This is a genomic window from Sphingomonas insulae (genome assembly GCF_010450875.1).
In the GTDB taxonomy this organism is placed as follows: Bacteria; Pseudomonadota; Alphaproteobacteria; order Sphingomonadales; family Sphingomonadaceae; genus Sphingomonas; species Sphingomonas insulae.
The window spans coordinates 1,092,041-1,207,383 of sequence record NZ_CP048422.1 but is presented as its reverse complement, the minus strand read 5'-3'; the positions used below and the strand labels follow the sequence as shown (position 1 = coordinate 1,207,383).

The following is a 115,343-nucleotide window of genomic DNA, read 5'->3' as shown; positions in this document are numbered from 1 at the left end:
TCTTTGGCGGGGGTGACGACGGCGGGGCTAGGTGTGGCCTGAGCCATTGCCGGCGTTCCGCCAGCCACCATCGCCAGCATCATTGTCACAACAGACATCATCGTTTCCTGCGCTTGGCCGGATGACGACCAGTCCTAGAACCATTCACCGATCCTATGCCGCGGATCAACCCCGCCGCGCCTTCGCGCCGTCGAGCGCCGACAACACGCCCCGCATCGTGCGGACTTCCTGCGTCGACCAGCCGGGCTTGGTCAGCAGGGTGCGGAGCGTGCGCCTGGTGGTGACGACACGTTCCGGCGGGAAATAGAAATTGGCCCGTTCCAGCATCGCATCGAGCTGCTGGATCATGCCCTCCAGCTCCTCATGCGGTGCGGGTGGCGCAATCGGATTGATCGAGGGTTGCGCAAGCGCCTGCCCCTTCGACCATTCGTACGCGACCAGGATGACCGCCTGCGCAAGATTGAGGCTGCCGAAGGCGGGATTGATCGGCACGGTGATGATCGTGCGGGCGAGCGCTACGTCGTCCGTTTCCAATCCCGAACGTTCCGGCCCGAACAGGATCGCCGATCGTTCCGCCGCGGCGTGGATATCGCGCGCCGCGATCTCGGGCGTCACCACGGGCTTGGTGACCCCGCGCTTGCGTACCGTGGTCGCAAAGACGTGCGCGCAGTCCGCCACCGCATCCGCCACGCTATCGAACAGCTGCGCGCGTTCGAGCACGACGTCGGCACCGCTTGCTGCGGGCCCCGCCATTGGGTTGGGCCAGCCGTCGCGTGGGCTGACCAGCCGCAGATCGGTGAGGCCGAAGTTGAGCATGGCGCGTGCCGCCTTGCCGATATTCTCGCCCAGCTGCGGCCGGACGAGGATGATGACGGGATCGGCGGCAGCGGTCATTCGACGCGCCCGGCCTGTTCAACGGTGCCGGCGAATTCCTCGAAATCGCGCGCCTCGCTGAAATCGCGATAGACGCTGGCGAAGCGGATATAGGCGACCGAATCAAGGCCCTTCAGACCGTCCATCACCATCTCGCCGATCCGCTTGGACGACACTTCGCTTTCGCCCTGCGTTTCGAGCTGGCGCTGGATGCCGCTGACCAGCTTTTCGATCCGCACGGGCTCGATCGGGCGCTTGCGCGTGGCGATGGCGACGGAGCGCAACAGCTTCTCGCGGTCGAACGGTTCGCGGCGGGTGCCGCCCGCGACGTTGCTCTTGACCACCCACAGGTCGCGCAGCTGAATACGCTCGAAGGTGGTGAACCGTGCCGCACAGCCCTCGCACTGGCGCCGACGACGAATGGCCGCCCCGTCTTCCGTGGGGCGGCTGTCCTTCACCTGACTGTCTTCATGGCCGCAGAACGGGCACCGCATTCAGGCGATCAATCCTTGCGCTTGGCATAGGCGACGCCGGCACCGACCAAAGCGCCGAGCACCGGGCCGACGAACGGGATCGGGATCGCCACGACGGCACCGATGGCACCGTACTTCGCCATCTTCTTGCCGAGGCCGGGGGTGTTCTTGACGGTCGCCTGAACCTCTTCGATCTTCGACATGGCTTATCCTTGATAGATGGGGAAACGAGCGCAGAGAGCGCGCACGCGGGTCCGAACGCTCGCCTCGACCTCGGGGTCCCCGTGCTCGCCCTTCTTCGCAAGGCCATCCAGCACGTCGGCGACCATGTGGCCGATCTCGCGGAACTCGGCCGGGCCGAAACCGCGGGTGGTGCCGGCGGGCGAACCGACGCGGATACCGCTGGTCTTCACTGGAGGCAGCGGGTCGTTGGGAATGCCGTTCTTGTTGCAGGTGATGCCGGCGCGCTCCAGCGCCTCGTCCGCATCGCGGCCGGTGATGCCGAGCGGGGTGAGATCGATCAACGCCAGATGGGTGTCGGTGCCGCCCGATACCACGTCGGAGCCACGCTCCTTCAACGTCGCCGCCAGCACTTTCGCATTTTCCACGACGGCGGCGATATAGCTCTTGTAGCCAGGCTGCAGCGCCTCGCCGAACGCGACCGCCTTGGCAGCGATGACGTGCATCAGCGGCCCGCCCTGAAGGCCGGGGAAAACCGCCGAATTGAACTTCTTGGCCAGCGCTTCGTCGTTCGTGAGGATCATGCCGCCGCGCGGACCGCGCAACGTCTTGTGCGTCGTGGTGGTGACGACGTGCGCATGGCCGAACGGGGTCGGGTGCAGGCCGGCCGCGACGATGCCGGCGAAATGCGCCATGTCGACCATGAAATAGGCGCCGACCTTGTCCGCTATCTCGCGGAACTTGGCGAAGTTGATGACACGTGGGTAGGCGGAACCGCCCGCGATGATCAGCTTGGGCTGGTGCTCGACCGCAAGGCGTTCGACCTCGTCATAGTCGATCAGGTGAGTTTCAGCGTCGACGCCATACTGGACCGCGTTGAACCACTTGCCCGACATAGCGGCGCGGGCGCCGTGCGTCAGGTGGCCGCCGGCATCGAGGCTCATGCCCAGGATGGTCTCGCCCGGCTTGACCAGCGCCAGCATCACCGCGCCGTTCGCCTGCGCGCCCGAATGCGGCTGCACGTTGACGAAGCCGCAGCCGAAGATCTGTTTGGCGCGTTCGATCGCCAGCGTCTCGACTTCGTCGGATGGCGCGCAGCCCTGATAGTAGCGCTTGCCGGGATACCCTTCGGCATATTTGTTGGTGAAAACCGAACCCTGCGCCTCGAGCACAGCCTTGCTGACGATATTTTCACTGGCGATCAGTTCGATCTGCGTCTGTTCGCGCTCCAGTTCATGTGCGATGCCGGCAAAGATCGCGGGATCGGCATCGGCCAGGCCCTGCGAAAAGAAGCCGTCCGGGCGGATATCACTGAAATCGGTGGGCTGGGTGCTCATGGGTTCAGTCCTTTCGCGACAATTTGTCGACGCGGTTCTGGTGACGGCCACCTTCGAACGGGGTGGCAAGGAAGGCTTCCAGGCAAGCTTTGGCGAGGTCGGGGCCGATCAGCCGAGCGCCCATCGCAATGACGTTGGCATCGTTATGCTGCCTTGCCAGCGTAGCCGACAGCGGTTCGCAAATGAGTGCGCATCGGCAGGCGGGATTGCGGTTGACCGCGATCGATATGCCGATGCCCGAACCGCATAGGGCAACCCCCATGTCGGCTTCACCCGCGGCGATCGCCTGCGCCAGCTTGCGGCCGAAATCGGGGTAATCGACGCGCGCATCCGTCTCCGGCCCCAGATCGATCGCCTGATGGCCGAGCGTTTCGGCATGATCGACCAGCAGCGCCTTCAGCGCGATGGCGGCGTGATCGGAAGCAAAGGCGATTCGCAAACGAGCATCCAAGCATGCAGGAGGAGCGGATGCAGCGCGCCTTAGCGATCCGCGTCCGGAATTGCCACACCTTCGGGCGGAACGCACTTGCCCGCTCGCGCGCTGTGACAGACGACTGACCAACCCAGGATAAGACCATGCCACCCCCATCCGACTTCGCTGCGGTTCGCGATCTTGGCTGACCATGCCCCTGCCCACCGCCCCGGCGCCGTTGGCGAAACCCCGCTGATCCTCGGCTATGCGGGGCTGCTGCCGCAGATCGCCGCGGTCGCGACCTGCGTATTTGGCGGCAGTAGCGATATCGGGCCGATGTTCGCGTTCGGCTATGCGACCCTGATCCTCAGTTTCCTGGGCGGTATCTGGTGGGGATTTGCGATGCGGACCGGCGACGGCCATGCGGTCAGCTGGGGACAGGGCCGGATCGCAAGCCTTGCGGTCATGCCCTCGCTATTCAGTGCCGGCCTGATCCTGCTGTCGATCGGCCATGTCGTGGCGATGCACTGGGCGCTGGTGCTGCTCGGTTCGGCGGTCATCACGACCCTGCTGGTGGACCGGCGCCTGCGCGATGCCGGGCATGCACCGGAGGGCTGGATGGCGCTGCGCATCCCGTTGTCGGTCGGCCTGGGCGGCCTGACCATTCTGGCCGGCGTCCTGTGCGGAATCACGACGACGTCGTGATATGTCGTCGGCCTGCGCCCGGCCGAACATCTCACCGCTCAACCGCGGCACAGCTGACGATGGCGGGACAGATCGATGGATCGTCCCACATCGCCTTGTGTGATCCGCCGCGATGACGACCGGGTCTAGGCGGCCTTGCGCAGTTCCAGCCGGCTCCAGATCTCGACCAGCGCATCGGTCAGTTCGCGCATCATCGCCGGCGTATGGCTCGGCCCCGGCGTGAAACGCAGCCGCTCGGTCCCGCGCGGTACGGTGGGATAGTTGATCGGCTGGACGTAGACACCGTATTCCGCAAGCAGGATATCGCTGATCCGCTTGGCCTTCACCGGGTCGCCGACCAGGATCGGCACGATATGCGTATCGCCCAGCATCACGGGCAGTCCGGCATCGTTGAGCATCGATTTAAGTAGGGTCGCAGACGCCTGCTGCCCTTCGCGCTCGACGCTCGATGACTTGAGGTGGCGAACGCTGGCCAGCACGCCAGCGACCAGCACCGGTGACAGGCTGGTCGTGAAGATGAAGCCAGGAGCATAGCTGCGGATGACGTCGACGATCGTCTGGTCGGCGGCGATATAGCCGCCCATCACGCCGAACGCCTTGCCCAGCGTCCCCTCGATGATCGTCAGCCGGTGTGCGACGCCTTCCTGTTCGGAGATGCCGCCACCACGCTCGCCGTACATGCCGACCGCATGGACCTCGTCCAGATAGGTCAGCGCATTGTACCGGTCGGCGAGATCGCAGATCGCGGCGATCGGTGCCACATCCGCTTCCATCGAATATACGCTTTCGAAGGCAATCAGCTTCGGCACCGCCGGGTCTTCCGCAGCCAGCAGTTCCTCGAGATGCGCGAGGTCGTTGTGGCGAAAGATGCGCTTCTCACAGCCCGCATTGCGGATACCTGCGATCATCGAGGCATGGTTGAGTTCGTCCGAGAAGATCACGCAGCCCGGCAGGATCTTCGCCAGCGTCGACAGCGTCGCCTCGTTCGAGACATAGCCGCTGGTGAACAACAGCGCCGATTGCTTGCCGTGCAGGTCGGCGAGTTCGTGTTCCAGGTCGATATGATAATGCGTGTTGCCGCCGATGTTGCGCGTGCCGCCGGAGCCGGCACCGACATCGTGCAGCGCTTCCTCCATCGCCTCGATCACCTTGGGGTGCTGGCCCATCGCGAGGTAGTCGTTCGAGCACCAGACGGTGATCGGCTTCGGGCCGTTATGCCCCGCGAAACAGCGCGCGTTGGGAAACATCCCCTTGTTGCGGAGGATGTCGATGAAGACCCGGTATCGGCCTTCGGCATGGAGGCGATCGATCGCCTGGGTGAAGACACGCGTATAATCCACGCGCACGTCCGTGCCGTCGCTGCTCATGGAAAAGCCATGTAACTGTGCCGGGGACGGGTTGCCAGTGGATAAAAGACCTGTGTGTGATCGAATGGCTTGGGCATTTTGTCCCACCCCGGCGCCACACTCCGCCACGAAAGGCCCCGAGCTACAGCGCTTCGCTCACCGAAATGCCGTACCGTGCCAGCGCCGGTGCCAGAGCGTGTTCCGCCGCGCCGAGGCGGGTGAACACCGCCCGATGCGGTCGCGCCCCGGACCATGCCTGCCCGGCGGTGAGGAACGCGATGCGCCGGGCGATGCCGGGCCCGCCATCGACGAAGCGGATGGTCGGGCGCGCCGCCGCGGCGAGTTCCGCCTCGACCAAAGGGAAATGGGTACAGGCGTTGACGATCACGTCTATCCGGTCGCCATCGCGCTGGTCCAGCAGCCCGGCCAGCACGGCACGATAGCGCGCCGGATCGGTCGGCCGCCCGGCAAGCTTCGCCTCGGCGAGTTGCACCAAATCGGCCGAACCGTGGCGGAGGACCGTGCAGTCGCCCGCAAACCGCGACGCGAGATCGTCGACGTAGGATTGGCGCACCGTCGCCTCCGTCCCCAGCACGCCGATGACCCGGCTGCGGCTCGCCAGCGCCGCCGGCTTGATCGCCGGCACCGTACCGACCACCGGCACGTCCAGCGCGCCGCGGACGGCGGGCAAGGCGATGGTGGATGCGGTATTGCATGCGATCACCACCAGCCGCGGGCGATACCGTTCGACCAGCCGGCCGAGCAGCGCCGGGACCCGCGCGGCGATTTCCGCCTCGCTTTTGATGCCATAGGGAAAACCCGCGGAATCGGCGGCATAGACGATCGGCGCCTGCGGCAGCAGCGCGACGGTGTGGCCGACGACCGACAACCCGCCGACGCCGGAATCGAAGAACAGGATCGCGCCGCTATCCATATGGTCCGCCCATAACCGCGCTTTCGACCGCCGCAAGAGGTGGATGGCGCCAACTTGACCGAAGTTGGTGCACGGGCATTGGCGAAGCTTCGCCGAACCCGCTATGGTCGCACCAAGAAGAGGGGCAGGCTTGCATACCGAGGTTCTCTGGATCGCACCGACTTGCGCGTTGCTGCTCGGCTACCTGCTGGGCTCGATCCCCTTTGGCGTGCTCCTGACGCGGTTCGCGGGCGCCGGCGACCTCCGCACGATCGGATCGGGGAATATCGGCGCGACCAACGTGCTGCGCACCGGACGCAAGGGGCTGGCGGCCGCGACGCTGCTGCTCGACCTGCTGAAGGGCGCTGCGGCGGTGTGGCTGGCCGATTGGCTGTTCCCGGGCGACGGCATGGTCGCGGCAGCGGCCGCGTTCGTCGGCCATTGCTATCCGATCTGGCTACGCTTCAAGGGGGGCAAGGGCGTCGCAACGATGATGGGCATCGTGCTGGCGCTGCACTGGCCGATGGGGCTGGTCTACGCCGCAGTGTGGCTGGGGCTGCTCGCCACCGTGCGCATCTCGTCCGTCGCGGGCATGGCGGCGGCGGTCAGCGCCCCGGTCGGCGGCGCCCTGTTCGGCCGTTTCGACCTGGTCATGCTGGTGCTCGCGCTCGCGGCGATCGTGCTGTGGAAGCATCGCGAGAATATCGAACGGCTGGCGAACGGGACCGAGCCGCGGATCGGCGGATCAAGGGATACCGAGGGTGGAACGGGCGACGACGTCGATGCGAACGCCCTGCCCGGTGGCTGATCGTGATGGTGCGCGCCTCCGCCTGATCCGGACCGGCGGGATCGGCCCCGTCACCTATCGCCAGCTGATCGCCCGCTTCGGCACCGCCGAGGCGGCGCTCGATATGCTCCCGACGCTGGCGCGGCGGGGCGGTGGCGCCCCGCCGAAGGTCGCGGGCGTGGGCGCGATCGAGCGCGAGATGGCGACCACGCAGCGGCTGGGCGCGCGTTACCTGTTCCTGGACGATGCCGATTACCCGCCGCTGCTGGCGGACATCGACACGGCGCCCCCGGCCCTGATCGTGCGCGGCGATCTGTCGCTGACCGGGGCGATGTGCGTCGCGATCGTCGGTGCGCGCAACGCGTCGGCGGCGGCCTGCCGCTTCGCGAGGATGCTGGGGCACGCCTTGTCCGGCGAAGGGGTGACCATCGTGTCCGGACTGGCGCGCGGTATCGACACCGCCGCGCATGCCGGGGCGATGCCGCGTACGATCGGCGTGATCGCCAGCGGCGTCGACGTCGTCTTCCCGCCCGAAAACGGCGCGCTGCAGGAACAGGTCGCGACCAACGGCCTGTTGATCGCCGAACAACCTCCCGGCACGCAGCCGCTCGCCCGCCACTTCCCGTCCCGCAACAGGATCATCGCCGGGCTGGCACTGGGTACGGTAGTGGTGGAGGCGGCGCCCCGCTCCGGCTCGCTCATCACCGCGCGGCTGGCGAACGAGGCGGGGCGCGAAGTGATGGCGGTGCCGGGAAGTCCGCTCGATCCGCGCGCGCAGGGATGCAATGCGTTGATCCGTGAGGGCGCGACGCTGATCCAGACCGCGGCCGACGTACTCGAACAGCTGCGACCGATCGATCCCCGCAGCGTCCGTGCGCCGCTGGCATCCTATGGCGCACCGCCGCCGGCGGATGCCAGCGACGGCGACCGGCACCGCATCACCCGCCTGCTCGGCCCGGTACCGGTCGGCGTCGACGAACTGATCCGCCAGAGCGGCATCACCCCCGCGATCGTGCAGACGGTCCTCCTCGAACTGGAGCTCGCCACCCGGCTGGAACGGCATGCGGGCGGACGGGTCAGCCTCTCGCTGCCGTAAGCGCAGCGGCCGGCGTCAGTCCGCCGCCGCCCTGCGCTCCGCATAGCGCCCGATCAGTAGCGTGATGATCGGGCTGCCCAACGTCAGCACCGCCAAGGCGGCGACCCACGTCACCATGCCCCCGACAAAGGCGCAGACCCCGATCGCGATCGCGATCCAGCTGCGCCGCAGGAACGGCCGCATGTCCTGCGCGGTCAGCCCCTGATCGAGCAAGTCCGGCGCCGCGACGATGCTGCTTATCAGCAAACGGTTAAGCAGCCCCAGCACGATAAGCCAGCCGGTGTAAAAGCCGATGCCGACCCGCAGCTGGACATATTCGCTGATGACCGCGGTGGGAAACGGCATGAACGCGACGGCCAGCAACAGCAACAGGTTGACCGCGGTCAGCCGCCGGTTCGACGCGCGCAGCAACCCCATCACCTCGTGATGCACCAGCCAGAACCGCCCGAGCACCAGGAAGCTGACCAGGAACCCGATGTAATTGGGAATCAGGTTCAGCAATGCCTGGCCCAGTTCCGCATCGGTGGCGTAATGCAGGTGCGGCAGCTTCACCTCGACCACCAGCAGCGTCATCGCGATCGCAAACACCGCGTCGGAGAAGAAGGTCAGCCGTTCCAGTTGCTGCCGGTCGTGATGGGGGCGATGCACGGCGTCGATCATGGCTTGCGCACCCGCATCGTCGAACCCCACATCATAGATCAGCCCCGTTGACAGCAGCCCCGGTGGCTTTCCACCCTCGCGCGTACACGTAAGGACCCTAACCGCCGCCATGCAGCTCGTCATCGTCGAATCGCCCGCCAAGGCGAAAACCATCGAAAAGTATCTGGGGTCGGACTTCCGCGTCCTCGCCTCCTACGGCCATGTCCGCGATCTGCCGGCGAAGGACGGCTCGGTGAACCCCGACGAGGGCTTCGCGATGGAATGGGAAAATTACGCCGACAAGTCCAAGCAGCTGAAGGCGATCGCCGACCTGTCGAAGACTGCCGACCGCCTGATCCTGGCGACCGATCCCGATCGCGAGGGCGAGGCGATCAGCTGGCACGTGCAGGAGGTGCTGCGCAACCGCAAGGCGCTGCCCAAGGACGTGCAGCGGGTGACGTTCAATGCGATCACCAAGGCGGCGGTGACGACCGCGATGCAGAATCCGCGCGAGCTCGATACCGACCTGATCGACGCCTATCGCGCCCGCCGCGCGCTCGATTACCTCGTCGGCTTCACATTGTCGCCGGTGCTGTGGCGCAAGCTGCCCGGCGCCAAGTCGGCGGGCCGCGTCCAGTCGGTGGCGCTGCGCCTGATCGTCCAGCGCGAACGCGAGATCGACGTCTTCAAACCGCAGGAATATTGGTCGGTCACCGCGCGGATGGAGCAGGACGGCACGCCGTTCGTCGCGCGCCTCGTCCAGTTCGAGGGCAAGAAGCTCGACCGCCTGTCGATCGGCACCGAAGGCGACGCGCTGAAGGCCAAGGCTGCGGTCGAGGAAGGCCGCTTCTCGGTCCAGACCGTCGAGACCAAGCCCGCGACCCGCAACCCGCCGCCGCCGTTCACGACGTCGACGCTGCAGCAGGAGGCAGCGCGCAAGCTCGGCTTCTCGGCCGACCATACGATGCGGATCGCGCAGGGCCTCTACGAGGATGGCGCGATCACCTACATGCGGACCGACGGCGTGCAGATGGACGGCAGCGCGATCAGCGCCGCGCGCCTCGCCGTCGCCAACCGCTACGATGCCAGCTACGTCCCCGATTCGCCGCGTCAGTATCAGACCAAGGCGAAGAACGCGCAGGAAGCGCACGAGGCGATCCGACCCACCGACTTTGCGAAGGACAAGGCGGGATCGGGCGACCACGGCCGCCTGTACGAGCTGATCTGGAAGCGCGCGCTCGCCAGCCAGATGGCCTCGGCCCGGATGGAGCGCACCACGGTCGAGATAGCCGACGGCACCGGGCGCAACGTGCTGCGCGCGACCGGCCAGGTCGTGCTCTTCCCCGGCTTCCTCGCGCTGTACGAGGAAGGCAGCGACGATTCGCAGGACGAGGAGGCCCGGCGCCTGCCCCGCCTGCGCGAGGGCGATGCGCCCGCCAAGAAGGGCGTCGATGCCGAGCAGCATTTCACCCAGCCGCCGCCGCGCTTTTCCGAAGCCAGCCTCGTCAAGCGAATGGAGGAACTGGGCATCGGCCGCCCGTCGACCTATGCTTCGATTATCAAGACGCTGAAGGACCGCAATTACGTCCGCGTCGAGAAGAACCGCTTCTTCGCCGAGGAAAGCGGCCGGCTGGTCACCGCTTTCCTCGAACGGTTCTTCGAGAAATATGTCGGCTTCGACTATACCGCCGAGCTGGAGGAGGAGCTGGACGACGTGTCCGGCGGCCGCGCGCAATGGCAGGCGGTGCTGGAGGCGTTCTGGCGCGACTTCAAGCCGCGCACCAGCGAGGTGATGGAGCAGCAGCCATCCGCGATCACGGCGGAACTGGACACCTTCCTCGCGCCCTATCTGTTCCCCGACAAGGGCGACGGCACCGATCCGCGGTTGTGCCCGAAGTGCGAGGCGGGCAAGCTGGCGCTGCGCGGCGGCAAGTTCGGCGCGTTCATCGCCTGCTCCAACTACCCCGAATGCAAATACACCCGCCGCTTCGCGCAGCCGGGTGGCGAAGAGGGTGAGGACAGCGGTCCCGAAGGCCTTGGCAAGGACCCCGCCACGGGGCTCGAGGTCGAGCGCAAGTCGGGACGGTTCGGTCCGTACATCCAGCTGGGCGAGGGCAAGGAGGCCAAGCGCGCCTCGATCCCCAAGGACCTGCCGGGTGAACTAGACCTGGAATGGGCGCTGAAGCTCCTCAGCCTGCCACGCACGATCGGCACGCATCCGGAGACGGGCGAGCCGATCACCGCATCGATCGGACGCTATGGCCCGTATCTGGCGCACAGCGGCAAATACGCGCGCCTGCAATCCACCGCCGATGTTTTCGAGACGGGCATGAACGCCGCCGTCGTGAAGCTTGCCGAGGCGGCTGCGGGTGGCGGACGTCCGGCGCGCGGGGCGGCGCGCGCGCCGCTGAAGGAACTCGGCAAGCATCCGCGGACCGAGCTGGAGATCAGGCTGATGGAGGGACGCTATGGTCCCTACGTCACCGATGGCGAGACGAATGCGACCCTGCCCAAGTCGATCATGCCCGAGGTGCTGACGTTGGAAGAGGCGGCGCAACTGATCGACGACCGCGCCGCAGCGGCCCCGCCAAAGGGAAAGAAGAAGGCGCCGGTCAAAAAGGCCGCAGCGAAAAAGCCGGCGGCGAAGGATGCGGCCGCCAAGAAGCCCGCAGCGAAAAAGGCCCCGGCGAAGAAGAAGACCGAATAACCGCGGTGACCCATATCCGTCATTCCCGCGCAGGCGGCAATCCAGACACGCTGGCGGTTCAGGCATATCACGACGTCCGCGTGTCTGGATCCCCGCCTATGCGGGGATGACGAGCGCGGTTACCGCCGGCGCTGTGCCGTCATATCGGGAGAATCAGGCCGCGCGGCGCTGCGTCATGCTGAGCCAGGCGCGCGCCTGGCGCTGCGCTTCGGCGATTTCGCGGGCCGTCATATCCTCGGCCACGTCGGCGCGGGCATCGGCGGCTTCGGCGATCCCCGACACGGCAGCGAGGTTGAACCATTTGTGCGCTTCGATCAGATCGACGCCCGCCCCCGCGGTGCCCGTCTGATAGCAGACGCCCAGATCAAACAGTGCCTCTGGTCGACCACGCAGCGCGTCCTCGATCCGGCTGTCTAAAAGAAACTGCGCGCTCTTGAAACTGTTGCCCATCGCTTGCCCCCAATGCTCATAAGGCAACATTGGGGCGATTCGCACTACGAAATGGTTAACGACGATAAACCCAAATTGATCAGTAATTTGGTTCGATAGCTATATTGTCGATGAGCCGGGTCGACCCCATCCGCGCCGCCGCGAGCAAACGGCGCGGCCGATCTGCCGCAGGATGTTCCGCCAGCGTTTCGGCATCCGCCAGCGCGACGTAGTCGATTTCGAACCCCGCAGCGATCAACGACGTCCGCGCTTCTGCGAGGGCGTCCGCCACATCGGCGCCGCGGCCGATGGCGCGCGCGGCGACGCCCAGCGTCCGGGGCAACGCGACCGCCTTCGCCCGCTGCTCCTCATCGAGATAGATATTGCGCGACGACAACGCCAGACCGTCGTCGTCGCGCTGCGTCGGCACGCCGACGATCTCGATGTCGAGGTCTAGGTCGGCGACGAAACGGCGGATGACGGCAAGTTGCTGATAGTCCTTTTCACCGAAATAGGCGACGTCGGCACCCGTCTGTTGAAACAGCTTGGTGACGACGGTGGCGACGCCGTCGAAATGGCCGGGCCGCGCCGCGCCGTCGAAACCGTCGCTGACGCCGCGGACGCTGACGTTGGTCGCAAAGCCGTCGGGATACATGACGTCGACGGACGGCAGCCACAGCAGGTCGCAGCCGTGTTCGGCCAGCAGCCGCGCGTCCGCCGCCTCGCGCCGGGGATAGCGGGCCAGATCCTCGTTGGGGCCGAATTGCCTGGGGTTGACGAAGATCGAGGCGATCACCTTCGTTCCCGGCCGCCGGGCCGCCTCGATCAGCGCCATGTGGCCGGCGTGCAGCGCGCCCATGGTCGGGACCAGCGCAATATCCGCGCCTTCCGCCCGGAACGCGGCCACGGCGTCGCGCAAGCCCTTCACATCCCGAACCGTGTGCACGTTTAACCCCTCGAACATTGAGCGCGCGGCTTCTATGGAGAGGGACGAGAGCGGGCAAGCCGCAACCCATCGATAAGGAACGAACCGTGCCCGCAGGGCCACACGTCATCGTCTTCGCCAACGAAAAGGGCGGCACCGGCAAGTCGACGACGGCGGTGCACGTCGCCATCGCGCTCGCCGCCAAGGGCGCGAAGGTCGCCTGTTTCGACCTCGACCATCGCCAGCGTACGGTCGGCCGCTACCTGGACAATCGCGCCGCCACCATCGCGCGCACCGGCAGCGACCTGCCGATGCCCGTCCACGACACGCATGACGGAACCACCGAAAGCGTGTTCGAGGAAAAATGGGCGCGATTGAGCGATGGTGCCGACTTCCTGATCGTCGACACCCCCGGTCGCGACGATTACTTCGCGCGCACCGCAGCAGCGCTGTCCAACACGCTGGTCACCCCGATGAACGACAGCTTCGTCGACTTCGACCTCATCGGCCAGGTCGATCCGGAAACGTTCAACGTCACCCGGCCCAGCTTTTATTCGGAATTGATCTGGGATGCCCGCAAGCAGCGCGCCCGCGCCGACGGCACGCAGATCGACTGGGTCGTCCTGCGCAACCGGTTGCAGCATATCGAGGCACGCAACATGCGGCGCGTGTCGGACGCGCTGGTCCAGCTCGCCAAACGGGTCGGTTTCCGCATCATTCCGGGCCTGGGCGAGCGCGTGATCTATCGCGAGCTGTTCCCGGCCGGATTGACGATGATCGATGCCAAGGAATTCGGCGCGATGGGGCTCGGCCACGTCGCCTCTCGCCAGGAATTGCGTGAGATGATGAGCGCGTTGCAACTGCCCGAACCCGCTGTCCCGGACGTCGCGGCGTGAAGTGGATCATCGCCATCGGGCTGATCTGGCTCGCGTGGCGTTACCTGAAGCCGGCGCCCAAGCGCGCGACGCTGAGCGACACGCAGCGCGCACGGCAGGTGCTGGGTGTAGGGGCCGGAGCGGACGAAGGCGAAATCCGCGCGGCCCATCGGCGCCTGCTCGCCGACGTGCATCCCGATCGGGGAGGATCGGCGGAGCGCAGCACCGAGATCAACGCGGCGCGCGACCTGTTGATCGGGGCGCTGCGGCGAGCCTGATGGCGCACGTCCTGTCTCCTGCGATCCTGCGGAAATATGACATTCGTGGCACGGTCGGCCGCAACCTCGGCGTTGCCGATGCGGTGGCGATCGGGCGCAGCTTCGCCACCCGCGTACGGCAGGCGGGCGGCACGCGTGTCGCCGTGGGTCGCGACGGGCGGCTGTCGTCGCCGGAGCTGGAAACGGCATTGGTCGACGGGCTCACTGCGGGCGGCGTCGACGTGGTCCGGGTCGGCATCGGCCCTACCCCCATGCTCTATTATGCCGAGGCGACGCTGGAGGTGGACGCCGGCGTGCACGTCACCGGCAGCCACAATCCCCGCGACGACAACGGCTTCAAGATGGTGCTCGGCCATCGTTCGTTCTACGGCGCCGACGTGCGGGACCTCGCCCGCATTGCCGCTGCGGGCGACTGGAGCGAGGGCGCGGGCAGCGTCACCGACCTCGACGTCTGCGACGCCTATGTCGGACGGCTGATGGCGGGCTATGCCGGCGGCAGCTTCCGCATCGGCTGGGATTGCGGCAACGGCGCTGCAGGGCCCGCGATCGAGCGGCTGACCGCGCTGCTGCCGGGCGAGCATCACCTGTTGCACACCGCCGTCGACGGGCACTTCCCCAATCACCATCCCGACCCCACCGAAGAAGCGAACCTCGCCGATCTCAAGGCGCTGGTGCGCGAACGGGGCCTCGATTTCGGCATCGCCTTCGATGGCGACGGCGACCGGATCGGCGCGGTCGATGGCGAGGGCCGGGTGCTGTGGGGCGACCAGTTGCTCAGCCTGCTGATCGAGCCGGTGCTGACGGAGTTGCGCGGCGCAACCGTGGTGGCCGACGTCAAATCGTCGCAGATGGTGTTCGACCGGATCGCCGCGCTCGGCGGCAAGAAGGTGATGGGGGCGACCGGCCATAGCCTCATGAAGGAGGCGATGCTGGCGCATGACGCACCGATCGCCGGCGAATTGAGTGGCCATATCTTCTTCGGCGCCGGCGCCAACGGTGGCTGGTATGGCTTTGACGACGCGCTCTACGCGGCTGTCCAGCTGATCCGCGCGGTGCATCTGTCGGGACGGTCGCTCACCGCCTTGCGTTCGGCGATGCCGCCGCTGGTCAACACCCCCGACCTGCGCTTTGCTGTCGACCCCGCCCGCAAGTTCGCGGTTGTCGACGAGGTGCGCGACCGGCTGCTGGCGCGGGGCCTCGACGTCGTGGCAATCGACGGCGTGCGGGTGACGACGCCGGATGGGTGGTGGCTGCTGCGCGCATCGAATACGCAGGATGTCCTGACTGCGCGTGCCGAGGCAGGCAGCCAGCCGGCGCTCGATGCGCTGGTGGCGGCGATCGATACGGAGCTGGCGGCTTCGGGCATCGCCCGCGATTGACACGCCTCGTCCGCCGGATAGGGTCGCGACCATGGTTGGGACCTACCACGCGGAACGACCGGTCGACAGCTTTCGGTCGAGCACCAACCGGTGGCTGTTCGGCAGCTTCACCGGATGGCTCACGATCCTGTCCTGCGCGATCGGCGTCGGCCTGGTCGTCATCGCGGTGCGCTGGCTGCAAAACATGGGTGCGGCCTATGAGATCACCGACCAGCGCCTAATCGTGCGGCGCGGGCTCGTGATGAAGTCGATCGACGAGGTCGAACTGTATCGCGTCAAGGACGTGCGGGTGGATTTCTCGCTGCTCAACCAGATCGCCGACATCGGCACGATCACCATCACCTCGTCCGATCGCACCACCGGCAATGCCAGCTTCGTCCTCCGCGATATCCCCGCCGCCCGCGAACGCCGCGAAGGCATTCGCAAGCTGGTCGATCGCGCCCGCCAGATCCGCGGCGTGCGCGAACTGGATGTGGATGCGGAAGACGGCTTGCGCTGATCGCGCTGGCATAATCGCTCGTCTGCACCCATTTGAATGTCGATGCGCCCCCTTCCCCAGATCATCCGTGTCGTCGACCTCGAGACCACCGGGTGCGCACCTCCCGCACACGGGGTGTGCGAGATCGGCTGGCAGGACGTCGCCCTCAAGGGCGAACGGTGGGAACTGGACGGTGAAGGCGGGTCGATTCTGGTCAATCCGGGTCGGGCCATTCCGCCGATCACCCAGGCCATCCATCACATCCTCGACGAGGACGTCGCCGAGGCACCGTGGTGGCACGATGTCGCGCGCCGCGTGCTCGATCCCTATCCGCGGCGGGTGGCACTCGCCGCGCACCGGGCGGATTTCGAACAGCAGTTCTGCACGCCCAACCTCACCCATGGGGCGAACTGGATCTGCACCTGGAAATGCGCGCTGCGGCTATGGCCCGATTCGCCGAGCTTCTCGAATCAGGTGCTGCGGTATTGGCGCAAGCCGGAAGGACTCGAGCAGAGCCGCGGACTGCCGGTGCATCGCGCCTTCCCCGACGCTTATGTCACCGCGCATCACCTGCGCGACCAGCTGAACGAGGCGGGCGTTGCGCAACTGCTCGAATGGTCGCGCGACCCCGGCCTTATCCCGCGGGTGCGCTACGGTCCGCATCGTGGCAAGGCGTGGAGCGAGCTGGACCATGAAAGCCTGATGGCATTCCTGACCGATCGCGATCCCGACATCCGCTTCACCGCCAATGCCGAGATGGATCGGCGCAGCGGTGGCGGCGCCGTCGGGCGCGGCAATCCGCAGGAGTTGCTGCTCTAACCGACGATGACAGCACCGCTGGCGCAACTGCGATCGCTGCCCTAAGGCCACGGCGTGCTTACCACCGCCAGCAACGCACTTGTCGTATCGGAAGGCCGCGTCGCCCGGGTGCTCGTCGCGTTCATGGCCGTCGGGTTCCTGGCGCTGGTCGCGGCGGGCATCGCCGCCGGCTGGGCGACGGGACGGAACGAGGACCACACCCGCTGGGTCAACCACACTTATGAGGTGGAGCTGTCGGTCAGCAATGCGCGACGGTTGATCGAACAGGGCGAGGCGTCGCGGCGCGGCTATCTGCTGACGGGCAATACGGAATATCGCGACGCCTATCGACGCTGGGCGACGGCGCTGCCGGGGGCGCTGATCCGGTTGCAGCAGCTGACGCGTGACAACCCGCGCCAGGTCGGTTCGCTCCGCGTCCTGAACGCCGAGATCGCCGGGTTGCTGGTCCAGCGCGCGCGCACGATCGGGCTGATCGACGCCGGGCGGATCGGCACGGCGAACACGCTGTTCCGCACGGAGGCGAGCGTGCGCCGGCTGGCGAAGATCCGCACCGCGTTCGACCATATGGCGGCGGAGGAGCGCCGGTTGCTCGCGGAACGCGATGCGGCGCAACAGGCGAGCGTGCGGGTGTTCTACGCGATTCTCGCGGTGGCGGCGGTGCTGCTGGTGCTGGTGGCGCTGGCATCGTTGCTGATGGTGACGCGCTACACCCGCGACCTGGCGCAATCGCGCGACCGGCTGCGCGATTTCAACGATCGTCTGGAAGAGACGGTGAGCGAGCGGACCGCAGACCTCAGCCGCGCCAACGAGGAAATCCAGCGCTTCGCCTATATCGTCAGCCACGACCTTCGATCGCCACTAGTCAACGTTATGGGCTTCACGGCCGAACTTGCTTCCGCCACCGCGCCCCTGGCGGAGTTGCTCGACCGGGCCGAGGCGGAGGCGCCGCATATCGTCAGCGAGGACGCGCGGCTGGCGGTGCGCGAGGACCTGCCGGAAGCGGTCGGCTTCATCCGCACATCGACGCAGAAGATGGACCGGCTGATCAACGCCATCCTCAAGCTATCGCGCGAGGGGCGGCGGGTCATCACGCCCGAAGCGATCGATCCCGCCGCCGTGGTGGAGACGATCGCCGGGTCCATCCAGCACCTGCTCGACGATCGCGGCGTGTCGCTGAGCGTGGCGCGACCGATCCCGGGCGTCGTCACCGATCGCGTGGCGCTGGAACAGATCCTGTCGAACCTGATCGAGAATGCGACCAAATACCTCCAGCCCGGCCGCCCCGGCACGATCGCCGTATCGGGCGAGGAGCGCCGCGGGCGCGTGATCCTGTCGGTCGCCGACAACGGTCGCGGCATCGATCCGCGCGACCACCAGCGCATCTTCGACCTGTTTCGCCGGTCGGGCCAGCAGGATCAGCCCGGCGAGGGCATCGGACTGGCGCACGTGCGGGCACTCGCCTATCGTCTGGGCGGCACGATCGACGTCGACAGCGAACTCGGCCGCGGATCGACGTTCCGCATCAACCTTCCCAAGACCTACGAAAGCCAGGACAGCACGCCATGAACGCCCATCAATCCGTCGGCATCGTCATGATCGAGGACGACGAGGGCCATGCGCGGCTGATCGAAAAGAACATCCGCCGCGCCGGTATCCTCAACGACATCCGGCATTTCACGGACGGCACCCAGGCGCTGCACCATCTGTTCGAGGCATCCGACGGCCCCGCCAAGAACGGTCCGGCGCTGGTGCTGCTCGATCTCAACCTGCCCGACATGAGCGGCACCGACATCCTGGCAAAGATCAAGGAAGAGGGCAGCCCGCTGAAGCGCACGCCGGTCGTCGTGCTCACCACCACGGATGACAAGGTCGAGATCCAGCGCTGCTATGATCTGGGCTGCAACGTCTACATCACCAAGCCGGTGAACTACGAAAGCTTCGCGCAGGCGATCCGTCAGCTCGGGCTGTTCCTGTCAGTGATCCAGGTGCCTGAAGTCGAGGAACACTGATCCTGACCGATCCGGCCGCCGCTCCCGACCTGCTCCCCAGCGTCCTCTACATCGACGACGACGCCGGTATTCGCCGGCTGGCGGCGCGTGCGCTGACGCGGCGGGGGTATCGGGTGACGATGGCGGAAGGCGGCAGCGAGGGCGTGCTGCTCGCCGCCACGCAGCCGTTCGACCTGATCGCGGTCGATCACTACATGCCGGGCATGGACGGGCTGGAAACGCTGGCGCGGATCGGCGATCTGCCGGCTCCGCCGCCGGTCGTCTACGTCACCGGATCGGACGAGGGCCGGATCGCCGTCGCCGCGCTGAAGGCCGGCGCGGTGGATTACGTTGTGAAGACGGTGGGCGAGGACTTCTTCGACCTGCTCGCCGCAAGTTTCCAACAGGTGCTCGACCGCAGTCGCCTGTCGCGAGAAAAGGCACGGGCCGAGGAAGACCTGCGCGCCAGCAACGCCCGGCTCGAGGCGCTGCTGGGCGAGGTGAACCACCGCGTCGCCAATTCGCTGCAGCTGGTGTCGGCGATGGTGCGGTTGCAGGCGAGCGCGCTGGTCGATCCGACGGCGCGCGCCGCGCTGGACGATACCCAGCGGCGGATCGGTGCGATCGCGCAGGTCCATCGCCGGCTGTATTCGGCGAACGACGTCGAAAGCGTCGACATGCGCGAATATCTGGGTTCGCTGATCGAAGAGTTGACCGAGACGCTGTCATGCGACTCGGCCCCGCATGCCCTGCACCTCGTCGCCGAACTGATCCGCCTGCCGACGGACAAGGCGGTGTCATTGGGCGTGATCGTCACCGAACTGGTGACCAATGCGTGCAAATACGCCTATCCGACCGGCGCCGGCGGCGAGATCCGGGTGATGCTGCGACGCGAGGGCGAGGACGTGTTCCTGCTGGCGGTCGAGGATGATGGCTGCGGCATGCCGGTCGGGGCGACGCCGAAGGGGACGGGCCTTGGCACCAAGCTGATCAGGGCGATGGCGCAAAGCCTGCAATCGATCATCGAATACGAACCGCGCGACCACGGCGTGCGCGCGACGCTGCGCGCACCGCTGGCGTAACGGTCAGTCCAGCACGGCGTCGAGGCCGCGCCGGGTCGCTTCCAGCGCCAGGCCGAATACCGCGTGACTCGCCAGACCATAGGCATGCGTCGCCGGCGGCGTATCGGTGGGTGCTGGTCCCCAACCGAACGCGGGGACCACGGCATCGTCGAGCAATGTCGCCACGCCTAGGCCATAGGCGATGCCGAAACCGGTCGTCGTCTGCGGCCAGCGCCGCGCCGCCAGCGCATAGCCCGCGCCCAGCGCGGCGCCGGTGACGTAGTGGACCACGCTACCGGCCGTCTCGCGATGCTTCTGCGTGACCGCATCGCCGATGACCAGCTGCTTGGCGCTGTCCGCGGCCTTCACGGTGGCGGGATCGTCGTTGCTGCCGCCCTGTCCGAACGCCGGCGCCGCCATACCCTGGAACAGGTTCATGGCGAGGCTGGCGACGAGCCCTCCGGCGATTCCGGCGGCAAGGGTCCTGGCAATTGACGTCACTGGCGTTCTCCCGATCGTAAGGCGGTAACGCATCGCCCGGGCGGAAGATTCGTTCCGGTTATGGCTTGCGGAACTTGAGGACGAACTGGTCGGTCTTGCCGCGGATCGCCGGGTCGAACACGTTCTTGCTGTGATCGTCGGCGGGGTTCGCCAGCACCTTGCTGGCACCGACGAAGCGGAAGCCCGTCGCCTCGATCTGCCGGCGGACCGCGTCGGGATCGATGCGATGGCGCGTTTCGGTGCCGGACATGCCGGTGCCGGCGGCGTCGGCATGGTCGATCACCACATAGGTGCCACCCTTTTTCAGCAGCTTGAACACCGCCGTGTCGAACGCGCGCAAGGCCGGTTCGCCTGCCCCCTTGTTGGGGATGTCGTGATAGTTCTGCACCGTCCAGAACAGGTCGGCCGGTTGCGCGATGGTCGGCAGGTTGGTGGCCTGCACCTCGGCGGTGACGTTGGCGAGGCCGCGGGCCTGCAACGCCGGCAGCGACTTCGCGGCATATTTCGCGCCGGCGGCGGGCCAGAGCGCATACACCTTGCCCTTGGGCCCGACGACGTTGGTGAAGATACGCGTCCAATAGCCGCTGCCCGGCAGGTAATCGACCACCGTATCGCCCGGCTTGACGCCGGAGAAGGCGAGCACTGCCGCCGCCTGGCGCCGGGCATCGTCGCCGGACTGATCGGCGCGGGCAGGATCGGCGAGCGCGCGGGTGATCGCGGAGCCGGCGGGCGCCGCCTTGTCCTGTGCCAGCACGCCGGTGGTCATCGCGGCCGCCGCGACCATCGATACAAGCAACCGCATCCTTCGTCTCCCGTCACTGGTTTGATCGTCAGGCGAACCTAGATGGGCAGCATGGGCGATATCCGCGACACAATCCAGCGACAGGTACATCGGCTGGTCGGATTCGGCGATGGCGCCGTCGACCTGACCCGGCCGGAGGGCGACGACGGCCTGTTCGGGCCGGGATCGGCCGCCTGGATCGTGCACGGCGATTTCACCGCGATGATGGCGGGCGGGGTCGCCGCATTGCTGCTCCAGATGCTGCATCCGGGCGCGCTGGCCGGCGTGTGGGACCATAGCAACTTTCGCCGCGACATGCTCGGCCGGCTGCGGCGGACGGCGCAGTTCATCTCGGGCACGACCTACGGCGCGACGGCGACGGCGGAGGCGCTGATCGGCAAGGTCCGCATCATCCACGATCGCGTCGCCGGCACCCTGCCCGACGGCACGGCGTACAGCGCGAACGATCCGGACCTGCTCACCTGGGTCCACGTCGCCGAAGTGGCGAGCTTCCTGGCCGCGCACCGCCGCTATCGCGACCCCAGCTTTCCGACCGCGCAGCAGGACCGCTACCTGACCGAATATGCCATCGTCGCGGAAAAGCTGGGCGCCACCGGCGTGCCGAAGACGCAGAAACAGGTCGATGCCTATTTCGCCGCGATCCGGCCCCGGCTGCGCGCTGACCATCGTACCCGCGAAGTTGCCCGCGCGTTGCTGCACCAGCAGCCGGCCAGCCGGGCGATGGCGCCGGCGCAGACGCTGTTGATGGAGGGCGGCATCGACCTGCTGCCCGACTGGGCCGCACGCATGCACGGGCTGGAACGCCCATCGGTCGGTCGCCCGGCGGTCCGCGCCGGTATGGCGGGGATCGGATCGGTGCTGCGCTGGGCGTTGCGCGACGGATCCGCCACGCGCGCGAGCGATCAGGGCTGAGCCGCGTTGGGCAGTCCCTGCACGGGATCTGCACCGAATATTGTCCGGCCGGACACCGCATCCACCATCGCCGGCGCACCCGATGCGTCCATCCGTCATCGCCGGACCCCGGAGGAGCGATGCGATGACCACGACGACGACGACGACGGCCAAGACGCCGGGACGACGGACCCGGCCCGGAACGCTGGCGATGAAGATCGCGGCGATGACCCCGGTCGTGGTCATGGCCGAATGGATTTTCGCCGAGGACAGCGAGATCGGCGGCGTCATCGGCCTGCTGGCAATCGTGTGGGTGGCGATGCTGTCCATCGGCCGGCCGATCGTCCTGCGCAGTCGGTCGTCCCGGATCGCGCTGATCGCGGCGGCCGGCTATGCCGTTGTGCTGGCCGACGATCCCAATGCGCTCGCGCTGCTGCTTGGCTGGATCGCCATTTCGATGGCGGCGCTGTTACCCAGGCGGCGGTTCGACCACGCCTTGCGCTGGGTGCCGCGGCTCGGGCTGCATGCGCTGGTGGCGCTCGGGCTACCATGGCGCGATCTAGCCTGGAGCGCGGCGGCACGGCGACGGAGCCGGCGCGGCGGCCTGCGTGCCGCGGCGGCGATGCTGGTCGTGCCGGTGCTGGGCGGTGCAGTGTTCCTGACGCTGTTCGCCAATGCCAATCCGTTGATCGCCGGGGTCTTCGAACGCATCGCCTGGCCGGACCTGGGTGACATCGTCTGGCGGATCGCCGTGGCGGCGGTGATGGCGACGGCGGTGTGGGCGACGCTGCGACCGCGATTGTCGGTCCGTACCGGCGACACGCTGGACCTGCCGGCGCGCGTCGCGCAATTCGATCCTGGCAGCGCGTCTCTGGTCCTGTCGCTGGCGACCTTCAACGTGATCTTTACCGGCCAGAACGTGCTCGACATCCTGTTTCTGTGGAGCGGTGCGCCCCTGCCCGGCGGGGTCACCATGGCCGATTATGCGCACCGCGGCGCCTATGCGTTGATCGTCACCGCGCTGCTCGCCGCGGTATTCGTGCTGGTGACGCTGCGCCCCGGCAGCAGCGGTACGGCAAGCCCCGCCGTCCGGCGGCTGGTGACGTTGTGGATCATGCAGAACCTGTTGCTCGTCGCGTCCAGCGCGCTGCGGCTGGTCGACTATATCCAGGCCTATGCGATGACCGCATGGCGGCTGGCGGCGCTGGCATGGATGGCGCTGGTCGCCACCGGGCTCGCGCTGATCCTGTGGCGGCTGCTGCGCGGACGATCGGCGGCGTGGCTGATCAATGCCAATGCTCTCGCCGCCGCGCTGGTGCTGAGCGCGGCGAGCGCCGTCGACCTGAAGGCGATGGCCGCGGCCTGGAACGCGGATGTGGCGATCACGCAGGGCCGGGCCGGGCCGCCGCTCGACCTGTGCTACCTCGCCACCATCGGCCCATCGGGCCTTACGGCGCTGGCCCGGCTGGAACGCCACGCCCGCAATGCCACCCTGCGCGATCGCCTGGCGTATCTGCGCTGGGAGGCGCAGGTGCAGACCAAGGCGCGGCAGGGCGGCTGGCGCAGCTGGACGGGCCGCAACGCGCGCCGGCTGGCGGCGGTGGAGGCGATGATGGGCCCACGCCGACCGCTGTTGCGCGCCGCGCCGAACGGTCGGGAATGTGGCTGGATCTATCCCGTGGAGCCGGCGCTGTTGACTAAGGCGGCGCAACGATGATCCTGTGTCCGATGCCGCGCACCGTCCTCGTCGTCGACGACGATCCCCATATCCGCCAGTTGCTGGTGTTCGCGCTCGGCAAGGCCGGGCTGGACACGCTGGAGGCGGCGGATGGCGAGGCGGGACTGGCGCTCGTCCAGCGGCATGACCCCAGCCTCGTCGTGCTCGACATCAACATGCCGCGGATGGACGGGCTGGAGGTCTGTCGGCGCGTGCGCGCGGACAGCGACGTGCCGATCCTGTTCCTGTCCAGCCGCGACGACGAGATCGACCGCGTGCTCGGCATCGAACTGGGCGCGGACGATTATGTCGTGAAGCCGTTCTCGCCCCGCGAGGTGGTGGCGCGGGTGATGGCGATCCTGCGCCGCACCGCGGCGCGGCCACCGGCGGTCGAGGACGGACGCGGACTGGAACACGGCCGGCTGCGGCTAGACCTGGAGGGGTGGCGCGCGCTGTGGAACGGGACGGAGGTGGTGTTGACCGTCACCGAATTCTTGATCCTGCGGCTGCTGGCGTCGATGCCCGCCAGGGTGTTCAGCCGCGACGCGATCATCGATCGGCTGCACGGGCCGGGATTCGCGATCACCGACCGGACGATCGACAGCCATATCCGCAACCTGCGCCACAAGTTCGCCGGCGTCGGCGGTGCCGACCTGATCGAGACGCGGCCGGGCATCGGTTATCGGCTGGGGACGTGTACCGCGCCGTGATCGGCCGGCTGGCCGGTGGGGCGAAGGCCTGGGCGAAGCGCCATTGGCCGCGGCTGCGGCTGCGCACCATCCTGTTCGCGACGCTGTTCTTGGTCGCGGCGCTGCCCGGCTTCGGCGCGGTGTTCCTGCGCGTGTACGAGAATGCCCTGGTGCGCCGCACCGAAGCGGAATTGGTCGCGCAGGGGGCAGCGCTGGCGGCGGCCGCCGCCGCGGACTGGCCGGGTGCGCGCGGCGGACCATTGTATCCGCACCGGATCGTGCCGCCGGGCGACGGCATCGACCTCAGCCTGACGCCCATTCTGGCAGAGCGCCCCGCGCCGGGCGCAGCGACGTCGATCGCCGCCGATGCCGCCAACGCGGCGTTCCGTCTGGCACCGGTACTGCGCGCGACGCAGATGACGACGCTGGCGAGCATCCTGCTGCTCGACGACAAGGGACAGATCGTCGCAGGCAATGGCCGGCGCGGCGGCTATGCCATGCTGCCGGAGGTCGCCGGGGCGCTGCGCGGGCGGACGACGACGGTCTTGCGCCGCAACGGGTCGTATCGCGCCGTATACAGCTTCGAATGGCTCTCACGCGCCGCGGCGATCCGGGTCCATCATGCACGCCCGATCGTCGTGGATGGCCGCGTCGTCGGCGTGCTGCTGCTGTCGCGATCGGCGCGCGCGCTGTTCCGCGGCGTGTACGAGGATCGCGGCAAGATCGCGATCGGGATCGCTGCCATCTTCGGGTTGCTGGTGCTGCTGAGCGGCGTGATCTCCCGCGGGATCACCCTGCCGATCGAACGGCTCGGCCAGGCGACGCGTGCGGTCGCGGGCGGTCGCGGCAGCGTGCCGGACGTACCGCCTACCGCCGCGATCGAGATCCAGGGCCTCTATGCCGATTTCGCGGCGATGACCGCCGCGATCGAGCGACGGTCCCGCTATCTGCGCGACTTCGCCTACGCGGTCAGCCACGAATTCAAGACGCCGCTCGCCGGTATCCGGGGCGCGATCGAGCTGTTGCAGGATCATCCGGACATGGCGGCGGGGGACCGCCATCGCTTCCTCGCCAACGCCGATGCGGATGCCGGCCGGCTGGCGCTTCTGGTGACGCGGCTGCTCGAACTGGCGCGCGCCGACATGGCGGTGCCGGCGGACGATGCGGTCGATCCGGTCCCGGTGGTGGCCCGAACCGCGGACGCCTATCGCGCCGAGGGGTTCGCCATCGCGGTCGCATGGACGGTGCCGCCGCCGCGTGTCGCGCTGCCCGCCGCGACGATCGAGAATGCGCTGGCCACGCTGTTCGACAATGCGCGGCAGGCGGGGGCGCGAAGCATGCGCGTCGCGGGGTCGGTGGGCGAGCGGGTCGCGCTGCACGTCACCGATGACGGGCTGGGGATCGCCGCCGGCGACCGGCTGCGGTTGTTCGAGCCGTTCTTCACGACGCGGCGTACGGACGGCGGCACCGGGCTGGGACTGGCCATCGCGCGGTCCCTGCTGGAGGCTGGCGGCGGTACGATCGCATGGGTGGAAGCGGCAGAGACGACCTTCGTCGTGACTCTGCCGGTTGCGGCGCCCTGATCCGTCGTCCCACCCTCCCCTTATGCCCGAAGCACGCGGCACAACCGGGGATAAAGGACGATGTCCCGCGGAACAGCGCCGGGGGGGCTGGGGTGGGCCGGGATCGCGTCCGCCGCTATTTCGCCCCTGCCTGTTCGACCGGCACCACCGGCAGCAGCACCGCGCTGGGCGTGGTGCCGCCGCGCTTCAGCGTCACCGTCGCCTTCCGGTAATCCGCCGGCTTGGCGAAGAAGATGTTCTGGACGTAGGTCTGCGGATTGCGATCGTAGAGCGGGAACAGGCTCGACTGGACCTGCACCATCACGCGGTGGCCGGGCTGGAAGACGTGGTTCACCGTCGGCAGGCGGAATTTGTAATGCTGGACCTTGCCGGCGGGGATCGCGGTCGGGTTGGCGAAGCTGTCGCGATAGCGGCCGCGGAAGATGTCGAGGCTGATCGGCAGCTGGTACCCGCCCATCTTCGGGTCCGACGCATTTTCGGCGGGGAAGACGTCGATGACCTTGACGACGAAGTCATTGTCGGTGCCGGTGGTCGCCGCATAGAGGTCGGCGATCGGCGCGCCGGACACGCGCATCGCCTGGGTCAGTACCGGGGTGGTGTAGGTCATGACGTCGGGGCGGCCATCGGCGTGGCGCTGGTCGCTGACCAGCCAGTCGCCCCAGCGCCCATCGCCGAAGTTCACCGGGCGCGGCAGATGCGGCACCGGCTTGGCGGGATCGGACACGTAGCTGTCGCCGCCCGCGCCGCCCTTGTCGAAGCCGAGGCCACCGTCGGCCTGCAGATAGATCGGCTTCAGCGGCGCGGCACAGCCGCTTTCACAGGCGAGCGGCCAGTTGGACAGGCGGTCCCAATGGTTTTCGCCGGTGTTGTAGATGGCGGCGGCGGGCAGGTTCGCGGCCGGGCCGTCTTTCAGATATTGATCGAACAGCGGCAGCACCATCTGTTCGCGGAACTGTGCCGCGGTATCGCCGTCCCACTGGAACGGGCCGAGGCTGCGGCCCTCGCGGTTGACTTGGCTGTGCCGCCACGGCCCCATGACGAGGAAGTTGTTGCCGATCTTGCCCTTGGCCTTCAACGCCTCCCACGCGGTGATCGCGCCGTACATGTCCTCCTGATCCCACAATCCCTGTTCCCAGATCGTGGGTACGTTCGAGGGGTTCGCCGCAAGGAGCTTGTCGAGCGCCTGCCCCGACCAGAAGCCGTCATAGGCGGGGTGCTGCGACATGCGCTTCCAATAGGGCAATTGGTCGTAGCCAGACTTCTTCGCCCAGTCGCCGGCCGATCCGATCTCGCGGAAATTGTCATAGTCGTCCCAGCCGCCGGTCGGCGGCACGGTGCCGCCGCCCTTGTAGCCGGTCTGTCCACCCAGCCAGGCGATATTGGCGAGGCGGAAAGCGCCGTAATGGAACCAGTCGTCGCCCATCCAGCCGTCGATCATCGGCGATTCGGGCGCGGCGACCTTCAGCGCGGGATGCGGCGCGAGCAGCGCCATGACGACGGTGAAGCCTTCGTAGCTCGACCCGATCATGCCGACGCGCCCGTTCGACTGCGGCAGGTTCGCCTTGTTCACCAGCCAGTCGATCGTGTCATAGGCATCGGTGACGTGGTCGACTTTGGTAGGATTGAGCGGACCGATCACCGGGCGGGTGACGACATAGTCCCCCTCCGACCCGTATTTGCCGCGGACGTCCTGGTAGACGCGGATATAGCCGCCGCGCACGAACATCTCGTCCGCCAGCGGCAGCGTCGCCAGCATCGACGAACTGGTGCTGCGGCTGGCCCGCCCCTTGGCATTGTAGGGCGTGCGGGTGAGGACGATCGGGGCGTTGGTCGCGCCCTTGGGGATGACGATGACCGTGTACAATTTGGTCCCGTCGCGCATCGGGATCATCACCTCGCGCTTGATATAGTCGTTGGCGGTGTCGACCAGCGTGAACTTGGCGGGGATGTCGCCGCCGGCGGGCGCGGTCTGCTGCTGCGCATGCACCCCGACCGACAGCAGCGAGAACGAGGACAGCAACAGGACCGAACGGCGCATGACGATCTCCGACAGAAAGGATGACCCAATGCTACGCGCGGGACGAGCGCAACCGCAAGTTAAACAACATGAACAACGTGGGCACTCGTGGCGAAACGATCCGGGCCTATCGTTTCCATTCGCGCCATGATTCGGTGTGGCGTGGGCGCAATCCCGACGGTCGATGCGTCGCTAGCCCGTCTGCGTGATGTAGGACAGCATGGTGCCATTCGCCGCGACGTCCCAAGGGCTTGCCGCAAAGGCGGTCCATCAGCTCGCCCAGGCGGCGATGTCGTCCTGCATGCCGATCAGCGCCAGCCCGTGCGCGATCGAGGTGAGTTCGCCTCCGGTGGCGATGCGTTCGGCGCCGAAGCGTTCGTCGAACAGGCGGCGGATACGCGGGGTGAGCGAGGTGCCGCCGGTCAGGAACACGCGGTCGATATCGCCGGCCGACACGCCCGCCGCCGCCAGCGCCTGGTCCACCGCGGCATCGATCCGTGCGATGTCCGGCGCGATCCACGCTTCGAACTGCGCCCGCGTCACCTCCGCCGCGATCGCGAGACCGGCGCCCTCGAACCGGAACTGCGCCACCTCGGCCTGCGACAGCGCGCGCTTCAACTGCCCGACCGCGTCATACAGGCGGTAGCCCAGTTCCTGTTCGATCACCGCGATCATCCGCCCGATCGCATCGGGATCAAGCGCAGATTTGCGCAGGGTGTCGAGCGCTGCCAGCGTCTTGCGGTTGCGCATCAGGGCAAGGCGGGACCAGTCCGCGAAATCGGCGAAATAGCCGCCGGGGATGTCCAGCACCTTGTCGAACGAGCGGTACGATCCGCCCTTGCCCAGCAGCGGCATCACCAGCCGGTCGACGATGCGCTGGTCGAACCGGTCGCCGGCGATGCCGACGCCGGCATGGCCGAGCGGCGTGCAGCGCCGCGCCGCGCCCGGCACGTCGACGCGCACCACCGAAAAGTCGCTGGTACCGCCGCCGAAGTCGGCGACCAGGATCGTCGCGGCGCCGGTCAGGCGGGCGGCATAGCTGAACGCCGCGCCGACCGGTTCGTAGACGTAATGCACCTCTGCCCCCAGCGCGCCGAACACCGCATCGTAGCGCGTCCGCGCCAGCGCCTCGTCCGGGCGGGCACCGGCGAAGGCGACGGGGCGACCGACGACGACGCGCCGCGCGCGCCCGTCGAGCGCGCCGCCGGCCCGCGCCGCCAGCTTGGCCACGAACAGGCGGCCGAGATCCTCGAACCGCATCCGCCGTTCGAACACCGTCGCATATTCGAAGCTGGCGCTGGCGGCGACCGACTTGAACGACTGGATGAAGCGGCTGCCCTCAGGAAAGTCGAGATATTCGGCGATCGCCCATGGTCCGGCTTCGGCGTGCACCCCGCCATCCTCCCAGAAGCACAGCGCCGAGCGGAACACCGGATCGGGGCCATCCGGCGCATCGAGCATCACGAGGTCGGCGGTATCGCCGCTGGCCAGCGCCGCGACCGAATTGGTCGTGCCGAAGTCGAGGCCAAGCGCGGAAGGGGTATCGGTCATGGGGCCCTGGTCCTCACACGCGAAAGCGGGTCGAGGTCAAGGGGACAATATTCCACGTCGGGCGGTCACGATGATCGTCACGCTATCGCCGCCGTCACAAACCGGGTAACGCCGTGTGGCCGAATGGCTTTGGGTCAGGACACAACAGCGCGTGCAGCCGGTATCGAACATCGCTTCCACCGGCATCGCCGGGCTCGACGACATCCTCAACGGCGGGTTGACGCCGGAGCGATTGTACCTGGTCGAAGGGACGCCGGGGACCGGCAAGACGACGCTGGGGCTGGGTTTCCTGCTGACCGGCGCCGCCGCGGGCGAGAGTGGCCTGTACATCACGCTGGCGGAGACCGACGTCGAACTGCGCGCGGTGGCGGCGACGCATGGCTGGTCGCTCGACCCGATCACCATCTTCGAAATGGTGCCGGCGGACGGCCTGGGCGAGGATCATGAGCAGACGCTGCTGCATCCCAGCGAGGTCGAGCTGGGCGAAACCGTGCGGGCGATCATGGCCAAGGTGGACGAACTGCGCCCGTCCCGCGTCATCATCGACAGCCTGTCCGAATTGCGGCTGCTGGCGCAAAGCCCGGTGCGCTATCGCCGCCAGATCCTGGCGCTCAAGCATTTCTTCTCCACCCGGCAGTGCACCGTGCTGGTGCTGGACGACAAGAGCGCAAGCGGCAGCGACCTGCAGCTGCACAGCATCGCGCATGGCGTCATCAGCCTGGAACAGACGCTGTCCGGCTTCGGCGCGCAACGCCGCCGGATGCACGTCGTGAAGATGCGCGGCCTGCGCTATCGCGGCGGCTATCACGATTTCGAGATCGAGCGCGGCGGCCTGTGCGTCTATCCGCGGCTGGTCGCGACCGAACATGGCGTCGATCACGAGTTGCGGTTCGTGTCGACCGGATCGTCCGAACTCAACGCGCTGCTCGGTGGCGGGCTGGTCGTCGGCACCGCGACGCTGCTGACCGGGCCGGCCGGCGTCGGCAAGACCACGACGACGCTGCAATGCGTCCATGCGGCGCTGCAACGGGGCGAGAAGGCGGCATATTTCCTGTTCGACGAACGGACGCCGACGCTACTTGCGCGGTCGGCGGCGCTGGGCATGCACCTGCAGCCGTTCATCGCGAACGGCCAGCTGGCGCTGCGCGCGATCGACCCGGCGGAACTGTCGCCCGGCGAATTCGCCGCGGCGGTGCGCCGCGCGGTCGAAGAGGAGGCGGCGGGCACGATCGTGATCGACAGCCTCAATGCGTATCTGCAATCGATGCCGAGCGAGCAGTTCCTGATCCTGCAGATGCATGAATTGCTCACCTATCTCGGCCAGCGCGGCGTGGTGACGCTGCTGATCCTGGGCATGCATGGCGTGATGGGCGACGTGCGCGCCGACGTCGATCTCAGCTATCTGGCCGACACCGCCGTCCAGCTGCGCTATTTCGAGGCGTTCGGCGAGGTGCGGCAGGCGATTTCGGTCATCAAGACGCGCACCGCGCGGCACGAACGGACGATCCGCGAATTCCGGATCGACACGCAGGGCCTGTTCTTCGGCGAACCGCTCGCCCAGTTCCGGGGGGTGTTGACCGGCGTGCCGACCTTCTCGGGCGAAGGCCGGTCGCTGCTCTCCAGCCGCACCGAGGCGCTCGACGAACGGGTCGGGTCGGCCGCCTAGATGGACGATACCGTCCTTATCCTGGCGCCGCGCGGACGCGATGCCGCGGTCGCCGCCGACCTGCTGCAGCGCGGCGGCATGACGGCGCGGGTGGTGCCGACGCTCGCTGCGCTGGTCGAGGGGCTGTCGGGCCGGGTCGCGGCGGTGCTGATGACCGAAGAGGTGATGGCGACCGGTGACCGGTCGGCACTGGTCGCCTGGGTGGCGGCACAGCCAACCTGGTCCGACATGCCGTTCGTCATCCTGGCCAATGGCGGGCGCGCGCCCCGGTCGGCGCAGGCGGCTGAGCGGATCGGCGCGATGGGCAACGTCGTGCTGCTGGAACGGCCGCTGCATGCCGAGGCGATGCTGGGTGCGGTGCGATCGGCGATCAAGGCGCGGGCGCGGCAATATGAGGTGCGTGCTGCCGCCGCGACGCTGGAGGATGCGGTGGCGCAGCGCACCGCGGAACTGGAGGCGGCGCGCAGCACCCTGGAATTCGCGCTCGAGGCGGCGGGCATGGGCAGCTGGGAACTCGACCTTGCCACCGGCACGATCGGCCGCAGTCTGCGTCATGACGAGATTTTCGGCTATGCCGAACCGCAGTCGCACTGGTCGGTCGAACGCATGCTGGCGCATGTCGACCCGGCGCAGCGTGCAGCGGTCGCCGCCGCCTTTCGCGCCGCACCGCAGACGGGCAGCTTCGACGTCGAATGCGTGATCGAGGGCGCGGACGGCAGCCGGCGCTGGATCACCAAGAAGGGGCGAACGCGCTACGCCGCCGACGGAACGCCCGAACGGCTGGCGGGCGTGGTGACCGACATCACGGTCCGCAAGGAGGCCGATGCGCAGCTGGCACAGGCACAGAAGATGGACGCGGTCGGCCAGCTGACCGGCGGGGTCGCGCACGATTTCAACAACCTGCTGACGCCAATCGTCGGCAGCCTCGACCTGGTCCGCCGCCGCCACAAGGATGACGAGCGCACCCAGCGGATGGTCAACGGCGCATTGCAAGCGGCGGAGCGGGCGGCGACGCTGACGCAGCGGCTGCTCGCCTTTGCCCGGCGGCAGGCGTTGCAGCCGGTGGCGGTCGATATCGGCGCGCTGATCGAGGGCATGGCCGACCTCATCCGCCGGTCGCTCGGCCCGACGATCCGGGTGGTGCTGGAAGTGCCGGCCGGCCTGCCGCCGGCGCGGGTCGACCCCAACCAGCTGGAACTGGCGCTGCTCAACCTGGCGATCAACGCGCGCGACGCGATGCCGGGCGGCGGGCAGCTGACGATCACCGTCGCCGCCGCCAGCGTCGAGGATCGCAATGCGGTGGGCCTCGCCGCCGGCCGCTATGTGCGGATACTGGCGGGTGATACCGGTATCGGCATGGACAAGGCGACGCTGGCGCGCGCCACCGAGCCGTTCTTCTCGACCAAGGGCGTCGGCAAGGGCACCGGGCTGGGCCTGTCGATGATCCATGGTCTGGCCGCGCAATCGGGCGGCACGCTGACGCTGGCGAGCGAGGCGGGACGCGGCACGCGGGTGGAATTGTGGCTGCCGGTGACGCAGGACGAACCGAGCGCCGCCGCCGACCGGCGCAGCGAACCCGTGCCCGCCCGCCGCGCCGCCAAGGTGCTGCTGGTCGACGACGAGGAGATCGTGCGCGCCGCGACCGCCGACATGCTGCGCGACATCGGCTATCAGGTGGTCGAGGCCGCGTCGGGCAGCCAGGCGCTGGCGGCGATCCGCGGCGGCGTCGACGTCGAGCTGCTGGTCACCGATTACCTGATGCCCGGGATGACGGGTGCCGCGCTGATCGGCGAGCTTCGCGACAGCGGCCATGCGCTGCCGGCGCTGCTCATCACCGGCTATGCCGCGACCGGTGCCGACGTGCCTGCCGACGTGCCGCGGCTGGCCAAGCCGTTCCGCCAGATCGACCTGGCCGCGCGGGTGGACGAACTGCTGCATCAGCCGCGCGGCAAATCCGCCGGGCTGCGGGTGGTGCGTTAGCGCGGCAGGACAAGCCAGCTGCCGCAGGGCGGCACGGCGTCGATCATCCGCTCCAGCGACCGGCCGGCCAGCACGGTGCGGATCGCAGCGATCGGTCCGCCGTGGCTGACCACCAGCGTGTCGGTGTCGGTCGGCAGCGCATCCCAGGCGGCGCGGACACGGGTGGCGAGGTCCTGGCCGCTCTCGCCGCCGCCGGGGTGAAAGCCGGCAGGGTCGGTCATCATCCGGTCCATCAGATCACCGGTCTCGTGCCAGATCGCATGCCAGCTGCGCCCCTCCCATGCGCCGAAGTCGCGCTCCAGCCAGCGCGGGTCGGCGGTGATCGGACGGCCGGTGAGCGCGGCGATGCGTTCGGCGAGGATGCGGGTGCGGATCGCGCCGGAGTGCACGATCGTCGCGAAGGACTGTGCTGCAAGTTCGTCCGCCAGCGTGCGCATCGCGGCGGTGCCGGCGCGGCTGAGACCCATGTCGGAACGGCCGTAGCAGCGGCCGGACCATGAACTGGCGACCGGCGTGTGGCGGACGATCAGGACGCGCGCGGTCATGCCACCGCGGCGAGCAGCAGCGCCAGCTGCGCCATATAGGCCGCAAAGCCGAGGCAGTCCCCGGTGCTGCCGCCGATCCGCGCGCGCAGGAACCGGGTCAGCCAGCCGAGCAGCAGGGCCGTCACGATGCCCGCGCCCAGCAGCGCCGTCGGGCGCAGCAGCGCGATCGGCAACAGGCCGGGGATCGCCAACAGCACGCCGAGCAGGACGCGGCGTGGCGGCATGCCGCGGCCCATCCGTGCCGCGGCACCGTCCGGTTGCGCCGGGGGCAGGATGGCGGCGAGCAGCACGGCGGCAAGGCGCGCCAGCGTCGCCGCACCGACGATCGCCGCCACCGCCAGCGCCGGCGGCAGCGCGACGATCGCCGCGACGCGCATCGCGACGGCAAGGCCGAGGCCGAGCGTGCCGTAACTGCCGATACGGCTGTCGCGCATGATGCGCAGCGCCGCATCGCCGCGGGCGGTGCCGCCGAACGCATCGCAGAAATCGGCGACGGCATCTTCGTGGAAGGCGCCGGTCAGCAGCGCCTCGATCGCGAGCGCCAGCAGCGCCGCGATCAGCGGCGGCCACCATGCGCCCGCCGCGACGAACACGCTCGCGGTCGCCGCGCCGATCGCCGTACCGACCAGCGGCAGCCACGCCATCGCGCGGGCCATGCCGTCCCTCGCCTGCGCCGCCGTCAGCCGCGCCAGTGCCGGCACCGGTATGCGGGTCAGGAACTGCAACGCCAGCAACGGCGGCGCCCATGGCGGCGCGGTCGCCATGTCAGTCCGCTCGCTCCGCGCCGATCGCGTCGAGCCGGACGACATCGTTGAGCACCGCCGCCGCCGCATCGAGCAGCGGCAGTGCGACCAGCGCACCGCTGCCCTCGCCCAGCCGCATGTGCCAGTCGAGCAGCGGATCGAGGCCAAGATGCGCGAGCGCGGCGGCATGGCCCGGCTCGGCGGAACGATGGCCCGCGATCATCGCCGCGACGGTGCCGGGGGCAAGGCGTTCGGCGACCAGCGCCCCCGCGGTCGCGACATAGCCGTCGAGGAGCAACGTCGCCCCCCGCGCGGCACCGCGGGCAAAGAAGCCGGCGATCGCCGCGATCTCATACCCGCCGATCATGGCGATCGCCCGCATCGGATCGGTGGATAGCAACGGTGCCGCGCGCGCCACCGCATCGGCGACGATCTGTGACTTCACCGCGAGCATCGCATCGTCCGCCCCGGCCCCGCGGCCCACGGCTTCGGCGGCGGCGACGCCGGTCAGCAGCGCGGTGAGCGCGGCGGCGGGAGTGGTGTTGCCGATCCCCATCTCGCCCGCGATCAGCAGCGCCGCGCCGTCGTCGGCGGCGCGATCCGCTTCCTGTGCGCCGACCTGCCACGCCGCGTCGAAGCGGGCGACATCCATCGCCGCGCCGTGCGCGAGGCTGGCGGTGCCATCACCGATCCGCGCGTCGCGAAAGAACGACGGCGCCGCCGCGATCCGCGGGCCGAACACACCGACATCGACCAGCCGCAACGGGCAGTCGTGCGCGCGGGCGAGCGCGCTGCTGGTCGCCTGCCCAGCCAGGATCGTCGCGACCATCATGCCGGTGACCGCCGAGGGCCATGCCGACACGCCGTCGGAGACGCAGCCGTGATCGCCGGCGAACAGCACGATCCGCCGCGGGCGGGTGCGCGCATCGATCCGCCGCTGCGTGACGGCGAGCCGCACGGCGATATCCTCCAGCCGGCCGAGGCTGCCACGCGGTTTGGCGAGGGCGTCGAGATAGCTGCGGACGTCGGTTTCGGTCATGCGGCGGTCCTTGCCAGCGCGATCAGCGCGTCGATGTCGAGTGCCCGTTCCAGCGTTGCGGCGATGCCGTCCAGCGCCGCGTCGATCACCTCGCGCCGGTCGAAGCCGTCCGAGGCGATGCCGAGCGGCGCGATCAGGTGCGCGCGCGCGTCGGCGCGGTCGAACAGGCCGTGGACGTAGCAGCCAGCGATGCGGCCATCGCGCGCGACCGCGCCATCGACACTGCCGTCGTCCATCCGCAACAGCGGCGGCGTGCCGAGATCGACGCGGGTGACGCCGGCGTGGATCTCGTACCCGGCAAAGCCCGTGTCCGAGGAGGCGAAGGTGCCGGTCACCGCGCGCGTGCGCTTGTCGGCGGCGATCACGGTGTCGACCGGCAACAGGCCGAGGCCGGCGACCGTCCCCGCCGCTCCCTCGATACCCGCAGGATCGGACACGGTGCGGCCGAGCATCTGGTACCCGCCGCAGATGCCGAGCACGCGTCCGCCGCGACGGACGTGCGCGGCGATGTCGACGTCCCAGCCCTGCGCGCGCAGGAAGCCGAGGTCGGGGATCGTCGCCTTGGTACCGGGCAATATCACCCAGGCGGCCTCGCCCGGGATCGGCTGGCCGGGCGGGATCATCGCCAGCCGGATGCCGGGTTCGTGCGCCAGCGCGTCCATGTCGTCGAAATTGGCGATCCGCGAGAGCATCGGCACCGCGACCAGCGCACCCCCGCCGCGCGTCCCATCACGCCCCAGCGCCACCGCATCCTCGGCCGGCAGGCGCGCGGCATCGGCCAGCCACGGCACCACGCCGACGCTGCGCCAGCCGGTGCGGTCCGCGATCGCCGTCAGGCCATCGTCGAACAGCGACAGGTCGCCGCGGAATTTGTTGACGATGAAGCCGTGGATCATCGCCGCATCATCGGGATCGATCACCGCGCGCGTGCCGACCAGCGATGCGATGACGCCGCCGCGATCGATGTCGCCGACCAGCACCACCGGCACCCCCGCCGCCCGGGCAAAGCCCATGTTGGCGATGTCACCGCCACGCAGGTTGATCTCGGCCGGCGATCCCGCACCCTCCACCACGACGATGTCCGCCTGCGCGCACAGGCGGCGATAGGCGGCGAGGACCTCGTCCAGCAGGTCGGTCTTGCGGCGGCGATAGTCGCCCGGCCCCATCAGCCCGCGCACCCTGCCGTTGACGACGAGTTGCGCGGTGCGGTCGCTCTGCGGCTTCAGCAGCACCGGGTTCATGTCGGTGGTCGGCGCGATGCGGGCGGCGATCGCCTGCAACGCCTGCGCCCGGCCGATCTCGCCGCCATCGGCGCTCACCGCGGCGTTGTTCGACATGTTCTGCGGCTTGAACGGGCGGACGGTAAGGCCGCGGTTGGACAGCGCGCGGCACAGGCCGGCGACCAGCACCGACTTGCCGACGTCCGATCCGGTCCCCTGCAGCATCACAGCGCCCATGCGACGACCCCCGTAGCGATCCATAGCCCGAGACAGGCGATGCGATAGAGGTGCAGTGCACGGCGCAGGTCGGCGGCATCGGGCGCGCCGCCGCTGCCCAGCGTCGCCCGCATCGCCGCTTCGCCGTCGTAGGTGACCGGCCCACCCAGCCGGCGGTCGAGCGCACCCGCCATCGCCGCCTCCGGCCAGCCGCCGTTGGGCGAGGCGTGGCGGCGGGCATCGCGCAGCATCGTCCGCCACCCGCCCCCGCCGGCGAGGCAGATCAACACGCCCGACAGGCGCGCCGGCAGCCAGTTGATGCCGTCATCGGCACGGGCGCAGGCCCAGCCGAACCGGATCAGGCGGGGCGTACGATGGCCGACCATCGAATCGGCGGTGTTGATCGCCTTTGCCGCGAACAGGCCGGGCAGACCGGCGATGAGAAACCAGAAGGCGGGGGCGACGACCCCGTCGCAGAAGCTTTCGGCAAGGCTTTCGATCGCTGCGGTGGCGATCCCCGCCTCGTCCAGCGTGGCGGTGTCGCGGCCGACGATCATCGCGACGGCACGACGCGCTGCGGGGAGATCACCGGCGACGAGCGGGGCTAGCACGGCGGCGACGTGATCGTGCAGGCTGCGCTGCGCAAGGCCGGTGGAGGCAACCAGCACGACGACGATCAGGCCCCAGCCCTTCCCCGCCAGACGCCCGAGGATCCAGCCCGCCGCCGCGCCGAGCGCGACCAGCGACACCAGCAGTGCGACGCCCGCCAGCCGCTGCGTCGCGGGATCGCCTCGATTGCAACGCCGTTCGAATGCGGCGATCCACGCACCCGCCGCCTGCACCGGATGTGGCCATCGGCGCCGATAGCCCAGCGCCGCCTCCACGATCAGCGCCGCGAGCAGAAGCGCCGCATGGGTCACCGCGCGATCGGCAGGATGAACCGCTGGCCGCCGGGCGTGACCCCGATCTCGACGTCGACGCCATAGGCCTGCGCGATCAGCGGCGCGGTCAACACGTCGTCGGCGGGACCGGCGGCGATCACCCGGCCGCCGCGCATCAGCACCGCATCGTCGGCGATCCGCGCGGCGAGGTGCAGGTCGTGCAGCACCAGCACCACGCCGCTGCCAGCATCGGCGACACCGCGCAGCCGTGCCAGCACGTCGAGCTGGTGCGCGGGGTCGAGGCTGGCGAGCGGTTCGTCCGCCAGCAGCCATTCGGGTTCGCCCGCCAGCACCCTGGCCAGCAACGCCCGCCCCCGCTCGCCGCCCGACAGTCGCTCGACGCCGCGGGTGCGCAGGCCGTCCATGTCGGTGGCGGCGAGCGCGCGCTCGACCGCGGCACGATCGGCCGCGGTCGCGCCCCAGCGGCCCTGATGCGGCAGACGGCCGAGGGCGACCAGCGTGGCGACGTCGACGTCCCAATGCACGTCGGCGGCCTGCGGCAGGAAACCGATCCGCCGCCCGCGTTCGCGGCGGTCGAGGCCGGCGACGTCGGCACCATCCAGCCGTGCCGCGCCCTCGTTCGGAACACGCAGCGCAGCGAGGCACGCCAGCAGGCTGCTCTTGCCCGCGCCATTGGGGCCGAGCAACGCGGTGACCCGGCCACGGCGGAATGCGACGTCGACCGCATCGAGGATGCGGTTGCCGCCGATCGACAGGCCGATGCCTTCGGCGGTCAGCAGGGTCATGCGAGCCTCCGGCGCATCGCGATCAGCAGGTAGAGGAAGAACGGCCCGCCGAGCATCGACATGGCGATGCCCAGCCGCAATTCGCTGACCGTCGGCAACAGCCGGACGAGGCAATCGGCGAGCGTCAGCAGCAGCGCACCGCCCAATGCCGATGGCAGCAGGATCGCCGAGGGGCGATTGCCGGCGAGCGGGCGGACGAGGTGCGGCACCATCAGCCCGACGAAGCCGATCACCCCGGCAGACGCCACCGCCGCGCCGACGGTCAGCGCGACACCGGCGATCACCAGCCCCTGCAACCGTGCGGGATCGACGCCGATCGACCGCGCCGCCTGTTCGCCCAGCGTCAGCGCGTCGAGCGACCGTGCGGTCATCGCCAGCACGGCGGCGCCGACGACGATCAGCGGTAGCGCGATCGTCACGTCGTCCCAGCTGCGGTCGGTCAGCGCACCCATCAGCCAGGTGACGATCTGCGACGAGACGAACGGCGTCGGCGCGAGGCTGATCGCCAGCGCGGTCAGCGACCCGGCGATGCTCGTCAGGATCATGCCCGCCAGCGTGAACAGGATCAGGCTGCCCGACCGGCCGGCGATCAGCGCGAGCAGCGCCATCGTCGCGCCCGCACCGGCAAGCGCGAAACCGGGCAGCAGCCACGCCTGCGCCGCATAGCCGAAATAGAGGGACAGCACCGCACCCAACGCCGCGCCCGACGACACGCCGAACAGGCCGGGATCGGCGAGCGGATTGCGCAGATAGCCCTGCATCACCGCACCCGACAGCCCCAGCGCCGCACCGACCAGCAGCGCCAATATCGTGCGCGGCAGGCGCAGTTCGACGATGATGATCGATCGGGGGTCGGCGGCGGTCCACGCATCCCACGGTACCCACACCTTGCCCGCTGCCACCGACAGTGCGGCGGCGACCAGCAGGGCGGCCAGCAAACCGATGTTGAGCCGCGTCATGCCCCCATCCCCTTCCGTATCCGGCGCAGGCGCGCCATCGCCGCGACGATCGTCGGCCCGCCGCAGTTCATCAGCCGCGACGGATAGGGCGCGATCGCGATCCGCTGCGCCAGACGGCGAACCGCGGGGTGCGCGGTCAGCCGATCCTCGCCCACCTCCGCCGCACCGACCGACAGCAGCACGCGCGGCGGCCGGGCGATGAGATATTCCAGCGGCAGCACGTCCCATTTCTTCAGGCCATAGACCGCGCTCATGTTGCGGAAACCGGCGCGCGACAGCAGTTCGTCGGGCAGCGTGCCCGCCCCCGGCACCAGCCCGCCCGATTGCCAGATCAGCGCAGGGACTTGCGTCTCCGTCATGGGCCGTGCCGCGGACGCGATCCGCCGCGCCAGGGCTTGTCCCCGCGGGGCATGCCCCGCGATGCGGGCGATGTCGCGCACCTGCTCCTCGCTCTCGGTGACCGAATCCGGCACAGGATATTGCACCAGCCTGATCCGCATCCGCTTCAGCGCGGCGATCGTCGCGGGGGCGACGTGCGGTCCGCTCATCACCACGTCGGGGGCGAGCGCCACCACTTCCTCGGCGGTGCCGGAGGTCGCGGTGAATTGCATCGCCTGCGCCAGCGGGATCGACGTCGCCCGCGGATCCTGCGAATAATGGCTGATGCCGACGATCTGGGACGGATCGGCGACGTGCATGAGCACCGCATCGATGCACGGGTTGATCGATACGATGCGGGGTGCGCGGACCGGCGCCGCCGAGAGCAGCGGCAAGGCTGCGAGGGCGATCAGCCGTCGCATCAATATTCCACCCCGCGCTGCGCCTTGAACCCGGCCTTGTAGGGATGCCGTACCTCGGTGAAATCGGTGATGAGGTCGGCGATCTCCAGCAGTTCCGGCTTGGCGGTGCGGCCGGTGATGCAGATGTGCTTGGTGAGCGGGCGCTCCTTCAGGAACGCGACGATCTCGGCGATCGGCAGCGTGTCGTCGCGCAGCACGATGTTGAGTTCGTCGAGGATGACGAAGTCGATCGTGGGGTCGAGGATCATCTGCTTCGATCGCTCCCAGGCCGCGCGCGCCGCGGTGATATCGAGCGCGCGGTCCTGCGTGTCCCAGGTGAACCCCTCGCCCATCACCTCGAACGTGGCGAGGTCGGGATGCGCTTCGAAAAAGTTGCGCTCGCCCGTCTCCCACTTGCCCTTGACGTATTGCAGGATCGCGACCTTCAGGCCCCAGCCGATGCTGCGGATCGCCATGCCGAAGGCGGAGGAGGATTTGCCCTTGCCGTTGCCGGTGTGGACGATCAGCAGGCCGCGCTCCAGCGTACGGCGCGCCTGCATCTTCTCGCGCGCCGCGGCGACGCGGGCCATGCGGGCGTTGTGGCGGGCGTAATCGCCGGTATCGTCGGCTTCGGTCATCGGGGGACCTCCAGGGCGGTGGCAAGACGAGTGATGGCGGCGCTGCCGCGCGGCAGGCCGATACGAAGGCGATCGGGCCGGTCAGCGAACGGGCGGGTCAGGATGGCGTGGCGCGCAAGCGTCTCGAACAGGGCGCTGCGGCAGGCCACCAGCCGGAACAGCGGTGCCGTGCCGACGATGGCGATGCCAGCCGCGGTCAGCACCGTGTCCAGCATCCCGCCCGTCTCGACGATCCGTGCCCGTTGCGCCCGGCGCCAGTCGGCATCCGCATAGGCAAGCGTGCCGATCGCGACCGCCGGACCGGACACCGGCCAGTCGCCGATCATCGCCCGCAGGCGCCGGGCGATGGCCGGCCCGGCGACGACGAAGCCGAGGCGCAGGCCGGGCAGGCCGTAGAATTTGCCGAACGATCGCAGCACGATCAGTCGATCCGATGCCTGCGGACACAGGCCGGGATCGGGATCGGCATAGGCTTCGTCGACCACGACGGTCATCCGCGCCGCCAGCGCGCGCAGGGTGACGGGGTCGGTGACGCGACCATCGGGATTGGCCGGGCTGGCAAGGACGAACAGGTCGGCGTCGGGCGCCGGCAGCGCGGCGACCGGTTGCGCGTCCGGCCATGCGGCGCGGTGACCGGCATAGCCCGGTTGCAGGACCGCGGCACGATCCGCCGGCAGCATCGTGGCGAGCAGCCGCATGGCGAGGTCGGTTCCCGGCACCGCGACGACACCGGCGGGATCGGTCACCCCGAACGCACCGGCCGCGGCGGCTTCCAGCGCGGTGATCGCGTCCGGCTCCGGCAGGTGGTCCAGCCCGAGCGGCAGGTCATCGACCGGCCAGCCCCACGGCGCAATGCCCGTCGACAGGTCGATCCAGTCGCCGCCGCCGAACGCCGCGCGCGCCGCCGCCATCCGCCCGCCATGGGCGCAGAAGGTGGCGAGGACGCGGGCGTCGATCACGTCAATAGGTCAGGCGGATGCCGCCGAACGCGCCGCGACCGGGCTGACCATATTGGTAGATCGTCTGGTAGCGTTCGTCGAAGACGTTCTCGACGCGACCATACACCTCGAAATGATCACCGATCGGGAACGAGGCGCGCACGTCGGTGACGACGTACCCATCGAGCCGGCGCGCATTGGACGCATTGTCGAAGCTGTCGCCGATCGCGGTGATCGTCGCACCGGTGGTGAGGCCGAACGGCCAGCGGTAATCGGCGTTCACCGTCATGCTGTTGTCGGGCCGGCGGGCAAGGTCGCGACCGAAATTGGCGGTGCCGGTCGACCGGTTCTTGGCATCCAGATAGGTGTAGGCGGCGCTGAACGTCAGCGCCTCTACCGGGCGCAGCAGCAGCGACAGTTCGACACCCTGCGCCCGCGCGCGTGCGATGTTGTCGTAGGTGCCGTTGGGCTTGCCGGTGCAGATGCCGGTCAGCGGCCGGGTGCAGGACACGAAGGTGATGAGGTCGAACGAATTGCGCTTGAAATAGGTCGCGCTCGCCTCGACCGCGCCGCCCATCGCCTTTTGCGTCACGCCGGCGTCCCAGCCGTGCGAGCGTTCGGGGTCGAGCGCGGTGTTCCCGTATTCGCTCTGCAGCTGGTACAAAGTCGGCGCCTTGAACCCTTCCGAATAGCTCGCGCGGAACGCGGTCGCGCCGCCGTTGGGCGAATAGACGCCGCTGCCCGAAAACGTCGTCGCGCCGCCAAAGATGTTGTGATCGTCGTGGCGCACGCCCGCGGTGCCGGTCAGCCCGGCGATCGGCGTCACCGCGACCTGGCCGTAGACGCTGAAGATGCGGGCGCGGCCGCGCGTCACCGGACCGCCGTAGCTCGACGTCGAGAAGCGCGAAACCTCCCGCTCCGCGCCGAAGGTCGCGAAGACCGCCTTGGTGACGTCCACCGTCCCCTGATATTCCAGACGGTCGTTGCGGCCGATGCCGCGGAACGTCTCGGTCGGGGTGCCGTCGGGGTCGGTGTTGCGGCGGTCGCTGTCGGTATGCGCATAGCCGATCCGGTTGCGGAAGCGGCCATCGAACAGCGCGGCGTTGAGGCCGGCGTATCCGATCCACTGTTCGCTGTCGCCATATTCGCGGCTGTCGCGTCCGAAACCGTCGATATCGGTGCGGCCGTTGGCATAGAAGCCGCGCAGGTCGACCGACACGTTCTGCGCCAGCGCGATGCCGACGCTGCCGTTGGCGGAATAGTTGCGGAAGCCGTCGCGCTCCTTGCCCGGCGCATAGGCCGAGATGCCGTCCGTCGTGTAATAACCGCCGCCGAAGCTCGCCGAGACCGGGCCGCTCTTGCCCGACACGTTGGCGAACGCCTGCCCCGTCTCGTGCCAGCCGCCCTCGGCGCGGGCGTTGACACGCAGCTGCTCGGTCGGCTGGCGGGTGATGAGGTTGACGACGCCGCCGATCGCCTGGCTGCCCCACAGCACCGACTGCGCACCGCGCAGCACCTCGATGCGCGCGATGTTGCCGATCAGCAGGCTGCCGAAGTTGAAGCCGCCGCCGGGCGACGACGGGTCGTTCAGCTTGATGCCGTCGATCAGCGCGACGGTCTGGTCGCTTTCCGCGCCGCGGATGTTGACCGAGGTCGACGTGCCGACACCGCCGTTGCGCGTCACGGTGACGCCGGGCGTCTGGCGCAGCAGGTCGGACACCGTCACCGCCTGGCGCTGCGTGATCGTCGCGGTGTCGAGCACGGTCACCGCCTGGCCGACGGTGGACGCGGGCCGCGCCTCGCGGTTGGCGGTGACGAGGATGTCGGTGCCGGCATCGGCGGCTTCGGTCAGGCCGCTGGTGGATTGGGCGCTCTGCGCGACGGCGGGTGCGGCCGCGGCGATGCACGGCAGCAGGATCAGACAGGCATAATTCTTCACGATGGTATCCCCCTCGTTTCAACAACGGGGACGCGCCGGCGCTTGCACGGAAATCGCCGTTCCGCCGCGCACGACCCCAACACCGTCGTCACGCGAGGAAAACCTCGATCGCGCAGGAACACCCCGTCCGCACGAAGGACAACCACGACGGGCAGGTCTCCTGGCTTCCGGGTCGTCGCCTGGCCCGGCCTTCCCGGATCGTGGAGGATCCAGTGGCACGCGGAGGAGCAAGGCTCGCCGGTCACAGTTGCGGGGGCAGCCCCGGATGGCGAGCGACCAAAGCGCTCGCTTCCGGGTTCCCTTTTCATCCCATCTCTGGGAACCTGTCGCGAAGGCGCCCCTAGGGCCGAGGCGAGGCGAAAGCAAGATGAAGACGATGTTCGTAGGGGGCGCCCGCTCCGGCAAGAGCCGCCTCGCGCAGGCCGCTGCCGAGGATCAGGACGGCCCGCTGCACTATCTGGCGACCGCACAGGCGCACGACGACGAGATGACCGACCGCATCGCCCGCCATCGCGACGACCGCGGGCCGCGGTGGCGGACGGTGGAATGCCCGGTGGCGCTGCCCGAGGCGATCGCCGCCTGCGCCGACGGCGTCGTGCTGGTCGATTGCCTGACGCTGTGGCTGAGCAACGTGATGCTGGGCGAGCACGACCTTGGCGAGCGGGGCGCGGCGCTGCTCCGCGCCATCGCGGCCTGCCCCCTGCCCGTATACGTCGTCACCAACGAGGTCGGGCTGGGCATCGTCCCCGTCCACCCGCTGGGCCGGGCGTTCCGCGATGCGGCGGGGCGGCTCAACCAGCAGGTCGCAGCGGCGATGGACGCCAGCTTTTTCGTCGTGGCGGGCATGGTGCTGCCGTTGCAGCGGTTTCCGTCCGGCGGGTGACGGACGCCTTCAACGCCCCCCCTGAGGCCCACCCTTACGGCCTGGCCTTGCCCCCCAGCGCCGGATACCGATCCAGGATCGCGCTCGTCACGCCGTTGGTCCAGCCGAAGCCGTCCTGCACCGGATATTCGCCGCCGCCGCCCGGCGTGCGCCGTTCGATATTGTATTTCTCCAGCATCTTGCCGGTGTCCGCATAGGCCGCCTGCACCGTGCCGAGCCAGCGCGTCGCGATCTCCCTGGCGAGTGCCGGTTCGCCATTGCCCGCCAGCCCGGCGATCGCGACCCATTGCAGCGGCGCCCAGCCGTTCGGCTCGTCCCACTGCAATCCGGTGCGCAGCGTCGTCGTGCGAAGCCCCCCTTCCGCAAGCAACGCCTTGCGCGTCGTCGCGGCGACCGCCTTGGCCTGCGCCGGAGAGGCGATGCCGACGAACAGCGGATGGAGCATCGCGGCATTGACGCTGGTGGTCGGCTTGCCCGTCGACAGGTCCCAATCGGCGTAGCGGCCGGCGTTCGCCTGCCACAGATAGCGGTCGATCGCCGCCCGGCGCTGCGCCGCCAGCCCGGCATAGCGGGTTGCGCAGGCCCTATCGGCCACGGCAGCGCAGCGATCGGCGATACCGCGCTCCATCGCGTAGAGCAGGCTGTTGAGGTCGACCGGCACGATGTCGACGGTGTGGATGGTCGCCAGCGTCTGCGGGTCGCGCAGCCAGCGCGAACTGAAATCCCAGCCGCTTTCCGCACCCGCGCGCAGGTTGCGCTGCGTATCGGTCGCGGCGCGCGGTGCGGCCTGCGCGGCGGTCGCCACGTCCTCGGCATAGGATTCGTCGCGCGGGGTGTCGCGATCGTCGTAATAGCGGTTGAGCAGGCTGCCGTCGGGCATGCGGACGACCCGCTGGCAAGCGGCGCGGGCGGTGGCGCAGGTCGCGCCCCTCATCCAGTAATCGTGCTCCGTCCGCAGCGCGCGCAGCCGCCGCGATGCCACCGCCGCGTCCACGTTCGCCGACAGGTCGAGCATCAGCGCGAAATAGGGCGGCTGCGATCGCGACAGGTAATAGGTGCGCGTCCCGTTGGGGATATGGCCGTACCGTTCGATCATTCTGGTGAAATCGTCGAGCATCGATTCGACCAGCGGCTGCTGTCCGTCGACCTTCAGCCCCAGCATCGTGAAATAGCTGTCCCAATAATAGATTTCGCGAAAGCGTCCGCCGGGAACGACGTACGTGGCAGGCAGCGGCAGCGCGGAACTGCCCGCAACGGGCGCGACCGGCTGGCGGACCAGCTGCGGCCACAGGGTGCGGACATGGGTGCGCAGGTCGGTGGTGCCCCGGTCGTTCTCGCCCGGCACGATGAAATTGGCGAGCACGAACGCCTTCAGCGCCGCACCCTGCGGGCGGGTGCGCCCGTAATCGCGCAGGATCGCAGCGACGTCGCGCTTCGGCACCGCATCGACGAAGGTCTTGCCGTCGGCGAACACATGGCCGCGCTGCACCGCGTCGAACAGGGCACCATAGATGTCCGCGGGGGAACGCATTCCCGGCGCCTGCTGCGCCGACGCGATCGCGGATACCGACAGCGACGCCAGCAGGGCGACATGACACAGGCTTTTCATCACGATGCGGTCCATCCCGTCACACAAGCATGGCGCCTTGTGCCGGGGCCTGCCCCGCCTGGGAAGCCCGGGAAGCCTTCGGCTGCGCCCTTTACCGATTGCCCTGCGTCGCGATTGGCGTCACACGATCCGGCCCAACCCAGGATGACGCGGTGCCGCCCCTTTCCCGTCGTGGATATTCGTGGACCGGCCGCCGAACGGTCGCCCTCCTGCTGCTGGTCGTGGCGGTGATCGCCCGCGCGCAAACCTTCGGCAATCCGGTGGTCGGCTTCGACGAACAATTCTACCTGCTGGTCGGCGACCGCATGCTGCATGGCGCGATTCCCTATGTGGACATATTCGATCGCAAGCCGATCGGCCTGTTCCTGATCTTCGCGGCCGCACGGGCGATGGGCGGCGACGGTTTCCTGCAATACAAGCTGGTGGCGCTGGTCTTCGTCGTCGTGACCGCGCTGCTGATCCACGGCATCGCGCGCCGCCGCGCCGGACCGTTCGCCGCCACGCTCGCCGCGATAGCGTACATTCTCTGGCTGAACTTCATGGAAGGGGAAGGCGGGCAGTCGCCGGTCTTCTACAACCTGCCGATGGTCGCCGCCGCGGCACTGATCCTCGGCGTGCGCGGCGATCCCACCCGCAACGGTGCCGGCGCGATGCTGCTCGTCGGTATCGCGTTGCAGATCAAATACAGCGTCGTCGCGGAGGGGCTGTTCTTCGGCTGCTGGCTGATCGCGCTCGCCTGGCGGGCCGGGCAGCGCGGCGCGCGGCTGGCGCGGTCGATCGCAATATGGATCGGCCTCGCGATGCTGCCGACCCTTGCCGCCTTCGCCGCCTATGCCGCGATCGGGCAGGCATCGCCGTTCGTCTTCGCCAATGTCCTGTCGGCACTGGCGCAGGGGCGCGGCGGGCTGGCGACGCAACTGGCGGGGCTGGGTGCGATCCTCGGCATTCTGGCATTGCCGTCGCTGCTCGTGCTGTCCGGCGGGCGGTCGCGCGATGGCGGGCGGACCGTGGCGGGCTACGATCGCTTCCTGCTCGGCTGGCTCGCGGCATCGGCGGCCGGCGTGCTGCTGTACTGGCGCTTCGCCAGCCCGCATTATGCCATGCCGATGCTGCCGGCGCTGATGTGCCTGCTCGCGCAGGCGGTGGATGCCGGTCGCGCGCATCGCATCGCCGGGCTGGCGCTGGCGCTCGTCGGGCTGGTCGGGGGGCAGGCGGTGCTGGCGATCAGCGCTCTGCACAAGGGCGGCGCGCGCGAAGCGGCCGCCGTCGCCCGCGCCGCGCATGTCGACGGCGGCGGCTGCATCTATGTCTATGACGGCTATCCGGCGCTCTACATGCTGACCGGTTCGTGCCTGCCCACCCGCTGGCCCTTCCCCGGCCACCTCGCCACGCAGGAGGAATCGCGCGCGGCGGCGCTGGGCGTCGATCCGGCGCGTGAGGTCGCACGCATTCTCGCCACGCATCCGGTCGCGATCATCGACGACCTGCCGCATTTCGATGGCGGCAACCCGGTGACGCGGCGGATCCTCGAACGCGCGCTGGCCAGCGATTACGTCCTCGCCGCCCGCATCTGCACCGGCCCTGCGCGGATGCGGCTGGTCTACCGGCGACGCGCGGAGGGGCGCCCGCCCCTGCCGCCCTCGGCCATCGGAGCCCGCGCATGCGCGTCCTGACCTTCCTCCACAGCTTCGAACCCGGCGGGGTCGAGCGGGTCGCGCTGCGACTGGTGCGGCGCTGGCGGGCGATGGGGATCGACGCGCCGCTGTTCATGGGCCGCAACGACGGCGCGCTGCGCGACGAAATGGCCACGGACCTCGCCTATACCGTTCCCGATCAGCCGCGGCTCGGCAGCGGCTGGTGGGAGACATTGTGGATGATCGCCCGCCTGCCGGCCGAAATCCGCCGCACCGCCCCCGATGCGCTGTTCTGCGCGGGCAACACCTATACGATCGTCGCCGGCGCGATGAAGCTGCGGCTGGGCCGGCATTGCCCGCCGGTGGTCGTCAAGATCAGCAACGACCTGGCGCGCGCCGACATGCCGGCGCCGGCGCGCCCGTTCTGGCGGTGGTGGCTGCGCGTGCAGGCGCGCTTCGTCGATCGCTGGGTGGTGATGGATGCGGCGATCCTGCCCGATGTCGACCGCTATCTGGGTCCGGTCGCGCGCACGGTGATCCCGGACCCCGCGATCGACACGCTGCCGCCGCCGGTCGCGCGACCGCCACGGGGCGCGGGTATCCGCTACGTCGCGGTCGGGCGGCTGGTCGCGCAGAAGGATCCGGCGACGCTGGTCGCCGCCTTCGCACAGGCGGCACTGCCCGCGGATCGGCTGACGATCATCGGCGATGGTCCGCTGCGCGCACGGGTGGAACAGCAGGCGCAGCGCCTCGGCATCGCCGGTCAGGTCGTCTTCATGGGTCATGTTCCCGACGCGGCGACGGTGATGCGCACGCAGGACGTCCTGCTGCTGTCGTCACGCTACGAGGGTGTGCCCGCGGTGCTGATCGAGGCGCTGGCCGCCGGGCTGGGCATCGTGGCGACCGATTGCGGGGCCGGCGTACGGTCGGTGCTGGACCACGGCCGGCTCGGCCTGATCGTCGCGCAGGGCGATGTCGACGCCTTCGCGGCGGGGATCGCCTCGGCACGGACGATGGCGGTGGCGGTCGATGCCGGCCGCGAACAGGCGCAGGCGTTCACCATCGATGCCGCCGCGCGCCGGTATGGGGATGCGATCCGCCAGACGGTGTCCGGCCCCGCCGCTTACTGATCGAAGTCGTTCGCCTGCGGATCGCTGCCGTGCAATTGCGTCCACAGGCCCTGCGTCCCCGCCTCCTGCGCGCGATTGACGAATTGGGAGGCGACCAGCCAACCCTTCAGCGGGCGCAACGGCAGCAGCGTACCGAGCGCCATGAACGGCACCGAGGTGACGAAGTGCACCCAATAGGGCGGATCGAACGCGACCTGCACCCACACCACGAAGAAGATCAGCGGCAGCGCGATGATGCACAGGGAAAAGAACGCCGGGCCGTCGTCGGGCGCGGCGAAGCGATAGTCGAGGCCGCAATGGTCGCAGCGATCGACGATCTTCAGCCACGATCGGAACATCCGCCCCTCGCCGCAGCGCGGGCAAAGCCCCTTCCAGCCGCACCGCACTATCCAGCGGAACGTGTCTCGTGGCGGCGCGGCCGGTTCGGCCATCGGGTCCTGTGGCATCTGGTCCTGTGGCATCGGGTCCTGGGGCATCGACGGACCGTGCGCGCGCGGGGCGGCGCTGTCGATGGGACGGATTGTCCCAGTCCGCCAACGCGACGCACCCAGGCTATGCGCACCGACGATATGACAAACAGGTCGCGCGCGCTCGCCGGTGGCTCTAGCATAAGCGTTCCCTTATCGGAGCACCCTTGCATGTCACGTTTCGCCGCCGCCATCATCGCCCTTCCGCTGATCGGCGCGGCACCCGCTACCGTGCAGATTCCCGCCGAACGGCTGTCGGCCGACGTCCGCACGCTCGCGTCCGATGCGTTCGGCGGGCGGGCGCCGGGAACGCCGGGCGAGGCGAAGACGGTCGACTGGCTGGTCGCGCAGTTCAAGGCGGCCGGACTGGAGCCCGGCGGCCCCGGCGGCAGCTGGACGCAGCCGGTACCGTTGATCCGCACGATGCTGGGATCCGGCACGGTCTCCGCCAACGGAACCGACTGGGTCGGCGGGCGCGATGTCTACCTCTCGACGGTGCGGCCGGATGCGCGCGCCGTGGTCCGGAACGCGCCGCTGGTGTTCGTCGGCTATGGCGTCAGCGCGCCCGAACGGCAGTGGGACGATTTCAAGGGCGTCGACCTCAAGGGCAAGGTCGCCGTCTTCCTGGTCAACGATCCCGATTTCGAAGCGGGTGCGGGTGACGATGCCGTCGGCCGGTTCGGCGGGCGGCGCATGACCTATTACGGCCGCTGGACCTATAAGTTCGAAGAGGCCGCGCGGCGCGGCGCGGTGGCGGCCCTCATCGTCCACGACACCGCCGGCGCCGGTTACGGCTGGGCGACGGTCACCGCGCCCGGCGGCGAGAATTACGACGTCGCCGCCCCCGCCGCATCCCGCGTCGCCCTGCAGGGCTGGATTGCGGGCGACGCCGCGACCCGGCTGTTCGCGCAGGCGGGGCTCGATCTGGCGCAATTGCGCAAGACGGCACGGCGATCGGACTTCCGCCCCGTCGCGCTGGCGGGCGCCGGCCTGTCCGCCGACCTGCCCGTCACCGTGACGCGCGCCGAAAGCCGCAACGTCCTCGCCAGGCTCACCGGTCGCAGCCGCCCGGACGAGACGATCATGTACGGCGCCCATTGGGACGCCTACGGCGAAGGGGCGCCGGATGCGGCGGGCCGGCGCATCCGTCCCGGTGCCAACGACGATGCGCTCGGCACCGCCGGCGTGCTCGCGATCGCCCGTGCCGCCGCCAGGGCACCGCGTCCCGCACGCACCCAGGTCTTCGCATTGTGGACCGGCGAGGAACGCGGCCTGCTCGGCTCGGAAACCTATGCCGCACACCCCGTCTATCCGGTGGCGAAGACGGTCGCGAACCTGACGCTCGACATCCTCCAGACCGCCGGGCCGGCGCGCGACGTGCTGCTCGTCGGTGCCGGGCAGAACACGCTGGAGGATCGCCTGGCCGGCGCCGCGCAGGCGCAGGGCCGCACGGTGACGCCCGAATCGCTGCCGGAACGCGGTTTATTCTATCGCGCCGACCATTTCTCGCTCGCCCGCCGAGGCGTTCCAACACTATTGCTAATGGCCATCAGCGGCACCCCCAACCTGGTGGAGGGCGGTCGCGCTGCGGGACAACGCTGGCTGGACGGCTACATGCGCTGTTACCACCAGACCTGCGATGCATGGTCGGCCGACTGGAACCTTGCGGGCGCGGCGGCCGATGTCGACCTGTTGCGCCGCATCGGGTTCGACCTTGCCAACGACACGCGCTGGCCGGAATGGAACGCAACATCCGAATTCAAGGCGATCCGCGCCGCCACCGCCGCACAGCGAGGTGGCAGCTGAGCGCCGGCAGCGCCTCGCGTTCGACTGTCGCCGTCATAGCACCCCTCGTTCATCGCGGCTGACAGGATACCCGGTCGCCGCGACGCCATCGACGGGCGACGCCCTAGCACCCGCGGTGGAGGAGCGGATACAGACGAGCGCGTGACGGTCGCATCGCGATCGAGCCAACGCCCGTCACCCGCATCGTCATCCCGCCGCGCCATGGCCACCGGAGGATTCCCGAACTAGATGGCGGCGATGACCGATCAGCAAAGCGGCACGCCCATGCGCGCCGGGGAATTCGTCGCGTTCGTCGCAGCGCTCATGGCGGTCAACGCGCTGGGCGTGGACCTGATGCTGCCCGCGCTGGCGGATATCGGGCATCAGCTCGCCGTCACGACGGCGAACCACCGGCAGTGGATCATCACCGTGTACATGCTGGGGTTCGGCGCGGGACAGCTCGTCTATGGTCCGCTGGCGGACCGTTATGGTCGCCGGCCGATCCTGCTCGTCACCCTTGCCGGCTTCGTCGCCGCCAGCGTGTTCGCCGCGAGTTCGCAAACCTTTCCTGCGCTGCTGGGCGCGCGCGTCCTCCAGGGGCTGATGTCTGCGTCGACCCGCGTGCTGGCGGTCGCGATCGTGCGGGATCGCTACGCCGGTCGCCAGATGGCACGCACGCTGTCGGTGGCGCAGATGATCTTCTTCCTGGTCCCGATCATGGCACCCAGCCTGGGGCAGGTGCTGTTGGCGTTCGGTCCCTGGCGCTTCATCTTCTATGCCCTCGCCGGGTTTGCGGCCTTCGTCCTCGCCTGGTCCTGCATCCGCCTGCGCGAATCCCTGCCGGTCGAGCGCCGCTCGCCGCTGTCGCTCGCGGCGCTCGGCAGCGCCTATCGGCTGACGCTGACCAACCGCTTCTCCGCCGGCTATGCCGTGGCGGCGTCGATGACCTTCGGCGGGATCATCGCGTTCGTGTCCTCCGCGCAGCAGATCTTCGTCGATGAATTCCACGCCGGCGAACGCTTCACCATCCTCTTCGCCGTCTGCGCCTTTTCGATGGGCTGCGCGTCCTTTGCCAACAGCCGGCTGGTCGAGCGGCTCGGCACGCGGCTGATCTCGCAGACCGCCCTCATCGCCCTCATCGCCCTGTCGTCGATCCACCTCGCCGTGATCGCCGGCGGCATGGAGACGCTGGCGACGTACATGCTGTTCCAGGCGCTCAGCATGACCTGCATCGGCCTGTGCGGATCGAACTTCGGCGCCATGGCGATGGAGCCGGTCGGCCATATCGCCGGCACCGCATCGTCGATCCAGGGCTTCATCACCAGCGTCGGCGCCGTGATCGTCGGTTCCATGATCGGTCAGGCTTATGACGGATCCACCTATCCGCTCGCCATCGGCTATCTCGCGATCGGCGTCCTGGTGCTGGCGGTCGTATATCTGATCGAGGATCGCCAGCTGTTCCAGGCGCGCAACGCCGCGTGATGGGTGACGCATCCCGCCTGCGATGATAGTCCTGCAGGGATGACCGGGGACAACCGGCGCATGGCGACGCCCCGCATCAATCGGCTGGCAGCGCACCGAGCATCGCGGTGACCCGCCGACGCATATCCGGGTCGCGCGTGATCTCCAGCATGGCACCCAGGCTGGCACGGGCGGCCGATCTGCGGTTGTCGACGCATTCGAGCCGGGCGCGTTCCCACCACGCATGTGGGTACGCCGGCGCAATCACCGTCATCCGCACGTAGAGGTCGAGCGCGCGACGCCCCCTGCCAGACCGTTCGGCCCGCGAGGCCTGGTTCTGCAGCAGCCGGACGAGCACCGCCCGGTTGGGCATCGCCGCGACGTGTGTCACCGCGCGGCCCGCGCCGGCCGATGCCTCGACCAGCGCGGCGAGGCGTTCGGCGCCGACGCGCACGCCGCCCGCGAACGGATCGACGATCACCGGAGCAGCCTTTTCCCCCACGACGACCAGGACGTGGCCGGGAACGTCGAGCACATCGGCGCTCCAGCCGAGCCGCCGCGCCATCGCGACCCACAGGATCGACAGGCTCACCGGCAGGCCGCGGCGGCGATCGAGGACGCCGATCAGGTCCGCGTTGGCGGGATCGTCGTAGGTTGCGGCGTCGCCGGCGAACCCGAATTCCCCGGCCAGCACCGTCGCCAGAGCATCGGCACGCGCGGCCGGTGTGTCGGCATCGGCGCCGACAAGATCGAGCCGCGTCGCGATAGCGTCGAGGAGGTCGTGATACGGGGTGAGATCGGTGCCGGCATGATCCGGCAGCGCCAGCGCCAGGGCGGCGTGATCGAGGGCGATCTCGTCCTCATCGATCAGGCCTAGGTGGTTCAGGTCTTCATCCATGCCATATCAGATGGGGAGCGGGGGCGATGATGGAAATGCCCTGCGCGATGCTATGGACATTCGCGACCCCTGCGTCGTTTATCGACGACCCCGCACGCCGATCCGGAGCCTCGATCATCTTCAACCTCGTCTTTGCCGTGCCAGCGCTGGTGGTGCTGGCCCGCTGGCTATGGCCGCTGCCACTGCCGCTCTGGATCAAGATACCGGCCGGGCTGGCGATGCTCGCCGCCTCGCAATTCCACCTGTGGAGCCGGCTATCCTCCGGGTCGGTGTTCGCGCCCGAATTCCCGCGGGGGATCGTCATCCTGTTCAACTGGGCGTTCGGTGCGCTCGTCCTGCTCGCCGTCCTTCAGCTGGCGCTCGATCTCGGCGCGCTCGTCACGATGCTGGTCCGGCAGGCGGCGGTGCAGGAACCGGCAGCGCTTCGCTACGCCGTGGCGGCGCTGGCGGCGGTCGCCGCGGCGATCGGTGTCGGCAACGCGGTGCGGGTCCCCCCGTGGTCGATGTGCAGGTGGCCGTGCGCGACCTTCCCCCGCCCTCGACGGGTATCGCATTATCCAGCTGACCGACCTCCACATCAGCCGGCTGTTCACGGCCCGGTGGGCGCAGGCGGTGGTCGAACGGGCGAACGCCGCCGGCGGCGATCTGATCGTCGTGACCGGCGACTTCATCGACGGATCGGTCGCCATGCGGCGCGACGACGTGGCGCCGCTGCGCCGGCTGCGTGCCCCGGACGGCGTGTATGCCATTCCCGGCAACCACGAGTATTTCTTCAGCTATGCCGCGTGGATGCAAGCGTTGTCGGATATGGGGTTCCGCCTGCTGCCGAATGCGCATGCGGTGATCGCGCGCGATGATGCGCGACTGGTGATCGCCGGCGTCACCGACCTGTCGGCGCCGGGCGTAGGCGAAGCGGCGCCCGAGCTGGCGCTGGCGCTGCGGGGCGCGCCCGCCGACGCGCCGATCGTCCTGCTCGACCACCAGCCCCGACGCGCCCGCGACGCCGCCGCGCGCGGCGTCGCGCTGCAGCTGTCGGGACATACGCATGGTGGGATGATCGTCGGGCTCGACCGGCTGGTCGCACGCGGCAACGCGGGGTTCGTATCCGGGCGCTACGACGTCGGCGGCATGACGCTCTACGTCAGCAACGGCACCGGATTGTGGCCGGGCTTCGCCCTGAGGCTGGGCGTGCCGTCGGAGATCACGCGCATCACCCTCACCCGTGCACGCGAAGCAGGCTGAGCGTTCCGCGGCGTGCTTCGGGCGGAGCGCGGCTGGCGTAATGCCTTGCCCAACGCGAACAACATGAACGGGACTTCACCGCACGGCTATCGGCTATGTTCAGAGTGGTCAGCCGCGGCCGGGATCGACCCGGCGTTCGGATGATCGCTTCATCCCCGGCAATCGCCACCACGGCGTCGCCGGGCTGAGATGATGTTCGTGGTGATAGGTGCCGAAGTGGAAGCAGGTGGCAAGCGATGCCAGCGGCGACAGGCCGTTACCGCGAGCGTTGTGGGCGTCAGCGAATGGTGTCGCGCCATGCCGGTGCGGCAGGTAGGTGCCGAACAGGAACAGCTGCCCCAACGCCAGCAGCGCGGGCACCGCCCAGAAGACCACGATGTTGAGCAGCGACGCACCCAGCAGCAGATAGAGGATCGCCGCGACCGTGATCCGGACGATCTGCGCGTGCGTATAATAACCGAGGAAGAAACGGAGGAACCATGACCCGAGATGGCGGGGGGCCGCCGGGTTGAAATCGGGGTCCGTATCCGTGCCGGGCGCGGCATGATGCGCGTGATGCTTGGGGTACAGGGCCCGATAGGACAGGCCGGCATACGCACCGAGGCAGAGCGTGCCCACCACGCGGTTCAGGCGCGGCCGCCCCGGAGCGAACGAGCCGTGCATGCAATCATGCGCGACGATGAACAGACCGGTGCTGAGCCACGCCTGCACGAGGACGAGCACCACCGCGAACGCAGCGGTCGACGGCCGCCATTCCCAGAAGAAGATCGCGCCGATATGAATGACCGTCCAGGCCACGCCGATGACCGCGGCGAGCAACATACTGATAGCCGCCCCGTCCCCTTCCCGCGTCATCGCCTGATGCAGTTCGTCAGCGTGCGGTCGACCGTCATCGGTTCGGCAGCCGGCGCGATATCGCAGCCGCCGCCCTGCCCGTGCCATGGCCGATCGTGCATCGCATATCGCGGCGAGGTCCAGGCGCGGCTTTCCATGACGGCAGCCCTTAAACGCTTTTCAGACCAATGCATCGCCCGCTCCGGATCGCTCGTTCCGCGACGCGCATGTCGCGGCGGGTTCATGACGGTCAGAACGATCGAACGCGCCTAAAGAGCCTGGCATCTCTCGATCGGCGTGATGCAGTGCCGGCGCGTTGCGTGGTGCAGGCATGATCGACCCCGTTGATGGCTACGCGTCACCCGCGACAGTCCGGCTCGCGTCGTTGATCGCCGCCAGATGTTGGTCCTGATACCTAACCGCATGTATTATGTCGCATTTCGCTCAGTCAATTATAATTTTGTCTCCCAACTTTCCAAACAGGATGTCAAATTTAAGCAAAGATTACTAGAAGATGATTCGTATAAATAGGAATGATGCAAGATATTGTTATTTATCGGCATTCATCTTTGTGCAGCGGTCGTCTCTTTTGACGCTGCCGGTATTCAGACGAGCGGACCGACCGAAACGCCGGTTCCTCGCGATGACGAGATCATCGTCAACGGCAAGAAACCCGACAATCGATCGATCGCGGACGATAGCAATGCGGTGGTCGCGCTGCTGGACGCCGAACGTCTCAAGGGCACCGGCGCCACGTCGATCCGCGATCTGCTGCGCCGGCTCACCCCGCTCCTGACGGCACCGGGCGGACGCGAGCCGTTGATCCTCATCAATGGCCGTCCGATGTTGTCGGAAGCGGACCTGACCACGCTTCCTCCCGAAGCGATCGAGCAGTTGCAGGTCCTGGCGGAACGCAGCGCGCCTCGCTTCGGCAGCGCACCCGACCGGCGGGTGGTGAACCTGGTGCTCCAGCGGCAATCCCTGTCGGCGGAGGTCGAACCGCGGCTGAACGCGCCGACCGACGTCAGGGGAATGGATGCGCAAGCGAACGGCATATTCGCGAAACTGGCGGATCGCAGACGCCTGACCCTCAACGTAAACTACACGCGGCAAAACGGCGTGATCGAGGGCGACGCCGCACCGGGCCCGGTGGCCGTCCCCCGGCAACCGCCGCGTTCCTTGATCCCGACGGGCGACAACATATTCCTGAACGGCATGGCCGCGCTGCCGGTCGGCGCTTCGGGCACGGCGTCCCTGTCGCTGTCGGCCTGGCGATCAGCCAACGTTGGCCTGCTCGGGACCATGCCGATCACGCCCGATGGTCAACCGGATCGGCAGCGATCCCGCTCGACCGGATATCGCGCGGGCGCGATGATCGGCGGCACGGCCGGCCGCTGGCAGTGGAACGCGCAAGCCAATGCGTCCCGCCTGTCGAGCGACAGTGCACTGTCCGGGGCGACGCGCCAGGACAGTCTCTCGCGATCCCATAGCATCGATGGCGAAGCGCAGATCAACGGATCGCCTTTCGAACTGCCGGCGGGTCCGCTACAGGTCGCAGCCATCGTCCGCTATCGGTACGAACGCGGCACGGCGGTGTTTCAATCCGCCGATGCGTCCCAATCGCGGGACGTCCGACAGGACAATCGCGATGCCAGCCTGACGCTGACCGTTCCCCTGGCGGCCACGACCGCCAGCCGGCATTCGGCGATCGGCGACGTTACGGCCACGCTCACCGGCGGAATGGCACGAGGGAGCGGATCGGGGCCTGCCCCCCGGGTCGACGGCAGCCTGCAATGGACCCCGGTCCGGATCGTCAGCCTGTCGGCCGGGATATCCATCGACCAGCAGCCGCTTCCCGCCACTGCCTTGCTGTCGATCGCGACGCGGACGCCCGGCGTGCCGGTGTTCGACTATGCGACGGGCGACACCGCACTGGTCACCCTGACCAGCGGTGGCAGTCCCGACCTTCGCGCGGAACGGCGCGAACGACGCACGGCCACCCTGTCCGTCCGCCCCTGGCAGAAAGGCAATGCCACGATCGACATCGGCTATGTCGACACGATCGTGCACCATCCGCTGACGTCGTTCGCCGCCGCCCTGCCGGTCGTGGCAGCAGCGTTTCCCGAACGATTCACGCGTGATGCAACCGGTGCGCTGGTCGGGATCGATGCGCGCGCGGTGAACCTGTACCGATCGCGCAGGCGGGAAATCAGCATGGGTGTCGGCCTGTACATCTCGCCACAGCCATCGCCTGACGGACAGCCGCAGCAACCAGGGACACAATGGTCGCTCAATCTGCGGCCGACGCTCACGCTTGCGGACCGGTTGATCCTGCGCCGCGACGGTCCGGCGCTCAATCAGCTGGCCGGTGATTCCATCGGCGGTGCGGGCGGCCAGCCGCGCGTGGGATTGCTGGGCCAGACATCGGTGTCGCGCGATGGCACGACGCTGGCGATCGAAGGCCGCATCCAGGGCAGCACCCGCGTTCGCGGCTCCACCGCGGAAACCGACCTGCGCTTCGGATCGCTCGCCGTGTTCGACGCGAACCTCACGCTGCCCGGCAACCGCTTCCTGGCGCAAGCATGGGCGGAAAAGATGCAGGTCACGGCAGGCGTCCGGAATGTGCTCGGTCGCCGTCAGATCGTGCGCGATCGGAACGGGGATACGCCGTTCGCCTTCCGCCCGGCCTATCTCGATCCACTCGGACGGGTCGTATCGCTCGCCGTCAGGGCGCGTTTCTAGCATGGCCGATGCGCAGCCGCCCCGGCGTACCGCCATCGCGATCGCCGCCGATGCTCACCTGTCCGGCCCGGCATGACCGTCGTCGAGGGGATATCGCATGCGAGCTGCGCACCTTAGCATCCTGAGCGCGGCGATCGTGGCCATATGCGTCGCGGCATCCTCGCCTGCGCAGGACGGGTCGGGCGACGACATCGTCGTTACCGGCCGAAAGATGCGCAAGGTTCGCCTGAGCTATAGCTGGACCGACCGATCCCTGGAGCATTGCCTTGTGGAGACATCAAGCGGCGATGCCAACATCGACCGGATCATGTGCAGGATATTGGGCACCTGCGTGAAGCAGGGGCATGCGAAGATCGACAAGGCGAAGCGATGCATGAACCGCAGGGTCGATACGCTGATCGAGGAAGCACGACGCGTCGGCAACGATCGGATCGCCCCGGTGTCGGATGATCTGGCTGACGAGATGGCGGCCTCCCCTCCGCAGGCCGTCACCATCGCTCCCGTCACTGCCGGGGAGGGTGACGAGATCGTGGTAGAGGGTCAACGCAATCCGATCCGTGGTGCCTTATGGCAGATCGAGCGGACGAATGTGTTCCGGAGCGGCGGGGCGGGTGAAATGCCGGAATCCAGCGCCTACCACTTCAACCTATGCCTTCCGGATACGTCGGTACGACAGATGCTGGACCGTGCCGCCAACGAGCGGTTGCAACGCCCCGGTATGAAGAATTGCGGACCGATGGACCTCGCGATGGACAGCGAGTTCGCTATTCTCCGGCTCACATGCTCAGGGGGGATCCGACGACAACGTCCTGACGTCCCTTGGCACCCGGCATGAACTGTCACTCTTTTATGGAAGAGACAAGCGGAGGCGTCCTCGTCGGGATGCCATTACCGCAGTCACATGATCGAGCTGGACAAGAGGGGTAGTGCGGCGACGTATCGGCGCGGCGGTACCAAGGCGCTCGCCGGATACATCACGTATTCTAACGCCATCCGGATCGGGGACTGCCCTGCGTCCGACGCCACAAGCTCCAGCCCTCATGACGATGTCATGCCGCTGCTCTTCGACCTGAACGAGGTGTTCGACAGCAAGGGACGACCGCTCGAATGCCCAAGATGGTGGAAGCCATATATTCCGGTGAAATGCGGAATATGACGTGACCCCCGTTTCTTCATCCACCTGGACCTAGAGACCGGCCCCTCGAAGGGACGGACGGAATGAAGCGGAAGCAGTTTTCGGAAGAGCAGATCATCGGCATCCTGAAGGAGGCCGAGGCGGGTGCGGTGGTGACGGAACTGTGCCGCAAGCACGGCATGTCGAGCGCGACCTACTATGCATGGAAGGCGAAGTTCGGCGGCCTGGAGGTATCTGACGCGAAGCGTCTGAGGTCGCTTGAAGAGGAGAACGCGCGGCTCAAGCGGCTGCTTGCGGACACGATGCTGGACAACGCGGGGTTGAAAGACCTGCTGTCAAAAAAGTGGTGACGCCCGCCGCGAAGCGACAAGCGGTTGCGCATCTCCAGGCGACGTTGGGGATGAGCGAGCGGCGGGCGTGTGCTGTCGTCGGGGCGGACCGCACGAGCATGCGGTATCGCTCGTGCCGGGCAGATGATGGCGACCTTCGGTCGCGTCTGCGCGAGCTGGCGCAGCAGCGCCGACGGTTCGGCTATCGACGGCTGCACATCCTGCTGCGCCGGGACGGCATCACGATCAACCGCAAGAAGACCCAGCGGCTCTACCGTGAGGAAGGGCTGACGGTCAGGCGCCGGAAGGGACGAAGGCGCGCCGGTGGCGCGCGGGCACCTGCGCCGGTGCTGGCGCTCCCCAACCAGCGCTGGAGCCTGGACTTCGTGCACGACCAGCTCGTCACTGGCCGACGGTTCCGCGTGCTCAACATCGTCGACGACGTGACGCGCGAGTGCCTTCGGGCAGTGGTGGACACGTCGATTTCGGGCCGGCGGGTCGTGCGCGAGTTGACCGATCTGATCGCGGAACGTGGCAGGCCAAAGATGATCGTCAGCGACAACGGGACCGAACTGACGTCGAACGCGGTGCTTGCCTGGTCCAGCGACGCGGGCGTCGAGTGGCATTACATCGCGCCGGGCAAGCCGACGCAGAACGGGTTCGTCGAGAGCTTCAACGGTCGCATGCGCGACGAGCTGCTCAACGAGACGCTATTCTTCACGGTTCGCCAGGCCCGCTCGATCCTGGCGCGCTGGGTCGACGACTACAACACCGAGCGGCCGCACTCGTCGCTAGGCTACGCTACCCCGGCTGCGTTCGCTGCCGGGCTCGAACAGCAATGGGCGGGGTTAACCCCGCCCATTGCTTCAACTGCGCTCATGCGCAACAACACCGGTCGGTCTCTGGTCGCAGCTGGATGAAAGACTGGGGTCACGTCAAATATACTATCGGCCAACGCCAACACGATTTGACAATTTGGCAGACCAGGTTCGCAATTTTGCGACCTCCTCTTGGTGAAAAATTATCGTGCCTCTAAAGGTCGTGCATTACGTTGTAATTTTTCTGTGATAATCTCACGTACTGGAACTAAACCATAAATTATTCAAAAATTATCTTTACAGGTATTATAGAATATTAGCTACGGGCACTGCAGCGACGCCCGCAGCAGCACGTTCCACCGCCATCGCGGTTCGGCCGCCCGTCGCCAGCCGTTTCGTCGTGCGGCCTCTATGGCCTCAGCGTGGTCGCCAGCGCTCCAGCTGCGTGAGGACATCCGCTGCGATCTGTTCGACGGTAAAGCCCGTCAGGTCGCGCATCCGGCTGTCCTCGTTCGTCTGGGCGGCGAGGAACCACGCCTTGCTGCGGCGCTCTTCGGACGCCTCCAGCGCGGTATAGGCCGCCAGCGGACGGGAACGGGGCGCAAGGCGATAGGTGAACGAGCGTCCGGCCTCCATTCCCAGGGTCAGCACGCATCGTTCCTCGTCGATCTCGACGACGCTTTCCGCCCACCCCTCCTTCTGCAATGCCTCATGGACCGATCGCAGTGCCGGCCCGCCGGTCTGCGCCAGTTCGCGCAGGATTTCGGTACGCCGTGCCGGCACGAGCAACCGCTTCAGCCGCGTCGCCACCGCCGGCGCCGTGTCCGACAGAGTCACGCCGGCAAGGTCCGCGTTGGTCTGCCGCACCAGGCCGACCGCCAGCAACAGCATGATGAAACAGAACGGCAATGCCGCCAGCAGGGTGGCGGCCTGCAGCGCGCCGAGGCCACCGATCACCAGCAGCAAGGTAGCGGTCACCCCGAGCAGCACGCACCAATAGATGCGCTGCCAGCGCGGGGTATCCTCCGCACCACCGGATGCAAGCGTGTCGATCACCAGCGCCCCGGAGTCCGCCGACGTGATGAAGAACACCGCCACAAGGGCGATGGCGAGGGTGGAGGTGATGCTGGCGGCGGGGAGATATTCGAGGAACTTGAACAGCGCGGTCGAAAGATCCGCCTGCACGGCCCGCGCGATACCACCCGCGGCAGAGCCGAGATCGAGCGAGATGGCGGTGTTGCCGAACACGGTCATCCACAGGAACGTGAATGCGGTGGGGACGAACAGCACGCCGATGACGAATTCCCGTATCGTCCGGCCGCGCGAAATGCGCGCGATGAACATGCCGACGAAAGGCGACCACGCAATCCACCATGCCCAGTAGAACAGCGTCCAATCCGCCATCCACGCCCGCGGCTCGTAGGCGTAGAGCGTGAACGTCCGCATGACGAAATGATCGAGGTACAGACCGAAATTCTGCATCAGGGCGCGCAGCAGGAACAGCGTTGGGCCAAGGGCCAGCACGAACAGCATCAACAGCACCGCCATCGCCAGGTTGAGTTCGGACAGCCGGCGTATGCCGCGGTCCGCACCACTCAGCACCGACAGGGTAGCGGCCCCCATGACGAGCACGATGACGACGATCTTGGTCGTGGTGCCGTCCGGCACGCCATATTCATACGCCAGGCCGGCCGTCATTTGCGAAACGCCAAAGCCGAGCGACGTCGACACGCCAAAGACGGTGCCGCACACCGCAAAGATGTCGATCGCATCGCCGATCGGCCCGTTGATGCGCTTGCCCAGAAGCGGAGACAGGCCGGAACGCAGGGTCAGCGGCAGGTCCTTGCGATAGGTGAAATAGCCGAGGCTCAGGCCGACCAGCGCATATATCGCCCAGGCATGGACACCGTAATGATGGAACGTGATGGCCATGGCCTCACGCGCGGCGGTGATCGTGCCGCTCTTCGCCTCGGGCGGCGAAATGTAGTGCTGGACCGGTTCGGCAACCGCGAAATACATCAGCCCGATGCCCATGCCGGCCGCAAACAGCATCGCCAGCCAGGAGACGTACGGAAAGTCGGGCTCGGCATCGTCGGGACCAAGCTTCAGCTTGCCCGCAGGGCCGAAGCCGAGGGCAAGGACGACGACCAGAAACACGGCGACCGAGGAGATATAGAACCACCCGAACGTATCGATCGCCCAGGCTTGCGCAGCCTTGAAGGCATGATCCGCGATGCCCGGCATCGCCAGCGTGCTGACCAGCAGGGCACCGATAATGGCCGACGATCCCCAGAACACCCGCGGGTTTATATGTTTGACTGACATCGCAATGGCCTACCCCATTTCCGGCGGCCTGACGACCTCGGGCGGGGGGTGGCACGGGCGCCCCGTGCAACGCCCCGCCCTGTCAGACCAGCCGTGCCGGGCCACTGCGAACGTCAGCAGACGCCCGCGGAGCCGATCCCGCCGCCGATACGTTTGACCCGGACAAGGGGATGATGATGGATACCGGTCAAGACGAACAGGCACGGCGACTGAACGTCAACAGTGCCACCGCACAGGAATTGGACGCTATTCCCGGCCTACAGGGCCATGGGTTCGAGATCGTGCGCTATCGTGGCGAGCGCGGGCAATTCACCGATCTGCGCCAGCTCGAAGAGGTGCCGGGGCTGGCCGGCAAGATCGATGGCAGCCGGGCGGCGTTGCGCGTCGGCGAATCGTAACGCCGCCGCTAGGGCAGCGGTGCGATGGCGCGGAATGTCGCGACCAGCGTCCGGTCGTCGACCGGCTTGTGCAACACCCGCATCGCCGGCGAATGCGGCTGGAACGTGCGGGGTTCGCCGGTCACGAACATGACCGGCATCTCGCCAAGCGCGGCGACGATGCGCCGGACGGCGTCGGGGCCCCTGCCGCCTGCCTGCAGATTGACGTCCGATATAATGACTTCGGGCGGACGGGCCAATGCCTGGGTGACGGCGTCGTCCTCGGTATCGGCCATGTCCACCGAACGCGCGCCCGCGGCTTCCACCAATTGGGCGATATGATCGGCGATCAACCAATCGTCCTCGATGATGAGCACATGACACATGACTGCGCTTCAATGCTTCAGCGCGAGGTAAGGGTGCGGCGCGGACGGACGCTTTCGCACCGGTTGTGACATATCGGTCACGCAGGCCGTCTTAGATGACGGCCTCGATCTCGAACCGGACGCCGCTTTCGGGATAATGGATTGCTGCGCCGCCGCGCACGTGGCGGCGCAGCACGCGCTCGATCATGCGCGTGCCAAACCCCGTCCGGGCGGGTGGCGACACCGGCGGGCCGTCATGCTCGGCCCAGCAGAAGAACAGGCGACGCTCGCCGTCCTCCCGCTTGATCGACCATTCGATGGAGACCCGGCCGTCCGGTACGGACAACGCACCATATTTGATGGCGTTGGTCGCCAGTTCATGGAGCGCCATCGCGAGCGCCAACGTCACTTCGGGCAACAGCCGGACGGAGGGGCCGTGCGCAGTGAACCGCGCGCCGTCCCGATCCTTGAACGGCAGCAGCGCGCGATCGACGATGTCGCCGATCGTGGCACCCTCGACCTCGTCCTGGATCAGCAATTCGTGCGCGGCACCCAGGCTGGCGATCCTTCCGGACACCGCCGTCGCGGCATCCTCCAGCGACGCGGCATCGCGCAACGTCTGGCTGACCACCGCATTCACCGTGGCGAGCGTGTTCTTGACCCGATGCGTCAGTTCGCGCGCCAGGACAGCGCGATGCTCCTCGGCAACCTTGCGGGCGGATATGTCGGTCGAGAAGCCGGACATCGCCAGCGGCGTGCCGTCTGCACGATGCTGGAGATCGCCCTGCACCGACACCCAGCGCTGCTCGCCGGCCGGGGTCAGGATGCGATATTCGATGTGATAGGGGTCGCCATGCTCGATCGTGCGAAGGACCGCGGCCTGCATCGCCGGACGATCTTCGGGATGAACCGATGCCAGCAATTCGTCATAGGTAAAGGGCTCTGCGGTCGGACGGCCGAAGATGCGCTTGCATCCCGACGACGCGGTCAGAACCTGCTCGGGCAGGTCGAACGTCCAGGTCCCCAGCGCACCTGCCTTTAACGCCAGCCGCAACCGCATGTTGTGCTGCGTCAGGTCGGCGTCCCGCTGCGCGATCTCTGCGGCGAGTGCCTCGCGATCCTGCTCCAGCTTCAGCACCCGATGCCGCTCGATCGTGACATCGATCTGCGAGGCGACGAAGTAGCGAAGCGATCCTCCTTCGCAGAATACCGGCGCGACCATCAGGCGATTCCAGAACGGCGTGCCGTCGCGGCGATGGTTCAACAGGTCGAGTCCGATCGGCTCGCGCCGGGCGATGGCGCTCCTTAGCCGCGCGACATCCGCAGGATCGGTCAGCGGCCCCTGCATGAAGCGACAGTTGCGCCCCAGGACTTCGCCGGCGGCAAATCCGGTCAATTGCTCGAATGCCTGGTTCACGTAGATCAACGGGCAGTCGGGCAGCGTCGGATCGCTGACCACCATCGCGACCGGGGTCATCTTGAAACCGACCTGCATCGGGTCGCATCCATTCAGCCCGCGCGCGTAGGCATCGATCGCCGCCTGAACCTCGGGCGACGGTTCGAAGGGGGGTAGCGGAACAGGGTCTAAAGGCTGCCGGTCCAAAACGGGAACGCTCTAGCCGATGCTCGTCGCGGTCGCAATCTGCCGCGACATCATGACATTACCGCTGATCCGCATGGGCCATGACGCCCGGCCCGTCTGCTCGCCGATCATCCGCCATGCCGCGTCCGCTCGCCTGTCCTTGGGGACGATCTCGCGCGGCGTCGCGGATCGGCCTGCCCGGCATACACCGTCGCGCCGGTAACGGTCGCAGCTGTACATGCTTACCCCCCGTGCGTGCCGATCCCCGTCGGCCCCTCGATCACCTGACGGACCTTCGTCGCCAGTTCGCTGCGCTTGTACGGCTTTTGGATCAGGTCGAACTCGGCACCGCGGGCATCCACGCGCTCGATCGACGATTCCGCATAGCCGGTGGTTAACAACACGCGCATCTTCGGCCGACGCCGCTTCACCTCGCGCGCCAGCATGACGCCGTTCATCCCGCCCGGCATGATAAGGTCGCTGAACAGCAGATCGATATGGCCGGCGCCGTCCAGCAGCGCCAGGGCTTCACCCGCGTTATCGGCGCGCAGCACCGTATAGCCGAATTCCGACAGCACCGTCTCGGCATAGTCGCCGACGTCGATCTGGTCCTCGACCACCAGCACGGTTTCGGTGCCACGCTTGTCGGCCAGCGATCGGGCCGCCGACGGGCCGACCGGATCGGTCTTGGCGTTTTCGCACGGGAACAGCATCCGGACGGTCGTGCCATGCCCCTCCTCGGAATACACCCGCAGCGATCCGCCCGACTGCTTCATGAATCCGTAGACCATCGACAGGCCCAAGCCGGTACCCTTGCCCTGATCCTTCGTCGTGAAGAACGGCTCGGTCACGCGCGCCAGCACTTCGGGCGACATGCCGGTGCCCTCGTCGGTGATCGTCACCGCGACGTAGTTGCCGGCCTCCAGCTCGCCGAAGCCCTTGTCGCCGGCCTCGATCGACCGGTTTCTGATCTCGATGACGATATTGCCGCCGTCCGGCATCGCATCGCGGGCGTTGAGCAGGATGTTGATGATCGCCAGTTCGGCCTGGGTCGGATCGATGCGGGCGTTACAGGTCGTTTGCTGGTGCGCGATTCTTACCTTCACCAGACCGCCCGCGATCCGCTCGATCAGCGGCTGCAATTCGTCGATCATGTCGACGAGGTTGACGACACGGCCCTGCAACTTCTGCCGCCGGGAAAACGCGAGGAGCTGCTGCGTGAGCGTGGCACCCCGCTCCGCCGCCTGGAGGACCGCGTTGATCGATCGCGTCGCCTTTTTCCGGTCGAACTCGCCATCACCCTCGATCTGGCTTTTCAGCACGTCGCCAAAGCCCTGGATGACGGTCAGCAGATTGTTGAAGTCATGGGCGACGCCACCGGTCAGCTGACCGACCGCTTCCATCTTCTGCGCCTGCCGAAGCCCCTCTTCGGCATCGCGCCGCCGGGTGACGTCGAGCTGGGATGCGAAGAAGTAGATGAGGTTGTCATCGGCATCGAACACCGGCGAAATGAACAGCGCATTCCAGAAACCGGCGCCGTTCTTCTTGTAATTGTAGATTTCGACCGTCACCTCGCGACGCTGCTCGATGGCCTGCCGGACTTCCGCGACCGTATCGCGGTCGGTGTCCGGGCCTTGCAACAGGCGGCAATTGGTGCCGATCAATTCCTCGCTGGTGTAGCCGGTCATCCCCATGAAGGCCGGATTGGCGAAGACGATGGGATTGTCGGGCTGATTGGGATCGGTGACGATCATCGGCATGCGCGTCGTTTTGACAGCAGCGAAGAAGATGCTGTTGCTGTCGTCCGTCATGTCGTGATTAGGACCGTTGGTCAGGTGGGGCGGCGGCGCCCCCTTCAGCGTTTCGGGAGTTTGGTCAGCCATGAAGGTCCGGCGCTAGAGAGGAAGGGCTTGCCCCGAAGCGCCGGCCACCCAGCCGTCAATCCCCGCCTCCCCAATTTGTTCCGGTCGTCGCAAGGCCCGGCTGGACGACCCCGGAAGACGGGCAGCCGGACGCATCTCGCCACCCCGTCCACCGCGCTCATCGGTTTGGCCCGGCGGTGAACGTCCCGCCGTCCTGGCGCGCCTGCGACCGGAATACGTCGGGATCGATCCCGTAACGCGTCATCTTGTAATAGAGCGTCTTGCGCGGAATCTTCAGGACGTCCATCGCCCGCGTCACGCTGCCACGGGTCGCCCGCAGGGCGTCGGTGATGACGGTGATCTCGAACTCCGCCACCCGGCTGGCGAGATCCTGCTCGTCCCCGCCGCCCGTCGCGCCATGGAATGCCAGCACCCGCTCGAACGCGTAGTTCCGCAGTTCCCGCACGTTACCGGGCCAATGGTGCATCAGCAGGCGGCTGCGCTCCAGATCCGTCATGGTATAGTCGGCACGCGCGAACTGCGCGCACGCCTGCTCGGCGAAGAAGGCAAACAGGAGCATACGGTCCTGATCCCGCTCGCGCACGGGCGGCAGGCGTAATCGGGTAACCGCCAGACGGTGGTAGAGGTCTTCGCGAAAGCGGCCCGCAGCCGCCGCCTCGGCAAGGTCGATCCGGCTGGTGGCGACGACGCGCAGGTTCACGGCGTCGGCGCGTTCCGCCCCGATCGGTTGGACCTCACGCTCCTCGATCACCCTCAGCAACGCGGTCTGCACCGCCGGTGCGAGCGTGTCGATATCGTCGAGAAGCAGAGTTCCGCCGTTCGCGGTGGCGATCTGCCCGGTGCGGGAGGTTCGCGTGTGCGGCACCGCGTTCGCCGCATGCCCGAACAATTCGATGGCGGCGGTGTCGGGCGGGAGGGCGGCACAGTTCACCGCGATGAACGGACGGGCGCGTCGCGGCCCCAGACGGTGCAGCAGCAGCGCGCCGAGTTCCTTGCCCGTACCGCTCTCGCCCTCGATCAGGACGTCCACGTCCGCCTGTGCGAGCTGGCGGATCGTGGCCTTCACCTCGGCCATCGCATCGCATTGCCCGATCATGGGGCCGTCGCCCTCACTCGCCGCGATCGTGGCCTTCAGCCTGCGGTTCTCGATCAGCAGGCCGCGCCGTTCCAGCGCGCGGTTGATGGCGGCGATCAGGTGATCGGTGGAAAACGGCTTGGTCAGGAAATCGAAGGCCCCGTCGTGAAGGGCGGATACGGCCATCGGCACGTCGCCATGTCCCGTCACCAAAATGACCGGCAGGTCCCCGTCGATTTCGCGGATCGCTCGCAACAGCTGCAGGCCATCCATCCGCGGCATGCGGATGTCCGAAACCACCACACCGTCCAGCCGTGCGGAGATCACCGCCAATGCCTGCTCGGCGCCGGCGAAGGACCGGACCGAGAAGCCGGCGAGTTCGAGCGCCTGCGTGGTGGCCCTGCGCAGGGGTTCGTCATCCTCGACGAACACGACGGTCTGGGCTGTGTCCGATGTCATCATGCTCTTCCCAACGACAGGGTGAATTCGGCGCCCCTGGCCCGGTCCGGGACGAGGATGAGGTCGCCACCGAGTTCGCGGACGATGTCGCGCGCGATCGCCAGTCCCAGTCCGAGCCCGTCCGCCTTCGCAGTGGCGAACGGCGTGAACAGACTATCGTCGAGGGCGGGATCGATGCCGGGGCCATTGTCCGCGACGCTGAGGCGGATGCGGTCCGATCCCGCCGCCTCCACGGCGATGACGACGGTGGGATCGGCCTGCGCGGCGACGGCATCCAGGGCGTTCTGGACAAGGTTCACGAGAACCTGTTCGACGCGGATGCGGTCGGCCGCCACATGCCACCCGCGCTGTTCGTCGGTCAGCCTTGCATCGACGATGCCGCGCGCGCGTTCGCCGATCAGCAGCAGCGTGCCGTCGATGACGGAACCGAGGGACGTCCGGCCGCTCACCCGGACGCGACGCCGCGCGAAGGCGCGCAGCTCGCCGGTGATCGTCCCGATCCTCTCGGTCAGTCCGACGATCGACTGCAGGTTCTGCCTGGCGGCATCCAGCGCATTGCGGTCGATCAGCGTCGTTCCGCTCTCCGCGAACATCCGTATTGTGGCCAGCGGCTGGTTGATCTCATGCGCGACACCGGCGGTGATCTGTCCCAGTGATCCCAGCCGGTTCGCCTGCGCCAGTTCCTCGCGCGCCGAACGATACCGCCGGTCGGCCTCCTCGCGTTCCTGCGACTCCACGATCAGCCGCGCATTCGCGTCGCGCAGCTCGGCCGTCCGCCGCACGACCTCCCCTCCAGCCGCTCTCTCGCCTCCCTCGCAAAGCGGCGTCGCTCCGCCATCCGGATCGCCAGACCGCCGATGATCCCCGCGACGATCAGCGCGGCCATCGCCCAGATGAGGGCGACGGAGCGGGCCGCGGCGAGCGCCGGGGCCAGCGGCGTGAAGTGGATCAGCCGCCCCTCGGCGATCGGCGCACCGATCGCGGCCACGCGGAACGATGGCGGATCCATGCCCGTCGCAAGGGTGGCGTTGCGCCCGTCGATGGTCACCGGTGCGCTCGACGCGCCGGTAAGGCGGTATTGGCGGGTGCGGCGCACGTCCGCCAGGGCATGTTCGTCCAGACGTCGCGTCGGCTTGAACCGCCACTGCGGCACGCTGGTGATGAGTATGACGCCCCGCTGGTCCGTCACGATCGTCGCGCCCGGCGCGCGGGCCCATATCGATTCGAGCCTGTCGAACTCGACCTTGACCACGATCACGCCCAGCGCGCGCGAACCGTCGTCGATGCGCCGGGCCAGATACAGTCCCGGTCGCCCGCTGACGGTCCCCAGCGCGAACAGTTCGGCACCGCCGTGTCTCATCGCGTTGCGGAAATAGGGCCGGAAACCGTAATCCTGGCCGACGAACGTGGTCGGAAACCGCCAGTTGCTGGCAGCGACCGAACGGCCGTTCGCTGCGATCGCATAGATTGCGGCAGCATCGGTTCGTGCCGCCAGAAGCTCGAGTGCGCGGTTCAGACGGGCGGCGGCGTCCGGGTCGTCGTTTCGCAACGCCGCCGACACGTCCGGATATTCGGTCAGCACGAGCGGCAGCAGCCGGAACTTCTGCAACTCGCTGGTCAACAGGCCAAGATGCGTCCGCGCCAGCGATGCCGCGGCACGGTCCGCGACCGCATCCGCACGGCTATCCGACCAGCGGCCGCCGACCGCCGTTGCGGCCGCCGCCAGGCACCCCAGGCCGAGCAAAAGCGACGCCGGACGGGCGATTCTCATATGGGCAGAATGTTGCACACTTTTGCGCCTTCGTTGCCTCGCAATTCGCGCCATCGGCCGCGCCGCATCACCACTCTCCAGAAATAGTCGTTATTTTTCATTGATTTATACGAGAGGATTAGATGTTTGGCACCTCTCGCTCCCGCTCTTAGCATGCACGACGCAGCCTCGTTCACAAGGGGCGCGAGAGGGAGGATATGAAAGTCGCAACCCAGATTCCGGGTGCCTGCGCGAACCGCGATGGTAGGCCAAGGCATTGGTATCGGCATCTCGATGCGCGGGTTGTCGCCGCCATCGTCCTGGCGGCGGTTGTCGGACATGTCTGGCCCGCGACCGATGAGGCGCTGACGCCACCGGGCGGCGGTTTCACCACGCTGGTTATGACGGTCATCACACCGGTGATCGTTCTCACGCTGGTGGACGGGATCGCCGGGCTTCGCGAACGCCGCACGGTCGGGCGGGTCGCGGCCGGGGCCTTCGGTTATGTCGCGTTCTTCTTCACTCGCGCGCTGATCTTCGGCCGCGTCGTCGGGAATGTGGCGCAGCCGGGCGCGGGGATGAACGTCGATCCTGCGACGCTCGATGCGGGCGCGGTCACCGAACATGCGAACGGGGCGCACGAACCGACGACCACCGGCTTCCTCATGGCGGTCAAGCTCGACCTCCCGCTGCCGAACGCAATCTTCAACGAGCGGGGACCGGTGGCCACGGCTGCCGGATCCGCGCCGATAAACACGATACAGGGAGAGTGACATGATCAAGGGATGCACCAGGCACGTCCTGCGCGCCGGTACCGCCGCGATGGCCATCATCGCCGCGCAGTCCGCCAACGCACAGCAGTCGTCGCCCTCGCCGGCGCAGGCCACGCCGACTGCCCCGCAGCAGCAGCCGCTTGCCGATGCCGTGCCGGGAATGGGGAATGCGACGCCGCAGGACGACGCGACGTCGGGCACCGCCGATCGGGCGCCGCAGGCCGATGCGGACATCGTCGTCGTCGGTTCGCAGATCAAGGGGGCGAGCGCGACCGCCGCCCTCCCCGTGTCGGTGATCGACTCCGCCCAGATCGATGCTACCGGCGCCGTCTCGGGCGACGAACTGTTCCGCAGCATTCCGCAGGCGGGCGACGTCACGTTCAACGAAGCCAACAACGCGCAGACCAGCAATGCGGCGCGCGGCGACGTGAACTCCATCAACCTGCGCAACCTCGGCGTCGGCAACACCCTCGTCCTCCTGAACGGCCGACGGCTGGTGCAGCATCCCACCAGCCAGGCCGGCGACGGCAACGTCCCCGTGCTGGGATACAATGCCAACTCGCTGCCCGTCGCCGGTATCGAACGCCTGGAGATCCTGCGCGACGGTGCGGCGGCCATCTACGGCGCGGACGCGGTTGCCGGCGTGGTCAACACCGTCACCAAGACGAACTTCGATGGCGCCTCGCTGGATTACCGCTACGGTTTTGCCGAGGGTACGAGCCGCAAGGAATTGCAGCTGACCGGCACCGCCGGCCGCGACTTCGCCGAAGGCCGGGGCAACCTGTCCGTCTTTCTCGACTATACCCGCCGCACGGCACAGCGCGCGTCGGACCAGCCGTACACCGCGACGGACAATCTGCTGTCGTACTTCGCCGACGATCCGGCGTTCTCCACCAGCCTCGCGCCCGACGGACGCGCGACTCAATCACCCTGGGCGAACCTGGCGGTGGTGGGTGGCCCGGGCATCATCCGGCGCGGGACGACCGCGCTCACCTCGTCGGCCGGCGCCTTCCATACCCAGTCGGCGGCCAATCCGGGTTGCCTCGTCACGATCAATCAGGACGTGTGCTACGGCACGGGAACGCGGGCGACCGCGACGACGCTGCGCAGCGAACGCTACGACACGCGCACCGGCACGACCGTCACGCCGTCGTTCAACCGGTACAACACGTTCCTGACCGGTCACTACGACGTTTCCGATCGCCTGACCCTTTACACCGAACTCGGCTATTACCGCGCAGAAACCCGCCGGTTGCAGCCTGCGACGATCAACCTCAACGCCATCGTCATCCCCTCCACCAACTACTGGAATCCGTTCGGGCCGACGCGCTTTGCGGATGGGTCGCTCAATCCGAACCGCATTCCGGGTCTCACCAACGTGCCCGCCGCCGGCCTGCCCGTTCGGCTGTCGACCTACCGCTTCGTCGACGCCGGGCTGCAGCGGGTGAACGTCACCAACACGCAGGCACGGTTCCTCGGGGGGTGAAGGGCAAGATCGGCAGCTTCGACTTCGATTCCGCCCTTCTGTATTCCGTGGCGGAGGCGACGGACACGTCCGATGCGATCAACATGACGGCGCTGCAACGCAGTCTCGCGCTCTCCACGCCCGACGCCTATAATCCGTTTTCCGGTGGCTGTTCCGCGACGCCGTCGATCGGCGACTGTTCGCCGGCAAGCCAGTCCACCATCGACGCCATCCGCTTCCGGCTGAAGCGGAAGGACCGCACCACGCTGACGCTGGGCGACTTCAAGCTCAGCAACGCCAACCTCATCGCGCTGCCGGCGGGTGGCCTCGGCATCGCACTGGGCGTCGAGGCCCGGCATGAATCGCAGGAGGATATCCGCGATCCCAACCTGAACGGCAGCATCACCTTCACCGATGCGGTCACCGGGGACCGGAACATCTCCAACGTCGCCGCGGTCAGCCCGACGCCGAGCACCAAGGGAAGCCGCAATGTCTTCTCGGCGTTCGGCGAACTCGCCATACCGGTCGTGTCGCCGGAAATGGGCATCCCCCTCGTCCGCCGCATCGATGTGCAGCTTGCCGGCAGGTACGAACATTACAGTGACTTCGGCGATGTCGCGAAGCCGAAGATCGCGGCTGCATGGGACCTAGTGAACGGTGTCCGGCTGCGCGGCAGCTACTCCAAGGGCTTCCGCGCGCCCAACCTCGAACAGGTCAATACCGTCCAATATTCCCGCCTCGGCTCGAACACCGATTATTATCGCTGCGAAGCCGACCTGCGCGCCGGCCGCATCGCGACCTATTCGGCCTGCGCCAGGGGTATCAGCTATTCGATCTTCGTCAGCGGCAACCAAGATCTGAAGCCCGAGAACAGCACCAGCTATTCGTTGGGTACGGTGCTCGAACCCAAGTTTCTGCCGCGCAGGTTCGGCAAGCTGACGCTGACCGCCGACTTCTGGTCGATCAAGCAGGTCGGCATCGTCGGCCAGTTCGGCCCGCAGAACGCGTTGGTGCTGGACTATCTCCTGCGCCTTCAGGGGTCGAGCAACCCGAATGTCGTGCGCGCGGCGGCGACGGCCGATGACACGCCGCTGTTCACCGGGACGGGCCTCGCCCCGGCCGGCGCTGTCACCCAGATCAACGACCAGTTCACGAACCTGCTGCCGCAGACCGTGCAGGGTGTCGATCTTGCGCTCATCTACAACGTGCGCACGCCGATCGGGAAGTTCGACTTCAACGTCAACGGCGCCCGCCTGACCAAGTTCAGCCGCGACACCCCGCCCGGCGTCCAGGCGCTGTTCGACGCGCGCGCGGCCGGCCAGATCAACGCCGCCACCCCGCTCACCGACGCCACCAACCTGATCAAGGATCGCGGACGGCCGAAATGGCGTGTCACCGGGTCGCTCACATGGTCGCTTTCGCAATTCCAGCTAGGCGCATTCGCGAACTACATCAGCCCCGTAAACGACACCAACTTCCTCGATACTCAAGGCAACCCGTTCATGGTCGAGGGGACGACGACCTTCAACCTCTATGCACAATACAGGCTGAAGGGCGGTGCCGTGAATGACACACGCTTCCGGGTCGGTGCCAGGAACATCTTCGACAAGCAGCCTCCGATCACCGCTGATGGATACCTTGGCTCGCTGTACGTTCCGTACGGGCGCTACTGGTATTTGAGCATTGGCAAACGCTTTTAAGGACGACAACATGCGCGACCTTTTCATGATGCTCCCGCTCCTGCTGGTCGCTGCTCCAGCAGCTGCACAGGACGCCGTGAAGCCCGCCCCTGCTCGACCCGTGCGCGCGGAGGCACTGACGGCGCCCCCTGCGGCATCGGACCGCCAATACGCACCCGCCGCTGGACAGCCGGTGCGTACGATCCTGTTCGTAGGAAACAGCTTCACCCAGGGTGCGCATTCCGGCGTGCGCAACTGGCACCCGGAGTATGTCACCGACCTGAATGGCGCAGGCTATGGGGGTGTCCCGTCGCTGTTCGCTGCCCTGGCGAAGCAGAAGGGCCTCAACTACGCGGTCAGTCTCGAAACGCAGGGTGGCAAGACTTTGGGCTTTCACTACGCGCAGAGGCGCCAGCTATTCGATCGGGCTTGGGACGTGGTCGTGTTACAGGAACTAAGTACGCTTAGTCGTGAACAACCCGGCGATCCGATCGACTATATCCGTGACGTCGGCAGGCTGACGAAATTGTTCAGATCGCGTAATCCCGACGTCCAGATCCAGCTTATGTCGACGTGGACGCGGGCTGACGAGACGTACCTAGCTACAGGGCACTGGTACGGAAAGCCGGTGAGCGCGATGGCTGTCGACCTGCGCGCCGCGGCGGATACCGCCAAGGCGCGCACGCCAGGGGTCACGGGCATCCTACCGGTCGGGGAAGCGTGGAACCGGGCTATGAACGCCGGCGTGGCGGATCCGAACCCGTACGATGGCCGCACCTACGGGCAGATGGATTTATGGACGTACGACCATTATCATGCGAGCGTTCACGGCTATTATCTGGAGGCACTGATAGTCTTTGGACGCGTCACTGGCATTGACCCGACATCCTTCGGCAAAGACGAAGCCGCTGCGGACAGTATCGGCATCTCTCCCGATGAAGCGGTACAGCTTCAAAAGGTTGCTGCGGATCAAATCACAGCTGAAACATCTCAGGCCCAGCGACGGTGAAGGATGTCCTGTTAGATTAAACAATACAACAACGTCGACGCCGTCTAAGCCGGTAATTCGAGTGAAATCCCGTCTAGTTACAGAAGCGCTCAATTTATTCGAGCACGTCGGCATTTGCGTGTATGCGCGTGCGGTAGATTTTTTTGCCTACCCACTTGGTCTTCAGGGACCCCAAGAAGCTACGTCGTCGCATTGTCCGGCCGTTCCCGTTCGATCCATCGAGCAAGCTACGCCATTGTCGGCCATTCTACGCTAAAATTCTTGCCGTGTACGGGCTGCCTTGGTTCGAGTGGCGCAGCAGGACGTCCGGTTTCCGCGCTCTCAGACCGCAATTATCTGGGTATCGATGACAAGCTGCGTGACCATCCCTGCCCTGTCCATAACCCCCAGCACATGCTGCGGTGTTAGGTTCGAGGGAAGGCGGGATCGCATTTCTCGATCCGCCCGGGACTGTTGCAATAGCTTGGCAGGAATTCGACGATCGCGGGCGATTGTACGCGCGCGTGATGATCGACGCGCACCGGCGGCCGCGGTTCGCCGTACGGGACCGCCGAGCGACATTATCGCTGCGAGCACCTTGCCTCCCCGCGCCCGGTCACCTGGCGCCACCCCTAAGCAGCGTAGTCTTGGAGAAGAGGATGGAGGTGTAGAAGTAGTAGTCTTCGTTCTCCTTCTTGTGGAAGACGTGGCCCTCGTTTTTCGCGAGCAAATGCCAGGCGGTGCCGCCGTTGCCGCGCACCGCCGCGATGATCTGTTCCGCCTCCGAGGCGGGGACGCGCGGATCGTTGCCGCCGGTCGCGATCAGCAGCGGCAGCCGGATCTTGTCGACGCTGGTCAACGGCGAGATCTTCAAGAGCTGCGCCCGCTGCACCGGATCGCGTTCGTCGCCATATTCGACGCGGCGCAGATCGCGGCGATAGCTTTGCGTGTTCTGCAGGAACGTCACGAAGTTGGAGATCGCGACATAGCAGTTCGCGCCCTTCAGCCGCGCCGAATAATGCGTGGCGGTGGCATAGCACATATAGCCGCCATAGGAGACGCCGTTCACCGCGAAACGGGCGGCATCGAGCATCGGATCCTTTTGCAGCGCATCAAGGAACGCGCCGATGTCCCTGACCGAATCCTCGCGCTTGAAGGGGCCGTTGTCGAGATTGACGAACCGCTTGCCGAAGCCCGACGATCCGCGGACGTTGGGGAAGAACACCGCGATGCCGAGTTCGTTGATCAGATAGTTGGTGGCGCCCAGATAGTCGGGCCGCGTCTGGCCTTCGGGTCCGCCGTGGATGTCGACGATCACCGGGCGCTTGCCGGGAAATTTCGCCGGGTCGGGGCGATAGAGGAAGCCCGAGACCGGCTGGCCGTCGAAGCTCTTCACCTCGACCAGGGTCGGTTCGGCGTTGACGTTCGGATCGAGCCCGCCCGTCTCGCTGTGCGTCCAGCGCGTGACGGCGAGCGTCTTCGCATCGACCGAGAACACGTCGCCCGCGACGCGCGCCGAGGACATCGAGAAACCGATCTGGCCCCAGGGCGAGATCTGGATCGCGGGGCCGATGCTCCACGGAATGACGCCCGCAGGAAGGCCGGACACCGCCCGGACCGCACCGGTCGCGGTATCGAGGACGTGGAGGCGGCTGACCCCCGCCTCGTTGGTGGCATAGGCGATGGTGGCGCCATCGGGCGACAGCGCATAGTCGCCGACATCCCATTTCGCCTCACGCGAGACAGGCCTGAATGCGCCGCTCGCGCGATCGAGCGTGCCGAGCCGCAGGAAGTCCGATCCGGCATCGGAGATCACCCAGAGCCGACCGTCAGGCGCGTAATGCGGCGCCTCGTACGAGACCTGCGCCTTGGGGTCGGTCAGCGGCGTCATCCTGCCGCTCGCCAGATCCATCTCGTACAGGTCCGCCTTGTTGATCGACTGTCGGTCGAGCACCAGCGCCTTCGTCCCGTCGGGCGAGAAATCGGCGATGTTCCAGCCCCCGCCCCTGACCTCGGCGACCTTGCGCTCGCTGCCGGGATCGCGCGGGTCGATGACGTAGAGATCGGCGTCGGCACCGTTGCGACGCGTCGACGAATAGCCGACATGGCGCCCGTCGCGGCTCCACGCGCCGAACCAGTTGCGGCTCTTGCCGTCGGTCAGCAGCTGCAGCCGCCCCGCGGACAGGCGATAGAGCTGGTAGAATTCGCCGCCGCCGACATCCTTCTGCACCAGCGTCACGTCGCCTTTGCCCGGCGACACCGAGCCGGTGAGGATCGGTTCGCCCTCGAAACTGACCTGTTGGCGGGCGGCGTCGGGCACGGCGACGGTGTGGAGCTGGTCGGTGTTGCCGAACCGCGTCTTGATCAGCATGCCACGTGTCGCCTCGTTCCAGCCGAGGAACGCGGCCTTGCGCGTCTGGAGATAGGGCTGCGTCGCGGCGGCGAGCGCATCGGGGATGGCCGGCACGCCGTCCGCGACGATCGCCGCGGGTTTCGGCACGTCGGCAAGAGCGGGGGCGAGCGGGGTCGCGATGGCGGCAAGCAGCAGCGCACGGTGGAAGGTCATGCGGACATCTCCGGCATTGGGAAGAACGAGAGGACGACGCCGACCGGCCCACGCGGACCGGCCGGCGTGGAGGGGATCAGAAGCGGACGCGCGCGCCGACGGTGATGTAGCGCCCGATCACGTCGTAATACGGCGAATAGAGCGAGCCCACGGGCGGATCCTTGTCGAACAGGTTGCTCGCATTGGCATAGACTTCGAGCGAAGGGCCGCTCGTCACCGGGATCCGCGTTGCCAGCTGCAGGTCGAAATAGGTGTAGGCCTTGATGTGGTTGTTGGTGATGTCCTGCGTGATGTTGTATTCGCCCGGCGAGATGTACCGTGCGCGCAGCGTCGCCGAATACACCTTGTCTTCATAGCCGACCGATCCGTTGACGCGCCATTTCGGCACGCCCAGCCCGAACGCATACCCTTGCGAGCGGACATATTCGATCTGGCTGACGCCGTCGTCGGTGCTCAGCCCGTCGACCCAGGTGCCGAGCACGCGGAACCTGAACCGCCCGTCGCCGTCCATGCCGAGCCTGCTCACCGGCAGCAGGTACGACACCTCTGCATCAATGCCGTTGGTCATGTATTTGGACAGGTTCACATAGGTCGAGCGGGTGCGGACGAGCGTGCCGGCCGCATCGCGATCGATCTTGCTGCACAGGTCGGTATTGCCGTTAAAACAGCGCGTGACGAGGTCCTGCGGCGCGATCGTGGTGATCACGTCGTCGATCTTGATGTCGTAATAGTCAGCGGTGACGTTGAGGCCGGGTACCGCAGGCGGCGAATAGGTGAAGCCTGCGGTCAGCGTGTTCGCCTTTTCCGGGCGCAGGTTGACGTTGCCGCCGCCGATGTTCTGGACATAGACGCTCTGCCTGGTCTGCGGATCGGTCAGCGTGTTGTAGCCGGTGGTCGACTGGGTGAAGAGTTCGGCGAGGCTGGCCGAGCGGATGTCGCGCGAATAGGTCGCGCGGCCACGGAAGCCCGGGAAGAATTCGTTGGTGGCACCGACCTTGTACGACCAGATCGACCCGGTCGTGCTATAGTCGCTGACGCGCGCGGCGGCGTTGAGGTCGAGCTGGCGCAACAGCGGCGTGTCGTGGACCAGCGGCACCAGGATTTCGCCGAACGCCTCCTTCACGGTGAATTCGCCCGCGAGCGGCGAGAAGCTGAACGAGGTATAGGCCTTGGCAAGGTCGAGCGCACCGACGCGCGTGTCGATCTGTTCCTTGCGCGCCTCCACCCCGACCGCGAACGAGACGTCGCCCGCCGGCAGCGCGAACGGTTCGCCGCGCAGACTGAAGCCCGTAACGTCGAGCTTCTGCGTCGAGCGCGAGGTGGGCGTGCCGGTCACATAGGCCGCGGCCGCCGCGGACGGGGCGCCCTGGCCGAACAGGTTGATCGGAACGCAGGTGGTGGACGGGTTGGTCAGCGCCACGCGGCAGATCGGCTGGCCCGTGGTCGGGCTGATGATCGAATCGACCGCCTGCGCATAGTTCTGCGTCAGGATGAAGCCTGGCGTGTCGATGTTGTTCTGAAATTCGCCATGCGTGTAATAGCCGCTCCAGCGCAGCTTCGTGCCGATCCTGCCGTCGAGCGCGAACGTACCCTGCGTCGTCTTGCGTTCGAAATCGATGGTCGAGAAGGCGAAGTCGTCGTTGAACCGCCCGAAGGTGAAGCTGGTCTGCCCCGCCGCCGCCAGGCGGGTGCGGACCGCCGCGGGCAGGAACGCATTGTCTGACCGGATCGTCAGGTTGCCGCGGTTGTGATCGCCGAACCAGGTGTAATCGTTATACATCCGCGAATGCCGCACTTCGAGCGTCGCCTTGACGTCGGACAGCACGTCGTAGCTGACGCGGGCAAGGCCGTTGTAGCGGCGTTGCGGGGTAACGAGCGGGCTGATGTCGTCGTTCGAGGGGCCTTCGCCGCCGATCGAGTTGGTGCCGCTGACCCGGCCGCCGTCGAAGGTCCGCAGCGTCCCATCGGGGTTGAACGCCTGACCGCGCAGGACGCCCGACAGGATCAGCCCGCCATAGGCCGCGTTGGCAAAGCCGACATCGGGTGCGATGACGAAGCGCCCGGCGCCGTCCGACACCGTCGCCCAGCGACCGATGTTCGGCCGGCTGATCTTGGGAATGACGCCGTCGTTGTCGAGATATTCGCCGCCGATCAGGACATGGCCGCGGCCGCCCGCAAACGACGTTCCGTACGCCCCCTCGAACCGGCGTTCGCCCGCGTCCTTGTACGACGAGATGCCGCCCTGGACGCCCAGCCGCAATCCGTCGAACCTATCGTCGATGCCGACATTGACGACACCAGCGACCGCACCCGATCCCCAGGCGGCCGATGCGCCGCCGGTGACGACGTCGACGCTCTTGATCAGGATCGTCGGGATCGTGTTCAGGTCGTTGTCGCTCGCGAAACGCCGGCCGTCGAGGAGGACCAGCGTGCGACTGATGCCAAGGCCGCGCAGGTCGACCGGTGCGTTGCCCGCCCCGGTGTTCGTGCCCGTCGTGGCGGGCGATGTCGTCGCGCGGAATTGCGGCAGGTCGTTAAGCGCGGCGGCGACATTGGTGCGCGCACCGATGCTGAGGTCGGCGGCGGTAACCCGGATCGTCGGGGTCGGCGCATCATAGCCCGCACGATCGATGCGCGAACCGGTAACGACGATGTCCTGACCCGCCTCGTCCTGCGGATTGACCGCATCGCCCATGTCGGTCGTACCGGTCGCCGCAATAGCAGCGGGATCGACGGTGGCCGGAGCGTCGGCAGGGCGGGACATCGTGTCGCCCGTCTGGGCAAGGGATGGCGTCGCGAGCGCGATCGTGACGGCAAGCGCGCTGCTGCCGATGGCAAGCGTCGCGCGAAGAAGCGGTACAGGCAACATGGTCGAACCCCCTTGTGGCCGTCGGCGACGGCAAATGATCGCTCCTCTCCTGATTGCGCGCCCTTGCGCGGGCGCTGCCATGGGGCCGCGAACGGCCGGTTCTTCCCGGGACCGGATGATGCGTCGGTTATGTCTTAAGACATCCGTCGATCGATCGTTTCGATCGCGGACCCGCGCCCTTTCCTTATCTTGTTGCAAGATGATGACGGCAAAGCGCATGCATGGAAACCCGCCACGGCCATCGCAATGCTTTGCCAACCCATAACCCAAAGCTATCGATTTTGGGGGCGGTGCGCAGCATGGGTCAGGGACGCGGTCGACGCCGGACGGCGATGCCGCCCGCCCGAACCTGTATCGGTGACGACGGATCATCGACGGTACGCGAGCCGTACATATGGCGACGATGCGACGATGCATCCCGCCTTGGACGATGCCGAAGGGCCGCGCACCGCTTGCCGAGCGCGCTCAGGCAGCGATGGCGCGCGCGGACAGGCGGTCGAGGATCGGCGCGACACCCGTCGTCACGGGATCGACGCAGGGAAGCCCGGTGCGATCCGCGATCGCGCCACACAATGCCAGGGCATCAGGCGCTGCCATGCGTGCGGTGTTGAGCGAGACGCCGACGGCCTGCACCATGGGGTTGGTCAGCCGCGCGACCGCCAGATTGCGGTCGAGGCACATAACAATATCGGGCACGGGCATGTGCGGCAGTCCGCGCAGATGCGTGCGCAGCGGATCATGGCACAGCACCACCGCGTCGGGCTGCGCGCCGTGGAGAAGACCGGTCGAAACGCCGGCGAACGACGGGTGGAACAGCGACCCCTGCCCCTCGATCACGTCCCAGCCGTTATCGTGGCGCGCGGGCGACAGCCATTCGACCGCGCCCGACAGGAAATCGGCGACGACCGCGTCGATCGGCACGCCCGCCCCGGCGATCATGATCCCCGTCTGCCCGGTCGCGCGGAAGTCGGCCGCGACGCCGCGCGAGCGCAGGCCCGCCGTCAGGTGCAGCGCGGTGTACATCTTGCCGACCGCGCAATCGGTGCCGACCGTCAGCAGCCGACGCCCTGCCCGCGGCTGGCCGGTGCCGACCTGCGGCGGCGCGGCAGGGTCGCGGACGTCGTACAGCTTCCGCCCGCCCGCCTGCGCCGCGGCCGCGATGGCAGGCGCATCGCGCAGCCGCTGGTGCAGTCCGGCCGCGACGTCGAGACCCGCGTCAAGGGCGGCGACGACGTCGGCGATCATCGTCGCATCCATGCGCCCGCCCGCCGCCGCGACGCCGAGGATCAGCGTTCGCGCCCCTGCCGCGACCGCCTCCGCAAAATCGAACCGCGGCAGGCCCAGCGTCAACGGACCATCGTCATGGCGGAATTCGCCGACGCAATCCTCACGCCGGAACACCGCCATGCCGCGCGAGGTCTTGATGTCGAGCGGATTGGCGATGCGGCCGATATACAGCAGGAAGGGGCCGACGATCACGCGCGCACTTTCATAGCAGACGGCGGGATCATACGCGGGCGAGCGGGGCCGTCCCATACCGAGCGCGACGTGACCCATAACGTCGAGCTATGCGTGCAGCCCCTGTGCGAGATGTTTCAGGAACTGGTCGGCGAGTTTTCCCAGCGGCCGGCTTTCCAGATATACGGCATGGACGTCGAACCCGATTGGCGGGTCCAGCGGCCGGATCGACAGGTCCGGGGTCAGCGACGCCTGTGCGGTGAAGCTATCGACGATGGTCAGGCCGACGCCCGCCCGGACCAGGGCGGCCGCCACGAAGAACGTGCGCGACGCGACGACCTCGTCGAGCACGACGTCGAGCCGCGCCATCTCCGCCGACAGCGCACGCCCCTGCGGCCCGCTCTCGACGGTGGTGATGAACGGCCGGCCGCGCAGCTGGTCGAGCGTCAGCCGGGCGGAGGCGTCGGGGAAATCGGCGGTCCGGAACATCGCGACCATCTCGCCGCGCCCCAGCCTGCGGCTCGCCACCGCGGCGGCGCGCGGCACCTCGTAACTGATGACGATATCGGTCTCGCGCTCGTACAGCTTGCGGACCATGTCGTCGTGGTGGACCGTGTGCAGCTCGAACCCGACGCCCGGTTGCGCGGCGAGGAACCGCGAAACCGCCTCGGGCAGCGCGCCGAGCCCGAGCGAAGGCAACGTCGAGATCCGCAGCATCGCGCCGCGGCCGCGCTTCACGTTCTGGCTCGCCTTGCGCAGCTGGTAGACGCGTTCCTGGATGTCGGCCACGTCGTTGAACAGCGCGTGCGCCTCCTGGGTGGGCACCAGCCGCCCCCGCGTCCGTTCGAACAGCGCGAAGCCGAGCAACGTCTCGGCATGCTGCAACACCTTGGTGACCGAGGGTTGCGAGACGTTGAGCGCCCGCGCCGCGGCACTGACCGACCCATTGGCATAGACCGCGTGGAACACCTCGATATGGCGCAGGTTCATGCCGGCATCAGCCCGGTGATCGTTTGCCGATGCATGGTCTTTCCCCTTGTCCCGCCCTAGGCTGCCTCGCATGGATAAGGTCCTTCGGTGCGCGCGCAATCCGGTGATCCTGCTGGCCCTGCTGACGATGGCCCCCACGTCCGCGCCGCCGCCCGCGACACGCTGGCAGGCGCAGGCCGCGCGCGTCACCATCACGCGCGACGATTGGGGCATCCCGCATATCCAGGGGCAGACGGATGCCGATGCGGTGTTCGGCCTGATGTATGCGCAGGCCGAGGACGACTTTCCCCGGATCGAGGCCAATTACCTCGCCGCGCTCGGCCGGACGGCGGAGGCTTATGGCGAGGATGCGATCTGGGCCGATCTGCGCCAACGGCTGTTCGTCGATCCCGCCGCGCTGCAGGCCGACTATGCCGCCAGCCCGGCCTGGTTGCGCACGCTGATGCAGGCCTGGGCCGACGGGCTGAATTACTATCTGGCGACCCATCCGCAGACCAGGCCCAAAGTCCTGACCCGCTTCGAACCGTGGATGGCGCTCAGCTTCACCGAGGGCAGCATCGGCGGCGATATCGAGCGGATATCGCTCAGCGATCTGAAAATCTTCTACGGCACGCCCACCCCGCCCACGCCCGCGGAGCTGGGCATGGTGCCGCGCGAGCCGTCGGGATCGAACGGCATCGCCATCGCGCCGCGCCTGACCGCGAACGGCAAGGCGCTGCTGCTGATCAACCCGCACACCAGCTTCTATTTCCGGTCCGAGGCGCAGATGACGAGCGCCGAAGGCCTCAACGCCTATGGCGCGAGCACCTGGGGCCAGTTCTTCATCTATCAGGGCTTCAACCCCAGGGCCGGATGGATGCACACCTCGTCGACCGTCGACAATGTCGATGAATTCGCCGAGCGGATCGGGCGGCGGGGCGCGGGCTATGTCTACCGCTACGGCACGCAGCAGCGTCCGGTCGCGACGCGCACGCTCACGCTGCGCTATCGGAAGGCCGACGGCGCGATGGCGGCGCGGCGCGTCACCACCTATCGCACGCATCACGGCCCGATCGTCGCGATGAAGGCGGGGCGCTGGATCGCGACCGCCCTGATGTGGCGGCCCGTCCCCGCCCTGGAACAGAGCTATCTGCGGACCAAGGCGCGCGATCTTGCCAGCTATATGGCGGTCGCCGAGCGCAAGGCGAATGCGTCCAACGACACGCTGTTCGCCGACGACACGGGCGAGATCGCGTTCCTGATGCCGCAGTTCATGCCGGTGCGCAGCGACCGGTTCGACTATACCCGCCCCGTCGACGGCAGCGATCCGGCGACCGACTGGCACGGTCTGCACAGCCTTGCCAGCCTGCCGAGCGTCGCCGCCCCGCGTACCGGATGGGTGCACAATACCAACGATTGGCCATGGAGCGCGGCCGGCCCCGGCAGTCCGCGGGCCAAGGACTATCCGCGATACATGGATCAGGTCGGCGGCAACGCGCGCGGCGTGCATGCCGACCTGTTGCTGACGGGCAAGACCGGCTGGACGCCCGACACGCTCCGCGCCGCCGCGTTCGATCCCTATCTGCCCGCCTTCGCACGATTGCTGCCCGGCCTGGTCGGGGCATGGGATGCCCTGCCCGCCCGCGATCCGCGCCGGGCGGCGCTGGCCGCCCCGATCGCCTTGCTGAAGGGCTGGGACTATCGCTGGAGCCAGGGTTCGGCAGCGACCAGCCTTGCCGTGTTCTGGGGCGACCATCTGTGGCGTGAGGTCGGCAGCTTCGCGCAAGCCGAACGGCTGAACGTCCCCGACTATATCGCCACCCGTGTCGGCGCGGACGCGAGGCTTGCCGCACTGTCCGCCGCGGTCGACCAGCTGAGCCGCGATTTCGGCGACTGGCGCGTGCCATGGGGAACGATCAACCGGTTCCAGCGGATCGACGATGCGATCGCGCCGCATTTCGACGATGCAAAGCCGTCCCTGCCGGTGCCCTTCACCTCGGCGCAATGGGGCAGCCTGGCCTCGTTCGGCGCAAAGCCGTGGCCGGGGACGAAACGCTACTACGGCACCAGCGGCAACAGCTTCGTCGCCATCGTCGAATTCGGTCCGCGGGTGAAGGCGATGGCGGTGATGGCCGGCGGCCAGAGCGGCGATGCGACATCGCGCCATTTCGCCGACCAGACCGCGCGCTATGCGCAAGGCAGGCTTCGCCCGGTCTATTTCTATCCCGACGACCTGAAGGGTCATGTCGAACGGCGCTATCGGCCGGGCGGCTAGCGCCACGCCGGGGGTGCGGGCGGTCAGGCGCGCGTTTACATATTCGTGCAGGCGGCGGGTACGCAACGCGGATGGCGATTGATGGTCCGATGGGACGCCAAGCAGCTTGAGGAGATCGTATGGGGTCGGCACGGGTTTATCCAATGGATAACCGCATTCATTCGCGCTCCCGAAGTATCTGAGCGCCCGCCGCAACCATCTCGTGATGCCTGCCCGAAAGGGGGACGCCGGGGCCGCCGTTACGCAGTGCAGCGCATCCGTGCAGCGTCCGCATTCTCCCGGCAGCGCTGCATCGCTCGCTTCCGTGGTCGGAACGGCCGATGGCTGTTCGCTATCGGTTATCCTACCGGCGTCCGATTTCCGGCGATCCCGGCACATCGAGGTCAACAAGGGTCGGGCGGTGCATTCGCACTGCTCGCCGATCGCGGCGAATGACCCGACAGCCGTCGCATATCACCTTCGTCATTCGGATGGCCGGCGCTTCCTTGAAGGTTACCCGGACGCGTTCCTGCCGCGAATGCTTTTGCAATCGCACGGCCTGCCGTTATCCTGTCGCTCGCGTAAGGAGTCGGACAGGTCATGAATCTTATTCTTGCAGCAGCGGCAGTTATTACCATTGCGATTCCTGGCGTTGCACCCGCTCAGGATACCAAGCCGGAAAAGCAAAAGCAGGTCTGCCGTCAGACCAATCCTACCGGCAGCCGCTTCAAAGTTCGGGTATGTCACACGGAAGCGGAGTGGGCTGAGATCGACGCAGCGACCAGCACCGCCGCTGACGCGAATGGCCGTGCCAGTCAGCCAGCCGTTCGACGCTGAATGCTATCGAGGCAGTTCCATAAAGCGCTAGCCCCCTGACGAAGCGTGCGGGCTTGTTCCGCGGGCACGTTCAAGCAAAATTCTTCACAACGGTAAAACCCATAGCATTGTTGTTGGTGAGGCGTCGGCCGCCCATCGAACGGTCAAATTCTACAGAACGTCGATCCGGATCAGGCGACGAACCATTTGAAAAGATCGGTATGCCTTAAGGCTTTAGTAGCAAGCCTGCCATGAACAGGCGCCACGTCTATAAATGCCGTGACGGTTCTAGCTGTCCCATGGATTGTATCGGGAATTGCGTAACCACTTGGTTGCGATCCACTTTACACCTTTGGTCACCGGTAGCCCTGCATGCCGGCTACGGGGATCGGCGACACCATCTGCCGTTGTGTTATGGAAAATCAGGATATCCCCTGCCCGGGGCGTGACGACGATCTGTTGGGACGGGAAGTAGGTTTCGCCTCCGTCATAGCCATCGTTCATATATGTTATAGCGGTCACGGTCCGCTGATTGGGCTCGCCGGGGATCGCGTCCGAGTGCAGTTTATACTCTTGCCCAACGGTGTAGCGCAAAATCTGCAATGGCTCGCCATTGCCCAGGGGTGTGTTCGTGAGCACCTCGAGCCGGCGGCTGAATGCAGCGATCGGCAAGGTTTCCTGCGCTGGCCCGATCGTTGCGTTGAACGAGCTTCTGACGGGATGCGCAACCGGCCTGCGCGTTACCGGATCTACAACTACGCTGGGCTCAAGCAGAGGGTTCGCGATGGCGGCGAGATGCAAGCTTTCCTGCGCTGACAATGCCCCCCGGCACACGGCGATATAAGGCTCTGCCGAAAGCACCTCGATGTCGAACGCGGTTGAAGGGTAGCCGGCGTCGTCCAGCTTCATAGCCCGGACCAGTGCCAGTTGCTGCGCGGCAACCGGATCGTTGCGCGCAGCAACGGCGAGGAGGGAGAAGGCCCCACGCCAGTCAGCCGGCGCCCCCGTACCATTTGCCGTCAGCGCCACCTCCAGCAGGGCGGCATCGACGTGGCCGATTTCGACAGCCTGGCGCAGTGTCGATCGGGCCCGAGATACATCTCTCGGAATGATGTCACCGCGCAGCAGCCAGGCCGCAAGTTCGGCAAAAGCGGTGCTGTTCCCTCGCCTGCCCGCGTCTTCGAGCAGCGCAACTGCGGCAGGTCCGTGTCCTGCACGCGCAATCTGTCGAGCGTGTTGAACAGGATCAGCCATGCCAGCACCAACATAGCATCGTGGATCGCCGTCACGGCGATCCACGACAAGGTCATCAGAACGTTGCGCGAACCCCGGTGAAGAAGCTGCGGCCGAGGATTTCGTAGATGGCGCTGCCGGCACCCGTACCGGTCGAGCCCAGCGGCGGCTTACGGTTGCCGACGTTGTCGACACCTACGAACCATTCCATCCCCTTTTTGGTTTCCGTCGTGGCGCCGATCTGAACCGAAGCGCGCACATTGTGATAGAACACGTCCGGATAATTGCGGATCGAAATCACATCCTCGTTCAGCGGAGGATTGCCGTTGATCGGGTAGATGTTCGCATAGGCCGTGGTCAGCATCGGGCCGATGTAATGCATCCCATAGCCAAGGGTGAATTTACCCATGCTCACATCCGCGTTGAACGTGAATTCGTCCTTCGGATCCCCCAGCTGATTAAGCAGGCGGGTTTCGAAGTTCGGCCGGGTCGGATCGGTGAAGTTGCTGTTCCTCAGCTGATGGGTGTAATATCCACGCAGGTTCAAGCGCACATCATCCGCAATCTGATGGTTGTAGTTTGCCTGAACGTCGATGCCACGCCGCTTCAAAGAAGCGAAGTTCAAGCTCGACTGAAGAAGCGATCCCTGCAGAATCTGCCCGGGCACCTCGCCGTTAGGGCCAGTGCCCGTGCCGGTATACCGCTGGAAGAGGTCGCAGAACTGGCGATTATCGTAGCAGAGATCGACGATCTGCTGCGCCGACGCGGCCGTGATGACGTTGCTGACATCGATATCGAAATAATCGACCGTGAGATCGAAGCCAGGAAGGAAACGCGGCGTCAATACGGCACCCACAGTCAACGACTTGGAGGTTTCCTGACGAAGGTTGGGATTGCTGCCGCTGACCAGCTCCAGCGAATAACCAAGGTTGGTCAAACCCTGGAAATCGGCGTTGTTGAGGAGCGCGCCGAGATCCGCCTGACAATTCCCCTGGCGCTGCGGCGTACCGGCCCCGATGCGACCGGAGTTGCACGGGTCAAGGAACCCGGGCGCAAAGTCCTGGTTCGACGGAGTCGCGGTATCCGTATAGTTTGGCGCGCGCACGGCCTTGCCGTAATTGGCGCGGAAGCGGATGTCCCTGATCGGCGACCATTCTCCGCCAAAATTCCACGCCCACACCCCGCCGGTCGAACCATAAGCAGAGTTATAGTGCGAATAGCGGGCCGCACCGCTCAGGCTCAGGCTCTGGAAAAACGGCATGTCCTTCAGGATCGGGATATTCAGCTCGCCGAAACCTTCCGCGACTTCGAGAGCGGGTGGCGTGAAGGTCTGCAGGGCGTTGAGGAACGTCAAGCCATCCTGCACATCCTGGTCCGCGACGAAGCGAGCTTTTTCGCGCCGGTATTCACCGCCCACCACGACCGCCACTGCGCCACCGGGGAGGTTGAAGAACCCACCGCTGTCCACGTTGACGAAGGCGGTCGCGTTATATTGTTCCAGACGGCCGCGGCTGCCCGAATTGCTGACGATGTAATCCCTGGAAGCGCTGTTATCGAGCCCCCCGAACGCGTTATAGGGTACGCAGGCGGCGATATCGCTTGCAAGCCGGGCAGCAGCCGCAGGATTGCCGTCGAGGTCTGCGATGATCCCTCGCGCAGCAGGATCGAACTTCGAACGGCATTGAATGCCGAGACCCGGATTGTTGGGGTCGATTCCGGCATCCTGCGCAAGCAGCAAACGTTGCTGATTGACGTTGCCGAGGATCGTGATCCGCTGGTTGGCGCGACCGTAATTTCCCGACACCTCATAGTTCACGTGCGGGGTGACGTCGCCGCGAACGCCGAGCACCACGCGGTACACCTCGCGGACCGTATCCTCATCACGAATGCCAAGGTCGGTGAAGTTGCGGGCGACCGTGAAGCGATAGCTACCGTTCGCAATGGCGGCCCGATCGGCAGCGGTCAGCGCGCCGCCGCTACCCGTAAGGCTCGTGTTGCTGCCCGACGCGAGGATGGCATTCGTCAGCGTGGTCCGCGCCGACGTGCTCAGGAACGGATTATCGAGCCGGTAATTGGCGCGATAGTCGGCAAACGTCTGGTTGAAGCCCTGGTTGAAGGCCGGGCCGGAATTGGCACCGACGGTATGGGCCCGCGCGTACTTCGCCTCGACGAAGAAGTCGGCAGCATCGCTGGCCTTGAAATGGCCCAGGATGTTCGCCGAGAACCGCTCGTTCTTCGGCAGCACCGACAGCAGGCGGTCTTCGCGGTTGTTATCGCCGTTTCCGCCCAGGAACGTCCCGGTCGGCCCCGTGCTGATGCGGTTGCCTGTCTGAAGCGCCAGATTGCCCTGGGAATCGAAGATGTAATTGCAATTGTAGTTTGTCCGGGTGCCACTACCGCTCGGAATACCGGTTCCGCAGGGCGCAGCCGCATTGCGGGTCTGCACGACGGGAACCAGGCCATAGCGGGCAATCGTCGACGAACGGATGTTCTGCGCGAACACGGTATCGAAGATACCGTCGCTTCCGTTGGTCAATCCGGCGCCATCGGTATCGTTGGTCACGAATCCGTCGGCCCGCCGCAGGAAGGGGATACTCGATGCAAACAGACGGTCCTGCTTCGAATATTCAAGTGAGGCGGTCAGGTTGCCCCGGCCGTCGGCGAAATTCTTGCCTGCGATAGCCGAAAGGTAGCGGTTTCCGCCGGCCTTATATTCGGGGATGCTATCGCCCGCGCGCAGCTGAAGACCGTCGAAGTTCGTTTTGAGAACGAAGTTGACCACACCCGCGATCGCATCCGATCCGTAAACGGCGGAGTTGCCCCCGGTGACGACATCGACCCGCTCGATCAGGTCGGTCGGGATCGTGTTGATATCGACCGCAGCAGCCGTGTTCTGGATATCGGACGCGACATGCCGGCGACCGTTCACCAGGACCAGTGTGCGCTGCACCCCCAATCCACGCAGATCGAGCAGATTGAGACCGGCAATACCGATGCCGGATCCGGGGTTCTGCTGCGAGAACGTGCTGCGCAGCTGGGGAAGGTCGTTGAGCGTTTCGCCAAGATTGGGGTCGGCGCGGCTATAGATATCCTGCGGGCGTACGGACGCGATGGGAACTGTCGATTCGAGGTTGGGCCGCCGGATGCGGGAGCCCGTGACGACGATATCCCCATCGTTGGCACCCGGCCCCGCATCCGTCGTCGAGGACTGATCGCCGCCGATCGGCGTACTTCCTTCCGGGTTGGGAACGCTGCTGCCCTGCTGTGCGCCGGGCGCAGGGGCACCGGTATTCTGCGCCACTGCGCCAGTGGAAAGCAGGCCGAGCGTGCTCACCAACGCCGTCGCCGTTAAATATCTGATCATGAAACAACCCCTGTGTGCCTGCACCTGCGCGGTGATGTGGCAGCAATGTTGCCGATTTCAGTTTTGTGATAAACCCTTCCTGTTCCGATAGGGCTGATTCAGTAGCGGTGTTGCCGATTTGCCACGCAGCGGTCCGTCGTACCTTGCCCCTGCGCCCGGACCAGGAGCAGCCGATGCCCGTGCCCGCGCCGGGCGACCGGAAACGAACAAAATGCCCTGACCGCGCGCCATCGGCGTGAAACTCGCCTTGGGGTCGTAACGTCGGATCGTTGCGCTGCTGCTCGTGCCGGCTTCGAACGCCGGGCCTCACCGGTTCGACATGTTCGGGTCTGTGCATCGGGTGAGCATTGTCTCCGCGCCGCCCATCCACGCTATGGCGAGGCGATCCCTGGATATGCCTGTGATGTGCCCCGCGATCGTCTGGTCGCCGTCATCGATCCCGGGGCAGTCCCCGTGCAATGTCCCCGTGCCGAACGTCTCATCTTCGGCGTATCGGCCGTCTTCGCGCAGCCGCATCCCAGTGCCGCCGCAATCGTCGCCTGGCGGCGCCTAACCGATTATTAGCGCGGCGACCGCCTCGCCAGACGCGGGTGGCGCGCGCCGGAAGGCTTGCCAGCCCACCCCATCGTAGAAACCGGCGTCGCAAAAAGGGGATGTGGGACGCGGGCGCGGAGGCAGTTGTGGAGGGCGCACCTTGGTCGACGGTGACGCGTGTGTGCCGCGATCATTGCCCTGGAAAGGGAATGGACGACGCCCAGCCGATGTTCGCCACGCTACCGATCGTCGTGGACACAAAAAGATACAATCCGTGTTATTGCCATTGGGTCGGCGCCGGGTCGTCCCCTCGTATTGGGGTATCCCCGCATGGATCAGACTGCCTTCATCCTTGGCTTCACCGTCATGTCGCTTGGTTCGCTGGCGATATATGCGACGGGCAAGAAGACGCACCCGTCGGGCCACCATACGCTGCTGCACGCCAGCGTGCCGTTTATCGCCGCGACCGCCTATCTCGCCATGGCCTTCGGCATCGGGACGCTGGTCAAGCTCGACGGTTCGGTCACCTATCTCGCGCGCTATCTCGACTGGTCGGTGACGACGCCGATCCTCCTGTCCAGCCTCGTCCTCCTCGCCTTCCACGAGCGTGGGCGCACCGGCGAGGTCGGTGGACACCTCACCGCGATCATCGTCCTCGACGTGTTGATGATCGTCGCCGGCCTGGTTTCGTCGCTGGCCGCGCCCTCGCTGGCGAAGTGGATCTGGTATGCCTGGTCGTGCGCCGCGTTCCTCGGCGTCCTGTATCTCCTGTGGGGTCCGTTGCGCACGCTGGCGATGAGCCGTGGTGCGGCGCTGGGGGCCGCCTACAACAAGAACGTCGCCTTCCTCACCGTCGTCTGGTTCCTGTATCCGGTCGTCTTCCTGATCGGCCCGGAAGGGATGAAGGTCATCACCGATCCGACATCGGTCTGGGCGATCCTCGTCATGGATGTCGTCGCGAAGGTCGCTTATGCCTTCTATGCTGCGACCAACGTCGACAAGGCGCTGGCGCAGCACGACGACGTACGCGGTCCGCAGTCGTGACGATGCGCGCTCCGGCCATCGGCTGGGGCGTGTTGCTGGCGGTGGCCGCGGCCGCCGCCTTTGGCGGGCTGGCCGTCCAGCTCGCCTTTGCCGTCGTCGCAATCGGGGTGGTCGGCATGGCGCATGGTGCCAGCGACCTCGCGATCGTGGCGCCCGCGCGACGCGCATCGTTTATCGCATTGTACGGCCTCGTCGGCGCGACCTGCCTGTGGTGGTGGGTCGCCGATCCCGCCATCGCGCTCCCGGCCTTCCTGATCGCCTCCGCGGTTCACTTCGGGCTGGAGGATGCCCCCGAGGACAGACCGCTGGAAAGGGTTGCGCGTGGCATCAGCCTCGTCGCCACCCCCGCGACGCTGCACATGGAGGCGCTGGCCGACATCCTTCGCCTTGCCGGGACGACCAGCGCGATGGCGATGGCTGCGGCCATGGCCGTCGCCGGCGGTGCGGCAGCGACCTGGCTTTTGGTCTGCGGGTTGCGGTGTCGCGACACGCGTTTGCTGGCGGGGACCGTCGCGCTGATCGTGTTGCCGCCGCTGGTCGGCTTCTCGGTCGGATTCCTGATCCTCCACGCGGTGCCCCAGACGGTCGAGCGCCGAGCCCGGCTCGGCTGCGCCACCACCGCCGCCTATCTACGTGCCACGGCACCGGTGCTCGTTGCCGCGCTATTCCTCGTCGTGCTGGCGGGTGGCCTGCTGCTCCGCTGGGACCCATCCGGGGTGCGGCCGCTGTTTGCCGGCATCGCCGCGCTTGCCGTCCCGCATCTGCTCGTCACGCCCTGGTTCGAGCAGGCCGCAGTCTCGCTGTCACTTTCCGATGCCCGTACCGCGACATCCTTCCGCGCCAGCGTCTGACCGCGCGCATGGCAGGACGTATCGATACCTTTGATCCGTGAAGAGCTTTGCCAGCGGGGTTGGCACGTTAATCGCCGTCAGCATCATCGGCATCGACGAAATGACGACTGGGTGGACTGTCTCATTGACCGACAGAGGTGCTGTTGGCCCATGCCCCACCATCGCCTTTCATGGGAAAACAGGAACGCGGCGACAGCTGCCGCAAGGAAGAGTGCCCTATCCAAGCTTCGGGCCACACAAATGGCTAAGCCTGGCTGGCACACGCTCTGTCCCGATAGCTGCGCGGCATGTCTGTCGAGGGACCAAACGAACTGATCCAGATCGTGATGACCCGGATGTCTGGAACATTGCCCACCTGCACCGGTTCGGCTTGCAGTTGCGCGTTGTACGTGCCGCAGCACCTAGGAGATTGTCATGACGAAGTTTCTTGCGCTCACAGCAATGTTGGCACTGCCTGCCGTCGCGGCGGTCGCACAGGCCCCCATGACGGCGCCGACCTATGTCATGAAGGCGGGAGCGGGCGATCAGTATGAAATCCAATCCAGCCGTTTGCTGCTCGCCTCGACCAAGAACGCCAAGCTACGTTCATTCGCAGCGATGATGGTCGCCGACCACACCAAGTCGACCGCGGATGTCAAGGCTGCGGCGATGCGCGCTGACCTGCACCCCGCGCCGCCCAAGCTCGATGCAATGGGTGCCAAGAACATTGCGGCCTTGCGCGCCACCACCGGGACTGCGCGCGATCGACTGTACGTCGAACAGCAGAAGGCCGCGCATCAGCGCGCGCTGACGCTGCACGAGGCCTATTCGCAGACCGGAACGGCAGCGCCGCTCAAGACGACCGCGGCCGCCATCGCGCCGGTCGTGCAGACCCATATCGGCGAGCTTTCGTCGATGTGAACCAATGCGTTGAAGCCGGCCACTGCACCTGCACGCCGGCCCCGCGTGGCGTCTGAAGACTGGCGCCGCTGCTAACCGGCAGGAGATCCGACATGAATGACACCGATCCCCATGGCGACGACGCGCCGCCCAGCACGTGGAAACACGGCGATGCACTGGGCGCGAACGGCACGCCCGAGGGCAAGGGAAGCTCCATCGTGGCACGCGCGGTCACGATCAACCGGCCCGTAGACGAAGTGTACGCATATTTTCGCGACTTCACGAACCTGCCGACTTTCATGGAGAATGTCGAACGGATCGATACGCTCGACGCCACGCGATCGCACTGGGTTGTGAAGGCCCCGGCGGGCAAAACCGTCGAATGGGATGCGGTCATCACCGAGGAAGAGCCAAATCGCTCGCTGGCATGGACCTCCGAACCGGGGGCTGATGTTGCCAACAGCGGTCGCGTGGAGTTTCGCGACGCGGGCCTGCGCGGCACCGTCGTCACCGCGACGATTGCCTATGATCCCCCCGCCGGCATCGTTGGCAAGCTGATCGCCAAGATGTTCCAGCGCGAACCCGCAATCCAGGCACGTCGGGACCTGCGACGCTTCAAGCAGTTGATGGAAACCGGCGAGATCGCGACCGCGGCGATGACCCGCAAGCAACGCGAAGAGGAGATGGCCTGATGCGCGCTCTGGCATGGCACGGAAAACACGACGTTCGCGTCGATACCGTCGACGACCCGGAAATCATCAATCCGCGCGACTGCATCATCAAGGTGACCGCGACCGCGATCTGCGGCTCCGACCTGCATTTGTACGACGGGTATATACCGACGATGCAAGCAGGTGACATCCTCGGCCACGAGTTCATGGGCGAAGTCGTCGAGGTCGGTGCCAAGTCGACCCTGGCGAAAGGCCAGAAGGTCGTCGTCCCGTTCACCATCGCGTGTGGCAGCTGCTATCACTGCGGCAAACATCAATATTCGGCGTGCGACAATGGCCTTCCGGCCGACAATCAGGACATCGCACAGGAATTGTACGGCCAGCCGATGAGCGGTCTGTTCGGCTACAGCCATATGACCGGCGGCTATGCCGGCGGCCAGGCGGAATATGTCCGTGTGCCGTTCAGCGACGTGGGACCGATCGTGATCCCCGACGGCGTCGATGACGAAAAGGTGCTGTTCCTCTCCGATATCCTGCCGACCGGCTGGATGGCGGCCGAGAATGCACAGATAGAGCCCGGTGATACGGTGGCAGTATGGGGTTGTGGCCCGGTGGGATTGTTTGCGGTGCAGTCGGCGTTCCTGATGGGCGCCGAACGCGTCATCGCGATCGACCATTTCCCGCGCCGCCTCAAGCTGGCGAAGACGTTCGGCGCGGAGACGATCAACTATGAGGAAAGCGCAGTCTACGAGGCGCTGATGGTGATGACCGGCGGGATCGGTCCCGATGCGGTGATCGACAGCGTCGGGCTGGAGGCGCACGGATTCTTCGTGGACAACGTGGTCGACCAGATCAAGGCGTCGACCTTTCTCGGCACCGATCGCGCGCATGCGATCCGCCAGGCGATCATCGCCTGTCGCAAAGGCGGACGCGTATCGATGCCGGCAGTCTATGGCGGGTTCATCGATAAATTCCCACTCGGTGCGCTGATGGAGAAGGGGCTGACGCTCAAGACCGGGCAGACGCACGTCCAACATTACATGCCCGCGCTGCTCAACGCGATCATGGAGGGCAAAATCGACACGACCTTCCTGATCTCGCACCGGATGGACCTGGAGGATGCCCCCAAGGGTTATGACATGTTCAAGAACAACCAGAACGAAGTGACCAAGGTCGTGCTCAAGCCCGGCTTCAATTGAGAGGATCTGAGACAATGGCCGACAAATTCGCAATCATCACCGGTGCCTCGACAGGCATCGGCTTCGAACTCGCAACGCTTGCCGCTAAGGACGGCTATGACATCCTCGTCGTCGCCAACGAAGCGTTGATCCAATCCGCCGCTGCCGACTTCAAGCAATTCGGTACCGACGTGACTGCTGTTGAGGCAGACCTTTCGACCATCGAGGGCGTTGATACGCTATTAGCCGCGACCAACGGACGAAAAGTCGACGTGCTGTGCGCCAATGCGGGTCACGGTCTCGGCCACGGCTTCCTTGACCAGGCGGTCGACGACTGGCGCAACGTGATCGACACGAACATTACCGGCACCCTTTACCTTTTACAGAAGGTGATGCCCGCCATGGTCGCGCGCAACGATGGTAAGGTGCTCGTTACGGGTTCGGTCGCAGGGTACATCCCCGGCGCGTTCCAAGCCGTATACAACGGATCGAAGGCGTTCATCGACAGCTTCACCGAAGCGCTGCGTAACGAGATCAAGGAGGCGGACGGCGTCACGCTGACGACGCTGATGCCCGGCCCGGTAGATACCGAATTCTTCGACCGCGCTGATATGAATGACACCTCGGTCGGCACCGATCCCAACAAGCGCGACCCGGCCGATGTGGCCAAGGACGGCTGGGACGCGCTGATGAGCGGCAAGGCGTCGGTGTTCTCGGGCTTCATGACAAAGGTACAGGGGGTGCTGGCCAACGTCATTCCCGGATCGATCCTCGCCGAACAGCATCGCAAGATGGCTGAGCCGGGCAGCGCCAAGGCATAAGCGGGGCCGACAACGTCAGCCGGCGCGGCGTCGGCGCCGGTGCGGCGGTCTGCCTCGCGGCGGCCGCCGTACCCCGCGTTCGGCTAAGGCGCAGGGACTGTGCCTGATACGGCAGTGATTGCCCCTATTCCCCAAGCGCCCACCCCGACTTGGGCCATGACATGCTCATGCGCAGCCCGGGCGAGACCGTCGCCGCGGGGGAACGCGTAAGTGTTGCGCTCCCTTCACGGCAGTGCGGGGCCTTGCAGAAATCGGGGCGGGACGCAGCAGGCTTGGAACAGGACCCGAATTGGCCACTCCTCCAGGTTAGATGAACCTACCGCCGCGCGCACCGTGATCGCTGATAATCGACGTCAAGCCTATGCATCCGGTGATCCATGCGTGCCGCACGCACGTCTCACACAACCCACGTCGATGCTCGACAGCCAGTGGCAGGGTTGTGGTGACCGCTTTGTCTGCTGACCGACATTCGATTTATCGCAACGGCTTATCACTGAAAAGTGGCGGAGCGGGAGGGATTCGAACCCTCGATACGCTTTTGGCGTATACTCACTTTCCAGGCGAGCGCCTTCGACCACTCGGCCACCGCTCCGCATGTCCTGGAAGTGGCGCGCCTAGCCTGTCCTTGGGCGCACCGCAAGTGATTGCGCATGTCGGCCGGATCGGCCAGCTTGGCGCTGCTATGCTGACCGTGATGTTCTTCGCCGCCGCGCTCCTCGCGCAGACCGCTCCCCCCGCTGCGCCGAGCGACCCGATCGAGGCCGATTGGCGCGCGATCCCCGACGATGAGCTGCTGGTGGTGACGCTCGGCAACGGCAGGCAGGTCGTGATCCGGCTGGCCGCTGCGCTGGCACCGCAGCACGTCGGCAATATCCGCGCGCTGGCCCGCGCCCGCTGGTGGGATGACGCCAGCGTGTATCGGGTGCAGGAAAATTGGGTCGCGCAATGGGGCGATGCGACCGAGAAGAAGCCGCTGCCCGCCGGGATCACCGATCGCCCGGCCGCGGAATTCGAGGTCCCGACATTCCGGCCGGCCGTGTCGATGAGCAGGGCGGACAGCTATTCGACCGCGTCGGGGATCACCGCCGACGGGTGGCCGGTGGCGACGAACGGTGCGCAGGCGTGGCTGACGCATTGCTATGGCATGGTCGGCGTCGCGCGCGATGCCCTGCCGAGCACCGGGTCGGGCGCCGAGTTGTTCACCCCGATCGGCCAGTCCGCGCGGCGATTGGATCGCAATTACACCGTCGTCGGCCGGATCGTCGATGGAATGCAATATCTGTCCGCCCTGCCGAGGAGCGACGCGGCAATGGGCATGTATGCCAGCGTCGGCGAACGCACGCCGATCACGGCGGTCCGGCTGGCGAGCGACATACCGGCCGCCACCCGGCCGCATTTCCAGTATCGCGCGGCGGACAATCCGCGCTTCGCCGCCGCCGTGGCCGGGCGCGAGCACCCCAAGCCGCCGATGGTCGGCCTGAGTGGTGCCGCCGTGTGCGACGTGCTGCCCGCGGTCAGGCGGGCGCCGTAAGCGTCAGCGCGCCGCCACCCAGGCGGCGACATCGCCGGCGACGCGGTTGGCCGCCTGGCTGAGTGCGGTCCCGGCGTTGGTGGCGTCGATAGCAGATACCGGCACCCGCGCCTCGAACCGGCGCTTTTCCACCGTGTCGCCGCCGGCGCGGGTGAGCGCGGCATCATAGGTCACCACCGCATCGCGCGCCGTCGCGTCCAGTCCGAAGCGGCGCAACTCGCCCGTCAGCGTCGCACTGGGGTCGCTGATCGACTGGACGGTGGACAGCACGACCATGTTGCTGCGCGCCGATACCGCATCGGACAGCAGACGCGCGAACAGACGCGCCGGCGGTTCCGCCCATTGCGCATCCTTGACGTATGCGATCGTCGTCGGCGTCGCCTGCACCGGCACGCGCGCACCGGCGATCGAGGTCGGCGTCGATGGCACCTGAATGGTGATCGACCGCGTTTTCGCGGAATTCTGTTCCGCACCGACCGCCGGGGCGGCGGTCGCCTCCAGCGTCAGCAGCGAGGGCGGCGGCTTGGCACCGAAGCTGATGCAGCCGGCGAGCGGCAAGCTTGCGGCGAGGATGAGAAGCCTGGTCTTCATGATCTCACTTGCCCTTGTAGTCGGGGAGCTTCTGCTGGCCGATCAGCGAGCTGGCACCGCCCTGGTCGACCTTGTCCGCGATCGACGACAGCGCGGTGGCGGTGACGCGCAGATCGCGGACCAGCCGGTTGGCTTCCGGTATGGTCTGTTTCGAGAAGGTCTGGAGGCCGGGACGCGCATCCTGGATGGCCGAGTTCAGCGTCTCCGCGCTCTGCTGCGCCGATGCGATCGCCTTGTTGAGGTTCTGCATCGTCGGCTTGACGTCGTCCGCCAGCACGCCGTTGGTCGTGTCGGCCAGCTTGCCGATCGATTGTGCGGCATCGCCCGCCTGCTGGATCGCGATCCGCGTCTGCGCCAGCGTCGCCGCGATCTCCGGCCCGCGATCGGCGAGCGCGTCGGTCAGGCGGTTGGTGTTGTCGAGGATACCGGCGATCGATGCCTGGTTACGATCGGTAAGCAGGCCGGTCAGTCGTTCGGTCAGTGTCGACAAGCGCTCGAGCAACTGCGGCGCGCTGTTCAGGATGGCACCGATGCCCCCCTGCTTGGTCGCGATCACGGGAACGCCATAGGGACATTGCGTCGCATCGGGCTGTTCCGGGCAGACGATCGGCGGCGCACCCTTGCGCGCACCGTCGAGCGCAACGGTGCTGGTGCCGGTGAAGCTGCCGAGGATGGTGGCCGTCGTCCCCTGCAGGATCGGCGTATCATCGTTGACCGTCACGCGCACGCGGACGAATTGGGGATCGGGCTTCCACAGCGCGATCGTCTTCACCTGCCCGGTGGGGACGCCCGAGTAGGTGACCGTCGACCCTTTGGCGAGGCCATCGACGGATTGCTTGAAGAAGATGTCATATTCGCGTTCGGTCGCGCCGCCGAGACGGGCGATCCAGACGGTGAATATCGCCAGGACGGCGAGCAGGATCAGCACGACCGCGCCGACGATCACGTGGTTGGAACGGGTTTCCATCAGTCGGTGGTCCTCGCCTGTTCGGCCGGTTCTGTGGCGGCGGCCGGGCTTGCCGCGATCTGCCGTGATTTGATTTCAGTAGGATGCGCATCGGCCTGCGCATCCTTCGTGGCCACGGCGGCGCGTCCGCGGGGGCCTTTGAAGTATTCTTCGATCCAGGGGTGGTCGAGCGCGAGAAGTTCGTCGATCGTGCCGACCGCGATCACTTTCTTGTCCGCCAGCACAGCCACCCGGTCGCAGATCGCGTAGAGCGTATCGAGATCGTGGGTGATGAGGAAGACGGTCAGCCCCAGCGTCTTTTGCAGCGACTTCGTCAGGTCGTCGAACGCGGCGGCGCCGATCGGATCGAGGCCGGCGGTCGGTTCGTCGAGGAACAGCAGTTCGGGATCGAGCGCGAGCGCCCGCGCCAGCCCCGCACGCTTCTTCATGCCGCCCGACAATTCGGCCGGGAATTTCGGGCCGGCATCCGGCTTGAGGCCGGTCATCACGACCTTGTACGCCGCGATCTCCGCCATCAGCGCCGGGTTCATGTCGCCGTAGAATTCGCGCAGCGGCACCTGCACGTTTTCGGAGACGGTCAGCGTCGAGAACAGGGCGCCGCCCTGGAACAGCACGCCCCAGCGCTTGCGGATGTTGGTCGCTTCGGTCTCTTCCCGGCCGACCGTTGGTTCGCCGAAGACGGTGATATCGCCCGCGACCGGCGTCTGGAGGCCGATGATCGAGCGCATCAGCACCGATTTGCCGGTGCCCGAGCCGCCGACCACGCCAAGGATCTCGCCCCGGCGAACGTCGAGGTCGAGATCGTCGTGGATGACCTGTTCGCCGAAGGCGTTCTTGAGGCCGCGGACCTGGATGATATGTTCGTCGGCGTCGCGATCGGTGGTGGAGGCGGGCATCAGTTCCATCCCACCCAGGTGAAGAACACCGCGAAGAAGGCGTCGAGCACGATGACGAGGAAGATCGCCTGCACCACCGCCGAGGTGGTGCGCAGCCCGACCTGCTCCGCGTCCGATTCGACCAGCATGCCCTGGAAGCAACCGGCGATGGCAATGATCGCCCCGAACACCGGCGCCTTGATAAGGCCGATGTAGAGGTCGGTGATCGGCACCACTTCGCGAATGCGCTGGATGAAGGTGACCGGCGGGATGTCGAGCGACACCCAGGCGAGAAGGCCACCGCCGATGATCGCGATGAGCGACGAATAGAAGCCGAGCAGCGGCATCAGCAGCACCGCGGCGATCGTGCGCGGCAGCACCAGCGCCTCCATGGGCGACACTCCGATCGTGCGCATCGCATCGATCTCCTCGGTCAGCTTCATCGTGCCGAGCTGCGCCGCAAAGGCGGAGCCGGAGCGGCCGGCGACCATGATCGCGGTCATCAGCACCCCGAGTTCGCGCAACGTCAGCCGCCCGACGAGGTTGATCGTGAACACCTCCGCCCCGAACTGGCGCAGCTGTACCGCGCCCTGTTGCGCGATGACGATGCCGATCAGGAAGCTCATCAACCCGACGATAGCGAGCGCCTGCACGCCGACGACCTCGAACCGGTGGACGGTCGCGTTGAAGCGGAAGCGGCTGGGATGGCGCACGACGTTGACGAACGCGATCGTCGTCGCGCCGAGAAACCCGAGCAGGCCATAGAGCGTGCGGAAGGTGATGACGACGGCATCGCCGATCTCACCCAGCAACCGGGCAAAGGCGTTCGACGGCCGATCCGGCAGCGCCACCGGCTGATCCGCGGCAACGACCTGATCGAGCAGGTAGCGGCCATCGTCGTCCAGACCATCGATCTGCGCATCGTGGCGCGTCGCGAGCCGGTGGACGACCCAGGCGCCGACGGTGTCGATCCGCCCGACCCCGCTGAGGTCGATTCGCTGCACCGGACCATCGATCGAATCGAGCCGATCCGGCAACTTGCCGAGCGTCCGCAACAGCAGGTCACCGGAAAAGCGAAGGGTTCCGCCGCTGTCCTGCTCGAATTCGGCTGTGGCGCTCATCGAAGCTGCTTCTGCGGCAAGTCGGCGAGGACGGCAAGGCGTTTAACATACGCGACAGTGCGTTTCCGCGCCATCCGTCGCATCAAAGCAGGACATCCACCGTGTGGATGACGAGGCCGACCAGCCCGCCGACCAGGGTGCCGTTGATGCGGATATATTGCAGGTCGCGGCCGACCGCATTCTCCAGCCGCGAAGTGATGGTGCGCGCATCCCAACCGCGCACCGTTTCGGACACCAGGCGGACGATGCCATCGCCATAGTCCGCCGCGACACCGACGATGGCGCGGCGCACGAAGCGGTTGATGGTGCGCGCCAGCCGCGGGTCCTGGGTCAACGTGCTGCCCAGCTGCCGCAGCATGTCGCCCAGCTGGCCGTTCATCGCGCTTTCGGGATCGCGGGCGATGCGGAGCAGGCCGGCGCGTGCCGATTCCCACAACCCGTCGAGCCAGCGCTGCATCGCCGGATTGGCGATGAGCTCGACCTTCATCGCCTCCACCCGCGCCCGCATCGCCGGATCGAACTGCAGGTCCCATGCGAGGCGATCCAGCCCCTCCTCCGCCTTCAGTCGCAGCGGGTGCTGCGGATCGTCGACCATGTCGGCGATCAGTTTGTCGAGGCCGGCGATCAGCTTGTCGGCGACGGTTTCGTCGAGCCCGGTCCAGCGCAGGATCGAGCCGGCGCGGTCGTGCACCATCTGACGGATGAGATGTTCGTTGGCGGCGAGCGCCTTTGCCCCCCAGCGGATCGCACCGTCGAGCAGCGGCGCGTGACGCTGTTCGGCGAGCGCGGCCTTCATGACGCCGCCCAGGATCGGCGCGACTTCGGTTTCGCGCAGCCGTGCGGCGATCCCCGCCTTGACCATGCCGCCCAGGCGCTGCGGGTCCAGCCCCTCGAGCACCTGCGCCACGAGTTTGGACGCGCCCTGGCGAAAGCGACCCCCTGCCCCTTCCGGCGGATCGGTCAGCCAGCGCGCGATGGCGGCGGCGACGTCGACGCGGCGCATGCGCCGGCTGATGACCGCGGGTTGCAGGAAGTTGGTGCGCAGGAACTGGGCGAGGGTGTCGCCGATGCGATCCTTGTTGCGCGGCACGATGGCGGTGTGCGGGATCGGCAGGCCGAGCGGATGGCGGAACAGCGCGGTGACCGCAAACCAGTCGGCGAGGCCGCCGACCATCGCCGCCTCGCTGAACGCCTGCACATAACCGACCCAGGGATACAGCGGCGCAAAGTGGCGGCTGGTCAGGAAGACGGCAGCCATCGCCAGCAACAGCCCGCCCGCGATCATCCGCATCCGCACGAGGGCGGGCGGTGCCGCCTCTGTGGCGCTGGCGCGGGGAATAGGGGTCATCGACGAAACAATCCCCGAAAGCGGGGGAAGTTCAAGTGGCATGGCGATTGAGGGCGTTATGTCCCGCCTGCGACCTGTCGCCATTCCCGCGCGGGCGGGGATCCGGACCGGCTGACGTCGCGGCGCCGTTGCGCGTCCGGCGACCATGGATCCCCGCCTGCGCGGGGATGACGGATCGAGATGGGAGTGGCCCCTATGTCATCCCGGCGTTCGCCGGCATCCATGACGGGTGTGCAGGCGGCAGGATGCATAACGCCGATGGCTCGCTGTCCATGGGTCCCGGCGTTCGCCGGGATGACGAAGGGAGGGGGGAGCGCACCTTATTGACGCGACGGCATTACGCGACAGCATCCACTCGACACCCCGTCATGACGTACCGAGAGAAGCGGTCGCCCGCCCCCCCCTCATTCCGCCGGCTGCGACCCCGGATCGTCATGGCCGAGCCGGCCCGGCAACGGGCCGATCGACGGCGTATCGGGGCCGGCGATGCCGACCACCGTGCTGCCGTCGTCGCCGGGGCGATAGGTGAGCAGGCGCTTGCCAAGCCGCGGGCCGACGTAGCGTTCGATCCCGACGGCGAGGCTGAAGGCCGCAGGCACGATCACCAGCGTCAGCAGCGTCGACAGGATCAGGCCGCCGATCACGACGATGCCCATCGGCGCACGCCACGATCCGTCGCCGCCCAGCGACAGCGCGGTCGGCACCATGCCCGCGACCATCGCGACGGTGGTCATGACGATCGGCTGCGCGCGCTTGTGGCCCGCATCCAGGATCGCGGTGAGCGAATCGACGCCCTTGTTCATTTCCTCCAGCGCGAAGTCGATCAGCAGGATCGAATTCTTGGCGACGATGCCGAGCAGCATCAGCAGCCCGATGAACACCGGCAGCGACAGCGGATTGCCCGTCGCCCACAGCGCGATCAGGCCGCCGAGCGGCGCGAGCAGCAGCGAGGCCATGTTGACGAACGGCGGCAGCGCGCGGCGATAGAGCAGCACCAGCACCGCAAAGACGAGGAAGGTGCCGGAGATCACCGCGACGACGAAGTTCTTCAGCATTTCCGCCTGCCACTTCGCCTGGCCCAGCGTCAGCCGGTTCACGCCCAATGGCAGGTTCTTCATGATCGGCAGATTGTCGATTTGTTTCTGCGCGATGCCGGACACGACGCCGGGCGACAGATCGGCGCCGACGGCGATGCGGCGCTGCTGGTTGACGCGGTCGATCTGCGTCGGGCCGGAGCCGAGGCTGATATCGGCGATCAGGCTGAGCGGGACCGACCCGCCGGTCTGCGTCGCCACCGGCAGGTTCTGGATCGTCGACAATTCGGTGCGTGCGCCCTGATCCAGCGCGACACGGATCGGCACCTGGCGATCGGAGAGCGAGAAGCGGGCCGAATTCTGGTCGATGTCGCCCAGCGTCGCGATGCGGATCGCGCTGGACAGTGCCTGCGTCGTCACGCCGAGATTGGCGGCGAGGTCGAAGCGCGGACGGATGACGATCTCCGGCCGCTGGAGGTTGCCGGACACGCGCGGCTGGCTGAGCGTCGGCAACGTCGCCATCTGGTCGACCAGCGTGCTCGCCGTCTTCTGCAACAGATCGGGATCGTCGCCACCGAGCACGATCGTCATGTCGCGACCCGACGATCCCCAGCCGAACTGCGACCGGAAGCCGACGCGGGCGTCGGCGATCTTGGCGAGTTCGGGCGCGAGATTGCGTTCGAATTCCGTGCTGGTGACCTTGCGGTCGTCGCGCAGCGTCGCGGTGACGCGACCGGTGTTGACCCCCTGCCCGCCGCCCGTGCGGGCGTAGACCGACGACACCTCCGGCTGGCGGCGCAGCAGGTCGGCGACGCGGGTGACGACCGCGTCGGTCTGCGCCAGCGTGGTGCCGGGCACCATTTCGATCGTGGCGGTGGAATCGTCGTTGTTCTGCGGCGGCTGGAACTGCATCGGCACCACCATGAACATGACGACGGTGCACACGAACGTGAGGAAGCCGAGGCCCATGATCCAGACGCGGTGATCGCGCCAGCGGCTGGTGACGCGGTGATAGCCGCCCCGCGCCGCGCTCACCTTTTGCCGGGTGCTGTCGAGCGTCCAGCGCAGGACCGCCATATAGGCGTCCATCAGCCTGCCCTCGCCGTGGCTGGCGTGGCCGAACGACTTCAGGAAATAGGCGGCGATCATCGGCGTGATGAGGCGGGCGACGGCAAGGCTCATCAGCACCGAGACGACGACGGTGAGGCCGAAGTTCTGAAAATACTGGCCCGAGATGCCGGGCATCAGGCTGACCGGCATGAACACCGCTACGATCGACATGGTGGTGGCGAGCACGGCGAGGCCGATCTCGTCCGCCGCATCGATCGATGCCTGATAGGCGGATTTGCCCATCCGCATGTGCCGCACGATATTCTCGATCTCGACGATGGCATCGTCGACCAGCACGCCGGCGACGAGGCTGAGGCCGAGCAGCGTCATCTGGTTGAGGTTGAAGCCCAGCAGTTCCATGAACCAGAAGGTCGGGATCGCCGACAGCGGGATCGCCAGTGCCGAGATCAGCGTGGCGCGCCAGTCGCGCAGGAACAGCAGCACCACCAGCACGGCGAGCACCGCGCCCTCGATCATCGCGTGGATCGCGGATTCGTACTGCGCCTCGGTATATTTGACGCTGTTGGACCGCAGGATGAAGTGGACGTTGGGGTTGCGCTTCTCGAGCGCCTGCAGCTTCTTGACGGCTTCGTTGAAGACGGTGACGTCGGATGCCCCCTTGGCGCGCTGGAAATCGAAGCTGATCGCCTGGCGCCCGTCGACCGCCGCGCGGCTGCGCTGTTCGGCATAGAGGTCGCGGACGGTGGCGATGTCGCCCAGTCGCACGGTGCGCCCGCCGCCGACGTTGATGAGCGTCTGCGCCAGCTGGTTGGCGTTCTTGGCGTTGCCGAGGACGCGGACAGACTGTTCCGACCCGGCGATCTCGGCGCGGCCACCGGCGGCGTTGAGGTTGATCTGGCGCAGCTGCTGGTTGACCTGGCTCGCGGTGAGGCCCTGGCTCTGCAGTTTCAGCGGATCGAGGATGACGCGGATTTCGCGGCTGACGCCGCCGTTGCGGTTGACCGCGGCCATGCCGGAGACCGACAGGAGTTCCTTGGCGACGGTGTTGTCGATGTACCAGCTGAGCTGTTCGACGGTCATGTCGCTGGCGATCGCCGAATAGCTGGCAAGATCGTTGTCCGTGGTATCCGCGCGGAAGATCTGGGGTTCGAGAATGCCTTCGGGCAGGTCGCTGCGGATCTGCGCGATCTTGTCGCGGGTGTCGTTGACCGCGCGGTCGATCGGCGTGCCGATGGCGAGCTGGACGACGGTGGTCGACGACCCTTCGGTGACGGTCGAGGTGATCTCGTCGATGCCCTGGAGCGAGCGGACCGCCGATTCGACGCGGTTGGTGACCTGGTTCTCCAGCTCGGTCGGTGCGGCGCCGGGCTGGCTGATGACGACGATGACGACCGGGAAATCGATGTCCGGGTCGTTGTTCACGTCCATCCGCATGAAGCTGACGATGCCCGCCAGCGTCAGTGCGAAGAACAGGACCAGCGGCGGGACCGGATTGCGGATCGCCCAGGCGGAGATGTTGCGGAAGCTCATGTCAGCTCGCCTTCTGCAGGACCGGCTTCACCTTCTGCCCCGGCGCGAGGAACCCGCCGGCCGCCCGCACGACGCGCTCGCTGCCATCGAGGCCCTGCATCACCGTGACGCCGGCGTCGGAGACCTGGCCGATCCTGATGTTGCGCCGCGCGACCTTGTCGTCCTTGTCGACGATATACACGAAGCTGCCCTTTTCGTCGCTTTGCAGCGCGCTGTCCGGCAGCAGCGGCGCGACCGCGGCGCCGCCGACGATCGTCGCCGAGGCGAAGCCGCCCGGCCGCAGCGCGGGATCGTAGCGCAGCGCGACGCGGGCGATGCCCTGGCGGGTCTGCGGATCGATGACCGGCGACACCTGCCACACCTCGCCCGCAAAGACGCGGTCGCTGCCGACCGGCGTCACCTGCGCGCGGGCACCGGTGTGGAGCGAGGCGAGATCGGCCTCGGCAAGCTGGGCGCGCATCTCGATCTGGCCGCCCTGCGCCATGCGGAACAGGACGCCCGAGCCGGAGCTGACGATCTGGCCCGGTTCGACCCCGCGGGTGAGCACCAGGCCGGCGGCGGGCGCGCGGATGTCGAGCCGGCCGGTGCGCGCATTCGCTTCGCGCAGGGTGGCGGCGGCAACCTGCACGCGGGCGGCGGCGGCATCGCGGGTGGCGGCCTTGCGCTGCAGGTCGGCCTTGGAGATGAAGCCGCGGTCGACGAGCTGCTGGGCGCGGTCGAGCTCCGCCTGCGCGATCGTCTGGTCGGAACGGGCGACCGTCACCTGCGCGGCGAGCGACGCCGCGGTCTGCGCCTGCACCGACCGGTCGACGGTCGCGAGGACCTGTCCGGCGTTGACCCACTGGCCCGGCTCGACCAGTACGCGCGTGATCATCCCGCCCTCGCCCGCGACGCCGACCGGCATCTCGCGCCGCGCCGCCAGCGTGCCGGTGGCCGACAAGGTGCGGTCGACGGTGGTGCGGCCGGGCACGACGACGGTGACACTGGGCATCTGTTCGGTCTTCGCGGCGCCGGCGGCGGGATCGGCCTTCTTGCGGCCGAACATCGCCCAGGTGACGAGCGCGAGCAGCGCGACGACGACCAGCACGACGACGATCCTGCGGCCGCGGCCCGACGGCGCCGGCTCGCCCGGCAGCGCCAGCCGTTCCTCGTGACCGATCGAACCCTGATAGTCGTTCATGCCTGTCCCATCCCCGTCCGGCCGTTCACGGCCATCGCATTCGCAGCTGTGTTATATGAATATATCACTGCGCTCAAGCCCCCGCCGGCGCAATGGGCGCGCCATGCCCGAAACCGGTGTCGGCCGCAACGATTTCGCCGTTCAGCTGGCGTTGCCCGCGCTGCGTCAAAGGGTGCGGATGGCAACGACGCAACGGGAGACGATCGCGTGAACTATCTGACGGCATTGGTGGCGGTGATGCTGCCGGCAGGGGCGATGGCCCAGGCGGTACAGACCACGGTCGAACCGCTGGTCCCGGCACAAGGCACGGTGCTGGACGTGCAGGCGGAGGGCCGGACGACGCGCGTGCCGGACCTGGCGACGATCCGCGCGGGCGTGGTGTCGCAGGCGCCGACCGCCGCCGCCGCGCTGTCCGACAACGCGCAGCGGATGGCGCGGGTGATCGCGGCACTGAAGCGGGCGGGCATCGCGCCGCGCGACCTCGCCACGTCCAACGTCGGCCTCAGCCCACAATACCGGTATACCGAGGGGCAGGCGCCCGCGATCACCGGATATCAGGCGACCAACACCGTCACCATCCGCTTCCGCGAGGTCGCCAGGGCCGGCGGCGTGCTGGATGCGCTGGTGGCGCAGGGCGCGAACCAGATCGACGGGCCGAACCTGTCGATCGACCAGCCCGAGGCGGCGCTGAACGAGGCCCGCGCCGATGCGGTGAAGCAGGCGCGGGCACGGGCGGAGCTGTACGCCGGCGCGGCGGGGATGAAGGTGGTGCGCATCGTCTCGATCGCAGAGACCGGCCAGGACGCGGGCGGGCCGGGCCCGCAGCCGGTGTTCATGGCCCGCGCGATGGCGGCGGACGCCAAGACCGAGATCGCGCCGGGCGAGAAGGACGTGACGGTCAGCGTTTCGGTCCGGTTCCTGCTGCAATGACGCAAAAGGCCGCCCGGTTGCCCGGGCGGCCTTTCATCGTTCGCGTGACGAAGCGAAATCCGGCGACAGGGCTACGGCCGATGCCGCGGCCCGTCGCCTGTCATCTCAGCGAACGCTGCCGCGACGCACGAGGTTGACGATCGCGAGCAGGATCACCGCACCGAGCAGCGACACCAGGAACGACGTCACGTTCAGCGGCGCGTTGTTGATCGAGCCGCCCGAGATCACCAGGCCGCCGATGAACGCGCCGACGATGCCGACGACGATGTTCAGGAAGATGCCCTGCTGCGCGTCGGTGCGCATGATGATGCTGGCCAGCCAGCCGATGACACCGCCGATGATGAGCCAAAGAATGATACCCATAAGTCCCTCCGTTTACGCCCGGCGTGGGCTCTGTGCGGAAAGACTCACGAGGCCGGATAAATGTTCCGCACGCGTTTCGTTTATGCGACGTACGGCGTTCGCCCTGCTCAATATTTCTGCTGGCGCTCGTAGAGCGACTTGTAATGCTGGATGCGGGTGACGCGCAGTCCCGGCATGCCCGACCGGTCGATCGCCCGCTGCCAGCCGGCGAATTCCTCGACGGTCAGGCCGTAGCGGGCGCAGACCTCGTCCACGCTCAGCAGGCCGCCGTTGACCGCCGCCACAACCTCCGCCTTGCGACGTACCACCCACCGCGTCGTCGACGGCGGCGGCAGCGAATCCAAAGTCAGCGATTCACCCAGGGGGCCGATGACTTTGGCGGGACGGATTTTCTGGTTCTCGATCATGATACAACCTCGATCGGGGCGGGGGCCCCCTCTCAAAACGCGATACTGTTCCCTTAGCGGGCGGTCTTGAAGATCGCCTGAAACGCCACGGTAAACGGCGTATTTACTCTCGCGGCGGTGGAGGATCGCCGGTCGGACGACCCTCTACCCGCCAGTGCGCCAGCGATGCCGCCGTCGGGCCATTGAAGGCGCCGTCGAGCGGCCGGAGCAAGCGGGACGGATGGCCGATCCGGCCGAACCGTGCCTGCGCAACGGCGGTCGGAGACGCCGTCTGCCGTGCCGCGATCCCGACCATGAGCACCGCCAGATCGCCCGGAAGCTGGGTGACTTCCGTATTTCTGTCGAAGCCGGGGAAGCTGAGATCCAACGCTGATGCACTCGTATTGTCCGTTCGGGAGCAGAGGCTTACGCGGCCGGCGATGAAGGCGGGGTAAAGCCCGTGAAAAGATTATGTGAACCTTCCTTACTTTGCGGTTCCACCGCGGAGGCCTTACTTTGCGGTTCCGCGGCGGACGCGGTATGAAGCCGGCATGCTCGATGTGGATTTTCAGCTGGGCGGCGATGCCGCGTCACGGCGGATCGTGGTGGCGATGTCCGGCGGCGTCGACAGTTCGGTGGTGGCCGCGCTCGCGGCGCGGACCGGCGCCGAGACGATCGGCGTGACGCTGCAATTGTACGACCATGGCGAAGCGACCGGCCGCGCCGGCAGCTGCTGCGCCGGGCGCGACATCCGCGATGCGCGCGCGGTGTGCGATCGGTTGGGTATCGCGCATTACGTCTTCGACCATGAGACGCGGTTCAGGGAGACGGTGGTCGACACCTTCGCCGACGAATATCTCGCCGGGCGCACGCCGATCCCCTGCGTCCAGTGCAACACCGGGCCGAAGTTCACCGATCTGCTGCAACTGGCACGGGACCTCGGCGCCGATTGCCTGGCGACGGGCCATTACGTGCAGCGCGTGATCGGGCCGGCGGGCGCGGAACTGCACCGCGGCGCCGATCCGGCGCGCGACCAGAGCTATTTCCTGTTCGCGACGACGCAGGCGCAGGTGGACTACCTCCGCTTCCCCCTAGGTGCGCTGCCCAAATCGCGGGTCCGCGCGATCGCTGCGGACCTGGGGCTGGGCGTCGCCGGCAAGCCCGACAGCCAGGACATCTGCTTCGTCCCCGACGGCGATTATGCCGGGCTGGTGCGCAAGCTGCGCCCGGAGGCGGACACCGCCGGCGACATCGTCGACCTCAACGGCGCGAAGCTCGGCACGCATCGCGGCATCATCCATTTCACCGTCGGCCAGCGCCGCGGACTGGAGATCGGCGGCACGGCGGAACCGCTGTACGTCGTCCGGGTCGATGCGGCGGCGCGGCAGGTCGTGGTCGGCCCGCGCGCGGCGCTGGCGGTGGGCGCGGCGCGCATCACCGGCCTGAACTGGATCGGCGGCGACCATGTCGGCCCTATCACCGCCAAGGTGCGATCGATGGCAAAGCCGGTCGGCGCCCATCTCGACGGTGACCGGCTGGTGTTCGACGCGCCCGAATATGGCGTCGCGCCGGGCCAGGCGGCCGTGCTGTACGCGGGCGAACGCGTGCTGGGCGGCGGCTGGATCGCATCGACCGAAGCGGCGATGGTGGCGGCGGCGGCGTGACAGTCTCGATCGAAGCGTTGCGGCTGGAGATGGAAGCCGCCGCCGCGGCGCTCGACTTCGAGACGGCGGGACGGTTGCGCGACCGGATCAGCCTGTTGCGGGCAGGCGGCGCGGATGTCGATCCGGCCGGACTGGAACGGCAGCAGCCGGGGGCGATGGGGCTGGGCACGAGCCAGTAGCGCGTGGTGCCGCCGGAGGGCTGGGTGAAACCGGCGAAGCCCGATCCGATGACCAAGGGGCGGCGGCGGTAACCCGGCGGTCGGGGCTGCGGCGGCCCGGAGATTACCGAGGACCAGGTCAGCGTTGCGCGTGAGGGCTTTTGTGGTTCGTCATGCTTCCGGAGTAAGAGTTTGTGGCGCGGCTATGCCGGCGAGGGAGATGCAACCGTTGCGCGTATGGATCCCCGCCTGCGCGGGGATGACGGATAAGGTCTGGTGGTGGGTGTGTCTTTTTGCAGGAGGAAAGCAGACATTCGCGGGATCGCATGATCGGGGTCCGCTACAATCAGGAGCGGACCCGTGTTGGACAGATCAGGCAGGAAAATGAATTCCGCACAATTTGTTGCCGTCGGGATCACGGAAATAGGCCAGCTCGATGGTGCCCATGGAAGCAGTTTCGCGCGGTCCGGGCGGAGCTTCAATCGATGTCCCGCCAGCGGCAACGGCGGTATCGTGAAGCTGCTTCACCTGTTCGGGCGACCCGCAGGAAAAGGCGACAGTGCTGCCGTTGGCGACGCTTGCCGGTTCGTCGTTGATCGGCTGGCTGACGATGAAGTTCGTTCCGTTGCCGCTATTGTAGATCAGCCGTGTATGGCCGCTGTCGGCGATATTCCGCGTCCCTTCCCCTGCACCCAAGGTGCCAAGCACCGTGTCGTAGAAGCGCTTGGACCGTTCGATGTCATTCGATCCGACCATGGTGTGAAAAAGCACAGGCAATCTCCTGAAGGCTGATCGACTTCCGATCGCTATTAGCAGCCTCACGTAGCCGGCGGGTAACATGCAGTCACCCCGGCCCGTGGATTGTCTGCTATTGGGCGTGAGTTGTCGTTGCGCGAAGGGGGTGCCGCTCGCGGTCGTCATCCTTGCGAGACGGGACACCGGACGTTCCGGCGGCAGCAATGGGGGGCGGCCGTTGCGCGTCTGGATTCCCGCCTGCGCGGGGATGACGGGGCGATGGTAGGTGGCGGCGGGCGCGCCTCCCCTTCCCCTATGGCAGGCCCCTATGGCAGCAGGAACGTACCTTCGATGACCGTGACGCAGGCCCCGCCCAGGATCACGCGGTCGCCTTCCAGCGCGCAGGTGAGCAGGCCGCCGCGCTTGCTCGCCTGATAGGCGGTGAAGCGGTCGGTGCCGAGCTTGTCCGCCCAATAGGGCACCGCGACGGCATGCGCGGCGCCGGTCACCGGGTCTTCCGGAATGTCGAAATAGGGCGTGAAGGCGCGGCTGACGATGTCCGTATCGTTTCCGCGCGCGGTGACGATCGCGACGATGGGGCCCGCCTCGATCAGCGCGCGGTCGTCGGGGCGCGCGGCACGTACCGCGGCTTCGTCGGCGACGACGACGAGGGCATAGCCCTTGTCCTGCCACAGCGTCTCGACCGCCTCCACGCCCAGCGCGGCGACGATCGCGTCGAGCGGTTTGGGCGATGGCGCCCAGGCGGGCAGCGCCATGCGGTAGCGATCGCCTTCGCGGGTCACTTCGAGGATGCCCGCCTGCCGCGTCCGGAAGCGGACCGTGGTGCGATCGTCGTCGGACGACAACACGAAATGGCCGCTCGCCAGCGTCGCATGGCCGCACAGGGCGACTTCACCGGCAGGGGTGAACCAGCGCAGGTCGAAATCGGTGCGGTCGCCATCAACGCCGCCGTTGCCCTTGCCCTTGCTCTCGCCGGGGTCGGAGGGCACGATGAAGGCGGTTTCGCTGAGGTTGTTCTCGGACGCGATGGCCTGCAGCACGGTATCGTCGAGCCATGCGGACAGCGGCATCACCGCCGCCGGATTGCCGCCGAACGCGGCTTCGGCGAAGGCATCGATCTGCGCGAAGGGGATCCTCATAGCCTCTTTCCGAACCAGTGCGGCGTCACGTCCGCCTCGACCAGCGGATTGTCGGTGTCGACATGCCCTTCAGGATCGAGGTGGATCAGCACCTCGACCTTCGGGAAGGTCTGGCGAAGGTTGCGTTCGACCGATTCGACGATGTCGTGCGCGGCGCCGACGGTCAGGTCGCGGTCGACCTCCATGTGGAATTGTGCGAAATCGTGGCTGCCGGAGCGGCGGGTGCGGAAATCGTGGATGCCCTTCAGCCCCGGCTGGCGCGCGGCGACATCAAGGAACGCGGCGCGCTGGTCCTCGGGCCATTCTTTGTCCATCAGCTGGTCGATCGCGTTCGACGATGCCTGGAACGCGCCCCACGCCAGCCACAGCGCGATGACGATGCCGAGGATCGGGTCCGCCTTGTGCCAGCCGAGATACTGGTCGAGCACCAGCGCGACGATGACCGATCCGTTGAGCAGCACGTCGGACTGGTAATGGACGTTGTCCGCCATGATCGCGACCGACCCGGTCTGGCGGATGATGCGCCGCTGATACCAGAGCAGCACGACGGTCGCGACGATCGCGACGATCGACACGCCGATGCCGAAGCCCGCGTCCGCGGTCGGGCCATCCTCGCCCAGCGCCGTGATCGCGCGCCAGGCGATGCCGCCGGCCGACGCGGTGATGAGCGCGACCTGGAACAGGGCCGCCAGCGCCTCTGCCTTGCCATGGCCGAAGCGGTGGTCGTGGTCGGCCGGCGTCGCGGCGAGGCGGACGCCGTACAGCGTCACGAGGCTGGCGAGCAGGTCGAGCGCGGTGTCGGCGAGGCTGCCCAGCATCGCGACCGACCCGGTCTGCCATGCCGCGAAGCTCTTCAACGCCAGCAGGAAGCACGCCATCGCCACGCTGGCGAGCGCGGCACGGGTCGCCAGCGGCAGGAAGCGGCGCTGTTCGTCGCGGGTCATGGGAACAGCAATCCTTCGCGCCAGCCGTCGCCGGCACGGGTGAACAGGCGGCGTTCGTGCAGGCGGTGCGCGCGGTCCTGCCAGAATTCGATCGTCTGCGGAGTGACGCGATAGCCGCCCCAATGCGGCGGGCGCGGCACGTCGCCGCCCTCGAACCGCCGCGTCATCGCGTCAAAGCGTGCCGCGAACGTCTCGCGGCTGTCGAGCGGGCGGGACTGGTCGGACGCCCAGGCGCCGAGTTGCGAATCGCGGCCGCGGCTGGCGAAATAGGCGTCGGATTCGGCGTCGGTGGCGAGCGTCACCGGCCCCTCGATCCGCACCTGGCGGCGCAGCGACTTCCAGTGGAACAGCAACGCCGCCTTCGGCACCGCGGCGAGGTCGGCGGCCTTGCGCCCCTCGCGGTTGGTGTAGAAAACGAAGCCGTCGGGGCCGTGCCCCTTCAGCAGCACCATCCGCACCGACGGCTGGCCGGATGCATCGACGGTGGCGAGAGCCATCGCATTGGGGTCGTTGGGCTCGCTGTCCCGTGCCTCGGCATACCAGGCATCGAACAGCGCGAAGGGATCGTCGGCCATGCGGCGGCCCTTAGCGCAATTCGGCCGCCGGGGGAACGCATGCGGGCGGGACGGCGTGGTCCGGGGGGAACGACTCCCCGCGCCGGGGATTGAATCGCTTCCGCAACGGAAAGACCGCACATCATGGCCGCACGCGCTTACTGGCAAGGACAGATCCGGCTCGCGCTCGTGTCGATCCCGGTCGA

General features: G+C 67.2%; 104 protein-coding genes, 1 tRNA gene, 1 pseudogene and 1 riboswitch (2 of these 107 running past the window's edge). Of the genes and pseudogenes, 47 read left to right on the top strand and 59 right to left on the bottom strand.

What is annotated here, in order from left to right; all coding sequences use genetic code 11:
• The 6 genes from GTH33_RS07355 to rpiB all read right to left on the bottom strand — a co-directional run.
• Nucleotides 1-83: the 5' portion of a hypothetical protein gene (locus GTH33_RS07355; protein WP_212592683.1), read on the bottom strand. It extends 160 nt beyond the left edge of the window; 83 of the gene's 243 nt are visible here — the first part of the coding sequence; the start codon lies at nt 81-83; its stop codon lies off the left edge, out of view.
• Between the two features lie 82 nt (nt 84-165).
• Complete coding sequence (locus tag GTH33_RS07350; RefSeq protein ID WP_163957856.1) at nt 166-894, bottom strand: RNA methyltransferase; 729 nt, start codon at nt 892-894, stop codon at nt 166-168.
• Entirely contained in the window at nt 891-1,367 is a 477-nt protein-coding gene (gene nrdR / locus GTH33_RS07345) for a transcriptional regulator NrdR (protein ID WP_163957855.1), read from the bottom strand. Before nrdR ends, GTH33_RS07350 begins: the two co-directional genes overlap by 4 nt.
• An 8-nt stretch (nt 1,368-1,375) precedes the next feature.
• Nucleotides 1,376-1,549 carry a small multi-drug export protein gene (locus GTH33_RS17865; RefSeq protein WP_166753199.1) on the bottom strand — a complete coding sequence of 58 codons (174 nt, stop codon included), beginning with the start codon at nt 1,547-1,549 and terminating at the stop codon, nt 1,376-1,378.
• A 3-nt stretch (nt 1,550-1,552) separates the two neighbouring features.
• Nucleotides 1,553-2,863, bottom strand: a complete 1,311-nt coding sequence (gene glyA / locus GTH33_RS07340) for a serine hydroxymethyltransferase (RefSeq protein ID WP_163957854.1) — start codon at nt 2,861-2,863, stop codon at nt 1,553-1,555.
• A 4-nt stretch (nt 2,864-2,867) separates the two neighbouring features.
• Entirely contained in the window at nt 2,868-3,302 is a 435-nt protein-coding gene (gene rpiB / locus GTH33_RS07335) for a ribose 5-phosphate isomerase B (protein ID WP_163957853.1), read from the bottom strand.
• Between the two features lie 174 nt (nt 3,303-3,476).
• Here rpiB and GTH33_RS07330 point away from each other — a divergent pair, with 174 nt between their 5' ends.
• Nucleotides 3,477-3,980, top strand: coding sequence for a DUF3429 domain-containing protein (locus GTH33_RS07330; RefSeq protein WP_208404166.1), 504 nt, complete (start codon nt 3,477-3,479; stop codon nt 3,978-3,980).
• Between the two features lie 125 nt (nt 3,981-4,105).
• On the opposite strand, the gene hemA is transcribed toward GTH33_RS07330, so the two are convergent.
• On the bottom strand, nt 4,106-5,347 hold the full coding sequence (gene hemA, locus GTH33_RS07325; RefSeq protein WP_163957852.1) for a 5-aminolevulinate synthase: 1,242 nt from the start codon (nt 5,345-5,347) through the stop codon (nt 4,106-4,108).
• Nucleotides 5,348-5,468: 121 nt separating this feature from the next.
• A complete protein-coding gene (murI, locus tag GTH33_RS07320; protein WP_163957851.1) occupies nt 5,469-6,260 on the bottom strand; it encodes a glutamate racemase in 792 nt (263 codons plus the stop codon).
• 103 nt (nt 6,261-6,363) lie between these two features.
• Between murI and plsY the strand changes: the two genes are divergently transcribed.
• Together plsY and dprA are read left to right on the top strand one after the other, a co-directional pair.
• The gene (gene plsY, locus GTH33_RS07315; protein ID WP_208404167.1) at nt 6,364-7,047 is read left to right on the top strand and encodes a glycerol-3-phosphate 1-O-acyltransferase PlsY; all 684 of its coding nucleotides are present in this window, start codon (nt 6,364-6,366) and stop codon (nt 7,045-7,047) included.
• Nucleotides 7,022-8,122: a DNA-processing protein DprA gene (dprA, locus tag GTH33_RS07310; RefSeq protein WP_208404179.1), complete on the top strand. Its 1,101-nt coding sequence runs from the start codon at nt 7,022-7,024 to the stop codon at nt 8,120-8,122. The genes plsY and dprA overlap by 26 nt, the downstream gene beginning before the upstream one ends.
• A gap of 15 nt (nt 8,123-8,137) precedes the next feature.
• Here the strand turns inward: dprA and GTH33_RS07305 are convergent, their stop codons facing one another.
• Nucleotides 8,138-8,782: a TMEM175 family protein gene (locus tag GTH33_RS07305; protein WP_163957849.1), complete on the bottom strand. Its 645-nt coding sequence runs from the start codon at nt 8,780-8,782 to the stop codon at nt 8,138-8,140.
• A gap of 109 nt (nt 8,783-8,891) precedes the next feature.
• Between GTH33_RS07305 and topA the strand changes: the two genes are divergently transcribed.
• Complete coding sequence (gene topA / locus GTH33_RS07300; protein WP_163957848.1) at nt 8,892-11,468, top strand: type I DNA topoisomerase; 2,577 nt, start codon at nt 8,892-8,894, stop codon at nt 11,466-11,468.
• A gap of 153 nt (nt 11,469-11,621) precedes the next feature.
• Here the strand turns inward: topA and GTH33_RS07295 are convergent, their stop codons facing one another.
• Nucleotides 11,622-11,918, bottom strand: a complete 297-nt coding sequence (locus GTH33_RS07295; protein ID WP_163957847.1) for an SEL1-like repeat protein — start codon at nt 11,916-11,918, stop codon at nt 11,622-11,624.
• Between the two features lie 79 nt (nt 11,919-11,997).
• Complete coding sequence (gene panC / locus GTH33_RS07290) at nt 11,998-12,843, bottom strand: pantoate--beta-alanine ligase (RefSeq protein WP_163957846.1); 846 nt, start codon at nt 12,841-12,843, stop codon at nt 11,998-12,000.
• 86 nt (nt 12,844-12,929) lie between these two features.
• Between panC and GTH33_RS07285 the strand changes: the two genes are divergently transcribed.
• The 8 genes from GTH33_RS07285 (at nt 12,930) to GTH33_RS07250 (ending at nt 19,721) form a co-directional block, all read left to right on the top strand.
• Nucleotides 12,930-13,718, top strand: a complete 789-nt coding sequence (locus GTH33_RS07285; RefSeq protein ID WP_163957845.1) for a division plane positioning ATPase MipZ — start codon at nt 12,930-12,932, stop codon at nt 13,716-13,718.
• Nucleotides 13,715-13,975 carry a J domain-containing protein gene (locus tag GTH33_RS07280; RefSeq protein WP_163957844.1) on the top strand — a complete coding sequence of 87 codons (261 nt, stop codon included), beginning with the start codon at nt 13,715-13,717 and terminating at the stop codon, nt 13,973-13,975. Before GTH33_RS07285 ends, GTH33_RS07280 begins: the two co-directional genes overlap by 4 nt.
• Nucleotides 13,975-15,354: a phosphoglucomutase/phosphomannomutase PgmG gene (gene pgmG, locus GTH33_RS07275; RefSeq protein WP_163957843.1), complete on the top strand. Its 1,380-nt coding sequence runs from the start codon at nt 13,975-13,977 to the stop codon at nt 15,352-15,354. The genes GTH33_RS07280 and pgmG overlap by 1 nt, the downstream gene beginning before the upstream one ends.
• Nucleotides 15,355-15,385: 31 nt before the next feature.
• On the top strand, nt 15,386-15,853 hold the full coding sequence (locus tag GTH33_RS07270; RefSeq protein WP_163957842.1) for a PH domain-containing protein: 468 nt from the start codon (nt 15,386-15,388) through the stop codon (nt 15,851-15,853).
• A gap of 42 nt (nt 15,854-15,895) precedes the next feature.
• Nucleotides 15,896-16,651, top strand: a complete 756-nt coding sequence (locus tag GTH33_RS07265) for an exonuclease domain-containing protein (RefSeq protein ID WP_163957841.1) — start codon at nt 15,896-15,898, stop codon at nt 16,649-16,651.
• Between the two features lie 123 nt (nt 16,652-16,774).
• Entirely contained in the window at nt 16,775-18,217 is a 1,443-nt protein-coding gene (locus tag GTH33_RS07260; protein ID WP_163959712.1) for a sensor histidine kinase, read from the top strand.
• Nucleotides 18,214-18,660 carry a response regulator gene (locus GTH33_RS07255; protein ID WP_163957840.1) on the top strand — a complete coding sequence of 149 codons (447 nt, stop codon included), beginning with the start codon at nt 18,214-18,216 and terminating at the stop codon, nt 18,658-18,660. The genes GTH33_RS07260 and GTH33_RS07255 overlap by 4 nt, the downstream gene beginning before the upstream one ends.
• A 68-nt stretch (nt 18,661-18,728) precedes the next feature.
• On the top strand, nt 18,729-19,721 hold the full coding sequence (locus tag GTH33_RS07250; RefSeq protein ID WP_249055067.1) for a sensor histidine kinase: 993 nt from the start codon (nt 18,729-18,731) through the stop codon (nt 19,719-19,721).
• Nucleotides 19,722-19,724: 3 nt separating this feature from the next.
• Here the strand turns inward: GTH33_RS07250 and GTH33_RS07245 are convergent, their stop codons facing one another.
• Nucleotides 19,725-20,201, bottom strand: coding sequence for a DUF1440 domain-containing protein (locus GTH33_RS07245; RefSeq protein WP_249055038.1), 477 nt, complete (start codon nt 20,199-20,201; stop codon nt 19,725-19,727).
• A gap of 58 nt (nt 20,202-20,259) precedes the next feature.
• Nucleotides 20,260-21,003, bottom strand: a complete 744-nt coding sequence (locus tag GTH33_RS07240) for a class I SAM-dependent methyltransferase (RefSeq protein WP_163957838.1) — start codon at nt 21,001-21,003, stop codon at nt 20,260-20,262.
• A 51-nt stretch (nt 21,004-21,054) separates the two neighbouring features.
• Here GTH33_RS07240 and GTH33_RS07235 point away from each other — a divergent pair, with 51 nt between their 5' ends.
• The 4 genes from GTH33_RS07235 (at nt 21,055) to GTH33_RS07220 (ending at nt 25,883) form a co-directional block, all read left to right on the top strand.
• Complete coding sequence (locus GTH33_RS07235; protein ID WP_163957837.1) at nt 21,055-21,915, top strand: oxygenase MpaB family protein; 861 nt, start codon at nt 21,055-21,057, stop codon at nt 21,913-21,915.
• 124 nt (nt 21,916-22,039) lie between these two features.
• Entirely contained in the window at nt 22,040-23,611 is a 1,572-nt protein-coding gene (locus GTH33_RS07230; RefSeq protein WP_243848404.1) for a DUF4153 domain-containing protein, read from the top strand.
• Nucleotides 23,608-24,321, top strand: coding sequence for a response regulator transcription factor (locus GTH33_RS07225; protein WP_163957836.1), 714 nt, complete (start codon nt 23,608-23,610; stop codon nt 24,319-24,321). The genes GTH33_RS07230 and GTH33_RS07225 overlap by 4 nt, the downstream gene beginning before the upstream one ends.
• Nucleotides 24,306-25,883, top strand: coding sequence for a sensor histidine kinase (locus GTH33_RS07220; protein WP_249055036.1), 1,578 nt, complete (start codon nt 24,306-24,308; stop codon nt 25,881-25,883). The genes GTH33_RS07225 and GTH33_RS07220 overlap by 16 nt, the downstream gene beginning before the upstream one ends.
• Nucleotides 25,884-25,998: 115 nt before the next feature.
• On the opposite strand, the gene GTH33_RS07215 is transcribed toward GTH33_RS07220, so the two are convergent.
• Together GTH33_RS07215 and GTH33_RS07210 are read right to left on the bottom strand one after the other, a co-directional pair.
• Nucleotides 25,999-27,921, bottom strand: coding sequence for a CocE/NonD family hydrolase (locus tag GTH33_RS07215; RefSeq protein WP_163957835.1), 1,923 nt, complete (start codon nt 27,919-27,921; stop codon nt 25,999-26,001).
• A gap of 249 nt (nt 27,922-28,170) precedes the next feature.
• Nucleotides 28,171-29,451: an Hsp70 family protein gene (locus GTH33_RS07210; protein WP_163957834.1), complete on the bottom strand. Its 1,281-nt coding sequence runs from the start codon at nt 29,449-29,451 to the stop codon at nt 28,171-28,173.
• 115 nt (nt 29,452-29,566) lie between these two features.
• On the opposite strand from GTH33_RS07210, the gene GTH33_RS07205 reads away from it, so the two are divergent.
• Together GTH33_RS07205 and GTH33_RS07200 are read left to right on the top strand one after the other, a co-directional pair.
• Nucleotides 29,567-31,117 carry an ATPase domain-containing protein gene (locus GTH33_RS07205; protein WP_338054408.1) on the top strand — a complete coding sequence of 517 codons (1,551 nt, stop codon included), beginning with the start codon at nt 29,567-29,569 and terminating at the stop codon, nt 31,115-31,117.
• The gene (locus GTH33_RS07200) at nt 31,118-33,097 is read left to right on the top strand and encodes a hybrid sensor histidine kinase/response regulator (RefSeq protein WP_163957833.1); all 1,980 of its coding nucleotides are present in this window, start codon (nt 31,118-31,120) and stop codon (nt 33,095-33,097) included.
• Here GTH33_RS07200 and GTH33_RS07195 read toward each other — a convergent pair.
• The 11 genes from GTH33_RS07195 to GTH33_RS07145 are packed head-to-tail and all read right to left on the bottom strand — an operon-like array spanning nt 33,094 to nt 43,800.
• Nucleotides 33,094-33,642 (bottom strand): histidine phosphatase family protein, encoded by a 549-nt coding sequence (locus tag GTH33_RS07195; RefSeq protein WP_163957832.1) that lies wholly within the window; start codon nt 33,640-33,642, stop codon nt 33,094-33,096. The genes GTH33_RS07200 and GTH33_RS07195 overlap by 4 nt on opposite strands.
• The gene (gene cobS / locus GTH33_RS07190; protein ID WP_243848405.1) at nt 33,639-34,406 is read right to left on the bottom strand and encodes an adenosylcobinamide-GDP ribazoletransferase; all 768 of its coding nucleotides are present in this window, start codon (nt 34,404-34,406) and stop codon (nt 33,639-33,641) included. The genes GTH33_RS07195 and cobS overlap by 4 nt, the downstream gene beginning before the upstream one ends.
• Nucleotide 34,407: 1 nt before the next feature.
• A complete protein-coding gene (gene cobT / locus GTH33_RS07185; protein WP_163957830.1) occupies nt 34,408-35,424 on the bottom strand; it encodes a nicotinate-nucleotide--dimethylbenzimidazole phosphoribosyltransferase in 1,017 nt (338 codons plus the stop codon).
• Nucleotides 35,421-36,881 (bottom strand): cobyric acid synthase, encoded by a 1,461-nt coding sequence (locus GTH33_RS07180; RefSeq protein ID WP_163957829.1) that lies wholly within the window; start codon nt 36,879-36,881, stop codon nt 35,421-35,423. Before GTH33_RS07180 ends, cobT begins: the two co-directional genes overlap by 4 nt.
• On the bottom strand, nt 36,869-37,780 hold the full coding sequence (cbiB, locus tag GTH33_RS07175) for an adenosylcobinamide-phosphate synthase CbiB (RefSeq protein ID WP_163957828.1): 912 nt from the start codon (nt 37,778-37,780) through the stop codon (nt 36,869-36,871). Before cbiB ends, GTH33_RS07180 begins: the two co-directional genes overlap by 13 nt.
• Nucleotides 37,777-38,547 carry an ABC transporter ATP-binding protein gene (locus GTH33_RS07170; RefSeq protein ID WP_163957827.1) on the bottom strand — a complete coding sequence of 257 codons (771 nt, stop codon included), beginning with the start codon at nt 38,545-38,547 and terminating at the stop codon, nt 37,777-37,779. The genes cbiB and GTH33_RS07170 overlap by 4 nt, the downstream gene beginning before the upstream one ends.
• The gene (locus GTH33_RS07165; RefSeq protein WP_163957826.1) at nt 38,544-39,506 is read right to left on the bottom strand and encodes a FecCD family ABC transporter permease; all 963 of its coding nucleotides are present in this window, start codon (nt 39,504-39,506) and stop codon (nt 38,544-38,546) included. Before GTH33_RS07165 ends, GTH33_RS07170 begins: the two co-directional genes overlap by 4 nt.
• Nucleotides 39,503-40,306 (bottom strand): ABC transporter substrate-binding protein, encoded by an 804-nt coding sequence (locus GTH33_RS07160; protein ID WP_163957825.1) that lies wholly within the window; start codon nt 40,304-40,306, stop codon nt 39,503-39,505. Before GTH33_RS07160 ends, GTH33_RS07165 begins: the two co-directional genes overlap by 4 nt.
• Nucleotides 40,306-40,923: a cob(I)yrinic acid a,c-diamide adenosyltransferase gene (gene cobO, locus GTH33_RS07155; RefSeq protein ID WP_163957824.1), complete on the bottom strand. Its 618-nt coding sequence runs from the start codon at nt 40,921-40,923 to the stop codon at nt 40,306-40,308. Before cobO ends, GTH33_RS07160 begins: the two co-directional genes overlap by 1 nt.
• Nucleotides 40,920-41,882, bottom strand: coding sequence for an aminotransferase class I/II-fold pyridoxal phosphate-dependent enzyme (locus GTH33_RS07150; protein ID WP_338054407.1), 963 nt, complete (start codon nt 41,880-41,882; stop codon nt 40,920-40,922). The genes cobO and GTH33_RS07150 overlap by 4 nt, the downstream gene beginning before the upstream one ends.
• A 1-nt stretch (nt 41,883) precedes the next feature.
• The gene (locus GTH33_RS07145) at nt 41,884-43,800 is read right to left on the bottom strand and encodes a TonB-dependent receptor plug domain-containing protein (RefSeq protein ID WP_163957823.1); all 1,917 of its coding nucleotides are present in this window, start codon (nt 43,798-43,800) and stop codon (nt 41,884-41,886) included.
• Nucleotides 43,801-43,933: 133 nt separating this feature from the next.
• A riboswitch (cobalamin riboswitch) is annotated at nt 43,934-44,142 on the bottom strand.
• A 25-nt stretch (nt 44,143-44,167) separates the two neighbouring features.
• On the opposite strand from GTH33_RS07145, the gene cobU reads away from it, so the two are divergent.
• A complete protein-coding gene (cobU, locus tag GTH33_RS07140; protein WP_163957822.1) occupies nt 44,168-44,683 on the top strand; it encodes a bifunctional adenosylcobinamide kinase/adenosylcobinamide-phosphate guanylyltransferase in 516 nt (171 codons plus the stop codon).
• 34 nt (nt 44,684-44,717) lie between these two features.
• Here the strand turns inward: cobU and treF are convergent, their stop codons facing one another.
• The gene (gene treF / locus GTH33_RS07135; protein WP_163957821.1) at nt 44,718-46,292 is read right to left on the bottom strand and encodes an alpha,alpha-trehalase TreF; all 1,575 of its coding nucleotides are present in this window, start codon (nt 46,290-46,292) and stop codon (nt 44,718-44,720) included.
• A 152-nt stretch (nt 46,293-46,444) separates the two neighbouring features.
• Here treF and GTH33_RS07130 point away from each other — a divergent pair, with 152 nt between their 5' ends.
• Entirely contained in the window at nt 46,445-47,965 is a 1,521-nt protein-coding gene (locus GTH33_RS07130) for an ArnT family glycosyltransferase (protein WP_163957820.1), read from the top strand.
• Complete coding sequence (locus GTH33_RS07125; RefSeq protein WP_163957819.1) at nt 47,953-49,056, top strand: glycosyltransferase; 1,104 nt, start codon at nt 47,953-47,955, stop codon at nt 49,054-49,056. Before GTH33_RS07130 ends, GTH33_RS07125 begins: the two co-directional genes overlap by 13 nt.
• Here the strand turns inward: GTH33_RS07125 and GTH33_RS07120 are convergent.
• A complete protein-coding gene (locus GTH33_RS07120) occupies nt 49,050-49,487 on the bottom strand; it encodes a DUF983 domain-containing protein (protein WP_163957818.1) in 438 nt (145 codons plus the stop codon). The two genes, GTH33_RS07125 and GTH33_RS07120, sit on opposite strands and share 7 nt — an antisense overlap.
• A gap of 207 nt (nt 49,488-49,694) precedes the next feature.
• Between GTH33_RS07120 and GTH33_RS07115 the strand changes: the two genes are divergently transcribed.
• Nucleotides 49,695-51,329, top strand: coding sequence for a M28 family peptidase (locus tag GTH33_RS07115; protein ID WP_163957817.1), 1,635 nt, complete (start codon nt 49,695-49,697; stop codon nt 51,327-51,329).
• 264 nt (nt 51,330-51,593) lie between these two features.
• Nucleotides 51,594-52,790, top strand: coding sequence for a multidrug effflux MFS transporter (locus GTH33_RS07110; RefSeq protein ID WP_163959700.1), 1,197 nt, complete (start codon nt 51,594-51,596; stop codon nt 52,788-52,790).
• Nucleotides 52,791-52,866: 76 nt separating this feature from the next.
• Here GTH33_RS07110 and GTH33_RS07105 read toward each other — a convergent pair whose 3' ends face one another.
• Entirely contained in the window at nt 52,867-53,667 is an 801-nt protein-coding gene (locus GTH33_RS07105; RefSeq protein ID WP_163957816.1) for a transglutaminase family protein, read from the bottom strand.
• Nucleotides 53,668-53,991: 324 nt separating this feature from the next.
• Here GTH33_RS07105 and GTH33_RS18145 point away from each other — a divergent pair, with 324 nt between their 5' ends.
• Nucleotides 53,992-54,909, top strand: a complete 918-nt coding sequence (locus GTH33_RS18145) for a metallophosphoesterase (RefSeq protein ID WP_338054406.1) — start codon at nt 53,992-53,994, stop codon at nt 54,907-54,909.
• 108 nt (nt 54,910-55,017) lie between these two features.
• On the opposite strand, the gene GTH33_RS07095 is transcribed toward GTH33_RS18145, so the two are convergent.
• Both GTH33_RS07095 and GTH33_RS07090 read right to left on the bottom strand, forming a co-directional pair.
• Nucleotides 55,018-55,764, bottom strand: a complete 747-nt coding sequence (locus tag GTH33_RS07095; RefSeq protein WP_163957815.1) for a fatty acid desaturase — start codon at nt 55,762-55,764, stop codon at nt 55,018-55,020.
• The gene (locus tag GTH33_RS07090; RefSeq protein ID WP_163957814.1) at nt 55,761-55,901 is read right to left on the bottom strand and encodes a hypothetical protein; all 141 of its coding nucleotides are present in this window, start codon (nt 55,899-55,901) and stop codon (nt 55,761-55,763) included. Before GTH33_RS07090 ends, GTH33_RS07095 begins: the two co-directional genes overlap by 4 nt.
• A 388-nt stretch (nt 55,902-56,289) precedes the next feature.
• On the opposite strand from GTH33_RS07090, the gene GTH33_RS07085 reads away from it, so the two are divergent.
• The 4 genes from GTH33_RS07085 (at nt 56,290) to GTH33_RS07070 (ending at nt 60,869) form a co-directional block, all read left to right on the top strand.
• On the top strand, nt 56,290-58,485 hold the full coding sequence (locus tag GTH33_RS07085; RefSeq protein ID WP_163957813.1) for a TonB-dependent receptor: 2,196 nt from the start codon (nt 56,290-56,292) through the stop codon (nt 58,483-58,485).
• Between the two features lie 211 nt (nt 58,486-58,696).
• A complete protein-coding gene (locus GTH33_RS07080) occupies nt 58,697-59,320 on the top strand; it encodes a hypothetical protein (RefSeq protein WP_163957812.1) in 624 nt (207 codons plus the stop codon).
• Nucleotides 59,321-59,386: 66 nt separating this feature from the next.
• Nucleotides 59,387-59,641, top strand: a complete 255-nt coding sequence (locus tag GTH33_RS07075) for a hypothetical protein (RefSeq protein WP_163957811.1) — start codon at nt 59,387-59,389, stop codon at nt 59,639-59,641.
• A gap of 62 nt (nt 59,642-59,703) precedes the next feature.
• Nucleotides 59,704-60,869 (top strand): IS3 family transposase gene (locus GTH33_RS07070; protein WP_163957038.1). Its coding sequence is split into 2 segments (ribosomal slippage): nt 59,704-59,965 and nt 59,965-60,869, totalling 1,167 coding nucleotides; the frame shifts between segments, so codons are not numbered across the junction.
• A gap of 315 nt (nt 60,870-61,184) precedes the next feature.
• Here the strand turns inward: GTH33_RS07070 and GTH33_RS07065 are convergent.
• Nucleotides 61,185-63,092, bottom strand: coding sequence for a BCCT family transporter (locus GTH33_RS07065; protein ID WP_163957810.1), 1,908 nt, complete (start codon nt 63,090-63,092; stop codon nt 61,185-61,187).
• A 176-nt stretch (nt 63,093-63,268) separates the two neighbouring features.
• Between GTH33_RS07065 and GTH33_RS07060 the strand changes: the two genes are divergently transcribed.
• The gene (locus tag GTH33_RS07060; RefSeq protein ID WP_163957809.1) at nt 63,269-63,490 is read left to right on the top strand and encodes a ComEA family DNA-binding protein; all 222 of its coding nucleotides are present in this window, start codon (nt 63,269-63,271) and stop codon (nt 63,488-63,490) included.
• 8 nt (nt 63,491-63,498) lie between these two features.
• Here the strand turns inward: GTH33_RS07060 and GTH33_RS07055 are convergent, their stop codons facing one another.
• Entirely contained in the window at nt 63,499-63,855 is a 357-nt protein-coding gene (locus GTH33_RS07055) for a response regulator (protein WP_163957808.1), read from the bottom strand.
• Nucleotides 63,856-63,946: 91 nt separating this feature from the next.
• Entirely contained in the window at nt 63,947-65,329 is a 1,383-nt protein-coding gene (locus GTH33_RS07050; protein WP_243848513.1) for an HWE histidine kinase domain-containing protein, read from the bottom strand.
• Between the two features lie 127 nt (nt 65,330-65,456).
• Between GTH33_RS07050 and GTH33_RS07045 the strand changes: the two genes are divergently transcribed.
• Complete coding sequence (locus GTH33_RS07045) at nt 65,457-65,639, top strand: hypothetical protein (protein ID WP_163957806.1); 183 nt, start codon at nt 65,457-65,459, stop codon at nt 65,637-65,639.
• Between the two features lie 19 nt (nt 65,640-65,658).
• Here the strand turns inward: GTH33_RS07045 and GTH33_RS07040 are convergent, their stop codons facing one another.
• The 4 genes from GTH33_RS07040 to GTH33_RS07025 form a co-directional block, all read right to left on the bottom strand.
• Nucleotides 65,659-67,299 carry a histidine kinase famiy protein gene (locus tag GTH33_RS07040; RefSeq protein ID WP_163957805.1) on the bottom strand — a complete coding sequence of 547 codons (1,641 nt, stop codon included), beginning with the start codon at nt 67,297-67,299 and terminating at the stop codon, nt 65,659-65,661.
• A gap of 157 nt (nt 67,300-67,456) precedes the next feature.
• Nucleotides 67,457-68,836, bottom strand: coding sequence for a sigma-54-dependent transcriptional regulator (locus GTH33_RS07035; RefSeq protein ID WP_249055030.1), 1,380 nt, complete (start codon nt 68,834-68,836; stop codon nt 67,457-67,459).
• Complete coding sequence (locus tag GTH33_RS07030) at nt 68,833-69,615, bottom strand: sensor histidine kinase (RefSeq protein WP_163957804.1); 783 nt, start codon at nt 69,613-69,615, stop codon at nt 68,833-68,835. Before GTH33_RS07030 ends, GTH33_RS07035 begins: the two co-directional genes overlap by 4 nt.
• Complete coding sequence (locus GTH33_RS07025) at nt 69,573-70,604, bottom strand: cache domain-containing protein (protein WP_163957803.1); 1,032 nt, start codon at nt 70,602-70,604, stop codon at nt 69,573-69,575. Before GTH33_RS07025 ends, GTH33_RS07030 begins: the two co-directional genes overlap by 43 nt.
• A gap of 197 nt (nt 70,605-70,801) precedes the next feature.
• Here GTH33_RS07025 and GTH33_RS07020 point away from each other — a divergent pair, with 197 nt between their 5' ends.
• From GTH33_RS07020 to GTH33_RS07010, 4 genes are read left to right on the top strand one after another with little or no spacing between them, the layout of a single operon-like run.
• Complete coding sequence (locus GTH33_RS07020) at nt 70,802-71,356, top strand: cation:dicarboxylate symporter family transporter (protein WP_163957802.1); 555 nt, start codon at nt 70,802-70,804, stop codon at nt 71,354-71,356.
• Between the two features lies 1 nt (nt 71,357).
• Complete coding sequence (locus tag GTH33_RS18140; RefSeq protein ID WP_249055028.1) at nt 71,358-72,842, top strand: TonB-dependent receptor; 1,485 nt, start codon at nt 71,358-71,360, stop codon at nt 72,840-72,842.
• On the top strand, nt 72,839-74,521 hold the full coding sequence (locus GTH33_RS18135; protein WP_249055027.1) for a TonB-dependent receptor domain-containing protein: 1,683 nt from the start codon (nt 72,839-72,841) through the stop codon (nt 74,519-74,521). The genes GTH33_RS18140 and GTH33_RS18135 overlap by 4 nt, the downstream gene beginning before the upstream one ends.
• 10 nt (nt 74,522-74,531) lie before the next feature.
• The gene (locus tag GTH33_RS07010; RefSeq protein ID WP_243848512.1) at nt 74,532-75,509 is read left to right on the top strand and encodes an SGNH/GDSL hydrolase family protein; all 978 of its coding nucleotides are present in this window, start codon (nt 74,532-74,534) and stop codon (nt 75,507-75,509) included.
• A gap of 595 nt (nt 75,510-76,104) precedes the next feature.
• Here the strand turns inward: GTH33_RS07010 and GTH33_RS07005 are convergent.
• The 4 genes from GTH33_RS07005 to GTH33_RS06990 form a co-directional block, all read right to left on the bottom strand.
• Nucleotides 76,105-78,054, bottom strand: coding sequence for a S9 family peptidase (locus GTH33_RS07005; protein WP_163957801.1), 1,950 nt, complete (start codon nt 78,052-78,054; stop codon nt 76,105-76,107).
• Between the two features lie 76 nt (nt 78,055-78,130).
• Complete coding sequence (locus tag GTH33_RS07000; RefSeq protein ID WP_163957800.1) at nt 78,131-80,923, bottom strand: TonB-dependent receptor domain-containing protein; 2,793 nt, start codon at nt 80,921-80,923, stop codon at nt 78,131-78,133.
• A 465-nt stretch (nt 80,924-81,388) separates the two neighbouring features.
• Entirely contained in the window at nt 81,389-82,402 is a 1,014-nt protein-coding gene (gene dgcN, locus GTH33_RS06995) for an N-acetyltransferase DgcN (protein ID WP_212592682.1), read from the bottom strand.
• Between the two features lie 87 nt (nt 82,403-82,489).
• Entirely contained in the window at nt 82,490-83,443 is a 954-nt protein-coding gene (locus GTH33_RS06990) for a LysR family transcriptional regulator (RefSeq protein WP_338054405.1), read from the bottom strand.
• On the opposite strand from GTH33_RS06990, the gene GTH33_RS06985 reads away from it, so the two are divergent.
• Together GTH33_RS06985 and GTH33_RS06980 are read left to right on the top strand one after the other, a co-directional pair.
• A complete protein-coding gene (locus tag GTH33_RS06985; protein ID WP_163957799.1) occupies nt 83,442-85,625 on the top strand; it encodes a penicillin acylase family protein in 2,184 nt (727 codons plus the stop codon). The two genes, GTH33_RS06990 and GTH33_RS06985, sit on opposite strands and share 2 nt — an antisense overlap.
• 579 nt (nt 85,626-86,204) lie before the next feature.
• Nucleotides 86,205-86,441 (top strand): hypothetical protein, encoded by a 237-nt coding sequence (locus GTH33_RS06980; RefSeq protein WP_163957798.1) that lies wholly within the window; start codon nt 86,205-86,207, stop codon nt 86,439-86,441.
• 267 nt (nt 86,442-86,708) lie between these two features.
• Here the strand turns inward: GTH33_RS06980 and GTH33_RS06975 are convergent, their stop codons facing one another.
• Nucleotides 86,709-87,674: a 2OG-Fe(II) oxygenase gene (locus GTH33_RS06975; protein WP_163957797.1), complete on the bottom strand. Its 966-nt coding sequence runs from the start codon at nt 87,672-87,674 to the stop codon at nt 86,709-86,711.
• 55 nt (nt 87,675-87,729) lie between these two features.
• Complete coding sequence (locus GTH33_RS06970) at nt 87,730-91,017, bottom strand: TonB-dependent receptor domain-containing protein (RefSeq protein WP_163957796.1); 3,288 nt, start codon at nt 91,015-91,017, stop codon at nt 87,730-87,732.
• An 864-nt stretch (nt 91,018-91,881) separates the two neighbouring features.
• On the opposite strand from GTH33_RS06970, the gene GTH33_RS06965 reads away from it, so the two are divergent.
• From GTH33_RS06965 to GTH33_RS06940, 6 genes are all read left to right on the top strand, one after another.
• Complete coding sequence (locus GTH33_RS06965; protein WP_163957795.1) at nt 91,882-92,595, top strand: bacteriorhodopsin; 714 nt, start codon at nt 91,882-91,884, stop codon at nt 92,593-92,595.
• 2 nt (nt 92,596-92,597) lie between these two features.
• Entirely contained in the window at nt 92,598-93,446 is an 849-nt protein-coding gene (locus GTH33_RS06960) for a Brp/Blh family beta-carotene 15,15'-dioxygenase (protein WP_163957794.1), read from the top strand.
• A 414-nt stretch (nt 93,447-93,860) separates the two neighbouring features.
• Nucleotides 93,861-94,346 (top strand): DUF4142 domain-containing protein, encoded by a 486-nt coding sequence (locus GTH33_RS06955; protein ID WP_243848511.1) that lies wholly within the window; start codon nt 93,861-93,863, stop codon nt 94,344-94,346.
• Between the two features lie 92 nt (nt 94,347-94,438).
• Nucleotides 94,439-95,017: an SRPBCC family protein gene (locus GTH33_RS06950; protein WP_163957793.1), complete on the top strand. Its 579-nt coding sequence runs from the start codon at nt 94,439-94,441 to the stop codon at nt 95,015-95,017.
• Nucleotides 95,017-96,195 carry a zinc-dependent alcohol dehydrogenase gene (locus GTH33_RS06945; protein ID WP_163957792.1) on the top strand — a complete coding sequence of 393 codons (1,179 nt, stop codon included), beginning with the start codon at nt 95,017-95,019 and terminating at the stop codon, nt 96,193-96,195. Before GTH33_RS06950 ends, GTH33_RS06945 begins: the two co-directional genes overlap by 1 nt.
• A gap of 14 nt (nt 96,196-96,209) precedes the next feature.
• Nucleotides 96,210-96,995 (top strand): SDR family NAD(P)-dependent oxidoreductase, encoded by a 786-nt coding sequence (locus GTH33_RS06940; RefSeq protein ID WP_163957791.1) that lies wholly within the window; start codon nt 96,210-96,212, stop codon nt 96,993-96,995.
• A 501-nt stretch (nt 96,996-97,496) separates the two neighbouring features.
• Here the strand turns inward: GTH33_RS06940 and GTH33_RS06935 are convergent.
• Nucleotides 97,497-97,587: transfer RNA gene (locus GTH33_RS06935), tRNA-Ser, on the bottom strand.
• A 48-nt stretch (nt 97,588-97,635) separates the two neighbouring features.
• Between GTH33_RS06935 and GTH33_RS06930 the strand changes: the two genes are divergently transcribed.
• A complete protein-coding gene (locus GTH33_RS06930; RefSeq protein ID WP_249055025.1) occupies nt 97,636-98,526 on the top strand; it encodes a peptidylprolyl isomerase in 891 nt (296 codons plus the stop codon).
• Between the two features lie 3 nt (nt 98,527-98,529).
• On the opposite strand, the gene GTH33_RS06925 is transcribed toward GTH33_RS06930, so the two are convergent.
• From GTH33_RS06925 to GTH33_RS06895, 7 genes are all read right to left on the bottom strand, one after another.
• The gene (locus GTH33_RS06925) at nt 98,530-99,117 is read right to left on the bottom strand and encodes an ABC-type transport auxiliary lipoprotein family protein (RefSeq protein ID WP_163957790.1); all 588 of its coding nucleotides are present in this window, start codon (nt 99,115-99,117) and stop codon (nt 98,530-98,532) included.
• Nucleotides 99,118-99,121: 4 nt separating this feature from the next.
• Complete coding sequence (locus tag GTH33_RS06920; protein ID WP_163957789.1) at nt 99,122-100,084, bottom strand: MlaD family protein; 963 nt, start codon at nt 100,082-100,084, stop codon at nt 99,122-99,124.
• Nucleotides 100,084-100,980: an ABC transporter ATP-binding protein gene (locus GTH33_RS06915; RefSeq protein ID WP_163957788.1), complete on the bottom strand. Its 897-nt coding sequence runs from the start codon at nt 100,978-100,980 to the stop codon at nt 100,084-100,086. Before GTH33_RS06915 ends, GTH33_RS06920 begins: the two co-directional genes overlap by 1 nt.
• Complete coding sequence (locus GTH33_RS06910; RefSeq protein WP_163957787.1) at nt 100,980-102,080, bottom strand: ABC transporter permease; 1,101 nt, start codon at nt 102,078-102,080, stop codon at nt 100,980-100,982. Before GTH33_RS06910 ends, GTH33_RS06915 begins: the two co-directional genes overlap by 1 nt.
• A gap of 82 nt (nt 102,081-102,162) precedes the next feature.
• A complete protein-coding gene (locus GTH33_RS06905) occupies nt 102,163-103,428 on the bottom strand; it encodes a DUF445 domain-containing protein (RefSeq protein WP_243848510.1) in 1,266 nt (421 codons plus the stop codon).
• Between the two features lie 404 nt (nt 103,429-103,832).
• Nucleotides 103,833-107,063, bottom strand: a complete 3,231-nt coding sequence (locus GTH33_RS06900; RefSeq protein ID WP_163957786.1) for an efflux RND transporter permease subunit — start codon at nt 107,061-107,063, stop codon at nt 103,833-103,835.
• Nucleotide 107,064: 1 nt separating this feature from the next.
• On the bottom strand, nt 107,065-108,243 hold the full coding sequence (locus GTH33_RS06895; RefSeq protein WP_163957785.1) for an efflux RND transporter periplasmic adaptor subunit: 1,179 nt from the start codon (nt 108,241-108,243) through the stop codon (nt 107,065-107,067).
• A gap of 255 nt (nt 108,244-108,498) precedes the next feature.
• Between GTH33_RS06895 and GTH33_RS06890 the strand changes: the two genes are divergently transcribed.
• Complete coding sequence (locus GTH33_RS06890) at nt 108,499-109,173, top strand: SIMPL domain-containing protein (protein WP_243848516.1); 675 nt, start codon at nt 108,499-108,501, stop codon at nt 109,171-109,173.
• A 105-nt stretch (nt 109,174-109,278) separates the two neighbouring features.
• Here the strand turns inward: GTH33_RS06890 and GTH33_RS06885 are convergent, their stop codons facing one another.
• From GTH33_RS06885 to GTH33_RS06875, 3 genes are all read right to left on the bottom strand, one after another.
• Nucleotides 109,279-109,536: a GlsB/YeaQ/YmgE family stress response membrane protein gene (locus GTH33_RS06885; RefSeq protein ID WP_163957784.1), complete on the bottom strand. Its 258-nt coding sequence runs from the start codon at nt 109,534-109,536 to the stop codon at nt 109,279-109,281.
• A 107-nt stretch (nt 109,537-109,643) separates the two neighbouring features.
• Nucleotides 109,644-109,943, bottom strand: coding sequence for a CtrA inhibitor SciP (sciP, locus tag GTH33_RS06880; protein ID WP_163957783.1), 300 nt, complete (start codon nt 109,941-109,943; stop codon nt 109,644-109,646).
• A 103-nt stretch (nt 109,944-110,046) separates the two neighbouring features.
• Nucleotides 110,047-110,310 carry a hypothetical protein gene (locus GTH33_RS06875; RefSeq protein WP_243848509.1) on the bottom strand — a complete coding sequence of 88 codons (264 nt, stop codon included), beginning with the start codon at nt 110,308-110,310 and terminating at the stop codon, nt 110,047-110,049.
• Nucleotides 110,311-110,473: 163 nt separating this feature from the next.
• Between GTH33_RS06875 and mnmA the strand changes: the two genes are divergently transcribed.
• Together mnmA and GTH33_RS06865 are read left to right on the top strand one after the other, a co-directional pair.
• Entirely contained in the window at nt 110,474-111,586 is a 1,113-nt protein-coding gene (gene mnmA, locus GTH33_RS06870; protein ID WP_163957782.1) for a tRNA 2-thiouridine(34) synthase MnmA, read from the top strand.
• 29 nt (nt 111,587-111,615) lie between these two features.
• A pseudogene (locus GTH33_RS06865) lies at nt 111,616-111,837 on the top strand (UvrB/UvrC motif-containing protein).
• Between the two features lie 279 nt (nt 111,838-112,116).
• On the opposite strand, the gene GTH33_RS06860 reads toward GTH33_RS06865, so the two are convergent.
• The 4 genes from GTH33_RS06860 to pdxH all read right to left on the bottom strand — a co-directional run bounded on the left by GTH33_RS06860 (nt 112,117) and on the right by pdxH (nt 115,158).
• Nucleotides 112,117-112,515, bottom strand: a complete 399-nt coding sequence (locus GTH33_RS06860; RefSeq protein ID WP_163959686.1) for a VOC family protein — start codon at nt 112,513-112,515, stop codon at nt 112,117-112,119.
• A 290-nt stretch (nt 112,516-112,805) separates the two neighbouring features.
• Nucleotides 112,806-113,639 carry a PhzF family phenazine biosynthesis protein gene (locus tag GTH33_RS06855; RefSeq protein WP_163957781.1) on the bottom strand — a complete coding sequence of 278 codons (834 nt, stop codon included), beginning with the start codon at nt 113,637-113,639 and terminating at the stop codon, nt 112,806-112,808.
• Nucleotides 113,636-114,583 (bottom strand): cation diffusion facilitator family transporter, encoded by a 948-nt coding sequence (locus tag GTH33_RS06850; protein ID WP_163957780.1) that lies wholly within the window; start codon nt 114,581-114,583, stop codon nt 113,636-113,638. Before GTH33_RS06850 ends, GTH33_RS06855 begins: the two co-directional genes overlap by 4 nt.
• Nucleotides 114,580-115,158, bottom strand: coding sequence for a pyridoxamine 5'-phosphate oxidase (gene pdxH, locus GTH33_RS06845; protein WP_163957779.1), 579 nt, complete (start codon nt 115,156-115,158; stop codon nt 114,580-114,582). The genes GTH33_RS06850 and pdxH overlap by 4 nt, the downstream gene beginning before the upstream one ends.
• A gap of 123 nt (nt 115,159-115,281) precedes the next feature.
• Here pdxH and ku point away from each other — a divergent pair, with 123 nt between their 5' ends.
• A protein-coding gene (gene ku, locus GTH33_RS06840; RefSeq protein ID WP_163957778.1) for a non-homologous end joining protein Ku crosses the window boundary here: on the top strand, nt 115,282-115,343 show its 5' end (the start). Its footprint extends 823 nt past the window's final position; only the first 62 of its 885 coding nucleotides appear in the window; it begins with the start codon at nt 115,282-115,284; its stop codon lies beyond the right edge, outside the window.

Bases quoted from the DNA above. Each gene is read 5' to 3' on its own strand.
- sciP (WP_163957783.1), bottom strand. From the start codon at position 109,943: ATGATCGAGAACCAGAAAATCCGTCCCGCCAAAGTCATCGGCCCCCTG.
- GTH33_RS06980 (WP_163957798.1), top strand. From the start codon at position 86,205: ATGAATCTTATTCTTGCAGCAGCGGCAGTTATTACCATTGCGATTCCT.
- GTH33_RS06960 (WP_163957794.1), top strand. From the start codon at position 92,598: ATGCGCGCTCCGGCCATCGGCTGGGGCGTGTTGCTGGCGGTGGCCGCG.
- GTH33_RS07305 (WP_163957849.1), bottom strand. From the start codon at position 8,782: ATGATCGACGCCGTGCATCGCCCCCATCACGACCGGCAGCAACTGGAA.
- pgmG (WP_163957843.1), top strand. From the start codon at position 13,975: ATGGCGCACGTCCTGTCTCCTGCGATCCTGCGGAAATATGACATTCGT.
- GTH33_RS07200 (WP_163957833.1), top strand. From the start codon at position 31,118: ATGGACGATACCGTCCTTATCCTGGCGCCGCGCGGACGCGATGCCGCG.
- GTH33_RS07125 (WP_163957819.1), top strand. From the start codon at position 47,953: ATGCGCGTCCTGACCTTCCTCCACAGCTTCGAACCCGGCGGGGTCGAG.
- topA (WP_163957848.1), top strand. From the start codon at position 8,892: ATGCAGCTCGTCATCGTCGAATCGCCCGCCAAGGCGAAAACCATCGAA.
- pdxH (WP_163957779.1), bottom strand. From the start codon at position 115,158: ATGGCCGACGATCCCTTCGCGCTGTTCGATGCCTGGTATGCCGAGGCA.
- GTH33_RS06940 (WP_163957791.1), top strand. From the start codon at position 96,210: ATGGCCGACAAATTCGCAATCATCACCGGTGCCTCGACAGGCATCGGC.
- GTH33_RS07295 (WP_163957847.1), bottom strand. From the start codon at position 11,918: ATGGGCAACAGTTTCAAGAGCGCGCAGTTTCTTTTAGACAGCCGGATC.
- nrdR (WP_163957855.1), bottom strand. From the start codon at position 1,367: ATGCGGTGCCCGTTCTGCGGCCATGAAGACAGTCAGGTGAAGGACAGC.
- GTH33_RS06905 (WP_243848510.1), bottom strand. From the start codon at position 103,428: ATGACCCCTATTCCCCGCGCCAGCGCCACAGAGGCGGCACCGCCCGCC.
- cobU (WP_163957822.1), top strand. From the start codon at position 44,168: ATGAAGACGATGTTCGTAGGGGGCGCCCGCTCCGGCAAGAGCCGCCTC.
- GTH33_RS07000 (WP_163957800.1), bottom strand. From the start codon at position 80,923: ATGTTGCCTGTACCGCTTCTTCGCGCGACGCTTGCCATCGGCAGCAGC.
- GTH33_RS06890 (WP_243848516.1), top strand. From the start codon at position 108,499: ATGGCCCAGGCGGTACAGACCACGGTCGAACCGCTGGTCCCGGCACAA.
- GTH33_RS07240 (WP_163957838.1), bottom strand. From the start codon at position 21,003: ATGCGGTTGCTTGTATCGATGGTCGCGGCGGCCGCGATGACCACCGGC.
- GTH33_RS18140 (WP_249055028.1), top strand. From the start codon at position 71,358: ATGATCAAGGGATGCACCAGGCACGTCCTGCGCGCCGGTACCGCCGCG.
- GTH33_RS07055 (WP_163957808.1), bottom strand. From the start codon at position 63,855: ATGTGTCATGTGCTCATCATCGAGGACGATTGGTTGATCGCCGATCAT.
- GTH33_RS07065 (WP_163957810.1), bottom strand. From the start codon at position 63,092: ATGTCAGTCAAACATATAAACCCGCGGGTGTTCTGGGGATCGTCGGCC.
- GTH33_RS07255 (WP_163957840.1), top strand. From the start codon at position 18,214: ATGAACGCCCATCAATCCGTCGGCATCGTCATGATCGAGGACGACGAG.
- GTH33_RS06910 (WP_163957787.1), bottom strand. From the start codon at position 102,080: ATGAGCGCCACAGCCGAATTCGAGCAGGACAGCGGCGGAACCCTTCGC.
- hemA (WP_163957852.1), bottom strand. From the start codon at position 5,347: ATGAGCAGCGACGGCACGGACGTGCGCGTGGATTATACGCGTGTCTTC.
- GTH33_RS07045 (WP_163957806.1), top strand. From the start codon at position 65,457: ATGCTCGTCGCGGTCGCAATCTGCCGCGACATCATGACATTACCGCTG.
- GTH33_RS07180 (WP_163957829.1), bottom strand. From the start codon at position 36,881: ATGGGCGCTGTGATGCTGCAGGGGACCGGATCGGACGTCGGCAAGTCG.
- GTH33_RS06850 (WP_163957780.1), bottom strand. From the start codon at position 114,583: ATGACCCGCGACGAACAGCGCCGCTTCCTGCCGCTGGCGACCCGTGCC.
- GTH33_RS06855 (WP_163957781.1), bottom strand. From the start codon at position 113,639: ATGAGGATCCCCTTCGCGCAGATCGATGCCTTCGCCGAAGCCGCGTTC.
- GTH33_RS07235 (WP_163957837.1), top strand. From the start codon at position 21,055: ATGGGCGATATCCGCGACACAATCCAGCGACAGGTACATCGGCTGGTC.
- GTH33_RS07165 (WP_163957826.1), bottom strand. From the start codon at position 39,506: ATGACGCGGCTCAACATCGGTTTGCTGGCCGCCCTGCTGGTCGCCGCC.
- GTH33_RS06900 (WP_163957786.1), bottom strand. From the start codon at position 107,063: ATGAGCTTCCGCAACATCTCCGCCTGGGCGATCCGCAATCCGGTCCCG.
- GTH33_RS07075 (WP_163957811.1), top strand. From the start codon at position 59,387: ATGATCGAGCTGGACAAGAGGGGTAGTGCGGCGACGTATCGGCGCGGC.
- dprA (WP_208404179.1), top strand. From the start codon at position 7,022: ATGCGAACGCCCTGCCCGGTGGCTGATCGTGATGGTGCGCGCCTCCGC.
- cobO (WP_163957824.1), bottom strand. From the start codon at position 40,923: ATGACCGAAGCCGACGATACCGGCGATTACGCCCGCCACAACGCCCGC.
- GTH33_RS07025 (WP_163957803.1), bottom strand. From the start codon at position 70,604: ATGAGAATCGCCCGTCCGGCGTCGCTTTTGCTCGGCCTGGGGTGCCTG.
- GTH33_RS07095 (WP_163957815.1), bottom strand. From the start codon at position 55,764: ATGACGCGGGAAGGGGACGGGGCGGCTATCAGTATGTTGCTCGCCGCG.
- GTH33_RS07230 (WP_243848404.1), top strand. From the start codon at position 22,040: ATGACCACGACGACGACGACGACGGCCAAGACGCCGGGACGACGGACC.
- cobS (WP_243848405.1), bottom strand. From the start codon at position 34,406: ATGGCGACCGCGCCGCCATGGGCGCCGCCGTTGCTGGCGTTGCAGTTC.
- GTH33_RS07270 (WP_163957842.1), top strand. From the start codon at position 15,386: ATGGTTGGGACCTACCACGCGGAACGACCGGTCGACAGCTTTCGGTCG.
- GTH33_RS07020 (WP_163957802.1), top strand. From the start codon at position 70,802: ATGAAAGTCGCAACCCAGATTCCGGGTGCCTGCGCGAACCGCGATGGT.
- GTH33_RS17865 (WP_166753199.1), bottom strand. From the start codon at position 1,549: ATGTCGAAGATCGAAGAGGTTCAGGCGACCGTCAAGAACACCCCCGGC.
- GTH33_RS07265 (WP_163957841.1), top strand. From the start codon at position 15,896: ATGCGCCCCCTTCCCCAGATCATCCGTGTCGTCGACCTCGAGACCACC.
- GTH33_RS07115 (WP_163957817.1), top strand. From the start codon at position 49,695: ATGTCACGTTTCGCCGCCGCCATCATCGCCCTTCCGCTGATCGGCGCG.
- GTH33_RS06975 (WP_163957797.1), bottom strand. From the start codon at position 87,674: ATGGCTGATCCTGTTCAACACGCTCGACAGATTGCGCGTGCAGGACAC.
- treF (WP_163957821.1), bottom strand. From the start codon at position 46,292: ATGAAAAGCCTGTGTCATGTCGCCCTGCTGGCGTCGCTGTCGGTATCC.
- GTH33_RS07060 (WP_163957809.1), top strand. From the start codon at position 63,269: ATGGATACCGGTCAAGACGAACAGGCACGGCGACTGAACGTCAACAGT.
- GTH33_RS06950 (WP_163957793.1), top strand. From the start codon at position 94,439: ATGAATGACACCGATCCCCATGGCGACGACGCGCCGCCCAGCACGTGG.
- GTH33_RS06955 (WP_243848511.1), top strand. From the start codon at position 93,861: ATGACGAAGTTTCTTGCGCTCACAGCAATGTTGGCACTGCCTGCCGTC.
- GTH33_RS06920 (WP_163957789.1), bottom strand. From the start codon at position 100,084: ATGGAAACCCGTTCCAACCACGTGATCGTCGGCGCGGTCGTGCTGATC.
- GTH33_RS07215 (WP_163957835.1), bottom strand. From the start codon at position 27,921: ATGCGCCGTTCGGTCCTGTTGCTGTCCTCGTTCTCGCTGCTGTCGGTC.
- GTH33_RS07050 (WP_243848513.1), bottom strand. From the start codon at position 65,329: ATGCAGGTCGGTTTCAAGATGACCCCGGTCGCGATGGTGGTCAGCGAT.
- GTH33_RS07350 (WP_163957856.1), bottom strand. From the start codon at position 894: ATGACCGCTGCCGCCGATCCCGTCATCATCCTCGTCCGGCCGCAGCTG.
- GTH33_RS07210 (WP_163957834.1), bottom strand. From the start codon at position 29,451: ATGACCGATACCCCTTCCGCGCTTGGCCTCGACTTCGGCACGACCAAT.
- GTH33_RS06945 (WP_163957792.1), top strand. From the start codon at position 95,017: ATGCGCGCTCTGGCATGGCACGGAAAACACGACGTTCGCGTCGATACC.
- GTH33_RS07195 (WP_163957832.1), bottom strand. From the start codon at position 33,642: ATGACCGCGCGCGTCCTGATCGTCCGCCACACGCCGGTCGCCAGTTCA.
- GTH33_RS06915 (WP_163957788.1), bottom strand. From the start codon at position 100,980: ATGCCCGCCTCCACCACCGATCGCGACGCCGACGAACATATCATCCAG.
- GTH33_RS07005 (WP_163957801.1), bottom strand. From the start codon at position 78,054: ATGACCTTCCACCGTGCGCTGCTGCTTGCCGCCATCGCGACCCCGCTC.
- GTH33_RS07105 (WP_163957816.1), bottom strand. From the start codon at position 53,667: ATGGATGAAGACCTGAACCACCTAGGCCTGATCGATGAGGACGAGATC.
- GTH33_RS07110 (WP_163959700.1), top strand. From the start codon at position 51,594: ATGCGCGCCGGGGAATTCGTCGCGTTCGTCGCAGCGCTCATGGCGGTC.
- mnmA (WP_163957782.1), top strand. From the start codon at position 110,474: ATGCTCGATGTGGATTTTCAGCTGGGCGGCGATGCCGCGTCACGGCGG.
- GTH33_RS07170 (WP_163957827.1), bottom strand. From the start codon at position 38,547: ATGACCCTGCTGACCGCCGAAGGCATCGGCCTGTCGATCGGCGGCAAC.
- GTH33_RS07120 (WP_163957818.1), bottom strand. From the start codon at position 49,487: ATGGCCGAACCGGCCGCGCCGCCACGAGACACGTTCCGCTGGATAGTG.
- GTH33_RS07260 (WP_163959712.1), top strand. From the start codon at position 16,775: ATGGCCGTCGGGTTCCTGGCGCTGGTCGCGGCGGGCATCGCCGCCGGC.
- GTH33_RS07010 (WP_243848512.1), top strand. From the start codon at position 74,532: ATGCGCGACCTTTTCATGATGCTCCCGCTCCTGCTGGTCGCTGCTCCA.
- GTH33_RS07225 (WP_163957836.1), top strand. From the start codon at position 23,608: ATGATCCTGTGTCCGATGCCGCGCACCGTCCTCGTCGTCGACGACGAT.
- GTH33_RS06970 (WP_163957796.1), bottom strand. From the start codon at position 91,017: ATGATCAGATATTTAACGGCGACGGCGTTGGTGAGCACGCTCGGCCTG.
- plsY (WP_208404167.1), top strand. From the start codon at position 6,364: ATGGTCGCACCAAGAAGAGGGGCAGGCTTGCATACCGAGGTTCTCTGG.
- GTH33_RS07040 (WP_163957805.1), bottom strand. From the start codon at position 67,299: ATGGCTGACCAAACTCCCGAAACGCTGAAGGGGGCGCCGCCGCCCCAC.
- GTH33_RS07160 (WP_163957825.1), bottom strand. From the start codon at position 40,306: ATGCGACGGCTGATCGCCCTCGCAGCCTTGCCGCTGCTCTCGGCGGCG.
- GTH33_RS06895 (WP_163957785.1), bottom strand. From the start codon at position 108,243: ATGAACGACTATCAGGGTTCGATCGGTCACGAGGAACGGCTGGCGCTG.
- GTH33_RS06985 (WP_163957799.1), top strand. From the start codon at position 83,442: ATGGATAAGGTCCTTCGGTGCGCGCGCAATCCGGTGATCCTGCTGGCC.
- GTH33_RS06885 (WP_163957784.1), bottom strand. From the start codon at position 109,536: ATGGGTATCATTCTTTGGCTCATCATCGGCGGTGTCATCGGCTGGCTG.
- GTH33_RS07090 (WP_163957814.1), bottom strand. From the start codon at position 55,901: ATGGAAAGCCGCGCCTGGACCTCGCCGCGATATGCGATGCACGATCGG.
- GTH33_RS06925 (WP_163957790.1), bottom strand. From the start codon at position 99,117: ATGAAGACCAGGCTTCTCATCCTCGCCGCAAGCTTGCCGCTCGCCGGC.
- GTH33_RS06965 (WP_163957795.1), top strand. From the start codon at position 91,882: ATGGATCAGACTGCCTTCATCCTTGGCTTCACCGTCATGTCGCTTGGT.
- GTH33_RS06990 (WP_338054405.1), bottom strand. From the start codon at position 83,443: ATGCGAGGCAGCCTAGGGCGGGACAAGGGGAAAGACCATGCATCGGCA.
- cobT (WP_163957830.1), bottom strand. From the start codon at position 35,424: ATGACCGAAACCGACGTCCGCAGCTATCTCGACGCCCTCGCCAAACCG.
- GTH33_RS07035 (WP_249055030.1), bottom strand. From the start codon at position 68,836: ATGATGACATCGGACACAGCCCAGACCGTCGTGTTCGTCGAGGATGAC.
- murI (WP_163957851.1), bottom strand. From the start codon at position 6,260: ATGGATAGCGGCGCGATCCTGTTCTTCGATTCCGGCGTCGGCGGGTTG.
- glyA (WP_163957854.1), bottom strand. From the start codon at position 2,863: ATGAGCACCCAGCCCACCGATTTCAGTGATATCCGCCCGGACGGCTTC.
- GTH33_RS07080 (WP_163957812.1), top strand. From the start codon at position 58,697: ATGCGCAAGGTTCGCCTGAGCTATAGCTGGACCGACCGATCCCTGGAG.